This window comes from Actinocorallia aurea (assembly GCF_054783995.1).
Map to the genome: position 1 here is coordinate 55,299 of NZ_BAAGPQ010000027.1, position 112,832 is coordinate 168,130.

The window sequence follows — 112,832 nt, forward strand, 5'->3', positions numbered from 1 at the left end:
GAGCTGGAAGGCAGCGCCAAGGGCAAGGACGGGTGGTTCTCCGTCACCAAGGCCGCCGTCTACGTCGACCATCCGTACCACGCGCCGCTGGAGCACTCGGTGAACATCGACTTCACCGCGCCGGAGCTGGGGCCGTCCGCGCGGGTGGCGGTCGAGCTCACCGAGGAGTCCGCGCGCGCCCTCGTCGCGGCGATCGAGGCGGCCCTGGCCGCGGCCCCGCCCGGCCTGGCGGCGTCCCCGACGGCCGCCCGGTTCGCGGGCGCCCCGGTGGAGCCGGGTTCTTAAAGCGTCTGTGTACCGGGCCCAGTGGGTACGGCCGGGGAGTTCCTAGAGCGGGCGGCCGTCGGGGCCGGAGGTGAGGAAGGACACGTCGTTGTAGGCGACGAGGTGTCCTTCGCGCCAGTGGGAGATCGAGGCGTTGGCGATCGTCTCCTTCTCGATCTCCATCACCTCGGCTTCGGTGAGGCCTTCGATGATGTAGCGGAACAGGACGATGACCGCGTCGTGGGTGGCGATGAGGACCCTGCCGTCGGCGGGGAGCCCGGCGAGGAGGCTGCGCAGCCGTAGGGCCACGTCGGTCCAGGACTCGCCGCCCGGCGGGCGGTAGTAGAACTTGCCTATGCGGGCCTGCCGGGCGTGCTCCTCGGGGAAGCCGAGGCGGATGCCCGAGGGGGTGAGGCCCTCGAAGACGCCGAGGTCGCGGTCGCGCAGCCGCTCGTCGACGCGGACGTCCGGCGGCAGCCCCGCGGCGGCGAGCGCGATCCGCACGGTCTCCAGCGCCCGCAGGTACGGCGAGGAGAGCACGAGGTCCGGCGGCGGGAGCCCGCGCAGGTGGCGGCCCGCCGCGGCGGCCTGGCGCGCGCCGAGCGGCGACAGCGGTATGTCGGAGTCCCGTTCGGCGACGGCGAGGGTGTCGGCCCCCGCGTGGATCGCCTCCTCCCGCGCGACGTTGCCGGTGCTCTGCCCGTGCCGGATCAGCGTCAACTCCATGCCGCGGGTCCTACCCAGCGGGCGTGCCGCTCGCGCACCCGCGCGTGCGCGGCATCAGGTCAGCGGCCGGAGATCAGGTCGGCGACCTTGGCGATCTTCGACGTGCGGCGCAGGCCCCGCTCCCGGGCGTCGGCCCGCTTGTACAGGCCGTACATGAGGTGGACGCCGAGCCAGCGCAATGGCTCGGGCTCCCAGGGCCGCACGTGCCAGCCGACCCACGGCAGGTCGGTGAGTTCGGTGCGCTCGTTCAGGACGAGGTCGCGCAGGGTCCGGCCGGCGAGATTGGCGGTGGCGACGCCGTGGCCGGTGTATCCGCCGGCGTGGCCGAGGCCGCTGCGCCGGTCCAGCGCCGCGGTCGAGCACCAGTCGCGCGGCACCGCGAGGACCCCGGACCAGGCGTGCGCGACGGGCACGCGCGCGGCGGCGGGGAAGAAGTCGGCGAGCATCGCGTGGAGCTGGCGGACCGTGCGCTCGTGGGTGCGGCCCGCGTCGTCGATCCGCGAGCCGTAGCGGTAGGGCCGCCCGCGTCCGCCGAAGGCGATCCTGTCGTCGGCTGTGCGCTGGGCGTACATGTAGTAGTGGGCCATGTCGCCGAGCAGTTCCGCGCCGTGCCAGCCCGTCTGGTCGAGGACGGCAGGGGGCAGCGGTTCGGTGACGATCATCGAGCTGTTCATCGGCAGCCAGTCGCGGTGCAGCGGCCGGAACGCCGCGGTGAACCCCTCGGTGGCCCGGATGACGTACTCGGCCGTGACGCGCCCGTACGGGGTGATGGCGGCGGCCGAGGAGGTGATGGTCCGGGGCCGCAGCGCGGTGACCTCGGTGCCCTCGTACAGCTCCACCCCGAGGTCCTGGACGACCCGGGCGAGGCCGCGCACCAGCTTCGCGGGCTGCACCCGGGCGCAGTGCGGGGTGTACGTCGCGTCGACGGCCCCGGCGACCCGGATCCGTTCGCCGGGCTCGATCAGGCGGAGGTCCTCCTCGCCCCAGCCCCAGGCGCGCGCGTGCTCGATCTCCTGCCGCATCCGCCAGCGCTGCGCCCGGTTGCGCGCGACCGTCACCAGGCCGTCCTGGACGAGGTCGGCCTCGACGCCCTCCTCGGCGGCGACCTTCACGACCTCCGCGACGGAGGCGAACATCTCCCGCTGGAGCCGGACCACGGAGTCGCGGCCGAATCGCTCGGCGTACGCCGACGCCGAGCCCGCCAGCTCGCCGACGACCCAGCCGCCGTTGCGCCCCGACGCGCCGTATCCCGCGAACTCCTTCTCCAGCAGCACGATCCGCAGATCCGGCCGGGCCTTCTTCAGGTAGTAGGCGGTCCACAGGCCCGTGTAGCCCGCGCCGACCAGGCAGACGTCGGCCTGCAGCGATCCCGGCAGGCGCGACGAGGGAGCGGGCAGCCCCGTCTCGCCGTACCAGTGGGAGACCGCGCCGTTCACGAAAGCCATGGGGCACATCCTGCTTTATAGGGGGCTTGATTGTCGCCTGGGCGATCGCCCGGAACCGAGGAGACCAAGGTCACGTGGGATATCCGGGCGGGGAAACGTGTGGCGCGCGCACTTGTAACACTCATCGGGGATTCTTACTGAATCGAGAAAGTAAGGGGGATTCCGATGATCACCGCTGGCGCGGAGACCGCCGCCCGCCCGGGCGCGGCGGGGCTCACCACCCGCACACTCCACCCGGGGGACCTGGCCGAGGTCGCCGCGATGCACGAGCGCTGCTCGGGAGCCAGCCGCCGGCTGCGCTACTTCAGCGCCAAGCCCACGCTGCCGCAGCGCACGTTCGACGTGTTCTGCGACCGGTCCCGGGGGCTGTCCCTGGCCGTCGAGGACGGGTCGGGACGGGTCGTCGCGCTCGGCCACATGATGTACGACGGCACGGCGGGGGCCGCCGAGCTCGCCTTCCTCGTCGAGGACGCGTGGCAGAACCGGGGGATCGGCCGCCGCCTCGCCGAGCTGCTGGTGGAGCTGGGCCGCGCCGAGGGACTGGGCGAGCTGCGCGCGAGCGTGTTCAGCGAGAACGCCAGGATGCGCAAGCTCCTCACCGCGCTCGGCGGCCGGACCCGCCGCACCGAGGACCCTGCCGTCGTGGAGATCGTGCTCGACCTGCGCCAGGCCGCCGCCTAGCCGACCCGCTCCGGGCGATTGAACGCTCTGTGTGATCGGACGCTCTGTGCGATCTGCCGCTCCGCGGGGCTGGGACGATGGCGGGGTGGCCATCTACGACGATCCCGAAGCCTACGAACTCGCCTGCGCCTTCCGCGACGTCCCAGGTGAGGCGGACGCGCTGCTGACCTGGGCGGCCCGGCACGGGAAGGCGCCCCGGACCGTCCTGGAGCTGGCGGCGGGCCCGGCCGAGCACGTCAGGGAACTGGCCCGCCGGGGCCTCGCGTGCACCGCGCTCGACCTGAACGCCGCGATGTGCGCCTACGCCGAGGCCAAGGAGCCCCGGCTCACCGTCGTCCAGGCCGACATGACCGACTTCGCGCTTCGCGAGCGGTTCGATCTGGTGATCACGATGCTGGACAGCACCGCGCACCTGCACACCCTCGACGCCTTCGCCGCCCACTTCCATCGCGCCGCCGCGCACCTCGCCGACGGCGGCGTCTACATCCTGGAGATGAGCCACCCCGCCGACCGCCTCGGCAAAGACTCCTCCACCACCACGACGTGGACGGCCGAGCGCGACGGCGTCACCGCCGACGTCACCTGGGGCTCCCTGGAGACCCCGCTCGACCCGCTCACCCAGATGGTCGACGACCACGTCGTCATCCGCGTCACCGAACCGCCGACCCGTCCGGGCGGCCCCACCCGCGTCCGCACCGCCGAAGGCACGGTCCCGTTCCGCTTCTGGACCGCCACCGAACTCCAGGCCGCCGTCCGCGTCGCCGCCCTGCAACACCCGGAGACGGCCCTGGAGATCGTCGCCCAATACGGCGACTTCTCCGACATCCCACCCACCGCAGACGAAGCCTGGCGCCTCATCAGCGTTTTTCGTGCTTCTGGCCGTCCCTCCGGCCCTGGGGGCCTACGGGACGGCTGGTGATCGGGCGCGCCTTCGGCGCTCCCTGGGAATCGGTGGGATTCCACTACAGTGCGGGGCATGTCTGAACCCATGAGCGCCGCGGAGACCGAGCGGTTCATCGCGAGCATGGTGCCCGTCGTCGCGCAGCACCTCGCCGAGAGCGGCAGGTTCCGGATCAGCGCGTGGACCGAGGAGCTGCAGGCGGCGTTCCGGGAGGTCACGAGCCGAACGTCGGCCGCGCTGGGCCGGCCGCTGATGGGCTACACGAACGGGCGCGAGTTCTGGATCGTGCCTCCGGAGGCGGCGGAGGAAGTCGGCGGGAACACGACGGCGCCCCTCGCTCAGTGAGCGAAGGGCGCCGGAGAAGAGCGCGCTAGGGCAGCTGGGCAGCCGCGGCCCTGTCGAGCAGGTAGAGGGTCTCCTCGCGGCCCTGGGCGGTCGCGACGGGGGCCTCCGAAGGGGAGGCGCCCGACAGGCCGAGGCGGATGGCGTCGGACTTGCCTTCGCCGGCGGCGACGACCCAGACCTCGCGGGCCGCCTGGATCACCGGGACGGTGAGCGACACGCGGGTGGGCGGCGGCTTGGGGGAGTCGTGCACCGCGATGACGGTGCGCTTGTCCTCAAGGACGCCGGGCAGTCCCGGGAACAGCGACGCGATGTGCGCGTCCGGGCCGACGCCGAGCATGAGCACGTCGAACGACGGGGCCTCCAGCGCGTCCTGCGGCTTCGCGGCGGCGCGCAGCTCGGCGGCGTGCCGTGCGGCGGCCGCCTCCACGTCCGCGCCGTCGGGGCCGTCGGAGGCCGGCATCGGGTGGACCCGCGCGGGGTCCAGCGGCACCGCGTCGAGCAGCGCCTCCCGGGCCTGGAGCGCGTTGCGGTCGGGGTCGCCCTCGGGCACGAACCGCTCGTCGCCCCACCACACGTCGACCTTGGCCCAGTCGACGGCGTCGCGGGCGGGCGAGGCGGCGACCTCGGCGAGCAGCGCGATCCCGATGGTCCCGCCCGTCAGCACGATCGAGGCCTCGCCCCGCACGGCCTGGACGTCGACGATCCTCGTGATCAGCCGGGCCGCGACGGCCTTGGCGAGCAGGTCCGCGCTCTCATGGACGATGATCTTCGGTGCGCTCACGATCCCGCCTTCCTGCGCGTCGCGCGCGGCTTGGGCTGCCCGCCCGCCGCGGCTTCGCCCGCCTCTTCGCCGTTCTGCTCCTCGGCCGGCTCCGCGGGCACCGCGGTGTAGGCGCGGTCGAACCGGGAGACGGCGTCGTGGTAGACCTCGTCCGGGTCGAGCCGCCGCAGCTCCTCGGCCAGCAGCTCCGACATCGGCCGCCGGTGCAGCGCGACCTGCCGGTCGGGCTGGCCCGGCCGGGCGAGCGTGGCGACGCGGCCGTCGGGCCGGGTCACCGCGATGGGGCCTTCGGCGGTCTGCAGGAGGACCGCGGTGATGCCGGGGCCGCCGGACGTGCTGCGCGAGGCCGGCACGTTCAGCCGCCCGCTGAGCCAGGACGCCAGCAGCTCCGCGCTCGGGCTGTCGGGTTCGGCCTGCACCTCGGCCGACAGGATCGGCGCGGACGGCTGGTCCAGCGCGGAGGCCAGGAGCGTGCGCCACGGGGTGAGCCGGGTCCAGGAGAAGTCGGTGTCCCCGGGCTCGTAGGCCTTGTCGAGCTGGATGAGCGTGCCGAGCCTGTCCATGCCCGCGTAGGAGTCCGTGACGCGGCGCTGCGCGAGCGCGCCCAGCGGGTCGTCCGAAGGGTTGGGCGGCGCCTGTCCGGGCCACCAGGTGACGACGGGCGCGTCCGGCACCAGCAGCGGCAGCACGACCGAGTCGGCGTGCTGGGCGAGCGGCCCGTACATGCGCAGGAGGACCGTCTCGCCCGGACCGGTCTCGCCGATCCGGATCTCGGCGTCCAGCCGGGACGAGCTGCCCCGGGCGTCGCGCGAGATGACCGTCAGCACCCGGCAGGGGTGCTCGCGCGCCGCCTCGGTGGCCGCGCGCAGCGAGTCGTACTGGGCCGACTCGTCGGTGACGATCACCAGGGTCAGCACCATGCCGACGGCGGGGCCGCCCATCTGGTGCCGGGCCTGGGTGAGGGACTCCTGGATCTTCCGCGTGGTGGTCGCGGTGAGGTCGATGTTCACGTCAGATCCTCCGCCAGGCGCGGCCGTCGCGCTTCATCATGAGGTCCGAGGACTTCGGCCCGTATCCGCCGGACTTGTACTGGTCGGGGCGGCCGTGGCCGGCCCAGTACTCCTCGACCGGGTCGAGGATCTGCCAGGACAGCTCGACCTCCTCCTGGCGCGGGAAAAGGGGCGGGTCGCCGATGAGGACGTCGAGGATCAGCCGCTCGTAGGCCTCGGGGGACGACTCGGTGAAGGACTCCCCGTAGGCGAAGTCCATGTTGACGTCGCGGACCTCCATGGCCGTGCCGGGCACCTTGGAGCCGAACCGCATGGTGATGCCCTCGTCGGGCTGGATGCGGAAGACCAGGGAGTTCTGGCCGAGCTCCTCGGTCTCGGTGTGCGAGAACGGCAGGTGCGGGGCCTTCTGGAACATCATCGCGACCTCGGTGGCGCGGCGCGACAGCCGCTTGCCGGTGCGCAGGTACCAGGGGACGCCGGCCCAGCGCCGCGAGTCGATCTCCAGCTTGATGGCCGCGTACGTCTCGGTGGTGGAGTTCGACGGGATGCCGTCCTCCTCCAGGTAGCCCTTGACGTCGACGCCGCCCTGCCAGCCCGCCGCGTACTGGCCGCGCGCGCTGGAGCGGCCGAGGTCGCCCTCGGGCAGCCGCACCGAGGAGAGCACCTTGGCCTTCTCCGCGCGGACTGCCTCGGCGCTGAACGACGTCGGCTCCTCCATCGCGGTGAGCGCGAGCAGTTGCAGCAGGTGGTTCTGGATGACGTCGCGGGCCGCGCCGATCCCGTCGTAGTACCCGGCCCGGCCGCCGATGCCGATGTCCTCGGCCATGGTGATCTGCACGTGGTCGACGTAGCTCCGGTTCCAGATCGGCTCGAACATGGTGTTGGCGAAGCGCAGCGCCAGGATGTTCTGGACGGTCTCCTTGCCGAGGTAGTGGTCGATCCGGAAGATCGACTCCTCGGGGAAGACCCGGTGCACGATGTTGTTGAGCTCGCGCGCGCTCTTCAGGTCGTGGCCGAAGGGCTTCTCGATGACGACCCGGCGGAAGCTGCTCTCGGAACGTTCCGCGAGGCCGCTGCGCTGGAGCTGCTCGACCACGACGTCGAAGAACTTCGGCGGGATCGACAGGTAGAACGCGTAGTTCCCGCCGGTGCCGCGCGTCTCGTCGAGCTCCTTGACGGCCAGGGCCAGCGTGTCGAAGGCGCCGGGGTCGTTGAACTCGCCGGGGACGAAGTGCATGCCCTCCGACAGGTGGCGCCAGACGTCCTCGCGGAACGGCGTGCGCGCGTGCTGCTTGACCGCCTCGTAGGCGACCTGCCGGAAGTCCTGGTTCTCCCAGTCGCGCCGGGCGAACCCGACGAGCGAGAAGCCCGGGGGCAGCAGTCCGCGGTTGGCCAGGTCGTAGATGGCCGGAAGCAGCTTCTTGCGCGACAGGTCGCCGGTGACGCCGAACAGCACCAGCACGCTGGGCCCGGCGACGCGGGGAAGTCTCTTGTCACGGGGATCGCGGAGCGGATTCCCGTCGATCCCGATCAGTTCTGCGGGCGAAGGCATGCCCGTCCCTTTCCTGCGTTTCGATCAAAGGTGGCGGTCAAGGAGGGGATCGACCGGTCTTGCGGCGGCGGGCGCTTGGCACGTTCCCGGGCCTCCGCCCGGATCCGCCTCGCGCCGCCGGGTTCAGTTTTTCAGTGCGTCCAGCAGTTGCGCCAGTCCCTCGGCGCGATCGCGCAGGTGGAGCCGCACGGCGGGCATGCCGCGTGCGCGCAGCGCCCGCAGATCGCCCGCGGCCTGCGCCGCCTGGAGCGTCCCGAAGGTGTAGGGGCGGCCCGGCACCGGGACGTCCCGGGACACGGCGCCGGTCAGCTGGAGGAAGACGCCGTTCCGGGGGCCGCCCTTGTGGTACTGGCCTGTGGAGTGCAGGAACCGGGGCCCCCACCCGAAGGTGACGGGCACGGGCCGCCTCAGGCGCTCGGCTCGCAGCGCGAGCAGCGCGCGCAGCCCGGCCGCCTCGGCGTCGTCGCCGGTGCGGTCGAGGTAGGCCATGACGGCGAGGTAGCCGCGGTCGGGCACGGCGCGCAGCACCGCGTCGAGCGCCTCGCCCAGGTCCGCCGGGCGCTCTGCGGGGCCTGGCGCGAACGCCCCGCCGGGGTGGATCTCGACGGCCCCGTCGACGAGGTAGGGCGCGGTGTCCTCCAGCGCCGCCTCGCCCTCGGTCTCGAAGGCGTCGAGGAGTTCCGCGGTGCGGTCCTTGGACTCCTGGACGTCGGGCTGGTCGAACGGGTTGATCCCGAGGACCCGCCCGGCGACCGCGGTCGCGTACTCCCACAGCAGGAACTGCCCGCCGAGCGGGCCCTTCACGGCGAGCGCCGCGGACTCGTAGTCGCCGAGGACCGCGCCGCGCACGTCGGGCGCGGGCGCGAACCCCGGCGCCTCGACGCCCTCCACGACGACGGGCAGGATGCCCCCGCCGTCCTTGCCGGTGGACTCGGCGAGGAGCTGTTCGGCCCACGCGCCGAACCCGGTGAGGCCGGAGCCGTTGTCGGCGATGAGCAGCTTGTCGCGGCCCGCGGAGGCCGCGGTGCCCAGCGCCGCGCCGAGCGCGAGCGCCGGGTTGTCGTACGGCTGGCGGAGCGTCGGCGCGAGCGCCGCCGCCTCGTCCAGCAGCGCGCCCACGTCGGCCCCGGCCAGGGCCGACGGGACGAGGCCGAACGCCGTCAGCGCGCTGTAGCGCCCGCCGACGTCCGGGTCGGACAGGACCACGTGGTACCCGGCCTGGCGCGCGCTGTTCTCCAGCGGCGAGCCCGGATCGGTGACCACGACGAACCGGTGGCGCAGCGCGTCCCCGGTGATCCCGGCCTCGGCGAAGGCCGCCTCGAAGACCCGCCGGTGGCTGTCGGTCTCGATGGTGCCGCCGCTCTTGGACGCCACGACGACGACGGTGCGCGCCGGCTCCTCGGTGATCACCCGGCCGACCTGATGGGGGTCGGTGCCGTCCAGCACGGTCAGCGCGACGCCGGCCGTCCTGGTGATCACCTCGGCGGCCAGCGAGGACCCGCCCATGCCCGCGAGCACGAAGCGGTCCAGGCCCTCGGCCCGGTACTCCTCGGCGAGCCGCGCGAGCGGCTCGACCAGCGCGCGCGACGTCTCGGGCAGATCGAGCCACCCGAGCCGCCGCTCCGCCTCGGCCACCGCGTCAGGACCCCACAGATGGGTGTTCCTGGCCGCGAGCGCCGCGGGGACTCCGTCGGAGGAGAGCCGCTGGAGCATGCTCTCGGTCTCCTCCACGGCGTCACCGCGCACGGTGACCGAGACTCCCGCCGCCGCCGTGACGACAGAGGTCACGCCTTGGCCTCCAGCTCGGTCTTCAGGGTGTCCAGCAACTGGTTCCAGGAGACCTCGAACTTGTCGACGCCCTCGTCCTCGAGGACGCGGACGACGTCGTCGTAGTCGATGCCGGCGTCCTTCAGCTCGGCGAAGACCGCGTGGGCCGCCGCGTAGGAGCCGGTGACGGTGTCGCCGGTGATCTGCGCGTGGTCGGCGGCAGCCTTCAGCGTCGCCTCCGGCATCGTGTTGACGGTGCCCGGCGCGACGAGTTCGGTGACGTAGAGCGTGTCGGGCAGCGCCGGGTCCTTGACGCCGGTGGAGGCCCACAGCGGGCGCTGCGGGCGGGCTCCGGCGTCGGCCAGGGCCTTCCAGCGGTCCGAGGCGAACTTCTGCTCGTACAGCTCGTAGGCGAGCTGGGCGTTGGCGACGCCGGCCTTGCTCTTCAGCCCGCCCTTGCCGAGCTTCTCCAGCCGCTTGTCGATCTCGGTGTCCACGCGGGACACGAAGAACGACGCCACCGACTCGATCCCGTGCACGTCGTGGCCGTTCGCGCGGGCCTGCTCCAGGCCGGCGAAGAAGGCGTCGATGACCTCGCCGTAGCGCTCCAGCGAGAAGATCAGCGTGACGTTGACGCTGATGCCCTCGGCCAGCACCGCGGTGATCGCGGGCAGGCCCTCGCGGGTCGCCGGGATCTTGACCATCAGGTTCGGCCGGTCGACCTGCCACCACAGGGCCTTGGCCTCGGCGATGGTCGGCTCGGTCTTGCGCGCCAGGCGGGGGTCGACCTCGATCGACACCCGGCCGTCGACGCCGTCGGTGCGGTCGAAGACCGGCCGCAGCACGTCGCAGGCCCAGCGGATGTCGTAGGCGGGGACGGCCCGGGAGGCCTCCTCGACGCTGACGCCGCGCACGGCGAGCTCGCGGAGCTGGGCGTCGTAGGCGTCGCCCTTGCTCAGCGCGTTGGCGAAGATGGTCGGGTTGGAGGTCACGCCGACGACGTTGGAGTTCTGCACCAGGTCGGCGAGGTTGCCCGAGCGCAGGCGCTCGCGGCTCACGTCGTCGAGCCAGATGGAGACGCCGGCGTCGGAGAGGTTCTTCAGGTTGTCACTCATTGCTCATCCCTTGGCCTTGGTGAGGCTTTCGCGGGCGGCGGCCACCACCGCATCGGGGGTGATGCCGAATTCCTTGAACAGCGTCTTGTAGTCGGCGGAGGCGCCGAAGTGCTCCAGGCTGACCGACGCGCCGAGGTCGCCGACGAACTGGCGCCAGCCGAGGGCGATGCCGGCCTCGACCGAGACGCGGGCGCGCACCGCGGGCGGCAGCACCTCGTTGCGGTACGCCTCGTCCTGCGACGCGAACCACTCGACGCACGGCATCGACACCACGCGGGTGGGCGTGCCGGACGACTGGAGCGACTCGCGGGCGGCGAGGGCGATCTCGACCTCGGAGCCGGTGGCGATGACGATCACCTCGGGCGCGCCGCCGTCGGCCTCCGCCAGGACGTAGCCGCCCTTGGCGGTGCCCTCGGCGGAGGCGTAGACGTCGCGGTCGAACGTCGGGACCTTCTGGCGGGTCAGCGCGAGGCCCGCCGGACGGTCGCCGTGCTCCAGGATGGTGCGCCAGGCGACGGCGGTCTCGTTGGCGTCCGCCGGGCGGACGACGTCGAGGCCGGGGATCGCGCGCAGCGCCCACAGGTGCTCGACCGGCTGGTGGGTCGGGCCGTCCTCGCCGAGGCCGATGGAGTCGTGGGTCCACACGTAGGTGACCGGAAGCTCCATCAGGGCCGCGAGGCGGACCGACGGGCGCATGTAGTCGGAGAAGACCAGGAAGGTGCCGCCGTAGGGGCGGGTGCCGCCGTGCAGGGCGATGCCGTTGAGGATCGCGCCCATGGCGTGCTCGCGGATGCCGAAGTGCAGGGTGCGGCCGTAGGGGCCGCCCTGCCACTCGTCGGTCTGGAACTCCGCGGGGATGAAGGACGGCTCGCCCTTCATCGTGGTGTTGTTGGACTCGGCGAGGTCGGCCGAGCCGCCCCACAGCTCCGGCAGCTCCCCGCCGATGGCCGAGAGCACCTCGCCGGAGGCGGCGCGGGTCGCGAGGTCCTTGCCCGCCGGGAACTCCGGCAGCTTGGAGGTCCAGCCCTCGGGCAGGGCGCGGGCGGCGATCCGGTCGTACTCGGCCGCGCGCTCGGGGTTGGCCGCGCGCCAGGCCTGGTACTTCTCGTCCCACGCCTTGCGGATCGCGGCGCCCCGGTCGGCGACCTTGCGCGCGTGCGCGAGGACCTCGGGCGCGACGTCGAAGTCCTTGGCCGGGTCGAAGCCGAGGATCTCCTTGGTGGCGGCGACCTCGGAGGCGCCGAGCGCCGAGCCGTGGATCTTGCCGGTGTCCTTCTTGTTCGGCGCGGGCCAGCCGATGACGGTCCGCAGCGCGACGAAGGTCGGGCGGTTCGAGTCGAGCTTGGCGGCCTCGAGCACCTCGTGCAGGCGCCGGACGTCCTCGACGTACTCGCCGGTCTTCAGCCAGTCGACCCGGACGGTCTCCCAGCCGTAGGCGGCGTAGCGGGCCAGGACGTCCTCGGACATCGCGATCTGGGTGTCGTCCTCGATCGAGATGCGGTTGTCGTCCCAGACGACCACGAGGTTGCCGAGGCGCTGGTGGCCCGCGATGGCGCTGGCCTCGTGGCTGATGCCCTCCTGGACGTCGCCGTCGGAGCAGAACGCCCAGATGGTGTGGTCGAAGGGGGACTGGCCGGGCGCGGCTTCGGGGTCGAACAGGCCGCGCTCGCGGCGGGCGGCCATGGCCATGCCCACCGCGTTGGCGATGCCCTGGCCGAGCGGGCCGGTCGTGGTCTCCACGCCGGCGGTGAAGCCGTGCTCGGGGTGGGCCGGGGTCTTGCTGCCCCAGGTGCGCAGGGCCTTCAGGTCGTCCAGTTCCAGGCCGTAGCCGGAAAGGTAGAGCTGGATGTAGAGCGTGAGGCTGGAGTGGCCGCAGGACAGCACGAAGCGGTCGCGACCGGGCCACGCCGGGTCGGCCGGGTCGTGCCTGAGCACCTTGTTGAACAGCAGGTAGGCGGCCGGAGCCAGGCTCATCGCGGTGCCCGGGTGCCCTGAGCCCACCTTCTCGACGGCGTCCATGGCCAGGACACGGACGGTGTCCACGGCCCGGTCGTCCAGCTCGGACCAGTCAAGAGCGAGTTTGTCGGTAGTCACCGGAGAAGTCGGTCCTTCCACAAGTTCTTTGGGTTGTCGGGTCGACCACGCCCGTGCCCGAGGCGCTGATCTCTGCGAGCCTACTCATTATGGCCTTCGCATGGATTGGTCTAAACCAATCGACCCCATAAGCGAGAACACCGAGCACATGCCCGATCATTCCGTGTCCGAACCCCGCCCGGGTCACCGGTACGGGGGAGGGGGCAGGTGAAACACCGCACCCGATGGTGGACCCCGCGGGGGTCGGCACTACAGTGAGTTCGCGGCCGCATGGGGCGACCGTGATCCAGTCGAGTGGTCAGTTGAGCAGAAGGCTTTCCAGTTGTGACGGTGCTCAGTAACCGGGCCGGCCACGGCTCCGGCGTCCGCGGTGAGGTCGAGCCGGTCGAGGTCGAGGCGGTCGAGGCCGCACCCGCCCAGTCGGCCGAGGCGCCGCTCACGATCGGCGCGAAGATCGGCGCCTATGTCGCGCTCACCAAGCCGCGGGTCATCGAACTCCTGCTGATCACCACGCTACCCGTGATGTTCCTGGCGGCCAAGGGCCTGCCCGACCTCGGCCTCGTCCTGGCCACGCTGGTCTGGGGTTTCATGTCGGCGGGCAGCGCCAACTCGATCAACTGCTTCATCGACCGCGACATCGACGCGAAGATGCGCCGGACCCGCCGCCGCCCGCTGGCCCGCCACCAGGTGAGCCCCGTCGGCGCGCTGATCTTCGGCACCTCCCTCGGCGTGATCTCCACGGTCGGCTTCCTGCTGACCGTGAACGCCCTCGCCGCCGCGCTGTCGGTCTTCGCGATCCTCTACTACGTCTTCGTCTACTCGATGGTGCTGAAGCGCCGCACGAAGCAGAACATCGTGTGGGGCGGCATCGCCGGGTGCATGCCCGTCCTCATCGGCTGGGCCGCCGTCACCGGGTCGCTCGCGGCCACCCCGTTCATCCTGTTCGGCGTCGTCTTCCTGTGGACCCCGCCGCACACCTGGACGCTGGCGATGCGCTACAAGGAGGACTACGCCCTCGCGGGCGTGCCGATGCTCCCGGTCGTCGCCACCGACAAGCGCGTGGTCGTCGAGTGCGTGATCTACACCTGGGCGACCGTGGCGTGCTCCCTGGCCCTGTGGCCGGCGGCCGACCTGACCCCCGTCTACGGCGTCGTCGCCGTCGTCCTCGGCGCGATCTTCGTCTTCGAGGCGCACCGGCTGCTGGTCCGGGTGAACAAGGGCCTCACCGGCGCGCTGCTGCGGCCGATGCGCTTCTTCCACCTGTCGAACACCTACCTCGCGCTGCTGTTCACCGCCGTCGCGATCGACTTCCTCTTCCAGTGACCGCGCGGCCGTCCGGCGGGGGTAAGGCCCCTTAACGGGCGGCCCGGCGGTCGACTACTCTCGCGACATGACGACGCTCGATCCCCAGGCGATCCTGGACGGCCGGACCCCCGGCCGTCCTTCGCTGAAGCTGATCGTCGGCCTGGTCGTCACCTCGACCTGCGCCCTGGCCACGCTCGCCGTCTTCGCGTTCCTCGGCCAGGGCGGCACCTTCTTCGTGGGCCTCGGCCTCGCCCTCCTGCCGGTCCCGATCCTGCTGTCGGCGGTGCTGCTGCTCGACCGGCTGGAGCCCGAGCCCGTCCGGGACCTGGTCTTCGCGTTCCTGTGGGGCGCGGGCGTGGCCGTCGTCGGGGCCCTGATCCTGAACACCCTGGGCTACAGATATGTCACCGCGCCGTTCTTCGGCGACGACCAGGGCCTGTTCTGGACGGCGACGGTCGGGGCCCCGGTCATCGAGGAGTCGCTGAAGGGCGCGGTCCTGTTCGTCCTGCTGTGGTTCCGCCGCAACGAGATCGACGGGATCACCGACGGGATCGTCTACGCCGCGATGGTCGCGCTCGGCTTCGCGATGATGGAGAACATCTCCTATTACATGCAGGCCATCGACGACGGCGGCCAGGGCCGTCTGGAGGCGGTCTTCATCCTTCGCGGCCTGATCTCGCCGCTCGGCCACCCCCTCTTCACCGCCATGACGGGCCTGGGCGTCGCGTGGGCGGCCAACCACCGGGTCGGGCGGGTCCCGGCGGTCGTGCTGGGCCTGCTCGGCGCGATCGCGCTGCACGCCCTGTGGAACGGCGCCGCCGCCTACGGCCTGAAGGGCCTCGCCGTCGTCTACATCCTGGACTTCTGCCTCCTGCTGGTGCTGCTCACCCTGGTCTTCTTCGAGCGCCGCGCGCTGGTCAACAAGATCGGCAGGTACCTGCCCGCCTACGTCCCGACGGGCCTGGTCTCGCCGCAGGACATCGTCATGCTGGGCCACATCCAGCGCAGGCGCGCCGCCCGCCGGTGGGCCAAGGGCATCGGCGGCAAGGGCGCGGCCCGCGCCATGTCGGACTACCAGCTGGGCGCGACCGAACTCGTCCTGCTGCACCAGCGCTTCGACGCCGGCGTGATCGACCCCGGCTTCTTCACCACCCGCCGCAACGAGCTGCTCAACCTCCTCGCCGTGGCCCGCCAGGCCCTGATCCTGAGCAGGCCCCAGCAGCAGCCCGTGACCCCGCCCTGGGGCCCCTCGGGACTCACCGGCCCGCACCGGCTCCCACCGCCGCAGTCCCCCGGCCGCTGAACGGCGAACGCCCGGCTCCTGGAGTGGAGCCGGGCGTTCGGTGCGACAGGGCCGCGCGACAGGGCCGTGCGACAGGGTCAGGCGGCTGGGGCGGGGGCCGCTTCCACCCGCACCCGCTGGCTGAACAGGACGTGCAGGGTGGCGATCCACAGGATCGCCGAGCCGAACAGGTGGACGCCGACGAGGGCCGTCTGGACGTCCACGGCGGTGGTGGACAGGTCGGTGTTCCCGTCGAAGCTCTCCAGCAGGAAGAACTGGGCGTAGCCGATCACGCCCTGCAGGAGCACCGCGCCCAGGAACAGGTGCACGGCCCTGCGGGTGCGCGCCGGGGCGTTGGTCCTGGCCATCAGCACCAGCAGCGCGGCGGCGACGATGACGGACGCCCAGGCCAGGAACGAGTGGATCCGGGTGATGTCGTGCAGGTGCATGAAGGTGAGCCGGCCCGCCGCGGCATCGCCCGCGTGCGGCCCGGTGCCGGTGACGAGGGTCCCGGCGACCAGGACCGCCATGACGACGGCCGTCAGCAGCAGCGCGGCCTTGCGGACGGGGTCGGCGACCAGGACGCGCACGGGCCCGTCGCCCTCGCCGACCCTGACGTACAGCAGGAACGCCACGAAGATCATGGCCGAGGAGACGAGGTAGTGGATCGAGACCGTGATCGGGTTGAGCTTGGTGAGCACGGTGATGCCGCCGATGCCGGCCTGGGCCAGCACGCCGATCGGCTGGAACAGGGCGAGCACGACGAGTTCGCGGCGCTGCGGGACCAGCCGCCGGGCCGCGACGTAGACGGCGATCGCGACGGCCAGCACCAGGAAGGTGAGCATCCGGTTGCCGAACTCGATGAGCATGTTGAGCAGCGAGTGGCTCGGGGTCGCCGACGGCACGAGGCTCTCGCCGGTGCACTTGGGCCAGGTCGGGCAGCCCAGGCCGGACGCGGTGAGCCGGACCACGCCCCCGGTGAGGATGATCCCGGCGTTCACCACGACGCCGAAGAGCGCGAGCAGGCGCAGCGACGCGGTGGAGGGGTTCCAGACGGCGTCGCGCGCTCTGGCCAGCAGGGACTTGCTCTTGTCAACGGTCGTCACAGCCACGCGCTCATCGTAGGACGGCCTCCGCGGTGGCCCGACCCGGGTCAGGTCCTGGCGCCGCGGGTCGCTCCGGCGCAGGCCAGCATGACCGCGAGGATCGCCGCCCACTGGAGCGCCGACAGGTGCTCGCCGAGCAGCAGCACCCCGACGAGCGCGGCGACGGCGGGCTCCAGGCTCATGAGGATGCCGAAGACGCCCTGCGGGATGCGCCGCAGCGCCTCCAGCTCCAGCGTGTAGGGCACCACCGACGACAGCAGCCCCACGCCGACGCCGAGGGCGACCAGCTCCGGGGTGAGCACCGAGAAGCCCGCGTCGGCCAGCACGATCATGCCGGGCGGCAGGACCAGGACCGTCGCCACCACGCTGGCCATGGCGAGGCCGGTGGCGCCCGGCAGCCGCCTCCCGGCAGCCGCCGCGGCGAAGATGTACAGGGCCCAGCCGAGGCCCGCCAGCAGCGCCCACAGGACGCCGGGCACGTTGACGTCGCCGCCGTCCCCGGCCAGCGCGACGACGCCGCCGAGGGCCAGCGCGGCCCACAGCAGGTCCACCGGCTTGCGGGACGACAGGACGGCCACGCTCAGCGGGCCGAGGAACTCGATCGTCACCGCGATGCCGAGCGGGATGTGCTGGAGCGACTGGTAGATCGAGAAGTTCATCAGGGCCAGGGACCCGCCGAGCGCGGCGGCCGCGCCAAGGTCGCGCCGGGACGCCCCGCGCAGCACCCGCCACAGCTTCTTGCGCACCGCGAACCCGACGACGACCGCCGAGGTCACCAGCCGCAGCACCACGATCGACGAGGGCGGCAGCCTGTCGAACATGCCCTTGGCCAGCCCCGCGCCGATCTGCACGGACAGGATCCCGCAGAGCACCAGCAGCGAGGGCGGCACGGACCCCAGGCCGACGATCCCCCCGGACCGGGCCTCACTCGCCACGTCCCGCCCTACTCCCACCGGAAGAAGCGGGCGGCGAGGGCCAGGCCGGCGGCGGCCCAGACGGTGAGGATGAGGAGCTGGGTTCCGGGGAACGCGGCCCCGTCGGCGAGGACGGCGCGCAGCGCGCCGGACAGCGCGGAGATCGGCAGCAGCTCCAGCGCGGACGCCATCGCGGGGGGGAACTCGTCCAGCGGGAAGACGACGCCGCCGAGCACGAGCAGCAGCAGGTAGACCAGGTTGGCCGCGGCGAGGGTCGCCTCGGCCCGCAGCGTCCCGGCCATCAGCAGGCCGAACCCGCTGAACGCCGCGGTGCCCAGCAGCACCGCGAGGACGGCCGCGGCGGGATTGCGCGCCGGGCTCCAGCCGAGCGCCAGCGCCACCGCGATGATCACCACGGCCTGGATCAGCTCGACCAGCACGACGGTGAGCGTCTTGGCGAGGATGAGCCCGGAGCGCGGCAGCGGCGTCGACCCGAGCCGCTTCAGCACCCCGTAGCGCCGCTCGAAGCCCGTCCCGATCGCCTGCCCGGTGAACGCCGTCGACATGACGGCGAGGGCCAGCACGCCCGGCGTCAGGAAGTCCACCCGCTCGCCCTCGCCGAGGTCGAGCAGCGAGGTGAGGCTGAACACGGTGAGCAGCAGCACCGGGATGATCAGGGTGAGCAGCAGCTGCTCGCCATTGCGCAGCACGGCCTTCAGCTCGTAGGAGGTCTGCGCGGCGACCATGCGGGACAGCGGAGCGGCCTGCGGCCGCGGGGCGAGGTCCAGGACGGTCACGAGCGCAGCTCCCTGCCGGTCAGTTCGAGGAAGACGTCTTCGAGGGTGCGGCGCTCGATGCGCAGGTCCTCGGCGAGGACGCCGTGGGAGGCGCACCAGGCGGTGACGGTCGCCAGGAGCTCGGGGCCGACCCGGCCCTCGATCAGGTAGTGCCCGGCCGGGGACTCCTTGGCGGCGCTGCCGTCGGGCAGGGCGTTGAGGAGCTCGTCGAGGCCGAGGCCGGTGCGGGCGCGGAACCTCAGCTGGTGCTCGGCGCCGGTCAGCGCGGCGGGTGCGTCCTCGGCGACCACCCTGCCCCGGTCGATGATGACGATCCGGTCGGCGAGCTGCTCGGCCTCGTCCATGAAGTGGGTGGTGAGCAGCACCGAGACGCCGGCGGCGCGCAGATCGGTGATCAGCTCCCACGTGGCGTGGCGGGACTGCGGGTCGAGGCCGGCGGTCGGCTCGTCGAGGAAGACCAGCTCGGGCCTGCCGATGATCGCCGCGGCGAGCGACAGCCGCTGCTGCTGGCCGCCCGACAGCCGCCGGTAGGGCGTGCGGGCGTGCTCGGTGAGGCCGAGCCGGTCCATCAGCGCGGCGGGGTCCAGCGGGTGGGTGTGGAACGAGGCCATGAGGCGGAGGAACTCCCCGGCCTTGGCCGTGCCCGGCACCCCGCCCGTCTGCGGCATCACGCCGACGCGGGCGCGCAGTTCCCGGTCGCCGGGCGCGAGGCCGAGGACGCGGACGGTCCCGCCGTCGTGCGCGCGGTACCCCTCGCAGATCTCCAGGGTGCTCGTCTTGCCCGCCCCGTTGGGCCCGAGCAGCGCCGTGACGTCGCCGCGGCGGGCCGTGAACGACAGGTCCGCGACCGCCGTGGTCCGCCCGTAGCGCTTGACCAGGCCGGTGATCTCCAGTGCGGGGGGTGCTGCCATGCCTGGAAGTCTAGATGTGGGTTCTGAGGGGTCCGGCACTGGCCGGGGGTAAAGAAGAACGTGGGTGCGGGGCTGGACACGGCCAATTGTGCGGCGCGGGCGGTTCCGGGCGGCGGGCGGTCTGGCACCGTCGGAGGTATGGGGGCTGAACTCAGGAAGCTGCGGGGGCGGATCCGCTCGATCAGCGCGACCGCCAAGATCACCCGCGCGCAGGAGCTGATCGCGGCCTCACGCATCTCGCGGGCGCAGGCCCGCCAAGCGGCGTCGCGGCCTTACGCGCGGCAGATCGTGCGGGCGGTCAGCGCGCTGATGACGCACAACGTGACGGAGGACCACGCGCTGCTCAACCGCAAACCCGACATGTCGCGGGTCGCCGTCCTCATGATCACCGGCGACCGAGGGTTCTGCGGCGCCTACAACGCCAACGTCCTGAGGCACGGCAACGCCTTGGAGAAGATGCTGCGCGCCGAGGGCAAGGAGGTCGTCTTCTACCTGTGCGGCCGCAAGGCGGTGGAGAACTTCACCTACAACGGCAGACCGATCGAGAGGTCGTGGCAGGGGGAGTCGGGCGAGCCGTCCTACGCGATGGCCGCCGACATCGGCCGCACCCTCGTCGAGCGGTTCGACACGCCGACGGTCGAGGGCGGCGTGGGCGAGGTGCACATCATCTACACCCGGTTCGTCTCGATGATCAGCCAGGATCTGACGGTCCGCCGCATCCTCCCCCTGGCGATCGAGGACGTCGAGGGGGAGCCGGGCGAAGGGCCGTCGGCCACCTACGACTTCGAGCCGACCGTCGGCGACGTCCTGGACGTCCTGATCCAGCAGTACGTCCGCGGCCGCATGTGGAACATGCTCCTGGAGTCCGCCGCCTCCGAGCACGCCGCCCGCCGCCAGGCCATGATGTCGGCCACCGACAACGCCAACGACCTGATCTTCCGTCTCACCCGCCGGGCCAACGAGGCCCGCCAGGCCGAGGTCACCAACGAGCTCATCGACATCATCAGCGGCGCGAACGCGCTGACCGCCGAGAGCAAGCGGGACTGAGGGGGGACCCGGCCCCGCCCCGCACGGTTCCGGTCATGTGTTTTGGAAAGTTTCCCCAGGTTCGGGTAAACCGGACGGGCGTCGGCCGCTGTGCGCCGGCGCTCGGTCGTCCAGGACTTTTCGGGGGAACAGGCATGGACCAGGAGCGGGTGCCGGAGACGGCTCACGAGGACGCGCCGCTCAGCGCCGCGGAGAGCGCGGCGGTGGCGGCGCTCGGGCGCAGGCTCGCGGCCGAGGACCCCGGGTTCGCCCGGCGGATCGGCGGTTTCGGCGGCTACGAGACCAGCCCGCTCGGCCTGCCCACCCGGTGGACCGCGGTGCCCGCCGCGCTGGTCGCGGTGCTGATCGCGGCCCTCGCGCTCCTCGGCGCGACCGCGGCCGAGGCCCCCGCGCCGGGGTCGGTCCACCAGGGCACGATCAACTCCCTCCACCTGGAGTAGCGCCCCGCCGTCGCGCGCCGCGCCCGCCCGGGGTCAACACGCCTTCCTCGGTGGGTAAAAGCTCCAGCAATTCGGGTTATTACTCCCAGATCTTCGTCCCCTTTGTCAGATTTCGGAAAGAGTTTCGGTTCCGAAGCCTTCGGGGAGGCAGAGTCATGTCGGGAATCTTGTCCGCCGGGACCTGTTTTCGGGGGACTCGATAGGGCTCTGTGCGTTCGGGGGGCGACATGGGGGAGCCGCGTGCTCATGCGGGCGCGCCTGCGTCCGGGGCCACCGCTCTAGGGCCTGAGGACGCCGTCGGCGGAGACATCTCCGCGGGCGGGAGACTCGGACTGCCGGGGGCGGTCGCGCTGGTCATCGGCAACATCGTCGGCACGGGCATCTTCCTGCTGCCGTCCTCGCTGGCCGCCATCGGCTCGGTCAGCATCCTCGTGCTGCTGCTCGTGACGATCGGCGCGATCGCCCTGGCGATCGTCTTCGGCAAGCTCGGCAGCCGCATCCCCGCGGGCGGTGGACCCTACGCCTACGCCCGCGACGCGTTCGGCGAGTTCGCCGGCTTCTGGGTCGCCTGGTCGTTCTGGCTGACGGCCTGGATCGGCAACGCGGGCATCGCCTTCGCCTGGGTCGGCTACGTCAACTCCCTCTTCGGATGGCGCGCCGACAACCCGATCCAGAACATCGTCATCGGCCTCGTCGGCCTGTGGATCCCCGCGTTCATCAACCTCACCGGCGTGAAGAACATCGGCCTGTTCCAGATGGTGACCACGGTCCTGAAGTTCGTGCCGCTGCTGTTCGTCGGCCTCGTCGGCCTCTTCTTCGTCAAGGGCGGCAACTTCCCCGCTTGGAACGCCACAGGCGGCTCCCTGTGGGCCGCGATCGCCCTCGCCGCGGGCCTCATCCTCTTCGCCTACTCCGGCATGGAGAGCGTGACGATCGTCGCCGAGCGCCTCAAGGACCCGGTCCGCAACATCGGCAAGGCGAGCATCTACGGCGTGCTCGCCTGCGCCGCGATGTACCTGCTCGCCACGATCGCCATCTTCGGCACCGTGCCCGCCGGCCAGCTGACCGGCTCGACGGCCCCGTTCGCCGACGCCATCAACAACATGTTCGGCGGCGGCATCTGGGGCAAGGTGATGGCCGCGTGCGCCGTCATCTCCGGCATCGGAGCCCTGAACGGCTGGACGATGCTGGTCGCCGAGATGCCGATGGCCGCCGCCCAGGACCGGATGTTCCCGACCCCGTTCGCCCGGCTGTCGCGGCGCGGCGCCCCGGTGTTCGGCATCCTGCTCGGCACCGTCCTCACCTCGCTCATGCTCGTGTACGCCTACCTCGGCTCCGAGTCCGGCTTCGACACGATCCTGCTGCTCGCGTCGTTCACCACCGCGCTCCCGTACTTCTTCTCCGCGGCCGCCCAGCTGTTCTGGCTCGTCACCGGAGGCCGCGAGGTCAACAAGGGCAGGCTCCTGCGCGACCTCGCGATCACCTGCCTGGCCCTGCTGTTCGGCGCGTGGATCGTCTACGGCGCGGGCGCGGACGCGGCCCTGCTCGGAATGCTCATGATGCTGGTCGGCGTCCCCGTCTACATCTGGGTCAAGGCCAAGCGCGGGGAGTACGGCCCGAAGGAGACGACCCGCCGCGCGGTGACCCGCAACGAGACCATCTAAGGGAGGGAACCCCATGGCTTTCCATGTCGATTCCGAGGTCGGCAGGCTCAAGCAGGTCCTGCTGCACAAGCCTGAGCTGGCGCTGCAGCGGCTGACCCCGTCGAACAAGGACGAGCTGCTCTTCGACGACGTGCTCTGGGTGGAGCGCGCCAAGGAGGAGCACGACGAGTTCCGCGCCCTCCTGGAGAGCCGCGGCATCCGCGTCCACATGCTCGCCGACCTGCTGCGCGAGACCATCGGCATCCCCGAGGCCAAGAAGTACATCCTCGACCACATCATCGACGATCGCTTCTTCGGCCCGCTGGCGACCGACGCGATCCGCAACACCCTGGACGCGATGGACGACCTGTTCCTCGGCCGGACGCTGACGGGCGGCATCACCAAGCGGGAGATGCTCCAGCGGATGCCCGAGCCGAAGTCCATCGCGTTCCACTCGATGGACATGGACGGGTTCGTCCTCCCGCCGCTGCCGAACCACCTGTTCACCCGCGACACGTCCTGCTGGGTCTACGACGGCGTCTCGATCAACGCTATGCGCAAGAAGGCCCGCATGCGCGAGACGACGAACATGGAGGCGATCTACCGCTTCCACCCGATGTTCGCCTCCGGCTACGACCGGCCCGACGAGGGCGGCTACCACATCTGGAACCACGGCTCGGTGTCGGCGCCCGCGACCCTGGAGGGCGGCGACGTCCTCGTCATCGGCGACGGCGCGGTGCTCATCGGCATGAGCGAGCGCTCCCAGCCGCAGTCGGTGGAGATGCTGGCGCGGAACCTGTTCAAGCACGGGTCCGCCAAGAAGATCGTCGCGCTGAACATGCCGAAGGCCCGCGCGTTCATGCACCTGGACACGGTGATGACGAACGTCAGCCCGGGCGTGTTCACCAAGTACGCGGGCATGGGGATGCTCCCGTCGTACACGATCGAGCCGGGTGACACCGAGAAGGAGCTGAAGGTCACCGACCACGCTCCGGAGGACATGCACAGGGCCATCGGCCGGGCCATCGGCATCGACGAGGCCAAGATGCTCACCGCCACGCAGGACGTCATGGCCGCCGAGCGCGAGCAGTGGGACGACGGGTGCAACGTGCTCACCCTGGAGCCCGGCGTCGTCGTCGCCTACGAGCGCAACACCACCACCAACAACTTCCTGCGCCGGCACGGCGTGGAGGTCCTCACCATCAAGGGCAGCGAGCTGGGGCGGGGCCGGGGCGGCCCGCGCTGCATGTCCTGCCCGATGGAGCGCGAAGCCAACTGACGCGCGCCACGCCATCTAGGGGGAGAAATCATGGCGTTCAACCTGAGAGGCCGCTCGTTCCTGCGGGAGCTGGACTTCACGCCCAAGGAATGGCGGTTCCTGCTGGAGCTGTCGGCCGAGCTGAAGGCCGCCAAGTACAGCGGGTCCGAGCAGCGCAGGCTGCGGGGCAAGAACATCGCCCTGATCTTCGAGAAGACCTCGACCCGCACCCGCTGCGCGTTCGAGGTCGCCGCGCACGACGAGGGCGCGCACACCACCTACCTCGACCCGACGGGCTCGCAGATCGGGCACAAGGAGTCGATGAAGGACACCGCGCGGGTGCTGGGCCGCATGTTCGACGCGATCGAGTACCGCGGCAGCAAGCAGACCCTGGTCGAGGAGCTCGCGGAGTACGCGGGCGTGCCCGTCTACAACGGCCTCACCGACGAGTGGCACCCGACGCAGATGCTCGCCGACCAGCTCACCATGATGGAGCACTGCGACAAGCCGCTCCGCGAGATCACCTTCGCCTACCTCGGCGACGCCAGGTTCAACATGGCCAACTCCTACATCGCGGCCGCGGCCGTCACCGGCATGAACTGCCGGATCGTCGCGCCCAAGGAGCTGTGGCCGGACAAGGACTTCGTCGTCAAGCCGTCGAAGGAGGTGGCGGCGAAGACCGGCGCGGACATCAAGATCACCGAGAAGGTGGACGAGGGCGTCAAGGGCGCCGACTTCATCCTCACCGACGTGTGGGTGTCGATGGGCGAGTCGAAGGACGTCTGGAAGGAGCGCATCAAGCTGCTGCGCCCCTACCAGGTCACCGCCGACGTCATGAAGAAGACGGGCAATCCGCGGGCGAAGTTCATGCACTGCCTCCCGGCCTTCCACAACACCGAGACGACGGTCGGCGAGGACATCTTCAACAAGACGGGCATGGAGTCCCTGGAGGTGACCGAGGAGGTCTTCGAGTCCGACGCCTCAGTGGTCTTCGACGAGGCCGAGAACCGGATGCACACGATCAAGGCCGTCATGGTCGCCACCCTGGGGCAGTGACGATGCGCGTCGTCGTCGCCCTCGGGGGCAACGCTCTGCTGAAGCGGGGTCAGAAACCTGACGCGGAGATCCAGCGGGACAACGTCATGACGGCGGTCCGGTCGCTCGCGCCGCTCGCCGCGAAGCACGAGCTGATCATCACGCACGGGAACGGCCCGCAGGTCGGGGTCCTGGCGCTGGAGAGCGCCAGCGACCCCAACCTCAGCAAGCCGTATCCGTTCGACACGCTCGGCGCGATGACGGAGGGCATGATCGGCTACTGGATGCTCCAGTCGCTGCAGAACGCCCTGCCGGGCCGGCAGATCGTCTCGATGGTCAACCAGACCCTCGTCTCGGTCACCGACCCGGCGTTCCAGAACCCGACGAAGTTCGTCGGCGAGATCTACACCCGGGACGAGGCCGAGAAGATGGCCCAGGCCAACGGATGGACCGTGAAACCCGACGGCGACCACTACCGGCGGGTGGTGCCGTCGCCCGCGCCGCAGCGCGTGGTGGAGACCCGGCTGATCCGGGGGCTCGTGCGCGAGGGCGTCATCGTCGTCTGCGCGGGCGGCGGCGGCGTGCCCGTCGTCCGCAACGCCAAAGGCCAGCTGGAAGGCGTCGAGGCGGTCATCGACAAGGACCTCACCGGCTCCCTGCTCGCCGAGGCGCTGGAGGCCGACGCGTTCCTCATCCTGACCGACGTGTCCGAGGTGCTGCGCCACTACGGCACGCCCAACCAGGAGGCCATCCGGCACACCACCCCGCACGAGCTGCGGGCCGAGGAGTTCCCCGCGGGCTCCATGGGGCCGAAGGTCGAGGCCGCGTGCGGCTTCGTCGAGCGCACCGGTGACATGTCCGCCATCGGCAGCCTCGACCAGTGCATGGAGATCCTCGAAGGCACCCGGGGCACCATCATCACGCCCAACGCCACCTGGCCGCTGGCCAGCACGCTGTAGCCGAGGAGCCGACGGAGCCGACGGGGTGGGGCGCGACGTGCTCCTGCGCGCGCCCCCGTCGGCCACATCCCTTCCCTTTCTTCCCTGGGAGACCGCGTGGAGACGTCCTTCTGGCACAGCCTGTGGCGCACCAAGCCCGTCGAGGAGATCGTGCGGGAGGGCGGCGAGGGCGAGGGCGGCGAGCTCAAACGCTCGATGACGCTCATCCAGCTGACGTTCTTCAGCGTCGGCGCCACCCTCGGCACCGGCATCTTCGTCGTCATGGGCGAGGCCACGCCCCTCGCGGGACCCGCCGTCGTCCTGGCGTTCCTGCTCTCGGCGATCACCGCGCTGTTCTCCGCGCTGTCCTACGCCGAACTCGCCGGGACGATCCCGGTGTCCGGCTCGTCGTACTCCTACACCTACGCGACGATGGGCGAGCTCGTCGCCTGGGTGTGCGGCTGGTGCCTCATCCTCGAATACGGCGTGTCGGTGTCGGCGGTCGCCGTCGGCTGGGCGCAGTACCTCAACGACTTCCTCGACAAGGCCTTCGGCTTCAAGATCCCCGACGCCTGGTCGCAGGCGCCCGACAAGGGCGGCATCGTCAACATCACCGCGGTCCTCGTCGTCGCCGCGATGACGTTCCTGCTCATCAAGGGCGCCTCGGAGAGCGCCAAGGTCAACACGATCATGGTGTTCTTCAAGCTCGCCCTGCTGCTGTTCTTCATCGTCGTCGGCTTCACCGGGTTCAACTCCGGCTACCTCCACCCGTTCATGCCGCTCGGCCTCGCGGGCGTCAGCGCCGCGGCCTCCCAGGTGTTCTTCTCCTACATCGGCTTCGACGCGGCCTCCACCGCGGGCGAGGAGGCCAAGAACCCCAAACGGGACCTGCCGCTCGCCATCGTCCTGTCCCTGGCGATCGTCACGGTCGTCTACGTGCTCGTCGCGCTCGTCTCCGTCGGGGCGATGCCCTGGCAGGAGCTCACCGGCGACACCGAGGCGTCCCTGTCGGCGATCCTCAGCGACGTCACCGGGCAGTCCTGGCCCGCGCTGCTGCTGTCGGCCGGCGCCGTCATCGCCATCACCAGCGTCGTCCTCACCGTGCTCTACGGGCAGACCCGCATCCTGTTCGCGATGTCGCGCGACGGGCTCATCCCGCACCTGTTCCAGAAGGTCGACCGGCGGACCTCGGTGCCCGTCGCCAACACCCTCATCGTCGGCGCGTTCGTGTCCGTCCTCGCCGCGCTCATCCCGCTCGACCACCTCACCTCCGCCACGAGCATCGGCACCCTCTTCGCGTTCACGCTGGTCAACCTCAGCGTCATCGTGCTCCGGCGCACCAAGCCGGACCTGCCGCGCAGCTTCCGCACCCCGCTCTACCCGCTCACCCCGATCCTCGGCATCTTCTTCTGCGTCTACGTCATGCAGGGCCTGCGCCCCGTCACCTGGCTCGTCTTCGCGCTGTGGACCCTCGCCGGGCTCGCCTTCTACTTCGGCTACAGCCGCAGGCACTCGCGCCTGCTCCGAACGGACAGGGAGATGCGCTGATGGTCGCTGAAAGAGTCCTCGTCGGCTACGTCGACGACCGCCGCGGCGCCGACGCCATCGCCCTCGCCGCCTGCGCGGCCGACGAGCCCGACACCGAGCTCGTCCTCGCGCACATCAGGATCAACGCCTGGCCGGACGTGCCGGGTCCCGGGCACGTCGACGCCGAGTGGGAGCGGTACCTCGACGACCAGGCCCAGGAGGTCCTCGCGCACGGGGCCAGGCTCGCCGCGGAGCGCGGGGTGGAACCCGCCGAACGGCGCGTCTTCACCCAGCGCGGCAGCGGGCGCGGCCTCGCCGTCCTCGCCGGGAAGGTGAAGGCCCGGGTGGTCGTCATCGGCTCCGCGCCGGGCGGTCCCCGCACCGGCATCTCGCTCGGCAGCACCGCGGACCAGCTCCTGCACGGCTCGTCCGTACCGGTGATGATCGCGCCGAAGGGGTTCGCCGAGCGCGGCGTCACGACCTTCGACCGGGTCACCTGCGCCTACCTGCGGGTGCCCGAGTCGACTCCCGCCGTCGCCGCGGCCGCCGCGATCGCCGCGCGGCGGAGGATCCCGCTGCGGCTGCTCACCTTCGCCGTCGACTCGCCCGTCCGCGGCAAGGCCTCGACCGCGCTGGCCGAACAGCAGCTCCGCAGGCTCGTCGACGCTCTGGAGAGCGACCTCGCCGCCGCCGCGAAGGAGGCCGCCGCGGGCAGCGCCCTCACCAAACGCGACGTCCTCACCCAGGTCGCCGCGGGCCGCGACGCGGCCCACGCCGTCCACGCCGCCGACTGGACCGAAGGCGACCTCCTCGTCTGCGCCTCCAGCGCCTCCGGCCCCCTCCGCCGCGTCTTCATGGGCGACATGTCCATGAAGATCCTCCGCGCCGTCCCCTGCCCGGCGATGGTCCTGCCCAAGACCGGGGCCAAGTGACGCTCAGCCGGGAACGAGCCCCGACTCCCACGCCCACGCCGCGATCTCGACGCGGTTGCGGGCGGGGAGCTTGGCCTGGACGTTCCCGAGATGGGTCTTCACGGTGCCCTGGCTGATCGCCAGGGCGGCGGCGACCTCGGCGTTGGTCGCGCCGCGCGCCACGAGCCGGACCACCTCGATCTCGCGCTCCGACAGCGGCACGTCGGGCCGCCGGGCCTCCCGGTCCGGCGCCGCGCGCAGCAGGCCCAGCGTCAGCGACGGGCTGACGAGCGCGGCCCCGGAGGCCGCGGCCCGCACCGCCTCGACCAGCAGTGCCGCGCCCGCGTCCTTCAGCAGGAACCCGTGGGCTCCCGCGCGCAGGGCGTCGCGGACGTAGTCGTCGTCGCCGAACGTCGTCACCATCACCACCTTCGGCGGATCCGGGCGGCGCACCAGGAGGCGCAGCGCCTCCAGTCCGTCGAGGCGCGGCATGCGGATGTCCAGCAGCACCACGTCGGGCCGATGCCGGGCGGCGGCCTCGACCGTCTCGACGCCGTCGGCGGCCTCGGCGACGACCTCGATGCCGTCCTCGACCGAAAGGATCATGGCGAAGCCGGTGCGGACCATCGCCTGGTCGTCGGCGATGAGCACCCTGATCGTCACGGGTCCTCCCGGACCGGGAGGCGCGCCTCGACCGACCAACCGCCGCCCTCGCGCGGGCCCGCGCGCAGCGTGCCGCCCACCATCGCCACCCGCTCCGCCAAGCCCGCGAGCCCGAAACCGCGCCCCGGCCGGGCGCGGCGGCCGCCGTCGTCGCGGACCTCCACCCGGGCCTCGCCGGGCGACCGGTCGAGCAGCACCGCGACCTCGGACGCGTCGGGCGCGTGCCGCCGCACGTTCGTCAGGGCCTCCAACACCACCCGGTGGGCGGTCGCCGCGACCTCCACCGGCAGCGCGTCGCACCCGGCCCCCTCGCCGAGCACCGCGCCCGCGCCCGAGGGCAGGCGGAACCCCGCGACGAGCGCCCGGACGTCGCCGACGCCCTCCGCCGTCCGGCCCTCCCCGGCCTCGCGCAGCACGCCCACCATGCGGCGCATCGCGGTCAGGGCCTCCGCGCCGGCCCGCTCGATCTCCGCGAGGGCGGGCCCGGCGAGCTCCGGCCTGCGCTCGGCGACGGCCCTGGCCCCCTGCGCGCGCACCACGATCCCCGTCACGTGGTGGGCGACGAAGTCGTGCAGGTCGCGCGCGAACTCCGCGCGCTGCGCCAGCCGCACCTCGCTCGCACGCCTGCGCCGGTCGAGGGCGACGAGCCGCGCGGCGGTGCCTGCCGCCGCGGCCCCGGCCGCGCCCAGCGCGAGGAGCAGCGCGAGGATCACGTCGAGTTCGCCGGGCGATCCGGCCAGCGGCCGCAGGACCAGCGCGACCGCCGCACCGCCCGCCGCCACCGCGGCGGGCACCGGGGAGCCCCGCCGCGCCACCAGGGCGACGACCGCGAGCAGCGCCGCCGGCTCGGCGAACCCCAGCGGCTCCGCATCGCGCGCGTGCAGCATCGCGGTCGCCGCCAGCGACGCCGCCGCGGCCGCCCCGCCGATCACCGCGGCCCTGCGCGGGCCTCTCCCCGCCGGAGAGGCCAGCAGCCCCAGCGCGGCCAGCGCGAGCAGGGCGCAGCACGGCTTCTCCCACCCGTCGACGCCCTGGAAGAGCCCCAGCCGAAGATCGAGGCCCACCGCGCCGGCGACCCCGGCGGCGGCCACCGCCCAGCCGATCGCCCGCGCCGCGGTCCCGGAGCGCGCCCGAGGCAGGCCGCCGCCCTTCCCGGGACGGGCATGAGTCAGGCGGTCGGCGCTCTCGAAGGGCGGCCGGGCGTCCACGCCGAGGGCCGGTGCCGCGCCGGGCCCGGCCCCGGCGGGCTTCCGCGCCGGGGGCCGGCGGGTGGGACGGGCTGCGCTCATGGCCTGAAGGCTAGCCGCACAGAGGGAGCCGCAGGATCGGCCGAAAGTCGTAGTGAAAGAGCGCTGACCTGCCTTTCCGCCGAGGCGGCGGCGGGCGCTCGGGCCGGAGACTCGGGGATGCGCCGAACCCCGGCTCCCGCCGGGGCGGCCTCCGCGAAAGGACCCAAGCACCGTGCCCGATGTCCAGTTCACCGTCCCGTCCGCGTTCGTGCTCGGACCGGCCCTCGCGGTCTTCGCCGTGTTCGCGGTCTTCCGCGCGGTGCGCCGCGCCCCCGGGTGGACGCCTCCGCAGACGCTCACACGCTGCGCCGCGGCCCTGTACGCCGCCGCGGTCCTCGACCTGACGGTCTTCCCGATCACCGCGACCTACGGCGAGTACGCCAACCAGACGCCCTGGTACGACCTGGTCAACTTCATCCCGGTCCTCACCGCGGACCTGACCTTCGTCCCCAACGTGATCATGCTGGTGCCGTTCGGCTTCCTCCTCCCGCTCTTCCTCACCCGTCCCCTCTCCGCGGGCAGGGCCGCCGCCTTCGGCTGCGCCGTCTCCCTCGGCATCGAGGCGACCCAGCTCCTGTCGTACCTCGCCTTCAACAGCGGCCGCTCCGTCGACGTCAACGACCTTCTCGCCAACACCCTCGGCGCCGTCCTCGGCCTCGTCGCCTTCCGGCTCGCCGCCCGCACCGCCGCGGCGCCCCTCCTGGACCGCGCCGCCCCCTCCACCGCCTGACGCGAGCGGTCCGGGACCGGGGGAGTAAGGTCTCTCGGCGGCGGTCGCGGGATGGTACCGGACAACGCCGGGTAAAAGTTAGGTAAGGCTTGCCTGTGTGAGTGGGATTACTGTCGTTCACTTGGCTGCGTGGAAGGAATTACGGCACACTGGCGTTGTGAAAAACGTGCCCGAGAACGCAGACCAGGTCACGGCCGGTGCCCCGGCCGTCTCCGGTGTGCCCCGGGCCGAGCGGGACACCCGTGCGCGGGTGGCCCGGCTCATCCTGGAGAACGGGCCGGTGGCGGCGTCCGCCTTGGGGGAGCGGCTCGGGCTCACGCCCGCGGCCGTCCGCAGGCACCTGGACGCGCTGCTGGCCGAAGGCATGATCGAGATCGAGGTCAAGCGGACCCGTCCCACCGCATCCCGCGGCAGGGGACGCCCCGCGAAGCTCTTCGCGATCACGGACAAGGGCCGCAACACCTTCGTCCACGCCTACGACGACCTCGCGGCCAACGCGCTGCGGTTCCTGGCCGAGGCCGCGGGGCCGCAGGCCGTCTCGGAGTTCGCGCGCCGCCAGCTCGCCGGCCTCGAAGGCCGCTATGGCCCAGGTCTCAGGGCGCTTCCCCCGCAGGCGCGGGTGAAAGCGCTCGTGGAGGCGCTGTCGGCCGAAGGCTACGCGGCCACGGTCACCCAGGCGCCCCACGTTCTCGGCGGATTCCAGGTGTGCCAGCACCACTGCCCGGTCGCCCACGTGGCCGCGCGGTTCCCCCAGCTGTGCGAGGCCGAGACAGAGGCCTTCGCCCGCATGCTCGACACCCCGGTGCAGCGGCTGGCGACGATCGCCCATGGCGACGGCGTCTGCACCACCCACGTGTCACCGGTAAAAGCAGGTAACGAGGAGTCCGGAGGGATCTCCCTATGACTACGGCAGCCAACCCCGAACTCGAGGGTCTCGGCAACTACAAGTACGGCTGGGCCGACTCGGACACGGCGGGTGCCGCGGCCAAGCGAGGCCTGTCGGAAGCGGTCGTCCGCGACATCTCCGGCAAGAAGAGCGAGCCCGAATGGATGCTCGACCTTCGCCTCAAGGGGCTGCGGCTGTTCGACCGCAAGCCGATGCCCAACTGGGGATCGGACCTGTCGGATATCGACTTCGACAACATCAAGTACTTCGTGCGCTCCACGGAGAAGCAGGTGGAGTCCTGGGAAGAGCTTCCCGAGGACATCAAGAACACCTACGACAAGCTGGGCATCCCCGAGGCGGAGAAGCAGCGGCTGATCGCGGGCGTCGCGGCCCAGTACGAGTCCGAGGTCGTCTACCACAAGATCCGTGAGGACCTTGAGGAGAAGGGCGTCATCTTCCTGGACACCGACTCGGGCCTGCGCGAGCACCCCGAGCTCTTCCAGGAGTACTTCGGCTCGGTGATCCCCGTCGGCGACAACAAGTTCGCCGCGCTGAACACCGCGGTGTGGTCCGGCGGCTCGTTCATCTACGTGCCCAAGGGCGTCCACGTGGAGATCCCGCTCCAGGCCTACTTCCGGATCAACACCGAGAACATGGGCCAGTTCGAGCGGACCCTGATCATCGTCGACGAGGACGCCTACGTCCACTACGTCGAGGGCTGTACCGCCCCGATCTACAAGTCGGACTCGCTGCACTCGGCGGTCGTGGAGATCATCGTGAAGAAGGGCGGCCGCTGCCGCTACACGACGATCCAGAACTGGTCGAACAACGTCTACAACCTGGTCACCAAGCGGGCCGTGGCCTACGAGGGCGCGACCATGGAATGGGTCGACGGCAACATCGGCTCCAAGGTCACCATGAAGTACCCGGCGATCTACCTGATGGGCCCGCACGCCAAGGGCGAGACCCTCTCGATCGCCTTCGCCGGCGCCGGCCAGCACCAGGACGCGGGCGCCAAGATGGTGCACTGCGCCCCGCACACCTCCTCGTCGATCATCTCCAAGTCCGTCGCGCGAGGCGGCGGCCGCACCTCCTACCGGGGCCTCGTCCAGGTCCAGGAGGGCGCCGAGCACAGCAAGTCCACCGTGAAGTGCGACGCGCTGCTGGTCGACCAGATCTCCCGCTCCGACACCTACCCCTACGTCGACGTCCGCGAGGACGACGTCGAGATGGGCCACGAGGCCACCGTCTCGAAGGTCTCGGAGGACCAGCTCTTCTACCTCATGAGCCGCGGCATGACCGAGGACGAGGCCATGGCGATGATCGTCCGCGGATTCGTGGAGCCGATCGCGCGGGAGCTGCCCATGGAATACGCGCTTGAGCTCAACCGGCTCATCGAACTGCAGATGGAAGGAGCCGTCGGCTGATGGGCGTGGAAGTCAAGCCTGTCTCGACCTTGTCGGAGAAGTCGTCGTACGACGTCGCGGACTTCGCGGTGCCGAACGGCCGCGAGGAGGAGTGGCGGTTCACCCCGCTGCGCCGGCTGCGCGGCCTGCACGACGGCTCGGCGAAGGCCGACGGCAAGATCGTGCTCGAGATCGACGCGGCCCCCGAGGTGACGGTCGAGACCGTCGGCCGGGAGGACGCGCGCCTCGGCAAGGGCTACGTCCCGACCGACCGGGTCTCCGCGCAGGCCTACAGCGCGTTCTCCACCGCGACCGTGATCACCGTGCCGCGCGAGGCCGTCGCCTCCGCGCCGACGATCGTGCGGCTGCGCGGCGAGGACGCGGGCCACGCGGCCTACGGCCACACCACGGTGATCGTCGAGCCGTTCGCCAAGGCGACCCTCGTGCTGGACCACTCCGGTTCGGCGACCTACGCCGACAACGTCGAGTTCATCGTCGGCGATCAGGCCGAGCTGACGGTCGTCTCGGTCCAGGAATGGGCCGACGACGCCGTGCACGTCTCGCACCAGCACGCCCACCTGGCCAAGGACGCGAAGTTCACCGGCTTCAACGTCACCCTCGGCGGCGACCTCGTCCGGATCCGCCCGTCGGTCTCCTACCACGGCACCGGCGGCGACGCCGAGCTGTACGGGGTCTACTTCGTGGACGCCGGCCAGCACCTGGAGCACCGCCTCCTGGCCGACCACAGTGTGCGCAACTGCCGCTCGCGGGTCGACTACCGGGGCGCCCTGCAGGGCGACGACGCGCACGCCGTGTGGATCGGCGACGTGGTGATCCGCGCCGAGGCCGAGGGCACCGACACCTACGAGCTGAACCGCAACCTCGTCCTCACCGACGGCACGCGGGTCGACTCGGTGCCGAACCTGGAGATCCTCACCGGCGAGGTCGCGGGCGCGGGCCACGCGTCGGCCTCCGGCCGCCTGGACGAGGAGCACCTGTTCTACCTCCAGGCCCGTGGCATCCCCGCCGACCTCGCCAAGCGGATGGTCGTGCGCGGCTACCTCAACCAGATCGTCCAGCGCATCGAGATCGACGAGCTGCGCGAGCGGGTGGAGGCAAGGATCGACGCGGAGCTGTCGCGGTGAGCGGATTCGTCGACATCGGCGCGGAAGCCGAGATCGCCGAGGACACGCCCATCGTCGTCGAGATCGACGACGTGCCCGTCGTGGTCGTGAAGACCGGCGGCGAGGTGTTCGCGATCAACGACACCTGCTCGCACGCCGAGGTCTCGCTCTCCGAGGGCGAGGTCTACAACGGAACACTGGAGTGCTGGCTGCACGGGTCCTGCTTCGACCTGCGCACCGGCAAGCCCACCAACCCGCCCGCGACCAGGGCGGTGCCCACCTACCGAGTGAAGATCGAGGACGGCAAGGTGCTCGTCAACGTCGCCGAGCCGTCCGAATATGGGGAGTCCTGACATGGCCACGCTGGAGATCCGCGACCTGCATGTGACGGTCGCCGACAAGGAGATCCTGAAGGGCGTCAACCTGACGGTGAAGGCTGGGGAGACCCACGCCATCATGGGCCCGAACGGATCGGGCAAGTCCACCCTTGCCTACGCGATCGCCGGGCACCCCAAGTACACCGTCACCTCAGGCACCGTCACCCTGGACGGCGAGTCCGTCCTGGACATGAGCGTCGACGAGCGGGCGCGCGCCGGGCTGTTCCTGGCGATGCAGTACCCCGTCGAGGTGCCGGGCGTGTCGGTCGCGAACTTCCTGCGCACCGCCGTCACCGCGGTCAAGGGCGAGGCGCCCAAGCTCCGGGTCTTCTCCAAGGACCTCAAGGAGGCGATGGCCCAGCTCCAGATGGACCCGGCCTTCGCGCAGCGCAACGTGAACGAGGGCTTCTCCGGCGGTGAGAAGAAGCGCCACGAGATCCTCCAGCTCGAGCTGCTCAAGCCGAAGATCGCGGTGCTCGACGAGACCGACTCCGGCCTCGACGTCGACGCGCTCAAGGTCGTCTCCGAGGGCGTCAACCGGTTCAGCGCCGCGGGCGAGACCGGCGTGCTGCTGATCACCCACTACACCCGGATCCTGCGGTACGTGAAGCCGGACTTCGTCCACGTCTTCGCGCACGGCAAGGTCGTCGAAGAGGGCGGGCCCGAGCTCGCCGAGATCCTCGAGTCCGAGGGTTACGAGAAGTACGTGAAGGCGGGCGTCTGACCCATGTCGCTGCTGGCTGAGGAGATCCGGAAGGACTTCCCGATCCTGGGCCGTACGGTCCGGAACGGGAACCCGCTCGTGTACCTGGACTCCGGCGCGACCTCGCAGAAGCCGCGCCAGGTCCTGGACGCCGAGCGCGCCTTCTACGAGAAGCACAACGCCGCGGTCCACCGCGGCGCGCACCTGCTGGCCGAGGAGGCCACCGACGCGTTCGAGGCGGCACGCGCCACCATCGGAGCGTTCGTCGGGGCCCCCGCGGGCGAGATCGTGTTCACCAAGAACGCGACCGAGGCGATCAACCTGGTCGCCTACTCGCTGAGCAACGCCGCGACGTTCGGGCCGGAGGCGGCCCGGTTCGCGGTCGGCCCCGGCGACGAGATCGTGGTCACCGAGATGGAGCACCACGCCAACCTCGTCCCGTGGCAGGAGCTGTGCCGTCGCACCGGCGCCACCCTGCGCTGGTTCGGGCTGACCGACGACGGCAGGCTCGACACCTCCAACCTGGAGGAGCTGGTGGGTCCGCGCACCAAGCTCGTCGCGTTGACCCAGCAGTCGAACGTGCTCGGCACGGTCAACCCCGTCTCGGTGATCGCCGAGCGGGCGCACGCCGTCGGCGCGCTCGTCCTGGTGGACGGCGCCCAGTCGGTGCCGCACCTGCCGGTCGACGTGGCCGCGCTCGGCGCGGACTTCCTGGTCTTCTCCGGCCACAAGATGCTGGGCCCGCTCGGCATCGGCGTCCTGTGGGGGCGCCGGGAGCTGCTGGAGTCGATGCCGCCGTTCATCACGGGCGGCTCGATGATCGAGGTCGTCCAGCTGGAGCAGTCCACGTACGCCGCGCCGCCGCAGCGGTTCGAGGCGGGCGTGCCGGTGACGGCCCAGGCCGTCGGGCTCGCCGCCGCGTGCGACTACCTCAACGCCCTCGGCATGGACCGGGTGGCCGAGCACGAGCACGAGCTGGCCGCCTACGCGCTGGAGAGCATCGGCTCGATCCCGGGCGTGCGGATCATCGGCCCGACCGACACCGCGGCCCGCGGCGCGACGGTCTCGTTCGTCGTCGACGGCATCCACCCGCACGACGTCGGCCAGGTCCTCGACGACGACGGGGTCGCCGTCCGCGTCGGGCACCACTGCGCGTGGCCGCTGTGCCGCCGCTTCGGAATACCCGCGACCACCCGCGCGTCGTTCTACGTGTACAACACGCTGAGCGAGGTCGACGCCCTGGCCGAGGGCGTCCGGCGGGCGCAGAAGTTCTTCGGGACGGTCTGAAGTGCAGCTTGAATCGATGTACCAGGAGATCATCCTGGACCACTACCGCAACCCGCAGCACCGCGGGCTGCGGGAGCCGTACGGCGCCGAGGTCCACCACATCAACCCGACCTGCGGTGACGAGATCACCCTGCGGGTCGCGCTGGAGGGCTCCGGCGACGACGCGGTGGTCAAGGACGTGTCCTACGAGAACCAGGGCTGCTCGATCAGCCAGGCCAGCGCCTCGGTGATGAGCGACATGATCATCGGCCGGACGGTGAAGGACGCGATGCGGCTCGGCGACGAGTTCCTCGCCCTCATGCAGTCCCGCGGCGAGATCGAGCCGGACGAGGAGGTGCTGGAGGACGCGGTCGCGTTCGCCGGCGTCTCCAAGTACCCCGCCCGCGTCAAGTGCGCCCTGCTCGGCTGGATGGCCTGGAAGGACGCCACAGCCCAGACCCTGGAGAAGGCATCATGACCGAACTCAACGCGGCTGAGGAAGCGGCCCTCGACGCCCTCACCGGCGGCTCCGACGAGGAGGAGCAGATCCTTGAGGCGCTGCGCGACGTCGTCGACCCCGAACTGGGCATCAACGTCGTCGACCTGGGCCTCGTCTACGGCCTCAACGTCGACACCACCGAGGACAAGAAGCTGCTGACGGTCGACATGACCCTCACCAGCGCCGCCTGTCCGCTCACCGACGTCATCGAGGACCAGGCCCAGTCCGCCACGGCCGACCTCGTCGACGAACTCAAGATCAACTGGGTCTGGCTGCCGCCGTGGGGCCCGGACAAGATCACCGAGGACGGCCGCGAGCAGCTCCGCGCCCTGGGCTTCAACGTGTGAACCGCCCCGTCTCCGGCGGGGCGTGATCGGGTTCCTGCGAACCCGGCCGTACGCAAGACCTGCCATACGCAAGACCATGAGGATCCGTGCCCGTATGGGCACGGATCCTCGACGTCGTTCATGGATGTGCGGCGGGGGACAGGGGGCGGGGGTCAGGCGGGCAGGGGCGGGAGGCGCTTCAGCCAGGTCAGGGAGCCGAGGGCGATGCGGTTGCGGACGGTGCCGTCCCATACGGGGTTGAGGCCCTCGGCGGTGAGGGCGGCGACGACCTCGTGGCCGATCGGCACGTCCGCGTCGGCCGAGTGGAAGGAGCCGTAGGACAGGTGGAGGCGTGAGTTCTCCACGGCGGATTCGGTGTCCTGGTAGTGGAAGAAAACGTAGCCGCGTGCGTCCGGGGCTGCGGCCTCGCCGATCTCGGCGAGGCCGCAGCTCTGGCAGCAGGTGAAGTGCGCCCGCGCGGTCACCCCGGCGCCGGTCAGCGCCGCGAAGGCGCGCAGGATCCGGTCGGGGTCGGTGACCTCGGGCCAGTCCCGCTGCTCGGCGAGGCGTTCGCGCCACACCGCCGTGACGGTGTCCTCGGCCAGCATCAGGTTCTCCGGTTCGTCCCCGAGGAGGTCGATCACCTGGTCGACGATCTCGGCGAAGCCGTCGAAGCCCAGCTCGATGTGTCTTCGCGCCATGCTGCGCGCGAGGTCTCTCCGCTCATTCTCATCCATACGCCGACTCTGCCGGATCTGGCCGGCACTCCGCGCGGTTTCCGGGCGATCTTCCCGCGTTCACCGAGGGTCCGCCGTGGTGAACCCTGGCCTAACGTGTATTGACAACTTTTGCGAGCTCTCGCCATGGCGTGGGTGCACGCTGAACACTGGGGTCGGTGCGGAACCCCCGCACCTGGGAATCTCCTGGATTTGGAGTGGACATGCCCCCGATACGTGTGCTCGGTGCTGTATCTACAACTGTTCTCGCTTCCTCCCTGATCGCGGGCCTGGCCGTCGGCGGTCCCGTCGGCGCGGCACCGGCCGAAGCGGTCAAGACCCTCGTCATCGGCGTCGACGGCGCCGCGTACGACTTTCTCGCCGCCGCCGACATGCCCAATCTCGACGCGCTCATGGCCCGGAGCATGGTCGCCACCAGCGACCTCCAGGCGCTGCCGATGGCGGGCACCGTCTCCGGCCCGAGCTGGTCGACCATCGCGACCGGTGTGTGGCCCGACAAGCACCGGGTCACCGACAACACCTTCACCGCCCCGAACCACACCGAGTACCCCGACTACCTCACCCGCATCGAGGCGGCCAGGCCGCAGCGCTTGACCGCCGCGGTAGGGACGTGGGGCCCGATCGTCACGACGGTCTTCGGCCCCGCCGTGGACTCCAGGATCGCGGGCGGCTCGGACGCGGGCACGACGCTGCGCGCCGTCGAGGCGATCGCGGGCGGCGCCGATGACGTGTTCGTCCACCTCGACGAGGTCGACGGCGCGGGCCACGGCGCGGGCACCAACGGCGCCGCCTACCGGACCGCGCTCGCCCGCGCGGACCGCCAGATCGGCGACATCCTCGCCGCCGTCGAGGCCCGGCCGCAAGGCGAGGAGTGGCTCGTGCTCGTCACCAGCGACCACGGCCATACCCCGACCGGCGGGCACGGCGGCAACAGCCTCGCCGAGCGCAAGGTCTTCGTGATCGCCTCCGGCGCGGGCATCGCGCCGGGTACCCGGCACGACGTGAAGATCTCCGACATCGCCCCGACCGTCCTCGCCGCCGCCGGCGTCGGCCCCGACCCCGCCTGGCGGCTCGACGGCGCGGCGATCGGCTCCCTGCGCCCCGACGCCTTCGACGCGCTGCGCCCCGAACTGCGCACCCGCGTGGACGAGACGGGCGTCAACGCGAGCCTCCTCGGCTGGACGCGCACCGCCCCCGAGGGCTGGTCCATCGACAACGCGAAGATGCCCTCGGGCGGTGTCACGGAGTGGGCGGGCTGGTCGTTCGCGACCGACGAGTTCTGGACCCAGGCCGAGCGCGGCCAGGGGCGTGAGACCAACGTCCGGGCCCGCGACGTCTTCGCCGTCGCCGACTCCGACGAGTGGGACGACAAGGCCCACGCCGCGGGCCGGTTCGACTCGACGCTCGTCAGCCCGGCCTACCCGCTCACCGGCGTCGCGACCGCGACCCTCGCCTTCGCGTCCCGCTACCAGATCGACGGCCCCCAGTCGGGCGAGGTCCTGGTGAGCTTCGACGACGGCGAGCCGCAGGTGCTGAAGTCCTACACCGCGAACACCAACGTGGTGGAGAACCTGGCGTTCGAGGTGCCCGCGGGCGCGAAGACCGCCCGGTTCCGCTTCCACTACACCGGGACGAACAGCGCGTTCTGGACGGTCGACCAGGTCGAGCTGAAGCAGGAGCAGTCCCCGGCCGACCGCGCCAGGCCGGTCGCGACGCTGGTCTCGCCCGCCGCCGCGGGCCCCTTCCAGAAGCTGGACGTCCGGGTCGAGGCGACCGACGAGACTGGACTCCAGCGCATCGTGGCCAACATCTACAAGGACGGTGTCCTGGTCAAGAGCACCCAGACCGCGCTGAACGGCGCGAAGTCCGGCGTCCACACCGCCACGGTGGCGCTCCCCGAGGGCTCCTACACCGTCAGGTACAACGCCCAGGACCTCGCGGGCAACATCGCCCCGACAGGCACCGCTGCCTTCGCCATCGACACCACGGCGCCCAAGGCCATGGTGAAGGACGGCGAGGCCTACACCGTCGCCGCCGGAGCGGGCTACGACCGCGTCAGCTACAAGCTCTACGACGCGGGCAAGATCGACAAGGTAGTCCTCAACGGCAAGGTCAAGGACCTCACCGACAACCCCTGGTCCGACGTCGACTTCATCCGGCCGGGCGTCTTCGGCGCCGTCCAGGGCGAGAACGCCCTCGTCCTGCACGACGTCGCGGGCAACACCCAGACCGTCACCTTCATCCTGAACTGACGTCGCGCCCGACCGCCGGCGCACCGCGATCCGGCCGGCACGCACCGAGGCGAAAGGCCCGGCGCCCCCACGGCGCCGGGCTTCCGCGCGCGGGCCGGGGCACTGCGCCCGGCGGAACCAGCCGACCGCATCGTGGTCGACCGCACCGCCGCTAGAGGTCGGTGAACCGCTCCACTTTGGCGGTCGGGCCGGCGACGAGGATGAGGTCGTCGTATTGGAGGACGGTGTCCTCGGTGGCGTAGGTGTAGGACTCGCCATGGGGTTTGACGCTGACGATGGTGACGCCGTGCTTGCGGCGGAGATTGGTCTCGCCCAGGGGGATGCCGACGAGGTCGCGGGGCGGGCGGGTCTTGGCGAGGGAGTAGTCGCGGTCGATCTGGACGTAGTCGAGCATGCGGCCGCTGACGAGGTGGGCGACCCGCTCGCCCATGTCGTGCTCGGGCAGGACGACGTGGTTGGCGCCGATGCGTTCCAGGATGCGGCCGTGCTGGCGGCTGATGGCCTTGGCCCAGATGTCCTCGACGCCGAGCTCCACCAGCAGCGAGGTGGTCAGGATGCTGGCCTCGATGTCGCTGCCGATGGCGACGACGGCCCGGTAGAAGTCGGGGACGCCGAGCTGGCGGAGCGCCTGGATGTCGGTGGCGTCGGCGGAGACGATCTGGGTGAGCTCGCCGGAGAGCGCCTGGACCGTCTTGGGCCGGTGGTCGATCGCGAGCACCTCGGTGCCGAGCCGGGTCAGCTCCAGCGCGATGGAGCTGCCGAACCGGCCCATGCCGATGACGACGACGGGGGTGTTCTCAGCCAACGATCGGTCGCTCCTCCGGTAGTTCGTACAGTCTGGTCCGTTCCCGCAGGGCGAGCGCGGTGAACAGGGTGACGGGGCCGACCCGGCCGATGAACATCAGGAAGATGATCAGGAGCTGGCCCGCCGCGGGCAGCGTCGGGGTGATGCCGGTCGACAGGCCGACGGTCGCGAAGGCCGAGATGACCTCGAACAGTACCTGGTCGAGCGTGTGCGGCACGATCGCGAGGAGCGCGAAGGTCGCGGTGGCGACGACGCCGACGCCGATGAGCGCGATGGTGAGGGCCTGGCGCTGGGTGTCGTGCGGGATCTTGCGGTTGCCGACGTTGACGCTGGTGTCGCCGCGCAGCTCCGCGAGCAGCACGAACGCCAGCAGCCCGAAGGTGGTGACCTTGATGCCGCCGCCGGTGCCCGCGCTGCCCGCGCCGATGAACATGAGGATGTCGGTGGCGAGCCAGCTCTCGGGGCGCATCGCGCTCACGTCGATGCTGTTGAAGCCGCCGGAGCGCGGCATGACGGCGGAGAAGAACCCGGCGAGGAGCCGGGCACCGCCGTCGAGACCGCCCAACGTGCGCGGGTTGTTCCATTCGAAGACGGTGAGGACGACGGTCCCGGCCCCGATCAGCAGTGCCGTCAGTCCTATGGTGATCTTGGTGAGGACGGACCAGCGGATGGGCCGCCGCCAGGAGCGGGCGAGTTCGAACACGACGGGGAAGCCGAGCCCGCCGACGATGACGCCGATGCACAGCGGCAGGCAGACCCAGGGGTCGGCGGCGAACCCCATGACGCTGTCGGACCACAGGGCGAGCCCGCCGTTGTTGAAGGCCGACACGGAGTGGAACAGGCCCAGGTAGGCCCCGTAGCCGACGCTCTCGCCGTAGTGGAGGACGAACCGCGCGGCGAGGACCAGGGCGAGGATCGCCTCGGTCGCCAGCGAGAAGATCACCACGTTGCGGATGACGCGGCGCAGGTCGCTGCCCGAGAGGGTCTTGTTCTCGGTGGCGGCCAGCAGCCGGGCGCGCAGGCCGAGCCGGCCGGACAGCAGCAGCGCGAAGAGCGTCGCGAGGGTCATGATGCCGAGGCCGCCGGCCTGCAGCAGCAGCATGATCACCACTTCGCCGAAGACCGACCAGTGCGTGTCGGTCGCGACGACGGCGAGGCCGGTCAGGCAGATCGACGAGGTGGCGGTGAACAGAGCGGTGAGGATCCCCGCGCCCTCGCCTTCGGCGGTCGCGATCGGCAGTGAGAGCAGCCCCGTGCCCACGGCGACCGCCGCGCCGAAGCCGCCGACGATCACCTGCGTCGGGTGCCGGAACCCTTTGCGCATGCCGCTCCCCTGCGGGGGCCCGGTGCCCCCGTCCAAGCGACCGACGCTACCAACATCACGGTGCCCCCCGGGGCGGCTCCCCGGGCGGAGCACAGGAGCCGCGGTGCCATACGTTCACCTCTTCGGGGGGATTTGGACGTGGGTGGTCGGGGAAGGTCGGAAATTGACCTTGAGGAGGGGCCACATGGACGTCGCCGTGCTGGGGACCGGGATCATGGGCGAGCCGATCGCCCGCAACCTGCTCAAGGCCGGGCACCGGGTCCGGGTCTGGAACCGGACGAAGGAGAAGACCGACGCGCTGGCCCGGGAAGGCGCCTACGCGGCTCCCACGCCGCCCGAGGCGGTCGCCGGGGCCGAAGTCGTGTTCACGGTCTTGTACGACGGCGACGCGGCCCTCGACGTCATGCGCCAGGCCGCGCCGGGGCTGCGGCCCGGCGCGCTGTGGGTGCAGTCGTCGACGGCCTCGATCGAGGACGTCGACCTCCTGTACGGCTTCGCCAACGACAACGGCCTGGTCTATGTGGACGCCCCCCTTCTGGGCACGAGGGCCCCGGCCGAGGCGGGCCAGCTGACGATCCTGTGCGCCGCGCCCGACACCGTCTGGACCCCTCTGGAGCCGGTGTTCGACGCGATCGGCTCGCGCACGATCTGGATCGACGACCACGTGGGCGCCGCGACCCGGTTGAAGCTGGTCATCAACTCGTGGGTGCTGGCGGTGAACAACGCGGTGGGGGAGACCCTGGCGCTGGCCAAGGGCCTGGGCGTGGAGCCCCGGCAGTTCCTCGACGCGATCGCCGGCGGCGGCCTCGACGCGGGCTACCTGCGGATGAAGGCCGACCTCATCATGCGCGGCCAGATGTCCCCGCCGAGCTTCGCCGTGGAGACCGCCGCCAAGGACAACCGGCTGATCCTCGCCGCCGCCGAGGAGGCCGGCGTGCGGCTCGACCTCGCCGAGGCGGGCGCCGAGCGCTTCCGCCGCGCCGCGGAACAGGGCCACGAACGCGACGACATGGCGGCCTCCTACTTCGCGTCCTTCTCCTGAGTCTTGCGCGCCCGGGGCCGCCGCGCGCGGGCGACCACGACGTCTCCGGTCTCGGCCCCGGATGAGGGGTCGGCGGGCACTGGATCGCTCACCGGGTTCGACGGCAGCGGCAGGTCGGGTTCGGTGTCGCGGGCCTCGCGCGGAGCCTCCGGCGCGGGCGGGTCCAGGGGCTTGGGGAGGTAGGGGGCGGGGGAGCCGTCGTCGGGCGGGAGGAAGTCGGCGATCTCCTCCTGGCGGGAGCGGCGGACGCTCAGCGCGCGGTCGAGGGTGAGGCCGCCGCCCCCGCCCGCGGCGAACAGCAGGCTCGCGAACCCGAGGACGAAGACGAGCTCGAAGCCGTCCGGCGCGATCAGCCCCTGGTCGACGTTGACGAAGACGAACGCGCCGGCCATGTCGAGGAACAGGGCGAGGCCGACGACGGGCAGTCCGAGGCCGATGATGAGGGCGACCCCGCCGAGGAGTTCGGCGAACGTGGCGTAGACGGCGGCGGCCTTGGCCAGGGGCACGCCCATCCGGTCGAACTCGGTGGCGGTGGCGGTGACCCCGTCCTCGACCTTCAGCCAGCCGTGGGCGACGAAGACGACGCCGACGGCGGTCCGGGCGAGCAGGGCGGCGAAGTCATGCGGACGACTGCTCGGCATGAGGCCGGGTCCTTCCAGTTTGCCGGTGATGGCACGATCTGAGGAACCCGCCCGATTTTCCGGGAGTGCCCGGCCCAGGTCAATCGCGTTGCTGCTCGGCCGCCAGCCGCTGCGCGATGACGTGCTGCATCCGCTGGAGCCCGCCGACGCCCAGCAGCCCGATCTGGCCTTCGAGTTCGCGCAGCTGGGCGGGCGATTCGGTGACCTTCTCCGACGACTGCATGAGCACGGTGCCCGCGCCGGTGAACTCGAACTGGTGCTCCTCGCCCGAGGAAGGCCGCATGCCGAACGCGGCCCGCGCGTGGCCGAGGACCCCGCGCACCGCCCCGTGGTCGTAGTGGTGGAACGGCGTCGGCACGTCGGCCCAGCCGAGGACGGCCTGCGGGTCGACCCGGATCGGCGGCTCGACGAAGTGCACCGGCCCGTTCGAGGAGGCGATGAACTTGCCGCTGCCGACGAGGGTGAGGAACCCGGGGATGATCGACTGCTTGAGGCTCAGCGACGGGTCGAACGCCAGCAGGTTGGCCGCCCGGACGGTGAGGTTGCCTTCCTCCAGGTCGTAGGAGTTGAGGTCGAAGCCGCGGTCGCCGAGCACGAGCTTGCCCTGGCCCTCGGCCACCACCCAGTCGTGCGCGTACAGCGGCGAGTGGAAGTGGCCCGCCACGAGCGCGTCCAGCGGCCCGGCCGACAGGGCCGAGAACCGGATCTGCCCGTAGTAGGCGATCATCTTGCCCTTCTGGATGAACCACCGGCCGTTCAGGTTCACCGAGAAGGAGTAGGGGTTGACGTTGTCGTCGGCGGGCAGGGTCGCCGCGTTGAAGGTCGCGATCTGCGGGAACTGGCCGCCCGCGTGGCCGCCCTGCGGCGGGACCGCGCCGGGAGGCGGGTAGCCGCCCTGCGGCGGGTACTGGGCGGGGTACCCGGGCTGCTGCCCGTACGGCGCGGGCTGGCCGTAGGGCGGCGGCTGCTGCCCGTAGCCGGGCTGCTGGCCGTACGGGTCGTACGGGGGCTGAGGCGGGTAGCCCATGTCAGATCTTCCTCTCGCTGGCCTGGACGTACACCACGCCCTGGCCGGACAGCTCAAGCTGGAATCCCTCGCCCGACCCGCGCCCGATGAGGTCGCGCAGGCCGACGGCGGTCTTCAGCCTGTTCTGGATCTGGCCGCGGTGCCCGACGTAGGCCTGCGGGTCGACGTAGACGGGACGGCCGGGCTGCACCGGGAGCTGGATGACGCCGCCGTGCGACAGCAGCGCGCACGAGCCCTGCCCGGTGAGCGTGGTGGTGAACAGGCCCTGCCCGGTCATCTGGCCGCGGATGACGCCGGACAGCCCGCCCTGCTCGCCCAGGAACATGGTGCCGCGCTGGAGCGAGGCGTCGTGGACCAGGAGCCGGTCGGCCTCGACGTACAGGGTGTCGCCCTGCATCTCGACGATCTCCACGTACAGGCCGTGGTGGCCGAACATCACGCTGCCCTGGCCCGTCACGTGCATCATGCCGGTGTTCTCGCCGGCGAGGGACCGGCCCAGCATCGCGCCGACGCCGGCCCCGGCCGTCACCGAGCCGGTGAAGGTGACCGCGCCGACGTAGCCGAGCATCGCGCCGCGCTTGGAGTACACCTCGTGCCCGGGCCCGATCGGGACCTGGATCATCTTCTTGTTGACCGCGCTGTAGCCGGGCATCAGACCTCCGCCGCGAGTCCGCCGCCGCGCTCGGCGGGCTGGATGTAGACCAGGCCGTGGCCGGTGAAGCGCAGCTGGAAGCTCTCGCCCGAGCCCTGGCCGAGCACGGTGCGCCAGTTCACGTCGGTCACGAACTCCTGCTGGAGCTGGCCGCGGTGCGCCACGTAGGCCTGCGGGTCGACGTGCAGGGGCTGCTGCGCGCTCACCTCCAGGGCGATCGCGGGGCCGTCGGAGAGGATCGCGACGGTCCCGTGGCCCTCGACCTTGGTGGTGGCCAGGCCCTGGCCGGTGGTCATCCCGCGCAGCCCGGTGAACTGCACTCCGGTCTGGAGCTGCCCGTCGAGGGCGAGCAGGCTCGTCGACTCCACGAGCAGGGTGTCGCCCTGCAGCGGCACGAGATTGATCTCGGTCGCCTCGTGGGCCAGGTAGACCGTGCCCTGGCCGCTGATCTCCATGAGGGTGATGGACTCGCCGGCGACCCTGCGGCGCACCGCGCCCATCAGGCCCTCGCCGCCGGTCATCCCCTGCCGTTTGAAACTCATCTGGCCCTCGTAGGCGACCATCGACCCGTTGAGGGCGCGGATGGTCTCGCCCATGAGGTCGACGGCCAGCATGTTCGAGCCGTGCATCCGATACTGCGCCACGCCATGACCCTAACCAGGCGGCACCGGTGGTCGCACCTCGCGCGTCGCATCCGGTCGCAACAGGTAGGGCGACAGGCCACGAAAGATCTACGCGTGAAGCGGCGCTCTGCGCAAGGATGGGGGCATGTGGCTTGCACCGGAACGCCGTGGTCGGCAGGGATGGCTGGTACCCGTCTTCGCGATGCTCGCGGGCGCGGGCGTCGCGGGTTTCCTGGTGTACCGCGAGGAGATGACGGCAGGGCTGGTCGCGGGCGGGGTCCTGCTCGCCTATGGGATCCAGCTCGCCTACCGCAGGGATGAGCGGGGCCTCGCGCTGAGCGAGTCGTTCGGGCAGGGCCGCCGCGGCGGCGCCCACCTGCGGGCGGCGGCGATGACCGGCGACGTGCTGGTCGCCGGGCTGGTCGCGGCGCTGGTGGTGCAGGCGCTGCGCGGCGCGGAGCTCGGCCCGCTGCCTTATCTGGCGGGGGTCGCGGGCGCGACCTATCTGATCTCGATCGTCGTCGCACGCGACTTCTGAGACGGGTTCGCGCGGCTTTCGGGCACGATCGGGCGGTTCCGCACCCTGGGACGCCGTGGTTCAGGCGGCTTGGGCGAAATCTGGGTGAACGTCTGGCCTGACCGGTGGCTCGCCGTCCTCAGCGGCGGGATGATGCCGTTGTGGCAGTACTGGACACCCCGCTCTCGGCAGGTGTCGCCGGAGGCGCCCTCTTCGAGCCCGTCGTCGACCTCGACGCGGGCACCGTCGTCGCCGTCACCGCGCACACCGGGCCGCCGCTTCCGGCCGAGCTCAGCGCCGATCCCGCGGCCGAGGACGTGCGCCGGGCCGTCGAGGGGGCCAGGGCGCTCGGCGGCGTGCCGCTCCCGCTGCGGGTCACTCTGCGGGCCGAGACGCTCGCGCTCGGCCGCGGCCCGCTCACCCGGCTGCACCACGGACTGCACGAGGCGGGGCGCAAGCCCAGGGACGTGATCGTGTGCGTCGCCGGGGGCTTCCCGCCCGCCGTGCGCGCCGCCGTCGCCGCGGGCGTCTCCGACCTGCGCCACGCCGGCTACCCCGTGGCGTTCGGCGGGCTCGGCGCCGTGCACGCGCCGCTCGACCTGCTCATCGAGGGCACCCCGTCGATGGTCGAACTGGACCGCGACCTGGGCCGCCGCGCGGTCGCCGACCCGCGCCGCGCCGCTCTCGTGGCGGGCCTCGTCACCGTCGCGCACCGGGTCGGGACCCGCGTCCTCGCCCCCGGCGTGCAGACCGACGAGCAGCTCGCCAAGCTGCGCGCGCTCGGCGTCCGGCTCGTCCAGGGCCCGCTGCTCACGCCGCGCGACTGGCGCCCCGGCCAGCCGGTGCCGATGCCCGTGCCGGTCGCCGAGGAGACCTACGGCACGGCCGACCTCGGGCCGCGCGTCTCGGAGTTCACCCTGCCCGCGGTGACGATGCCCGACAGCGCCAGCGCCGGCGAGGTGCTCGAAGCGCTCGCGGGCGCCGACGGCACCGGCAGCATCGTGCTCATCGACGAGCGGCACCGGCCGCGCGCGACGGTCAACAAGTCGCGGTTCCTGCTCAGCCTGTCCGGCCCGTTCGGGCACGCGCTGCACGCGAGCAAGCCCGCCGTCCGCCTCGCCGACCAGCCCCGGCTCGTGCCCCGGACCGTTCCCGCAGTCGCGGCGCTGCGCGCGGCGGGCCGGGACGAGGAGCGCGTCTACGACGATCTCGTCGTCATCGACGAGATCGGCCGCTGCCAGGGCGTCGTGCGGGTCGCCGACCTGATCCGGGCCCTCTCGCGCTAGCGCCGGCCCAGAGGGCGCCGTCGTGCCTTGGCCGGGCCTCCCTTGCCGCCCTTGGGCACCGAGATCGCCGCGAACTCGGCGCCGGACGGGTCGGTGAGCACGGCGAAGCGCCCGAACGGCGAGTTCATCGCGGGCTGGACCACCCGGCCGCCGAGGCCCGCCGCCGCCTTGGCGGCCCTGTCGGCGTTCTCGACGCCGAAGTAGACCTTCCACGCCGCACGGCCCCCCGCCGCCCGCAGATGCGCCGCGGGGACCCCGAAGACCCCGCAGGCGGGCCGGCCGCCCGCGCTGAGCACGTGGTAGTCGACGCCCTTCTGCAGGGGCGCGGAGGTGACGCCGAAGACCGCGTCGTAGAACCGGAGGGCCGCCGCGGTGTCGGAGGTGACCAGCTCGTTCCAGACGAGGGCGCCCGGTGCGTCGGCGATCTCCGCGCCGACCCGGCCCGGGCCCTCCCACAGACCGAACGGGGCGCCCTGCGGGTCGGTGAGGCTCGCCCTGCGTTCGGTCGGCTCCCCTGGGGCCCGGGGGTCGGGGAACGGGGCGGCGGGGGAGTCCACGGCCGCGCCCGCCGTGGCGGCGCGCTCCACGGCGCCGGCGCAGTCCTCGGTGGCGAAGGAGAGGCCCCAGAAGGGCGCGTCCTTGTGGTCGCCGTTGACGCCCGCCGCGGCCTTCCCGCCGCGCCTGGCGACGAGGCGCTGCCCGTGCTCGGCCCCGGCGTCCTCGAACTCCCAGCCCAGGAGCTCGCCGTAGAAGGCCTGGGCGGCCGCGGCGTCCGGCGTGTTGAGGGTCATCCAGCAGGGCGTCCCCTGGGGCGGTCCTCCGGTGTTCTCGGGCATGGTCCCCCCATGTCGTCGGTGCTTGCTCGGCCCATCATCCCGGCCGTCCGCGGCGGCGCGGGCGGCCGGTGCCCCGGAACAGGTGATCCGAAACCGGTTCGCGGGCCGGAACGGGCGACACGTAGACTATGGGTGCTCCCGTGCCTCCGCCGTGTCCAGCGGGATGGGCAGGCGTCGAGCGGAGCGTTCTCACGTCCCCGGGGGAGTCCTCACTTGATCATCGCGAAAGACATCGAGCTGCGCGCCGGAGCCCGGCTGCTGATCGACAACGTGACCTTCCGCATCAATCCCGGCGACCGGGTGGGCCTGGTCGGCCGCAACGGCGCGGGCAAGACGACGCTGACCAAGGTGCTCGCGGGCGAGGCGCTGCCCGCCGCGGGCGAGATCACCCGCTCGGGCACCCTCGGCTACCTGCCGCAGGACCCGCGCTCGGGAGACCTGGAGGTCCTCGCGCGCGACCGGATCCTCGCCGCCCGCGGCCTGGACGAGGTCTTCCGCCAGCTCCGGGCCGCCGAGGAGGCGATGTCCACCCAGACGGGCGCGGCCCGCGACAAGGCGGTGCGCAAGTACGGCCGGGCCGAGGACCGCCTGCACGTGCTGGGCGGCTACGCGGCCGAGTCCGAGGCCGCCGCGATCTCCTCCAGTCTCGGCCTGCCCGACCGGATCATGACCCAGCCGCTGAGCACCCTGTCGGGTGGTCAGCGCCGCAGGGTGGAGCTGGCCCGCATCCTGTTCTCGGGCGCCGACACGCTCCTGCTGGACGAGCCCACCAACCACCTCGACGCCGACTCGATCGTCTGGCTGCGGGACTTCCTGAAGGGCCACCAGGGCGGCCTGGCGATCATCAGCCACGACGTGGGCCTGCTGGAGGCCGTGGTGAACCGGGTCTTCCACCTGGACGCCAACCGGTCGGTGATCGACGTCTACAACGTCGGCTGGAAGAAGTACCTGGACACCCGCGAGACCGACGAGAAGCGGCGCAAGCGCGAGTACGCCAACGCGGCCCGCCAGGCCGGAGCGCTCCAGACGCAGGCCGACAAGATGCGCGCCAAGGCCACCAAGGCCAAGGCCGCCCAGCAGATGCTGAAGCGCGCCGACAGGCTGCTGGCGGGCGTCGAGGGCGAGCGGCAGGCCGACCGGGTGGCCAAACTGCGCTTCCCGGAGCCCGCCCCGTGCGGTAAAACCCCCCTCACCGCGGAGGGTTTGTCTAAATCGTACGGTTCTTTGGAGATTTTCACAGATGTCGGACTCGCCATCGACCGGGGCAGTCGGGTGGTCGTGCTTGGACTGAACGGCGCGGGGAAAACGACACTGCTCCGCCTGCTCGGGGGAGTCGAAAAGCCCGATACCGGAAGTGTTGTCGCGGGTCACGGACTTCGTCTGGGTTACTACGCGCAGGAGCATGAAACTCTCGATCACGACCGTTCCGTCCTGGACAACATGAAGTCCGCGGCGCCCGATCTGCCCGAGGTGGAGGCGCGCAAGGTCCTGGGGTCGTTCCTGTTCGTCGGAGACGACGTGGACAAGCCCGCCGGGGTGCTCTCGGGCGGTGAGAAGACCAGGCTGGCCCTGGCCACGCTGGTGGTCTCCCGGGCCAACGTGCTGCTGCTCGACGAGCCCACCAACAACCTCGATCCGGCCAGCCGCGAGGAGATCCTCGGGGCCATCAACACCTTCACCGGTGCCATAGTCATGGTCACCCACGACGAAGGCGCGGTGACGGCACTCCAACCGGAACGCGTGATTTTGCTCCCCGATGGTGTCGAAGACATCTGGAGTGACGAATTCGCCGATCTGGTGGCTCTGGCTTGACCTTCTGAGCAAGCAAGCAGATCTTTTCTGGCCTACCGGGTAGCCGTGACGGCAAAGATGTCTGATCATGGGGGCAGATACGCAGCGGTCACCACATCACTACGGGAGGTACTCGTGGCAGAAACCCTGAAGAAGGGCACCCGCGTGACCGGTGCCGAGCGCGACAAGCTCGCCGGCGAGCTCAAGAAGCGGTACGACGCCGGAGAGAGCATCCGCGCCCTGGCAGCCGCCACCGGCCGCTCCTATGGATTCATCCACCGGATACTCACCGAATCCGGAGTGAACCTCCGGGGCCGAGGCGGCGCCACGCGGGGCAAGAAGGCCTGATCGTCCGGGCCGTCCCGCGACGACCCGGACGCCCGCCACGCACGACGTCGAACCGATACACCCGAGTAACATTCGGTTCGGTCGCGGTGGCGGGCCCGGGGTCCGCGTCCGCGCCTTGGGCACCGGTCTGGCCGTCAGGCCGGGCCCCTGTGAGGAAGGCGTGACATGACGGATCTGGAGCGTGCCGGGCTGCGGCTCGAGTACAACCACGACGGCGCGGTGGCGGAGATCTCGCTGAACCGCCCAGAGCGGCGCAACGCGCAGTCGCCGGCCATGTGGGCCGGGCTCGCCTCGCTCGGCGCGGAGCTGCCCGAGACCGTCCGGATCATCGTGCTGAAGGGCGAGGGACCCTCGTTCTCCGCGGGTCTGGACATCCGCGCGTTCACGCCCGAGGGCATCCCCGGTGAGGGCCCCGCGATGCCGGCCGGCGTGACCCGCCCGGAGATGGCCGATCTGATCGGCGTCTACCAGGAGGGCTTCCGCTGGCTGCGGGACCCGCGCTTCACCACGATCGCCGCCGTGCACGGCCACGCGATCGGCGCGGGCTTCCAGCTCGCCCTGTCCTGCGATCTGCGGATCGCCGCCGAGGGCACCCGGTTCTGCATGAAGGAGCCCGCGCTCGGCCTCGTGCCCGACCTCACCGGCACCAAGCCGCTCGTCGACATCGTCGGCCTGCCGCGCGCGCTGGAGCTGTGCCTGACGGCCCGCGACGTCTACGCCGAAGAGGCCCGCGAACTGGGCCTGGTCGAGAAGGTCGTCAAGCCCGAGGACCTCGCCGGAACGGTCGACGAGCTCGTCGCCGCGCTGCTCAAGATCGACGCGGGCGCCGCGCGGGCCACCAAGGCCCTGCTCCAGCAGGCTCCCGGCAACAGCCTTGACGAGCAGTGCCGCGCCGAGCGCGAGGCCCAGGTGCTGCGCATGGTGCCCGAATAGGAATAAGCGGCATGATCGTCTGGCTTTATTGGCGACGGTCCTCGCGGACGTCGAGGATCGCAATCCGTGGAAGCGGGCGAAGGGACTGACGGATGGGCATGCCGGGCAACGGATTCGCGACGATGAGCTCCTACCGCAGGGACCCGTCGGTCAAGCACGCGAAGCTGAAGCCCGGCACCGTCCGCCGCATCGTCACCTACGCCCGCCCCTACAAGCGGGACATGGCCTGGTTCCTCGGCCTGAACGCGGTGTCCGCCGCGATCGGCGTGGCCGGACCGCTGATGATGAAGCCGATCATCGACCAGGGCGTCGTGCCGGGGAACCTCGCCGTCGTGATCTGGCTGGCGGTGGGCCTCGCGGTGCTGGCCCTGCTCGACGCGGTCCTGTCCCTCGGCCAGCGCTGGTACTCCGCGCGGGTGGGCGAGGGGCTGATCTACGACCTGCGCACCCAGGTCTTCGACCACGTCCAGCGGATGCCCGTCGCCTTCTTCGTGCGGGCGCAGACCGGCGCGCTGGTCTCCCGGCTGAACAGCGACGTGATCGGCGCCCAGCGCGCGCTGACGACCACGCTGTCCTCGGTCGTCTCCAACGTGATCAGCCTGGTGCTGGTCCTCATCACGATGTTCTACCTGTCGTGGCCGATCACGCTCATCGCGCTGGTGCTCCTGCCCGTCTTCATCATCCCCGCCAAGATCGTCGGCCGCCGCCTGCAGCGCATCAGCCGCGAGTCGATGGTGCTGGACGCCGAGATGGGCTCGCTCATGACCGAGCGGTTCAACGTGGCGGGCGCCATGCTCGCCAAGCTCTACGGGCGCCCCGCCGACGAGTCCGAGGGCTTCTCCGGCCGTGCGGGGCGGGTCCGCGACGTCGGCGTGCTCTCCGCGATGTACGGCCGGGTGATCTTCACCGCGCTGACCCTGATCTCCGCCCTGGCCACCGCGGCCATCTACGGCGTCGGCGGCGCGCTGACCATCTCGGGGGCCATGGAGATCGGCACCCTCGTGGCCCTCGCCGCGCTGCTCAGCCGCATGTACGGCCCGCTGACGGCGCTGTCGAACGTCCAGGTGGACGTGATGACGGCGCTGGTCAGCTTCGACCGCGTCTTCGAGGTCCTGGACCTGGAGCCCATGGTCGAGGAGCGGCCGGGCGCCCGGGCGCTGCCCGACCCGGGGGAGGGGGAGCCCGCCGCGCCGGAGGTGGAGTTCGACCACGTGACGTTCCGGTACCCGGCGGCCGAGGAGGTGTCCCTGGCGTCGCTGGAGTCGATCGCGCGGACCGACACCGCGCCGTCGCGCGAGGTGCTGCACGACGTGTCGTTCACCGCCGGGCCCGGGAAGATGATCGCGCTCGTCGGGCACTCGGGGGCGGGCAAGAGCACGATGACCCAGCTCGTCTCCCGGCTCTACGACGTCACCGGCGGGGCCGTCCGGATCGGCGGGGTCGACGTGCGGGACCTGACGTTCGCGTCCCTGGCGCGGACCGTCGGCGTGGTCACCCAGGAGGCCCACATGTTCCACGCGACGATCGGCGACAACCTCCGCTACGCCAAGCCCGACGCCACCGACGCGGAGATCATGGCAGCCCTCGCCGACGCGCAGGTCGCCGAGCTCGTCGAGGACATGCCCGACGGCCTGGAGACCGTGGTCGGCGACCGCGGGTACCGCCTGTCGGGCGGGGAGAAGCAGCGGATGGCGATCGCCAGGCTGCTGCTGAAGGCCCCCGCCGTCGTCGTGCTGGACGAGGCCACCGCGCACTTGGACTCCGAGTCGGAGGCCGCGGTGCAGAAGGCGCTGCGCACCGCCCTGGCGGGCCGCACCTCGCTGGTGATCGCGCACCGGCTGTCCACGATCCGCGAGGCCGACGAGATCCTCGTCGTCTCCGACGGCACGATCGCCGAGCGCGGCGGCCACGACGAGCTGCTGGCCCGGGGCGGCCTCTACGCCGAGCTGTACCGCACCCAGTTCGCCCGCCAGGAGGACCCCGCCGCCACTCCGCTAGGCTAGTGACACTAAGCTTACTTTTGGTGACCGAGCGTGGTCACCGGGGAAGTGGGTCACGGTCTCGGGGGAGAAGCCATGATCAAGGTGATGGGGGCGGGCCTGGCCGTCTGCCTCGCGCTCGCGGGATGCTCCAGCGACGTCCCGGGTGCCCGATCGTCGCCGAAGAGCTTCACCGGACCGCCCTACGGCTCCCGCGCGACCGCCACGGTGACCGTCGCGGGCAAGACCGTCACCGTGACGCCCAAGCCCACCGGGGTCGCGGCCGAGGGGCGGGCCTGCCAGGTCGAGGGCTTCGTCGGCAAGAACGCCGCGGGCCGCCAGGTGCGGTGCGTGAAGAAGACCGGCGAGACGAAGACCGTCTGGGTCGTCGACACCGGCGCCAACGGCGACGGCACCGTCCGGCCCGGCGAGCCCTGCCCCGCCGAGGGCGCGATCGGGCGCAGCGGCGGGCTCAATTACACGTGCGTCAAGGTGGCGGGCCGGAACATCTGGCGTCCCGCCTGACGGCTTTGCGCGTTCTTTCGATTTCCGGGGAGTTCTCCGGACCGCGCGCCCGCGTTGGCGCGGCGGCCACCGGGAAGGCCGACCCTGGCCCCATCGGCGCCGTTCAGGCACCCAGGCACGACGTGGAGATCTCCTTGCACCGGTTCCTTGTCCGTCTCACCGCCCTCGTCGTCGGCGCGGCCGCGACCGGCATGGCCATCGGCTGGCTGGCCGACGACCTGAAGCCCGCCGCCCGCCCGTTCGAGTGACGCCCTGCGCATGACCGAGGCCTGCACATGACCCGGCTCTCTGCATGCCCGGCTCTGCGAGCGGCCCCGTCTTCGCGGGGTTCAGTCGTCCGCGTAGCCCAGCCGCTCCAGCTCCCGCCCAGCGATCTTGTGCACCTGCGCGATCTGCCGGGCGGTGAGCCGCGCGCGCCACCCCTCGCCAGGATCCGCGCCGGGCACGGCGGGCAGCCCGCGCCGGCCGTCGGGGCGGTGCCGCGCCGCGGCCGCGGTGAGCGCCTCGGCCGACACCTCCTCGTCGAGGTGGCCGGCGAGCCGGACGGCTGCCGCCGCGGGATCGGCGACGATCTCCTCCATCCGCAGGGTGAGCAGTTGCTCCTCCGGGACCTGCGCGCGCAGCGCCGCGCTGAGCCGGACCGAGCCGCGCCACCGCAGCGCGCACTTGATCGCCGTCGACGACTCCGCCCAGCGGGACCGCCACGCCGGATCGTCGACCCCGAGGAACGGGTGCGGGAAGACATGGTCGATATTGAGGATGCCGGGCCGGAACCAGGCGAGGCACCGCTCGTCGGCGAGCATGTCGGCGACGACGTCGCGGCCGTCCCGGATGACCTGGACGAACTGGGCGTCGGGGAAGGCGTCGAGCAGGACGTCGGTGCTGTAGATCAGGTCGGGGGTGGCGTCGGCGAACCTGCGCACCTCCGCGGGGTCGGCGCACGGTCCGGCCGCTCCCGGCCCGGACAGCGCCCGGCACTCCGCGGAGCACTCGGCGCACGAGTCCGGGCCGAGCCGCCACGCCTCGGCGAAGGCGTCGCGCAGCACCCGTGCGGCGCCCCGGCCGCTGTCGGACGCCATCGACGGCCGCCGCGCGAACGCGTACACCATCTTCGTCACCGACGGCCTGCCCCGGGTGAGATGGAAGCCCGGGGAGCGTTTGACGGTCCGGGCCACCATGCCGGTGCCGGAGTGGGGGGCGCCCATGACGAACACGGGCCGCCGGACCTTGGTCCCGTTGACCACGAGAATGTGCGGGGTATGAGACTGTTGCCCGATTGAGTGCCTGTAAGTGTTCATGAGTGTCTTTGAGGTCTCTCTGGCTGCCGACGAGTGTTATGTGCGGTTTCTTCTGCGGTGTCGGTGGTGTCGGGAGTAGGTTCTATTCTGGTCACACCCGGTGAAACTTCGCAGGTGAGAGCGGGAAGGGGGTCGGTGTGGCGGTGTTCGTCTGTCGGCCCTTTCTCGGGATGGCCGGGGTCGGTTGAGCGGGGACGGCCTCTGCGGTCGATCGCTGTGCCGTTCGTGGTGGGGGCGGCTCAGGGTGTGTCGGTTCGTGATCGGCTCAAGCACCTGACGGCCGAGGACGAGCGGGTGCTGCGTCTGGTCGGCGAGCACCTCGGCCGGCTGGCGTCCCTGGACCTCAAAGCCCGGTGCGCCGACGGGCTGGGGCACGCTGCGGGCAGGTGGGCGGTCCGCAACCAGGCACTCACCGCCGTCTCGTCGTCGCGGTGGGCCGGGAGCATCACCAAGGCCAGCCAGGATCAGTGGGCGTTGTCGCGGCGTTGCCAGAGCGCGTACATCCAGGGCCTTGAAGCCGGTGTCGCGACCCTGTCGCATCGCCTGTCCCAGCCGGTCGGGGCCAAGGGCAGCGGTCGTGTGCAGGGAGGGTACCGGTCGAAGGGCGGCGACCGCATCGAAGCAAACCGGGCGGTTGCTTACCGGATTCATCTCGGTGTGGCGCGGGGCCGCTGGTATGTGACCGCGTCCTGGACCCGGCCCGCCGTCACCGTGGTTCCGCTGGAGACGGCCCGCGCCGCCGGGATGGTGGGTGTCGATACGGACGCCGACCACTTCGCCGCTGCGCAGACCCGTGAGAAGCACGGCCGCAAGAGGCGTTTCCGGCAGATCATCTCCAGGATGCCGACCGGCAGGGTCAAGGCCCGGCTGGTGCCCACGGCCGCCGAACACGGCCTCGCGATCGTGGCGGTCGACCCGGCGTACAACTCGATGTGGGGCGATGCACATTGGCGCAAACCCCTCACCAGCAAGACCAGAAGAATGTCCCGTCACGATGCCGCGAGCGTCGCGATCGGGCGACGCGCTCTCGGATACCCGATCCGGCGACGGACGGCACCGCCCCGTACCGAACGGAGCGATCGGTACGGGCATCGGACCGTCCGGGCCGGACCAGGTGTACGGGGGCATGAGGAACCCCGTCCACCCGCCACGGAGCGCGCACATGATGGGTGTTGCCGGGCGGGCTCGGCGAACGCGGAAGACCAGCGCATCCAGCACCGTTCGGGATGCGCGCGGTACCGGGAGACGGCACCAGATGCCACTCCTGGACACGGTTAAGGAACGGTCTGTCTCATGACTGCCCACAGTCTTTCACCGAACCCCGCACCTCCGCGCCCCGGGAGCCGTCCCGGCCGGGATCGGTGCCCGCTGGGGTCTTCCGCCCGGGTGCCCTTGCTGTCAAGCTTCCTGGGTGACCGTGTGGGGGGAGGAGCGGCCCATGAGCGGGAGCCGTCGGGACGGTGACGAGGCCGCCCTGGACTCCCTGGTGGTACTGGTGGCGGAGAGCCTCGGCTACTCGTGCACCAGGGTGCCCGGTGACGTCATGCTGCTGGAGGGCACCGGGCGGCTGCACGTCGGGATGCGCAATCTGCGGCAGCTCGCGCGGCTGGTGCCGCGCGACGACTGGCCCGCGGTCGTCGCCGACCACGTCACCACGATCGTCACGGCGGTCGAGGAACCCCTGGACCTCAGCGACTTCACCCTGGCCCGGCATCTGCTGCGCACCCGCGTCTACCCGGCCGAGGCCGACAACGGGGTCCTCGCGGCCCGGCCGTTCGCGCCGGGCCTGATCGAGGTGGTGGTCGTGGACACCCCGACGACGGTCCGGACCGTCACCCGCGAGGAGACGCAGGAGTGGGGGGTCCCGGCGGCCGAGCTGTTCGCGCTGGGCCGCGACGGGGTCCACTCCGACGGACCGCTCCAGTGCGAGGAGCAGGAGACGGGCGGGGTGCCCGTCCGGGTGCTGCACGGCTGGACGTTCTACGCGGCGACCCACCTCGCCTGGCTTGAGGAGTACCTGGAGCTGGGCCCGCGCGGCGCGCTGGTCGTCGCGCCGAACCGCAGCACGATCATCGCGTTCCCGCTCGGCGACGCGGTGGGCCCGGACGCGGCGGTGCGGGCGGCGGCCGTCCTCGCCGACCAGGCGCGGGCCGGGTACGAGGAGGGGCCCGGCTCGCTCAGCGACGCCCTGTTCTGGTGGCGCGACGGCGATCTCGCCCTGCTGGAGACCCGCGGCGACGGACCGGGCCTGGTGCTGCCCCGGGAGTTCCTCGCGGTGATGGCCGGGGCACGGAGTCCCCGGGACTGAGTAAAGGCGTCCCCGGGGGCCCTATCGGACGCGGCCGGAAAATGCGACCGTGTTCGCGAGGGGAGGCTGCCGAGCGATGCGCATCTCTGACATTCTCCGCCGGAAAGGCCACGAAGTGGCCACGGTGGCACCGGACACGACGGTACGGGACATGCTCGCGGTACTGGCCGAGCAGAACATAGGCGCGGTGGTCGTGGTGGCGGACGGCGTGATCGCCGGCATCGCCTCCGAACGCGACGTCGTCCGCCGCCTGCACGACAGGGGCCCCGCGCTCCTGGACGCCCAGGTCGGGTCGATCATGACGCGCGAGGTCCGCACCTGCGCCCCGAACGACCACATCGAATGGCTCCGCCCGGTCATGACCGAGCACCGCATCCGCCACGTCCCCGTCGTCGAAGACACCCGCCTCATCGGCATCGTCAGCATCGGCGACGTGGTCAAGAGCGCCATCGACCAACTGGAAACCGAACGAGAAGCCCTCGTCGCCTACGTGCAGAGCTGAACCGCGCTGCCGGAGACGGGTCCGAAGTGGGCCGCGCATCGCGCAACCGTCACGCCGCGGCGATCAGACACAGCCCAGGGGTCTCAAGCGCCCGATCACGCGCCGCCGGAGGCGGCGCGATTCGACTCAGTACGGGTTGTAGCCGGCGGCCTGGGCTGCGGGGGAGCGGAGGAGGTAGTCGAGGGCCTGGGGGGTGCTGCCCACGCGGGAGGGGTGGTGGCCCGGCTTGAGGTAGACGAGGCCTTCCAGGACGAGGAGGCGGAAGAGGCTGGGGACGAGGTTGGCCTTGGCGGCGCGGCGGTACTCGCGGTACATCCAGCGGAGCGTGGGCTTGCGGCCGAGGGACGGGTCGCGTTCCAGGAGGAACTTCGCGCCGCCGATGAGCGCCCAGTACAGGAAGGCCAGGGAGACGAGCCAGCCCGCGGCGCGCGTGAGGTAGCCGCCGCCGACGGACTTGTAGACGTCGAAGACGACGGAGCGGTGCTCGACCTCCTCAGCGCCGTGCCAGCGCAGAAGGTCGAGCATCGTGGGGTCGACGCCCGCCTTGTCGAGGTCGTCGTTGTCGAGGATCCACTGGCCGAGGACCGCGGTGTAGTGCTCGATCGCGGAGACGGCGGCGAGTTCGAACTTCAGCATGCGGCGGTAGGCGCGCGGGGAGAGCTTGGCCCGCTCCTCGCGCCGGGTCGCGTTGCCCTGCTCGCCCATCTCGGTGATCTTGCGGTGGTCGATGCCGTGGGTGTCGAGGAGTTCGGTGAGGAAGCTGCCGTGCGCGCGGGCGTGCACCATCTCCTGGCCGATGAACCCCTTGATCTCCTCCAGCAGCACCTCGTCGGTGATGCGCGGCTTGGCGTCCTGGACGCACTGGATGAACCAGCGCTCGCCCTCGGGCAGCACCAGGTGGAAGGAGTTGATCATGTGGGTGGCGACGGGATTACCGGGGATCCAGTGCAGCGGCGTCTTCGTCCAGTCGAAGGACACGCGGCGCGCCTTGATCGGCGGGTGGCGCTCATCGACCTCGAAGGCGGGCATGCGGTCCTCCAGCAAGGGGTCACACGGGTCACGGCAGACTCCGCACTATGCCGAACCGTACCGCCCGGGACCACTGCGGATCATGACAACCTGGGCGGGCGATCCGCGCCTCGCATGACAATTTCCCTCAGTCCGTCGACTTCCCCAGGTGCTCGGCCGCCGGGTGCAGGCCCGCGCCGGGGTGCTCGTTCATGGCCCGGCGCAGCTTCGGCACGCACAGGAACAGCACGATCCCGACGGCCACCGCGAACAGCCCGGACCACAGGAAGTACACGGGGCTGGTGCCGCCGTTGGACAGCCGGGCGACCTGCCCGCCGATGGAGTCGCCGACGGACACCGCGAGGAACCACACGCCCATCATCTGCGAGCTGAACATCGCGGGCGCGAGCCGGGTCGTCACCGACAGGCCGACGGGGCTGAGGCACAGCTCGCCGCAGGTCTGCATGAGGTAGACCAGCACCAGCCAGAGGATGGACACCTTGACGCCGGTCGAGGCGACGGAGGCCGCGGCGGACATGGCGACGAAGCTGAGCCCGGCGAGGACGAGCGCGACGGCGAACTTCAGCGGGGTGCTGACCCGGTCGCCGAGTTTCACCCACAGGGCGGCGAAGACGGGCGCCAGGACGATGATGAAGATCGGGTTGATGTTCTGGGTCCAGCTCGACGGCATCTCCCAGCCGAGGATGTTCAGGTTCGTGGACGTCGCGGCGAACGTCGTCAGGGTGGTCGCGGCCTGGTCGAAGATCATCCAGAACACCGCGGCGGCGGCGAACAGCGCGAGGTAGACCTTCATCCGGCTCTTCTCGTCGGCGGTCAGGCCGTGGTCCCCGAGCAGGATGTAGCAGAAGTACCCGACCGGGACAGCGACCGCGACGACGGTGAGGAACACCGTCGCCGCGTCAAGGGTGAGAAATCCGGCGAAGGCGGCGACCACCGCGAGCACGGCCAGCGCGAGCAGGGCGAGCCCGACGTACTTCAGCGCCCGGTTCCGCTCGTGCGGCGTCAGCGGATGGGTCGGCCGCGCGCCGATCCCGCGCAGCCCCCGGCCGCCCGCGACGTACTGCACGATGCCGAGGAACATGCCGACGGCCGCGCACGCGAACCCCAGGTGGTAGTTGACGTTCTGGCCTAGCCAGCCGACGACGAACGGGGCGAGCGAGCCGATGTTGATGCCCATGTAGAAGAGGGAGAAGCCGGCGTCGCGGTGCGCCTCGTCCTTGTCGTCGTACAGGTGGCCGACCATCGTGGAGATGTTCGGCTTGAGCAGGCCCGTTCCGGCGACGATGAGGGCGAGGCCGAGGTAGATCCAGCCGGCCCAGCCGGGGATCGCCATGGAGAGGTGCCCGATCATGATGATGACCGCGCCGACGAGGACGGCCCGCTGCGGGCCGAGGATGCGGTCGGCGACCCAGCCGCCGGGCAGGGCCGCGAGGTAGACCATCGCGTTGTAGACGCCGACGACGGCCGCCGCGGTGCCGGTGCTCAGGCCGAGGCCGCCGTCGATGATGGCGGTGGACAGGAACAGCGCGAGGATCGCGCGCATCCCGTAGAAGCTGAAGCGCTCCCACAGCTCGGTCATGAACAGGGTGGCGAGGGGTCTCGGGTGTCCGAAGAACGTCTTCTCGCGCGGCTGGTCTGTCGACGTCACGCCCGGTGCGTACCCTTGGTGATCCTTCGTGACGACCGGTGCCCGGCAAGTGTTGGGCAATGGGCGTGCGCCCTGTCGGGGGCGACACCGGGTGGGCATCCGGACACGATCGGGCGCGAATCAGGAAACGGGTCTTGTCTGTCGGGGGCCGTCCGTGGTCCGATAGACGCTCTCCCCATGCATAAGTGAAGATTTACAACGGAGGCGCGCCACCCATGAGCACCACCACGGCCATCCAGGAGGAGCGGGCCGCGTTCGACGCTCAGATCGCCGGCCGGACGATCCCCACGGTCCTGCGCGAGACCGCCGCCAAGCACGGCGACCTGCCCGCCTACACCGACCTCGGCGGCGCCACCCTCACCTGGGGGGACGTCCGGGACCGCGCGCTGAAGATCGCGGCGGGCTACACCGCGCTCGGCCTCCAGCAGGGCGAGGTCGTCGCCCTCATGCTGTCGAACCGCACGGAGCACATCCTCGCCGACCTCGGCGCCGTGCACGCGGGCGGCGTGCCCAGCACCGTCTACGCGACCCTCGCGCCCGACCAGGTGCAGTTCGTCGCGGAGAACTCCGCCGCCGCCTTCGCGGTCCTGGAGGGCGCCGACCAGCTCGCGCGCTGGCAGCCGGTCATCGACCGCCTGCCCAAGCTGCGCAAGGTCATCGTCCTCAACGACGTGCCCGAAGGCGACCTCTACATCTCGTGGGCCGACTTCCTCGCCCAGGGCGAGAGCTCCTACGCCGCGGACCCCCAGGCCGTCGAGGACCGCGCCGCCGCCGTCAAGGACACCGACACCCTGACGCTGCTGTACACCTCGGGCACCACGGGCAACCCCAAGGGCGTGCTCATCACGCACCGCATGGCGCTGTACGAGGCCCTGTGCTCGGAGGAGACCGCCAACCTCCCCGCGCACAACGTGGGCGTCTCCTACCTGCCGTTCGCGCACATCGCGGACCGCGTCATCTCCTACTACCTCGCCCTCTACCGGGCCGGGCACGTCCACTTCTGCCCCGACCCGACCCAGCTCACCGCGAAGCTGCGCGAGGTCCGCCCGAACGGCTTCTTCGGCGTTCCGCGGATCTGGGAGAAGATCATGGCGGGCATCCAGGCCGTCCTGTCCATGGAGACCGACGAGGCCAAGAAGGCCGGCATCGAGGGCGCCATGGCCGTCGGCCGGGAGTACATGGCGGCCCGCGAGTTCGGCGGCACGCCCACGCCCGAGCTCGAGGCGAAGTTCAAGGCCGTCGACGAGGCGGTGCTGTCGCAGATCCGGGCGCTGCTCGGCCTCGACCGCGTCGTCCACGCGATGAGCGCCGCCGCCCCGCTGCCGATCGAGGTCGCCCGCTTCTTCTCCGGGCTCGGCCTGGCCATCCTCGACGTCTACGGCATGACCGAGACGACGGGTGCGGCCACCGCCAACACCACGGCGGCCTTCAAGCTCGGCACCGTCGGCCGCGCCTTCCCCGGCGTCGAGCTGAAGCTCGCCGAGGACGGCGAGGTCCTGTTCCGCGCGACCACCTGCACCCCGGGCTACCTGAACCGCCCGGACGCGACCGCCGACCTGTACGACGCCGACGGCTGGCTGGCCACCGGCGACATCGGCGTCCTCGACGAGGACGGCTTCCTGTCCATCGTCGACCGTAAGAAGGAGCTGCTCATCACCGCCGGCGGCGAGAACATCGCCCCGTCGCTGATCGAGAACCACCTCAAGGAGCACCCGCTCATCGGGCAGGCCCTGGCCTTCGGCGACCGCAAGCCGTTCGTCACCGCGCTGCTCACCCTCGACGGCGAGGTCGCGCCGGTGTGGGCGCAGGCCCACGGCATCGAGGACACCTCGCTGGCGGCCCTCGCCAAGCACCCGCTGGTGCTGGAGGAGGTCGGCAAGGCCGTCGAGGACGCCAACACCCGCCTCGCCCGCGTCCAGCAGGTGAAGAAGTGGGTGCTGCTGGAGAACGAGTGGACCGCCGAGACCGAGGAGCTGACGCCCACGCTGAAGCTCAAGCGGCGCGTCATCCACGACAAGTACACCGGCGAGATCGACGCCCTCTACACCTGATCCTCAGGGGATCTTTACCCCGTCCGCCGGAGGCGGACGGGGGTGTGCGGCTAGCGTTCGGCGGCGGGACCGGCCCCCTCCTCTGCGGGGGGTCTTCGGGGGTCCCGCCGTCGAGACGACTGGAGCCTTCTTGTTCTCCGCCGCTTTGCTCTCCGCCGCACCGGCGTCCGCCCGCATCACCGCCGCGGCGCTGCTGGCCCTTCCCCTCGGCTTCGCCCTCCCGGCCGAAGCGTCCGCCCGCCGGGTCGCCGAGATCGAGGCGATAGCGGTGACGCCGGAGGAGCCGGTGCTCTACGACACCCGGACCACCACGCTCACCGCCCGGATCCGGACGACCGGGGCGTCCTCGTTGACCGTCACCTTCAATCCGGAGGACGCGATGCGGGAGAAGGTCGACGCGGTGCGCCTCAGCACTTCGGGGGGCGTCCAGCAGTGGGAGGCGTCCATCACGCTCGACCGCGGCCGCAAGACGGGTCTGTGGGACATCCGAGTCAACGCCTGGGACGGTGTGGCGGGCACGACCGTGCGCAGCACCCAGGTCTACGTGCGCCGCGAGACCCGCTTCACCCGTTTCGACGCGGGTCCTGAGCCCGTCCGGCACGGCAGGAGGCTCCGTCTGGACGGCCGGGTGACCCGCCTCGACCCGCTCCTCACCGCGCCCGAAGGCATGGTCCGCTACGCGGGTGCCCGAGTCCGGCTCTACTTCAGCTCCGGCGTCCAGGAGCCTCGCACGTGGCGGCACGTCGCCGACGCCACGACCGACTCCCTCGGCCGCTTCAGCCGCGTCGTCTACGCCCGCAAGACCGGCTACTGGCGCGCCGGCCTCACCGGCACCCCTGACTACGCCCCCGCCTACTCCTGGCCCGACCACGTCCGCATGGCGCGCTAGCCCGCTCGGGCGCGTCCGCTCCCCTCAGCGGGCGGGGTTGCGTGTGTTTTCGGTCAGCACTTCGCCGGATTCGTGTTGTTCTGCCAGGTCAGGGGTAACTCCGACCTTGAGAACACCGCACCGGAAGGAAGCGCCCAATGACCGTCACGGGCATCATCAGCGCCATCATCTTCGGCGCCATCATCGGAGCCCTGGGACGGCTCATCGTCCCGGGCAAGCAGAACATGCCCATCTGGCTCACGGTGCTCGTCGGCATCGTGGCGGCCTTCGCCGGAACGGGCCTGGCCCGGCTGCTCAACGTGGCGACCCACGGCTTCAACTTCTGGGAGCTGCTCTTCCAGATCGTCATCGCCGCGATCGCCGTCTTCATCGTCTCGGCCCTGTGGCCCAAGGGCGGTGCGGGCACGACGGGGACGGGCCGTCCCGGTGGCACCTTGAGATGAGCCGGGAAGCCACGAACAACGGCAAAACAGCCCAGAACGCCGCCGAGTCCGCGTAGCGTGGACGTTTTCACACGCGCGGACTCGGGGGCGTTCGGATGAGCGGTCAGCACACGCACGGGTTCACGCTGCCTCCGTTCGGGCAGATGCTGCGGCACGCCGCGCCCCGGTTCACCGAAGGGGTGCTCGCGCCCGTCGCGGTCTTCTACCTCGCACTGCTGGCCCTGGGGCAGACCGGGGCGGTCTTCGTGGCCGTCGGCTGGGTCTTCGCCGCCATCGCCTGGCGCGCCGTCCGGCGGCAGCCGGTGCCCGGCACCCTCTTCCTCGCCGCCATCGGCGTCTGCGCCCGTGCCGCGCTCGCCTTCGGCACCGGCGACCCCCGCCTGTTCTTCCTCCAGCCGACCCTCGGCACCCTGGCCGTCGGCGCGGTCTTCCTCTGCTCGGTCCCGTTGGGCCGCCCCATGGCCCAGAAGGTCGCCACCGACCTCGTGCCCCTCCCGCCCGAGTTCCTGGCGCACGCCGGCGTCCGCCGCTTCTTCCTGCGCATCTCCCTGCTGTGGGCCCTGGTCTTCTTCACCAACGCCCTCTTCAGCCTCTGGCTCCTCTTCCACGAGTCCCTGGAGACCTTCCTCCTCCTGCGCACCTCCGTCGTCGCCCTCCTGTGGATCGCCGCCGCGGCCGTCACCCTCATCGGCTTCCGGCGCGCCATGACCCTCGCCACAGCGCGTCCGCCGCACGACCCCGCGATGGCCTGAGCAGCCGTCGGTCTGGGCTTTGCCGGGGAATGACCCAGGGCAACGATCCGTTATCGAACTCCGGACGGGCCCGAACCTTATGGCTACCTCACCCGTCTTAGCCGTTAATGTCTCTCGTACGTGCCTTTGATCGCCGTGGGTCAGGGGATCGCGTGCGGGGCCGGAGTCGGAGGTGGGGCGTGCGGGACCTGCGGGGGTCGCGGATCGCGGGAGTGGCGGGCCTTGCGGCCGCGGCGCTGCTCGCGGCGGGGTGCAGTGCGGACAAGATCATCGGGAAAGAGGCCGAGCCGCCGGTCGTGACGATCACCCCGGCCGACGGGACGGGCGAGGTGAAGCCCGAGGACGGCGTCACCGTCAAGGCCGCCGACGGCAAGCTCACGAGCGTCAAGGTCACGCTCAAGGGCAAGGAGGTCAAGGGCGGGCTGTCCGGCGACGGCACCACCTGGACGTCCGAGCGCGCCCTGGTGCCGAACGCCTCCTACACCGTCGAGGCCACGGCCACCGGTGAGGAGTCCAAGACCACCACCGCGACCAGCACGTTCAAGACGCTGAAGCCGAAGGACACCTTCGGGCTCCAGGCGAACATCCCCCTGTCGGGCTGGGAGGTCGGCGTGGGGATGCCGATCCTCATCACCTTCACCGACGACATCCAGGACAAGAAGGCGGTCGAGGGCTCGCTGCGGATCACCAGCGACGAGCCGGTGAAGGGCGCCTGGTACTGGTACACCGACAACCAGGTGATCTTCCGCGGCGAGGACTACTGGGAGCCCCACCAGAAGGTCAAGGTCACGGGGACCCTCGCCGGGGTGAAGTCCGACAAGGACACTTACGGCACCAAGGACTTCGAGATCAACTTCAAGGTCGGCTCGGCCAACATCAGCAAGGTGAACACCGACACCCACCGGATGACCGTCTCGATCGACGGCGAGAAGGTGCGCGACGTCGGCATCAGCGCGGGCAACGAGACGGCCTACAAGTACACGACGACGAGCGGCGTCCACGTCACCCAGGAGAAGGAGAACCCGGTCAAGATGACCGCGCCGGGTCTCAAGCCGGGTGACTCGGGCTACTACGAGGAGATCGTCGACCACGCGGTGCGCATCTCCAACAGCGGCGAGTACGTGCACTCCGCGCCGTGGTCGGTCGGCTCCCAGGGCAGCGCCAACGTGAGTCACGGTTGCATCAACGCTTCGCCCGAGTTCGCGCGATGGTACTACGACCAGTCAAAGTGGGGCGATATCGTCACCATCACGGGTACGGACCGCGAACTCGAGTACGACAACGGCTACGGCTACTGGCAGAAGTCGTGGAAGGACTGGGTTCTCGGCAGCGCCTTCGACGCGCCCGTGACGACCGACGGCTCGGCCCCCGGAGCCGCCGCCGAGACCCCGGCGGCCACGCCCACCGCCCCCTGACCCCGAAACTACGACACCCCGCGGAGAGCACGACCCCATGACCCGCCGTACGACCCCCGCCCTGATCGGAGCGGCCGCTCTGCTGCTCACCGCCGCGTGCTCCGGGGACCCCGTCAAGGAGCAGGCCGAGAGCAAGCCGGTCGTGCCCCAGGTGACGATCACGCCCACCGACGGGACGGGGAAGGTCAAGCCCGACAGCAGGATCACGGTGACCGTCGTCGACGGGACCCTCGACACGGTCACCGCGAAGGTCGGCAAGAAGAGCGTCGAGGGCGAGCTGTCCGCCGACGGGAAGACCTGGACCTCCACGGCCAACCTCAAGCCCGCCGCGACCTACTCGATCACCGCGACGGCGGCGGGCGGCGAGGCCCCCGTCAGCGCGACGAGCACGTTCAAGACGCTCAAGCCGAAGGCCACGTTCGGGATCTCCGACATCATCCCGCAGGCCGGCGAGACCGTCGGCGTGGGCATGCCGATCACCGTCACCTTCGACCGGGACATCGACGACAAGAAGTCGGTGGAGAAGGCGCTCAAGGTCTACTCCGAGAAGCCCGCGGTCGGCGCCTGGTACTGGACCGCCGACAACCAGGCGATCTTCCGGACCAAGAACGACGCCTACTGGAAGGCGAACCAGGACATCAGGTTCGAGGCCGACCTGACCGGCGTGAAGGCAGGCTCCGGGGTCTACGGCACCGCCGACAAGACCCAGAAGTGGAAGATCGGCGCTTCCATGATCAGCACGGTCGACACCAAGAAGAAGTACATCACCGTCGTCCGCAACGGCAAGAAGGTCAAGCACGAGCCGATCAGCGCCGGCAAGGGCGGCGGGCCGGTCCGCGGCGGGGTCGACACCTTCGTGACGACCAGTGGCACGCACCTGACGATGACGGCGAGCCGGCTGGAGGTCATGACGTCCGAGTGGATGGGCGTCGACCCGAAGGACACCAAGAACGGCGGCTACGAGGAGAAGATCCCGTTCGCCGTCCGGATCTCCAACTCCGGCGAGTACGTCCACTCGATGGCGTCCCGGGTGTGGGCCATGGGCCGGTACAACCTCAGCCACGGCTGCGTGAACTCCCCGCCGGCCTTCGCCGAGTGGTTCTACAACAACTTCCAGCGCGGCGACGTCGTGGAGATCACCGGCACGAACCGCCGGGTGGAGTGGAACAACGGCTGGTCGTACTACGAGATGCCGTGGAAGCAGTGGGTCAAGGGCGGCGCCCTCGACAAGGAGATCACCACGGGCCCCTTCGACGCCGACCAGCCCGCCCCGACGGGCACCCCGTCCGCCCCGGCGGGCACGCCCACCGCGCCCGCCACCACCGCGCCCGCGGCCACCGCGCCGGCGACGGCCGGGTGAGACCCGCGACACCGAACCACATCGTCCTTGCGGGCGCATCCACCGCCGAAATCCGGTAGAACTCCGGAGATGGACATCCGCGAGCTGGACATCCGCGAGCTGGACGCCCCGGAGGACGCCGACCTCGACGCCTGGCACAGCCTCGTCTCGGCCGCGCACCTGCACGACCTCCCGGGCGACCCCGCCCCGGAGCCCGCCCAGACCATAGGGCGGATCTTCGGCGGGGGCGCCCGGCGCCTGTGGGCGGTGCCGCACGGCGACGGGTTCGGCGCGGTGGCGTCGGTGTGGCTGCCGGGCGATCCGGCGTTGCGGGCGGCGGAGATCGACCTCCACGTGCTGCCTGAGCTGCGGCGCCGGGGCATCGGCAGCAGGCTGCTCGCCCTGGCCGCCGCGGCGGCGCGGGCCGACGGCCGCTCGGCGGCGCTGGCCCAGGCGCTGGCCGGGACCCCCGCGGTGCCCTTCCTGGAGCGGCACGGCTTCCGCTGCCTGCTCACCACCCGCAGCATGGTGCTGCGCCCCGCCGAGACCGACGTGTCCGCGCACGCCGCGCTGAACCCCGAGGGCTATCGGCTGGTCCGCTGGACGGGCCCGGTGCCCGACCACCTCGCCGTCCAGTTCGCCCTGGCCAAGAGCGCCATGGCCGACCACGACGAGGGCGACTCGGCCTGGACCGCCGACGTGGTCCGCGAGACCGCCGACAACGTCGCCAAGCGCGGCGACGACCTGTACACGGTCGCGGCCCTGCACGGCCCCCGGATCGCCGGTTTCACCGAGGTCGTCGTGCCGGGCGACGCCCCCGAACGCGCGTTCCAGTACGACACCGCGGTGGTGCCCGAGCACCGCGGCCGCAGGATAGGACTGTGGGTCAAGGCGGCAATGCTCGACTGGCTGGCCGACGAGCGGCCCGAGGTCGCCGAGATCGAGACCGACAACGCGGGCGACAACGCCCACATGCTCGCCGTCAACGAGGCCCTCGGCTACCGCCCGCTGCGCGAGTTCCGCGAGTACCTGGCCCAGGCCGCCGACCTTCCTTGAGGCCTTCTGTGACAGGGCCTTGCCAGTGCGATCTACGATGGACGGGTGACTTCGGGTGAGTATCTGAGGTATCCGCATCTGCGGGGGGACCTCCTTACGTTCGTCGCCGAAGACGACGTGTGGCTCGCGGGCCTTGACGGGGGCCGCGCCTGGCGGCTGAGCGCCGACCGGGCGCCGGTCAGCCATCCGCGGCTGTCCGCCGACGGCGGCAAGATCGCCTGGACGAGCTGGCGGGACGGCGATCCCGAGGTCCATCTGGCGCCCACCGACGGCGGGGTGGGGGAGCGGATCACCTACTGGGGCTCGCCCACGACCCGGGTGCGCGGCTGGACTCCGGGCGGCAGGGTCCTGGCGACCAGCTCCGTCGGCCAGCCCTTCTCGCACTTCACCTGGGCCTACGCCGTCCCCGTCGACGGCAGCACGGCCGCGCGCCTGCCCTACGGGCCCGTCGAGGACATGGCCCTGGCGGGGGCGCACCGGTCGGAGCGGGCCGCGCTGATCACCGGCGGGGCCAGCGAGCCCGCGCGCTGGAAGCGCTACCGGGGCGGCGGCACCGGAAGGCTGTGGACGGGCGCGGCGGTCGCCCCCGCCGAGTACCGGACCGAGGCCGACGGCCCCCTCAGCCTGGAGGAGCGGCACTTCACCCGCGTCCTCGCCGATCTCGGCGGCCACCTCGATTGCGTCATGATCGTCGGCGAGCGCGTCGCGTTCCTGTCCGACCACGACGGCGTCGGCGCGCTGTACTCCTGCCTGTTCGACGGTGCGGACCTGCGCCGGCACGGCCCGGCGGGCGAGCGGCACGGCTTCTACGCCCGGCACGCCTCCACCGACGGCGACCGGGTCGTCTACTCCAGCGCGGGCCGCCTGTGGCTCGTGGAGGACCTGGAGTCGGCCGAGGCGCGGCCCCTGGAGGTCGTCCTGGGCGGCTCCGGCACGGCCCGGCGGCCCTACCAGATCACCGGCGAGGACAGCCTCGGCGGCTTCTCCTGCGACGCCACGGGCCGCGCGAGCGCCGTCGAGGTCGCCGGGACGATCCACTGGGTGACCCACCGCGACGGCCCCGCCCGCGCGCTGGCCGCCGATCCCGGAGCCCGCGCGAGGCTTCCCACCGTCCTCGGCGACGACGCGGGCGTCGCCTGGATCATCGACGCGGGCACCGACCTGCCCGGCGACGCGCTGGAGATCGCCCCGCTCGGCGGCCTGGAGCCGGGCCAGACTCCGCGCCGCCTGGCCGCGGGCCGCCTCGGCTGGGCCACGGACCTCGTGTCGGCCCCCGACGGCAAGACCGTCGCGGTGACCACCCGCGACGGTCGGCTCCTGCTCGTGGAGATCGAGTCGGGCGAGGCCGTGGAACTTGCGGTCTCGGCCGCCGGCCCGATCGAGGACCCGGTGTTCTCGCCGGACTCCGGCTGGCTGGCCTGGTCCGAGCCGACCGCCGACCCGCTGCGCCGCGTCCGGCTCGCCCGGCTCGGCGACCGGACCATCGTGGACGTCACCGACGGGCGCTTCGAGGACACCTCGCCCTGCTTCACCCAGGACGGGAAGTTCCTGGCGTTCCTGTCGTGGCGGGGCTTCGATCCGGTCTACGACCAGCACGTGTTCGACCTGTCGTTCCCGTTCGGCTGCCGGCCCTACCTGGTGCCGCTGGCCGCAGGGACCCCGTCGCCCTTCGCCCCGTCCGTCGAGGGCCGCTCGCCGAACGGCTCGGACGACGACAAGGGCGACGACAAGGACGACAACCACGTGGGCGTCGACCTCGAAGGGCTGGCCGCCCGGGTCGTCCCGTTCCCGGTGGAGGCCTCCCGGTACGACGGGATGAGCGCCGTCAAGGGCGGCGTGGTGTGGCTGAAGCTGCCGCTGTCGGGCTCGCTCGGGGAGAGCGGCCCGCAGCCGGACGCGGCCCCGCTGCGGCCCAGCCTGGAGCGGTTCGACCTCGGCACCCGCAAGTGCGAGGAGATCATCGACCCGATCGACGGCTACGCCGTCAGCGGCGACGGCGAGCGCCTCGTCGTGCGGGACCGGGGGCGGCTGCGGGTGGTGCCGTCGTCGTCGGGCTCCGACGACGACGCGGTCAAGGTGGACCTGGCCAAGGCCCGCACGGTGTTCGACCCCGCCGCGCGCTGGGCGCTGGCGTTCGCCGAGGCAGGGCGGCTGGTCCGGCACGAGTTCTGGAGCGAGGCCGCGCTCGACGCGCTCGGCTGGAGCGACGTCCAGGAGCGCTACCGGCCGCTGCTGGAGCGGGTCGCGACCCCCGACGACTTCGCCGACCTCCTGTGGGAGGTCTTCGGAGAGCTCGGCACCTCCCACGCCTACGTGGCCCGCGCGCGCTACCGCAGCGAGGGCGAGTGGCTCGGCATGCTCGGCGCCGACCTGCGCCGCGACGGTGACATCTGGCGGTTCACCCGGATCCTGCCGGGAGAGTCGTCGGACCCGCGCGCCCGTGCCCCGCTGGCCGCGCCCGGCATCGTGGTGCGCCCCGACGACGTCCTGCTGGAGATCGACGGCCGCCCGGTCGACCCGGTGACGGGCCCCGGCCCGCTGCTCGCGGGCATGGCCGACGCGCCGGTGGAGCTGACGATCGGCCCGCGCGACGGCGGCGCGCCGCGCCGCGTCGCGGTGGTGCCGCTCGGCGACGACGAGCGGCTGCGCTACCAGGACTGGGTCACCGAGCGGCGCAGGCACGTCCGTGAGGCGTCCGGAGGCCGCCTGGGCTACCTGCACATCCCCGACATGGTCGGTTTCGGCTGGGCGCAGCTGCACCGCGACCTGAGGGTCGAGATGGCCCGCGAGGGCATCGTGGTGGACCTGCGCGGCAACCGCGGCGGGCACACCTCGCAGCTCGTGGTGGAGAAGCTCGCCCGGCGCGTCATCGGCTGGGACGTCCCGCGCGGCAAGCAGGCCTCGCCCTACCCGGAGAACGCCCCGCGCGGCCCGATCGTCGCGGTCGTGGACGAGCGGGCGGGCTCCGACGGCGACATCATCTCCGCCGCGATCAAGACCCTGGGCCTCGGCGAGGTCGTCGGCACCCGCACCTGGGGCGGCGTCATCGGCATCGACGGCTGGCACCGCCTGGCCGACGGCACCGCCGTCACCGTCCCCAAGTACGCCACCTGGTTCGACGACCACGGCTGGGGCCTGGAGAACCACGGCGTCGACCCCGACCTGGAGGTCGTCATGACCCCCGAGGACTGGGTCAACGGCCGCGACCCCCAACTGGACACCGCCATAGCCCGCGCCCTCGCCACCCTGGAGGACCGCCCCGCCGCAGGCCCTCCCACCCGCCCCTGACGCGCGTTCGCATGGTCCGGCATCGGGATCGTGCGAACGCGTGATGGCAGACCGCCGTCCCCCTGCGGGGGCGGCGGTTTTGGTTGTTTCGGGTGTTTTGCCTGGTCTAGACCATGTCCTTGCAGGTAACGGGCGGGTTTCCTGATTGTTATCTCAGACAACAAAATCATGGGTTCGGGTGGTTGTGAGGAGCGTCTCGGTGGATTAAGTTGCAGCAAACAACATTCAAACCAGGTCGAAAGCCCGCGATCCGGGACGGACATCTGGTTCAGCGCTGAACCCACCCCATATCCCCCAGGCCCGGCCCTCTCCGGTGCCTTCCCCTCGAAAGGACCCACGCATCATGCGCAAGGGGATCCTCGCTCTGACCGCCACCCTGGCCCTCTTCAGCACCACCGTCGCGGCATGCGGCGACGACAGCGCCGACACCACCGCCCCCGCCGGCGGCGACAAGGCCGCGGGCAAGATCGGCGTCATCCTGCCCGACAGCAAGTCCTCCGCCCGCTGGGAGGGCGCGGACCGCAAGTACCTCAAGGAGGCGTTCGACGCCGCCGGGGTCGAGTCCGACATCCAGAACGCGCAGGGCGACAAGTCCGCGTTCCAGACCATCGCCGACCAGATGATCACGAACGGCGCGACCGTCCTGCTGATCGTGAACCTGGACTCCGGCACCGGCAAGGCCGTCATCGAGAAGGCCAAGTCCCAGGGTGTCGCGGTCATCGACTACGACCGCCTCACCCTCGGCGGCGGCGCCGAGTACTACGTGTCCTTCGACAACACCGCCGTGGGCAAGCTCCAGGGCGAGGGCCTCGTCAAGTGCCTCACCGACATGAAGGCCGACAAGCCGATCATCGCCGAGCTCAACGGCTCGCCGACCGACAACAACGCCACCCTGTTCAAGAACGGCTACGACGGCGTCCTCAAGGCCAAGTACGACTCCGGTGACTACACCAAGGGCCCGGACCAGTCGGTCCCGGACTGGGACAACACCAAGGCCGGCACCATCTTCGAGCAGATGCTGACCAGCGAGCCGAAGATCGGCGGCGTCCTCGCCGCCAACGACGGCCTCGGCAACGCGGCCATCGCGGTGCTGAAGAAGCAGAAGCTGAACGGCCAGGTCCCGGTGACCGGCCAGGACGCCACCGTCCAGGGCCTGCAGAACATCCTCGTCGGCGACCAGTGCATGACGGTCTACAAGGCCATCAAGAAGGAGGCCGACGCGGCCGCCGGCCTGGCCATCGCGCTCGCCAAGGGCGAGAAGGGCACCACCAACGGCACCACCAAGGACTCCGAGACCGGCGCCGAGGTCCCCTCGGTCCTGCTGGAGCCGCAGGCCATCTTCAAGGACAACGTCAAGGACGTCGTCACGGACGGCTTCGTGACCAAGGAAGAGCTCTGCACCGGTGACTTCGCCAAGGCGTGCACCGAGGCTGGCATCCAGTAGCAGCCGACCGGCATCGCCCCGGCCGCCCGTGAAGGGCGGCCGGGGCCCATGTGAGGAGACCCCCATGACCGCGTCTGAGAACCAGGCCGCACGGCCGGTGATCGAACTGCGTGGGATCGACAAGAGCTTCGGTCCCGTCCAGGTACTGCACGGCGTCGACTTCGAGGTGCACCAGGGTGAGGTGACCGCGCTGGTCGGCGACAACGGTGCGGGCAAGTCCACGCTGGTGAAGTGCATCGGCGGCATCCACCCCATCGACTCCGGCGAGTACCTCTTCGAGGGCGCCCCCGTGCACGTCCACAGCCCTCGGGACGCGGCAGCACTGGGCGTCGAGATCGTCTACCAGGACCTCGCGCTCGCGGACAACCTGGACATCGTCCAGAACATGTTCCTGGGCCGCGAGAAGAAGAAGGGCATCATCCTCGACGAGTTCGCGATGGAGGAGCTGGCGGCCGAGACGCTCGCCGGCCTGTCCGTCCGGACCGTCAAGTCCGTCCGGCAGCAGGTGTCCAGCCTGTCCGGCGGGCAGCGGCAGACCGTCGCGATCGCCAAGGCCGTGCTGTGGAACAGCAAGGTCGTCATCCTCGACGAGCCGACCGCCGCGCTCGGCGTCGCGCAGACCCAGCAGGTGCTGGAGCTGGTGCGCCGCCTGGCCGACAAGGGCCTTGCCGTCGTGCTCATCTCGCACAACATGAACGACGTCTTCGCGGTGTCCGACCGGATCGCCGCCCTCTACCTCGGCCGGATGGCGGCCCAGGTCAAGACCCGCGACGTCACGCACGCGCAGGTCGTCGAGCTCATCACCGCGGGCCGCAGCGGCGACCTCGGCCTGGCGGCCAACGGGAACGGAGCCAAGGCATGAGCGCCGTAGTCACCAAGCGGCCGGCCGAGGAGAGCACCGGGTCCCCGGTGCAGGAGATGGTCGGTTCCTACCTCGGGCGGGTCAAGGGCGGCGACATGGGCGCGCTGCCCGCGCTGATCGCCCTCGTCGCCCTCTGCGTCTTCTTCTGGGTCGCGCAGCCGACCTTCATGAGCACGGGCAACCTCGCGAACCTGTTCACGCAGGGCGCGGCGGGCATCGTCATCGCGATGGGCCTGGTCTTCGTCCTGCTGCTCGGCGAGATCGACCTGTCGGCGGGCTTCACCAGCGGCGTCTGCGCGGCGGTGCTCGCGGTGACCCTCACCCAGCACGGCTGGCCCTGGTACGCCTCGGTCGGCGCCGCGCTCGTCGTCGGCGCCCTCATCGGCACCCTGCTCGGCACGATCGTGGTGAAGATCGGGATCCCGTCGTTCGTCGTGACGCTCGCGGCGTTCCTCGCCCTCCAGGGCGTGGCGCTGAAGATCATGGACAACGGCACCAACATCTCCATCACCGACAAGACGATCCTGTCGGTCTCCAACGACAACGTGCCGATCACCCTGGGCTGGGCCATCTTCGCGGTCGGGATCCTCGGCTTCGCGGCCGTCCAGTTCCTCCAGTTCCGCACCCGCAAGGCGCGCGGCCTCGTCGGCCAGAGCCTGACGACCGTGCTGTTCAAGGTCGGCGGCCTCGCCGTCGTCTGCGGCATCGGCGTCTACTTCCTCAGCATGGAGCGCAGCCGGAACCCCGCGTTCGCATCCCTCAAGGGCATGCCGATCGTCGTGCCGATCATCCTGATCCTGCTCGTCGTCTTCACGTTCCTGCTGAACCGGACGTCCTTCGGCCGGCACATCTACGCGGTCGGCGGCAACCAGGAGGCGGCCCGCCGCGCGGGCATCAACGTCGACCGGATCAAGATCATCGCGTTCGTGCTGTGCTCGGCGATGGCGGCCGTCGGCGGCATCATCGCCGCGTCCCGCGCGAACTCCGTCGACCCGAACACCGGCGGCAGCGACGTGCTGCTCAAGGCGGTCGGTGCGGCGGTCATCGGCGGCACCAGCCTCTTCGGCGGCCGGGGCCGGATGCTCGACGCAATCCTCGGCGGCATGGTCATCGCCGTCATCGACAACGGCATGGGCCTCATGGGGTACAGCGCGGGCACGAAGTTCATCGTGACAGGATTGGTGCTGCTGCTGGCGGCGGGCGTCGACGCCCTGTCCAGACGGCGCTCACTGTCGTCACGGTGACCAGCGTCCGCCCCTCCCCGTAAGGACCCCCCATGCGAGCCGCGCCCTCACCCGAGGAGATCCGCCGGCACAATCTGGGGACTCTGCTCAGGCACGTCCATCTGTCCGGTCCGGCGTCGCGTGCGGCGCTGGCCGAGCGGATGGGCCTCAACCGCAGCACCATCATGGCGCTGACCTCGGATCTGACGGCCGCGGGCCTGGTGACCGAGGAACTGCCCAAGACGACCCGCAAGGCCGGGCGGCCTTCACTGGTCGTCCGGCCCGAGTCGGACCGCGTCTACGTCCTCGCTCTGGACGTCGGCGCGGACCGGCTCGTCGTCGCCAGAGTCGGGCTCGGCGGCACGGTCTTGGACCGTGCCGATGTCCGGTCCGGCGGATCCCATGACGCCGACGACGTCATCGCCGCGCTCGCGGCCACCGGCCGGCGCCTCGTGCGCGACGCCGAGGACGGCGCGCTGTGCGTGGGCGTCGGCGTCGCCTTCTCCGGCATCGTCCGGCAGGAGGACGGCGTCGTCCGGCACGGCCCGAACATCGGCTGGGTCGACGTGCCGCTCGGCACCGAGCTGACCCGCCGGATGGCGTTGGGCCTGCGCGTCTGCGTGGGCAACGACGCCAACCTCGCGGCCCTTGCCGAGCGCGCCCGCGGCGCGGGCGCGGGCCTCGACGACATCATCTACCTGCACGGCGACGTCGGGATCGGCGGCGGCGTCATCGTCGGCGGGCGGCTGCTCGGCGGCGAGGGCGGCTACGGCGGCGAGATCGGCCACATGGTCGTCAACCCGGGCGGGCGGCCGTGCGGCTGCGGATCGCGCGGCTGCCTGGAGTCCGAGGCGGGCGAGCTCGCGCTCATCGCGCTCGCGGGCCGCTCCGGCGAGGGCGCGGCGGGCCGCCGGGCGGTCGAGCGGATCGTGGACGCCGCCGATCGCGGCGACGCCAGCGCCCGCGACGCGCTGCACCAGGTCGGCGACTGGCTCGGCTACGGCGTCGCCAACCTCATCAACATCTTCAACCCGTCGATGGTGATCTTCGGCGGGGTGCTCCGCGAGATCTACATGGGCGCCGCAGCCCAGGTGCGCAGCCGGCTCGCCATCGACGGCCTCACCGCCGCCCGCGAGTCCGTCCGCCTGCGCACCTCGGCCCTGGGCGAGGAGGCCACCCTGATGGGAGCCGCCGAACTGGCCTTCAGCGACGTCCTCACCGACCCCCTGGAAACCCTCGCCCGCGTGCGGGGCTGAAAGCCCTCCCAGGAAGCGCCGAAGGCGCGGCGACGCGCGACAAAGCATCCTTGGGCCGCCCCGTAGGTCCTAAAGGCCGAAGCCGAGGATCCCCCGATTCCTCGTGATCGGGCGCCCCTGGGCTGCCTCGTAGGCCCCCCGGGGCCGGAGGGGCAGCCCAGGGATCTCAAGCGCCCGATCACCGCCGCGCCGGAGGCGCGGCAGAAAGACACAGCCGGCGCTAGTCGAACAGGTCCGGGTTCTCGCGGATGGTCTGGTCGGCGATGGGCTGGTAGTTGACCCAGCCGACGAGGTCGTTGCCGAGTTGGCCCTGGGTGAGGACGGCGTTCTCGTGCTCGATGGGGACGGGGGTGCCGGCGGCCTGGGCGAGGAGTTGCACCTGGCATGAGCGTTCCATGGTGACGAACCACCAGGCGGCGGCGTCGACGGTGTCGCCGACGGTCAGGAGGCCGTGGTTGCGCAGGATGACGGCTTTGGTGTCGCCGAGGGCCGCGGCGATCCGCTTGCCCTCTTCGAGGTCGGTGACGACGCCGGTGTAGTCGTCGAACAGGCCGTGGTCCTGGTAGAAGGCGCAGGCGTCCTGGGTGATCGGCTGGAGTTTCTGGCCGAGTGCCGACAGGGCCCGTCCGTGGGTGGAGTGGCTGTGCGCGGCGGCGACGACGTCGGGCCGGGCCTGGTGGACCTGGGAGTGGATGGCGAACGCGGCCTCGTTGACGGGGTAGCGGCCTTCCACGACCTGGCCTTGGTGGTTGACGAGGATGAGGTCGCTGACCCGGATGTGCTTGAACGACATTCCGAACGGGTTGACCCAGAACATGTCGGTGTGCTCGGGGTCGCGGGCGGTGATGTGCCCGGCGACGCCTTCCTCGAATCCGAACCGTCCGAAGGTCCGCAGTGCGACGGCGAGGCGTTCCTTGCGGTGCCGCCGCTCTTCCTCGATGGTCGGGAAGCTCGGCGGGAACCGGTAGATCAGGTCCGTCGCCAGCTTGTTCAGGAACTCCTCTTCCTGCGACATCACCGGACTCCTTCGTCTTCTGGGGTGGTCAGACCCATTGTCCGACGCCCGCACCGGCGCGACAAGGGACAGGAAGCCCGTTTCACCCGAATCTGAATCTTTTTCTGGTTTCTGGTCTGCGATGATGGGTCGATGAACGTCGGGGTGGTGCTCTGGCCGATCGCGGAGTGGCCGGAGATGGCAGAGGTGTGGCGGCGGGCCGAAGCGCTCGGGTTCCACACCGGGTGGCTCTACGACCATCTGGCCTGGCGCGGGCACAGCCCGTGGGACGAGGCCTACACGTCGCTCGCGGCGGCCGCGGCCGTCACGTCGACGATCCGGCTGGGCACCCTCGTCACTTCGCCGAACTTCCGGCACCCGCTGCCGACGGCGCACGCCGTCAAGACCCTCGACCGGATCAGCGGCGGCCGGATCACCCTGGGGGTCGGCGCGGGCGGCACCGCGCACACCTCCGACGGCGACGTCCTCGACGAGGAGTGGAGCCCCCGCAAGCGCGCCGACCGGTACGCCGAATGGGTCGGCCAGCTCGACGCGCTGCTGGCCCCCGAACCCTCCGAGCCCGTCACCCTGCGCGGTGAGTACTGGTCGGCCCGCGACGTCACCGTCGCGCCCGGCCTCGTCCAGCGCCCGCGCCCGCCGTTCTACGTCGCGGGGGAGGGGCCGCGCGGCATGCGCCTCGCCGTGCGGTACGGGCAGGGCTGGATCGCCAACCCGCAGAGCCCCGAAGGGCCCGCGCTGGAGACGGTCCGCGCCAGGATGGCTTGGCTCGCCGAGACCTGCGAGACCGAGGGCCGCGACTTCAAGTCGCTGCGGCGGCTCCTGCTCACCGGCTTCACGCCCGACCCGTGGACCCGCTCGCTCGCCGACTTCACCGAGTTGTACGAGGCCTACGCCGACGCCGGCGTCACCGACGTCGCGCTGCACTGGCCGCGTCCGGGCACCCCGTGGGAGGCGTCCTTCGAGGTGTTCGAGGAGATCGCCGCCTGGGTCGGAGAGAACGCGGTTCAGGACTCCGGCGCGTAAGGGTCGTAGGTGCTGATCGTCCAGTGGTGCCCGGCGGGGTCCAGCACCGTGTAGTCGCGCCCGCCGTAGCCCGTCGCGCGCGGCTCGTGCAGCATCCGCGCGCCCGCCGCCACCGCCCGGGCGTGGTGCGCGTCGAGGTCGGCGACCCGGACGATCAGCCACATCGGCGCCGGATCCGCCGACTCGATCGGCATGACCAGGCCGCCGCCGTCCCCGTCGTCGAGGGTGAGTTCGGCGTGTTGCACCCGTCCCGCCGCGTCCCGCACCACGAGGTGCGGCGCGAACCCGAGCGCCTCGCACAGGAACGCGATGGCCCCGGAGACGTCCCGGTAGGGCACCACCGGGTAGATGGACGGCTTGCTCAACGGATTCGCACCTCCGCCTCGGTTTCCCGCAGGGTAAGTCAAACCGGGGCATCTCGCCGAGGAGTCGCCGCAATACGTCAGGCGAAGAGCTGGCCGCAGACGAGGAGGCGGCTCAGTTCGAGCCAGGGGATCTCGTCGAGTTCGCGGACGGGCGAGGCGGATGGGCCGCCGTCGCGCGGCACACGGGAGCCGTCGGCGACGTCCCAGCCGCCGAACGTGCCGGCGACGGCGCACTCCAGGTAGGCGGCCGGGTCGAAGTTGCGCCAGCGGGCCGGGTTGGCGCGTGGGCCCGAGCCTTCGGGACGCGGGGAGGGCGCCACGCCGTCGACGTGCCGGGCGGGCGAGGCGACGAAGTCCTCGAGGTCGGCGATCTGGGAGAGCAGCACCTTCTCCCAGTCGCTCTGGGTGAGCGGGTCGCCGTACAGGGACAGGTCCTTCGCCGACCAGGCGGGGTCGAACGCGGGCGGCGGCGACCCGGCCGCCGCGCTGAACAGCGCGCCCACCTGGTCGGCCTCCAGCCCGGAGGCGCCGCGCAGCGCGGAGCCGACCTTCCACAGCGACCGCAGCAGCGCCGACAGCGACCAGGACGCCGCACGGGCGTCCCGGCCGATGCGCAGCAGGTGCAGGTACAGGTCGCGATTGGTGGCGAGCTGGGCCGTCTCAGGCCCGTCGACCCAGTACATCTGCTTGTGCGGAACGCCGCTCTCGAACGTCAGCACCTGCGCGAGCGCCGACACCCGAGTCTGATGTCTGGCGACCCGCACCTGGTTTCCGTTGTCGTCCTGCCGCAACACGTCCCACATAACGCAAGAACTTACCCCTTGGCGCGGTGTCGGACTTGCACCTCGGTGAAGCCTTCGAGCCCCCACGGGCCGTTTTCGGTGCCGACGCCGCTCCAGCCGAAGCCGCCGAAGGGCTGTCCCGGGTGCAGGGCGAGGTGGGTGTTCACCCAGGCGGTGCCGCATTCGAGACCGGAGGCGACCTCGTAGGCCCGGTCCTCGTCGGCGCTCCAGACGGAGCCGCCGAGGCCGAAGTGGGTCCCGTTGGCGCGCTCGACGGCCTCCTCGACCGAGGAGTAGCGCACGACGGGCAGGGCCGGGCCGAACTGCTCCTCGTCCACCAGCGCGAACCCGTCGGTCGCACCCGCGATGATGGTCGGCTCGTGGAAGTAGCCGGGGCCGTCGACGGACTTGCCGCCGGCGACCGCGGTCGCGCCGCGCGACAGCGCGTCGGCGACCAGCTCGGCGACCCGCTCGCGCTGCGGGGCGTTGTTGAGCGGGCCGAGCCGGACGCCCTCGGCGGTGCCGTCGCCGACCTTGGCGCCGCGCGCCAGCTCCGCGAGGGCCTCGACGATGTCGTCGTGCAGGTTGTCGGGCACGTACACGCGCTTGATGGCCGAGCAGATCTGGCCGTTGTTCAGGAACGCCTGGTCGAACAGCTTCGGCGCGACGACCGCGGGGTCGGCGTCGGGCAGCACGATCGCCGGATCGTTGCCGCCCAGCTCCAGGGTGACCCGCTTGAGGTCGGCGGCGGCCGAGGCGGCGACCCGCTTGCCGGTGGCGACGCTGCCGGTGAAGCTCACCTTGCGGGGCACCGGGTGCGCGGTCATGAGCGCGCCGAGCGGGTCGCGCCCGCTCACCACGTTGAGGACGCCCGCGGGCAGCACGCCCTGCAGCAGCTCGCCGACGGCCAGCGTGGTGATGGGGGTGAACGGCGACGGCTTCAGCACCATGGTGTTGCCCGCGAGCAGCGCCGGGGCGATCTTCCAGCAGGCCAGCAGCAGCGGGAAGTTCCACGGGGTGATGGCCGCGACCACGCCCATCGGACGCCGGACGACCTCCACGTAGGCCGCCTCGTCGTCGCGGATGACGTCGTGCGGGATCTCCAGGTCGGCGTGGTGCTTCAGCCAGAAGCCCGAGCCGAACACCTCCGCGGCGGCCTCGCCGAGCGGTTTGCCCTGCTCGGCCGTCAGGACGGGGGCGAGCTCCTGCGCCTTGGCCATGAGCAGGTCGCCCGCGGCGTGCAGGGCGGCGCGGCGGGCCGCCAGGTCGTCCTTCCACCCCTTGTAGGCCTCGCGCGCCGCCTCGAAGGCCGCGTCGAGCTGCTCGGCCGAGGCGTCGGGCGCCTGCGCGTGCACCTGCCCGGTCGCGGGATTGACGACGTCGAAGAGCCCTTCGCCCTTCACGCTGACCCCGCCGATGGTCATGCCGTACTGACTCATATGCGCTCCACCGAATCAGATTCTGGTTGTAAGCACATTCTTACCCAGAACCCTTGTGCCCCGGCACCCCCGGCTCCGATCAGATCGCCCGACCCGGAGAAGCGATCCCCCGAAACGCCGCCACGAAGCCCCGCCAGACGCGGCCACACGAGGTTCCGTTCCCACAGAACCGCCAAGCGTGGCCACGCGAGGCTCGTTCCCCACCGAACCGCCAAGCGCGGCCATGCGCGGATTGTTTCCAGGGAGCGCCGAAGGCGCGGCCGCTCACGTGATCGGGCGCCCCTGGGCTGCCCCGTAGGCCCCCCAGGGCCGAAGGGGCAGCCCAGGGCGCGAAAGCGCCCGATCACCGCCCTACCGCAGGCCCCCAGGGCCGGAGGTAGGGCCAGCAAACAGGGGAAACTCGATCACTTGGCGGATGGCGAGGCCGTCGGCGAGGAGGTCCATGGCCTCGTTGATGGCGGTGAGGGGGATGCGGGAGGAGATGAGTTCCTCGACGGGGAGCTTGCCTTCGCGCCAGAGGTCGGCGTAGATGGGGATGTCGCGGGAGGGGACGGCGGAGCCGAGGTAGGAGCCGATGATGGTGCGGGCCTCGGCCGTCAGGGTGAGGGGCTCGATGGCGGAGGTGGCGCCGGGGGCGGGGAGGCCGACGGTGACCGTGGTGCCGCCGGGTGCGGTGATCTTCACGGCGGTCTCGAAGGCGGCGGGGTGCCCGGCGGCCTCGACGACGATGTCGGGGCGGATTCCGGTGGCGAGGACCTCGTCCGGGGTGAAGGCGTCGTCCGCGCCCAGTTCCCTGGCCCGCGCCAGCTTGGCGGGCACCGCGTCGACGCCGACGACGCGGGCGACGCCCAGCGCGCGGGCCGTCAGCAGGGCCGCCATGCCGACGCCGCCGAGCCCGACGACCGCGACGGTGTCCTCGGGGCCGGGCCGTGCCGCGTTGAGCAGCGCCCCGCCGCCGGTGAGCACCGCGCAGCCGAGCACCGCCGCGACGTCCGGCGGCACGTCGTCGCCGACCGGGACGACGGACCTGCGGTCCACGACGGCGTGCGTGGCGAAGCCGGAGACGCCCAGGTGGTGGTGCACCTCGGCCCCGTCCCGCGACAGCCGCCGCGCCCCGCCGAGGAGCGTTCCGGCCCCGTTGGCGGCCGAGCCCGGCGTGCACGGCATCCGGCCGTCGGTCCGGCACGCGCGGCACTCCCCGCACCGCGGCAGGAACGCCATCACCACGCGCTGCCCGACGGCGAGGTCGGCCACCCCCTCGCCGAGGGCCTCGACGATCCCGGCCGACTCGTGCCCGAGCAGCATCGGCACCGGGCGCACCCGGTGCCCGTTGACGACCGAGAGATCCGAGTGGCACACGCCCGCGGCCTCGATCCGCACCAGGATCTCGCCGGCCCCCGGCGGATCGAGCCGCAACTCGCCCACCCGGATCGGCCGCGACCGCCCATAAGGCCGCTCCGCCCCGATGACCTCCAGCACCGCACCCGTGATGACCGTCATGGCTCCTCTTTCCAGCTCAAGGCGTACTCCGGCCGGAGCGTACGCCACGGCCCCGCGCCCCCCGCTGTGCCGCCGCACACTTCTGAGGTCAGTCGGGGGGCAGGGAGGCGGAGTTGCGGATGATCAGCTCATGGCCCATGAGGACGGCCTGGGGATCGCCCTCGGGAGGGTCGAGGAGGAGGCGGCCGACGGCGCGGCCCTTCTCGGTCTTGGGCTGGCGGATGGTGGTGAGGCCCGCCTCGGCGGCGCCGGTGATGTCGTCGAATCCGGTGACGGAGAGGTCGGCGGGGACGGTGAGGCCCGCGTCGGCGGCGGCCTGGAGGGCGCCCAGCGCCATCAGGTCGGTGGTGGTGAGGATCGCGGTGGGGCGCGGGTCGAGGGCCAGCAGCTCGCCCGCGGCGGTGTGGCCGCCCTCGCGGGAGTGCACGGTCCGGACGACCGCCACTTCGGCCCAGTCGAGCCCGTATTCGGTGACCGCCTCGCGGAATCCGGCGAGCCGCGCCGCGACCGCCCCTGACGTGCCCGCCGCGTCGAGGTCGGGCTCGGCGACGCCGTGGTGGATCACGCCGAGCCGCCGGTGCCCGAGGCTCAGCAGGTAGGTCGCGACGCGCCGGGCCGCGGCCCTGTCGTCGATGCCGACGAAGGGCACCCCTTCGAGGCGGGGTTCCCCGGCGATCACGTAAGGCAGCCTGCGCTGGCGGAGCGCCTCAAGGGCCGGATGCCCCTCGTGGAGGCAGAACGCCACGAACCCGTCGACGATCGCGTCCCGGACCGCGGTCTCGGCGGAGGCGTCGTTGGGCCAGGTCATCAGCAGCAGGCTGGTGGAGGACGGCTCGGCCACCTCGGCGAGCCCGCGCAGGAACGCCACCGCGTACGGGTCGGTGAAGGCGTAGGAGATCTCCTCGGTGAGCACCACGCCGAGGACTCCGGCCCGGCCACGGCGCAGGGTGCGCGCGGCGGGGTCGGGCCCGGCGTAGCCCATCCGCTCGGCCGTGTCCAGGATCCTGCGCCGCAGCTCGGCGTTGAGCTGATCCGGCCTCGAGAACGCGTTGGACACGGTCGTCCGCGACACGCCGACCTCGTCGGCGATCGTCTTCAATGTGACGCGTGCCATGCGCGAGATCGTATTTCCGCGTTGAATCCAGGCACAACCGGGGCTACTCTGAACTTGTCTGAATCGATCCAGAACCGAGACCCGCCAAAGGGTCCCGGGAAGGACCGGGAAGACCCGCAGCTCGCCGCCTTGCAGGCGGCGCCCGGAGCGAGACCCCATGGGGATGGGGGCCCGCTCCCGTGAGGCCGGCGGACGACCCCCAGGGGTGGGGAGGCCGTCCGCCGGCCGCTTTTTTATCCCCTTGCCCGACCCCGTACCCGTCCGGCAGGGTGAGGGCGAAGGGGGAGTGCAGTGATGGCCGAGAGCGAAGAGACCACCGCAGGCGAGGACGTCCGGCCGCGCCCGGTCCCCGCCGACACCCCGCAGCCGCCACCACCGCGCCCTGCCCGCTGGGTCCACCTCGTCCCGCGCCCCGCCCCCGTCCGGCCGCACGACACCGAAGGCGCCGACGGCTGAACCGGCCCCCGGCCGGCCTGAGGCAGGCGCCTCCGGCGAGCTGAGTCAGGCGCCGCCGCCTCGCTGAGGTGTGCGCCTCCCACCCGTTCCGCGGCCGCCCAGTCGCGCGGCTGCCCTGTCCCGGTGGCTGCCCTGGCCGGGCGGCGTCCCGGGTGCGAGCGGGCGAACCCGTGGCCGAAACGCGCCCGATACGCGCAGGTCGGTGGTGTCCGTCCGCTAATCTTCGGTCCTCTGACGACCCCGCCACACACGAAGGAGAGCCCGGAGAGCATGGAAGGTCTGAAGAAGTTTCTGCTGCGGGGGAACCTCGTGCAGCTCGCCGTCGCGGTGGTCGTGGGCGCGCAGTTCACCTCGTTGGTGAACCAGTTCGTGAAGTCCTTCATCGACCCGCTGCTGGCGCTGGTCGGCGGGAACCCGAACCTCGACTACCTGGTCTTCACGATCGGGAGCACGCCGTTCCCGTACGGGGCGTTCCTGTCGGTCGCGCTCACGTTCGTGATCTCGGCGACCGTCGTGTACTTCGTGCTGGTCGCCCCGATGGCGAAGCTGCTGTCCTACCTCGACCGCAACGAGGCGGCGGCCGAGCGGGACTGCCCGGCCTGCCTCAGCCCGGTGCCGGTCAAGGCGAGCCGCTGCAAGCACTGCACGTCGGAGCTCGAACCCGTCGCCTGACCAGGTCTTTGACCTCCCATCGGACGACTGTGACGGGTGCGGCGTACCGTGGGCTTATGGAGGTACGCAAGAGGCGGTACCTGATCCTGATGGGCACGTGCGTGGCCCTGTTCGTGCTCTCGTGGATCGTGGCCCTCTTCTCCGGCCCGCTCGCCGTAGTGGTGGCACTCGTTGCGTGCGTGATCCCGCCCGTCGCGGTGATCGTCGCCAACAGCGCCGAAGAGGACGATGATCGCGTGGATTGGGACGACGACCTCGACCAGGGGCCGCTGGCATCCGAACAGCCACGGGTATCCGAACGACGGGAAGAGTCCAAACCGCTGGTCACCCACTGACGTCCGGATTCTCCGGAAAGTGTGGATAGCTGGGTGATCGACCTGTTATCAATGTCCTCCGGGGCGCGACCAACGCGCCCCGGAACGGACGGTGGTGACGGTGCGGCACGCGCTCGGTTTCCTGCTCGGGATCCTGCTGATCCCTGTCCTGGCCTACGGCATGGCGTGGGGCTACGCGCGGGCGAGCGCCTCGGTCAACCACCTAGACCTGACGATCGCCGACACCACCCAGTTCTACGGCGCCTTCGCCACGATGGGGGCGGTCGGCCTCCTCTTCGGCATCTTCATGATGGCCCGCTGGGCGTCCCCCTTCGTCTCCCTCTTCCCGGCCGTCGCCTACCTGTACTGGAGCGGCTGGTACCTGGTCGACCCCGCCGAGGCGGCCGGCCTGGTCACCCGGATCCCGCCCGGCGGCGAACTCGACGCCGCCCTCCAGGGCCTGCTCACCTCGGGCTTCTTCGCCCTCGCGGGCTTCGCCCTGATCGTCCCGATGTGGACCCCCGGCCGCTGGCGCCGCTACGAGGACTGACCCCGCCTTCCCCGCCTTCGCCTGTCTCCATCCGGCCCCGGCCTCCTTCGCCCTCGCGCCCCGCTCGAACTCGGCGGCCGGTGCGCCGCCGGTTCAGGCTGGTGAGGCGGCGGAGGGCCCGGTGAGGCGGGCCAGGTAGGCGGTGATCTCGGTCGGCGAGGGGGTGCAGGTGGCGAGGCCGATGTAGCCGTCGGGTCGGAGCACGAAGAGGGCGTTGTGCCCTTCGGTGACGCCGTAGGCGGCGTGGGCGGTGCCTTCGGCGTCTTCGAAGGCGGGCGAGCCGACGGCGACGGTCAAGCCCGGGGCGACGGACTCGGCCACCCCGCGGGCCCCTTCGCCGAAGGCAAGGAGGACCGGGGCCCCCGTGTGGATGAGCGGGAACAGGCGGACCGCCGCGCCGTTCGCCGTGCCGATCGCGTCCGGGGCACGGTCGCCGGCGAGCGGTTCGGCGGGGTCCGTGCGGTGCTCGACGGTGAGCGGGCTGTCCGGGTAGCCCAGGATCAGTTGCCGGAGTTCGGGGTCGTCGCGGCGGTGGGCGTCGGCGGCGCCCTTGGCGGCCTTCTCGTGCAGGGCCGTGCTGACGCCGAGGACGTTCGCCGCGACGGGCAGCCGCTCGGCCTCGTAGGACTCCAGCAGCTCCGGAGCGGCGCCGCGCAGCACGGCCGCGAGCTTCCACCCGAGGTTGTAGGCGTCCTGGAGGCCCGTGTTCAGGCCCTGGCCGCCCGCGGGGGAGTGCACGTGCGCGGCGTCCCCGATGAGGAAGACCCGGCCGACGGCGAAGCGCTCGGCCATCCGGATGTTCGGCCGGAAGACCGAGGACCACACCAGCTCGGTGAGCTTGATCCTGCCCGCGCCCGCGGCCGCGTCCACGGCCTCCTGGAACACCTCCAGGGACGGCTCGGGCGTCTCGACGCCGGGCGGCACCGGGAGCATCAGCTGGAAGGTGTCCGTGCCGGCGAGCGGGCACAGGGCGGTCGGGTAGGACTGGCCCTCGCCCTGGAACATGTGCCAGAAGTCGTGGTCGATGCCTTCGGCGCGGACGTCGCCGAGCAGCATCCGCTCCTCTTCGCGGGTCTCGCCGACGAACGCGACGCCGAGGCACCGGCGGACCGTGCTGCGCCCGCCGTCGGCGCCGACGAGGTGGCGCGCGCGGATCTCCCGCACCCGTCCGGAGATCCGCACGAGGGCCGTCACGCCCGAGGAGTCCTGGGTGAACGACACGAGCTCGGCGCCGGCCGTCACCGCGCCGCCGAGCTCCGCGAGCCGCTCGCGCAGGATCAGCCCCGTGCGCCACTGCGGCACCATCCACGTGTTCGGGTACGGCACGTCCGCGGTGGCCTCGCGCGGCTCGGCCATGTGCCCCGTGAACACGACCTCCCCGCTCACCTCCATCCGGATCCGCGGATAGCGCCCGCCGTGCGCCACCACGCGGTCGATGACGCCGAGGTCCTCCAGCACCTCCATCGACCGCGGCTGGAGCCCCTTGCCCCGCGCACCCGCGAACGGCTCGGCGTCCCGCTCCAGCAGCACGTGCGCGATACCCCGCCGCGCCAGCTCGCAGGCCAGCACCAGCCCGGCGGGCCCCGCCCCGGCGATCAGAACCTCGGTCTCGGTAGGCATCGCGCTCTCCTCCGTCGCGCCGGGTCTCGCTGAGCCCGGCTTCGCTGAACCACGTGTCGATGAACCACGTGTCGATGAATCGGCTTTGGGTGAACCGAGTTTTAGTGAATCGAGTTTCGATGAATCCGATTTCACCATAACCGAGTGCTAGCGTCTTCGCAAGGAGGTGGGGTAAGTGGGCGCGAACGCGACCGAGGGCGGGGTGCGCAAGCTTCGAGCCGCGCAGACGGAGGCCGCGCTGAAGGAGGCGGCGGTGCGGGTGTTCGACCGGGTCGGGTACCTGAACGCGAAGATCACCGACATCACCGCGGAGGCGGGCCGGTCGGCGGGGTCGTTCTACAGCCACTTCGCCGACAAGGAGCAGCTCCTGGAGGCGCTGCTCCAGGACCTCATGGACCACGGCGACGAGGAGGTCGCCGCCGACGCCGCGCACAGCCCAGACTTCACCTCGCGCGACGCCGTCCGCTGGCACGTCGCGCAGTCGTGGGCCCTGGGCGAGGAGCAGGCGCCGGTCTTCGCCGCGCTGCGCCAGGCGGCCCTCGTCGACGAGAGGTTCGCGCGCCGGCTGACGGAGCTGATGTCGCCGGTCGTCGCCGACCTCGCCGGGCACTTCGCCTATGTCGCGGCCGCCGGCCGCACCCTGCCGGGGCCGCCCGAGGACGTCGCCCGCGCCATGATGGCCCTGGTGACCGAGTACCACGCCACCTGGCTCACCCAGCCGGCGCGGACCCGCCTGCCGGCCGACGCCGCGATCGACCTCGTCACGAACCTGATCTTCACCGGTATCGGCGGCGACACCGCCGCCGACGACTGACCGGCGGCGAGTGACCGGCAGCGACAGGCGGGGCGGCGCGCTCAGCCCGGCGCGGTCGCGCCCCGGCCGTAGAGCCGGGTGACGACGTCCTCGATGTCCGGCTCGCGCAGTGCGATGTCGACGACGTCGTGCGCGCTTGCGACCGACGCGACGACCGAGGCCGCGTTGACGTCCGGCGGGATCGCCAGCCACATCCGGGGCCCCTCGCGCCTGATCAGGCGGATGCCCGGCGGCGGCACGGGCGCCTGCGCCGCCGAGGCGAGGTCGACGACGAGGGTGCGGTCGGCGGGCGCGGTGGCGCGCAGGTCGTCGAGGGTGCCGTCGAACGCGAGCCGCCCGTGGTCGATGACCATGACGCGGCGGCACAGCCGCTCGATGTCGCCGAGGTCGTGCGTGGTGAGCAGGACGGTCGTGCCCTCCTCGGCGTTGATCCGGGCGAGGAACTCCCGGACGGTCGCCTTGCTCACCACGTCGAGCCCGATCGTCGGCTCGTCCAGGACGAGCAGTTCGGGGGAGTGCAGGAGGGCCGCGGTGAGGTCGCCGCGCATCCGCTGGCCGAGGCTGAGCTGGCGGACGGGCGTGGCGAGGAACGGCCCGAGTTCCAGCAGTTCGGTGAGTTCGGCGAGCCTGTGGCGGAACCGCTCGTGGTCGACCCGGTAGAGGTGGCGGATCAGGGCGAAGCTGTCGCGCAGCGGGAGGTCCCACCACAAAGTGGTCCGCTGGCCGAAGACGACGCCGATGCGCCGCGCCAGCTCGGTCCGCCGCCGCGCCGGATCGAGCCCCGCGACCCGCAGTTCGCCCGACGACGCGGTGAGGATCCCCGTGAGCATCTTGATCGTCGTGCTCTTGCCCGCCCCGTTGGGCCCGAGGTATCCGACGAACTCGCCGGCCCCCACCTCGAACGACATCTCCGCGACGGCGGTCACGAGCGTCCTGTCCCGCCGCAGGAACCCCTTGCGGGTGTGGACCGCGAAGGTCTTGGTCACCCCGTCCAGCCGGATCATGCGCCCCCCAGAACTCCCCGCCCGGCCCTCAGCGTCCCATCCGGCGCGTCCGGGCGTCCATGCTCAGGGAGAGGTGGCCTGCCTGTGCACTTCGAGCGCCGCGGTCGCCGGGAGGTCGGCGGGGGAGATGGGGGTGCCGCCGGGGTGGGTGAACCAGAGGCGGCCGGAGTCTTCCGGACGGGTGTGGCACCAGACCTCGACGGGTGCGCCGTCGTCGAGGGCCGCGGTGAGGTGCCAGTGCTCGGTGCGGACGGTGAAGCCCCTGCGGCGCAGGAGCACGGCGAGGTGCTCCAGTGCCAGGCGGCGGGGCCGGGCCGTCTCGCCGCTTGCGGTTCTGCGGGCGGCTGGCGCGTCGGGCACGGGGGGCTCCTCTCCGGCGCATGTCTGCCTTACCCAGAACATTAGGTTTTGGGCGTTTTGTTACGCAGGGGGTGTGGCAATGTGTGGCCCCCGACTTAGCCGAGACTCTCCCTCGCCCGCGCGATCAGCGTCCGCGCCTCCTCGTCCCCGACGGCGATCGCCGTGAGATCCGAGAAGGCGGCCTCGTAGCGCGCCACCTCCGTCGGGGTGGTCACCGCGACCTCCGCCGACAGCAGCTCCACGTCCACCCGGTCGCGGTCGTAGAGGATGAACGTCTCCAGCACCCACTGCCGGGCCCGGTCGGCGCCCATCGGGATGACCAGCACCGCGACCCTGGGCATGCCGACCACGTCGAGGAGCCTGTCGAGCTGCTCCCGCATCGCCGCCGGGCCGCCGTGCCCGTAGTAGAGCACCGCCTCTTCCAGGACGAACGTGTACGTGTGCCCCGGCGCGCGCATCACCCGCTGGCGGGACATCCGGGCCTCGACGGCCTGCGCGACGTCGTCGGGCGTGCCGAACCGCTCGGTGATGGAGGTGAGCAGCGCGCCGGCGTAGCCGCGGGTCTGGAGCATGCCGGGGATCACCTGGGAGGCGTAGACGCGCAGGTGCCCTGTCCGCTCGTACAGCGGGACCTTGGCGATCTGGAGGCGGCGCAGACCCGCGCGCTGGGTGCGCTTCCACTCGACGTACACGCCTTCGGCGGTGCGCAGTTCGGCGAGCAGGTCCTCGACGCGCTCGTCGGCCGCGCAGGCGCGGCACCAGACGCGGATCACCTCGGGGGTGGCGGCGCGTACGCCGTGCTCGATCTTGGAGACCCGGGTGCGGTCCCAGCCCGCGGCCTGGGCGAGTGCGACGGCGGTCAGGCCGGCGTCCTGGCGGATCTCCCGCAGCCGGTCGGCCAGCGCCTGGCGGGCGGCCTGGGCGGGAGGGTAGGGGGAGGGGCGCTGCGGCATGGCGGGCTCACCGGCTCATGTGGACGCGGCGGAAGGCGCCCGGCACGGGTCAGCGGCCGCCGGTGGGACGGCGTCCGCTCGCGGGACGGCGTCCGTTCGCGGGCGGGAGCCCGGTCCCGGGCTGGTGCCCGTTCTCGGGCCGGTGGGCAGGTTCGCCGTTTTCGGCTGCACTGAGGGCCTCCAGGATCAGCTTCCGCATGCGGGCCGGGATGCGGACCATCGTCTCGCGTTCGCCCATCGGGCTGTGTCGAGCCGTCTGGGCGCGCGTATCGGCATCGGTTTCTTCGTCCCCCTGGAACAGGAGGTCGCCGCTCGTAGGGTCGACGAACAGTGCGGGGCAGTTGCCCCCGTTCGTCAGAGGATCTATACACAAGAAGACTATGGGCACGAAAGGGACATTCTTGGATTGATGGTGCGCCTGTCCGAGGCACATGGTGCCTTCATCTTCCCCCGGGCACCACAGCGGCCGCCGTGGTTGGCCGGATGAGGCCAAGATCGGTATCTAGCCCCAGAAGTTGCGTGGGGAAGGATTTTGCAGTTCAAAGCGCTCTATAGCGGCTAAATAGCCAGAATCAAGCCGATTTGACACAGGTCACCCATATCTGATCTGTGATCACGGTGCCGCCGTCCGTCAGCTCCCCGTCGAGGTGTACCGGCGCAGGCCCGCCCGCCAGGCCAGGACCGCCGCCAGGCACAGCGCCGCGGTCACGAAGGGCCCGGCGAACCTGACGAACGTCGGCAGGCCGAGCGGATCGGGGCGGCCGAAGATGAAGAGCGACGGCTGCCAGTTCACGAAGGCCAGCGGCACGGTGAACGTGAGCGCGCGCATGAAGTCACGGCCGTAGAGCGACAGAGGGTGCTGCGCCATGAAGACCCCGCCCCACGTCACCGCCTTGGTCGCCTCGTGCCCGTTCACCAGCACGAACTGGACGGCCGCCGCCAGCACCCACAGGGCCCCGAACAGCACCGCCCCGTTGACGATCATCAAGGAGGTCAGGGCCGCGTCCGCCGCGGAGAGGTCGAGCCGCGCCGCGCTCCACCCGAGGACCGTCCCGGACGGCAGCAGCCTGCCGAGCTTGCGCGGCGAGAAGTCCTCGGTGGCCAGTTGCACCAGCGGTCCGACGGGCCGGATCAGCATCGTGTCGAGCGACCCGGCCCGGATGTGCCTGCCGAGCCTGTCGGCGGACCCGACGGCGAGGTCGCTGAAGGTGAACGAGAGCTGGCACGCGCCGTAAAGGAAGCCCGCTTCCGGCGCGGAGAGCCCGCCGAGCACGGGCATGTGCGTGAACAGGATGACGATCGCGATGAGGTCGAGGGAGGTGCTGACGGCGGCGCCGCCGACCATCGCGACAAGGGTGACGGGGTACTGGGCGGCGGCGCGGACCCACGTCCAGGCGAGCAGCCCCCACGTCCTAACCACCCTGGATCACCAGCTTCCGGTGGGCCGCGCCGGTGAGCACCCTTCCGAGGCCGAGCAGGGCCGCCGCCCACGCCGCCTGGAAGGCGTACGCCCAGGCGAGGTCCCAGCCTTGGCGCTTGCCGAGGAAGACGTCGGCGGGCACCTGGACGAGCGCCGCCCAGGGCAGCGCGTTCGCCACGTCGCCGAGCAGGCCGGGGAAGACGACGAGGGGAAGGATCATCCCGGAGAAGAACAGCGAGCAGACCATCGCCAGGCCTTCGATGCCCCGGGCGTCGTGCACCCAGAAGACGGCGAGAGCCACGAGGTAGCGCACCGCGAAGCTCACCACGACGGCCAGGACGACCGAGCAGAGGAAGGCCGCCCAGCGGAGCGGTCCGTCGGGCAGCACGAGCCCGAACGCCAGCCAGCCCGCGGCCATCGGCGGCACGCCCCGGGCGACGAACGTGAAGGCCGCCCTGCCCAGGTCGTCGGCGAGCCACCAGAGTTGGAGGTCGGCGGGCCGGTGCAGGTCGATGGCGATGTCCCCGGTGCGGACGCGCTCGGCGAGGTCGAGCCCGCCGAAGATCTGGACGGGCCCGATGAGCGCCTGCGTGAGGAAGCTGAACGTGATCGCGTCGGCGACGGTGTAGCCGCCGAGGTCGGGCCGGTACTCCCAGAGCGCCATGAGGACGAACGCCCGGATGAACCCGAAGAGGGTGTTGGAGACCGCTTCGCCGAGGGCCGCCAGGCGGTAGGAGGAGTTCCGCCGGAAGGAGAACCAGCACACCAGCGCGTAGGTCAACGGCTCCCCCCGGTCCGCGGCACGGACCTTCCAACATAGACGAGGGGCCCTCCCGGATGCACGGTCCGGAAGGGCCCCTCTCAGGGGACGCGCGCGGCGGAGGGGGAGTGGCCGCGCGTGTCGGGTGGCCGTCCCCGGGAGGGTGGGCCCAGGGGACGGCCTCGCTGTGGCCGAAGGAGGCCGTGGCCGGCCTGGCGGTTCGGCCGGATGGGCCGCGGCCTAGTGGAACTGCTCCGACTCGGTGGAGTCCTTGTAGGCGGTGGTCGACGAGTTCGGGCTGATCGCGGTGGAGACCAGGTCGAAGTAGCCGGTGCCGACCTCGCGCTGGTGCTTGGTCGCGGTGTAGCCGCGGGCCTCGCTGGCGAACTCGCGCTCCTGGAGGTCGACGTAGGCGGTCATGCCCTCGCGGGCGTAGCCGTGCGCCAGGTCGAACATCGAGTAGTTGAGCGCGTGGAAGCCGGCCAGCGTGATGAACTGGAACTTGAAGCCCATGTGGCCGAGCTCGCGCTGGAACTTCGCGATGGTCGCGTCGTCCAGGTGCTTCTTCCAGTTGAAGGAAGGCGAGCAGTTGTAGGCCAGCATCTGGTCCGGGTACTCGGCCTTGACGGCCTCGGCGAACTTGCGGGCCAGCTCCAGGTCCGGGGTGCCGGTCTCCATCCAGATGAGGTCGGAGTACGGCGCGTAGGCCAGGGCGCGGGCGATGCAGGGCTCGACGCCGTTGCGGACCCGGTAGAAGCCCTCGGCGGTGCGCTCGCCCGTGATGAAGGGGCGGTCGCGCTCGTCCACGTCGGTGGTGATGAGGGTCGCGGCCTCTGCGTCGGTCCGCGCGATCACCAGGGTCGGGACGCCCGAGACGTCGGCCGCGAGGCGGGCCGAGTTCAGGGTCTTGATGTGCTGGCCGGTCGGGATGAGGACCTTGCCGCCCAGGTGGCCGCACTTCTTCTCGGAGGCGAGCTGGTCCTCCCAGTGGACGCCCGCGGCGCCGGAGGCGATCATGCCCTTCATCAGCTCGTAGGCGTTGAGGACGCCGCCGAAGCCGGCCTCGGCGTCCGCCACGATCGGGGCGAGCCAGTGCGGCGCGTCCTCGGCGCCTTCGGACCAGGTGATCTGGTCGGCGCGCAGCAGCGCGTTGTTGATGCGGCGGACCACGGCCGGGACCGAGTTGGCCGGGTAGATCGACTGGTCCGGGTAGGTCTGGCCGGAGAGGTTCGCGTCACCGGCGACCTGCCAGCCCGACAGGTAGATGGCCTTGAGGCCCGCCTTGATCTGCTGGACGGCCTGGTTGCCGGTCAGCGCGCCGAGGGCGTGGACGTAGTCCTCCTCGTGCAGCAGCTTCCACAGGCGCTCGGCGCCCAGGCGGGCCAGGGTGTGCTCCTCCTGCACCGAGCCGCGCAGCTTGACGACGTCCTCGGCCGTGTAGGTCCGCTCGATGCCGTTCCAGCGCTCGTCCGTGTTCCAGGCGTTCTGCAGCTCTTCCGCTGCGCCCTTGAGGCGACCCTCAGTCATTGTCTTGCTCCCTCGTTCGTCGTCCCCTGGGTGCTATGTCTCCGAGTGTGCGTCTCTTGACATCAAGGTTCTACTAGTAAGTAACAGAAAGTTCTGCGCTTTTTGCGGTACTATCAAGCCGTGGCGACCTTGCGAAGCGAAGAATCGTTGAACTTGTCGAGTGGTGTAGACCTTTCCGTGTTCGGTCAGCGCCTGCGGCACTTGCGCCGTCAGCGTGGTCTTACCCTCTCTGAGCTGGGCGAACGAGTCGGCCGGGCGCCGTCCCAGCTGTCTCTTCTGGAGAACGGAAAACGGGAGCCGAAGCTCTCGCTGCTCCAGTCCCTCGCGCACGCCCTCGGCGTCCCCGTCGAGGAACTTCTCCAGCGAGAGGCCCCTTCGCGGCGCGCCCAGCTGGAGATCGCCCTGGAGGAGGCCCAGCGGGACCCGATCTACACCTCCCTCGGGCTGCCGTACCTCAAGGCGTCCAAGAGGCTGCCTAACGACGTCCTGGAGCACCTCCTCGGCCTCTACGACGAGCTCAAGCGCTCCCGCACCAAGCCGACCGCCTCCCCCGAGGAGGCCCGGATCGCCAACGCCGAGCTGCGCCGCAAGATGCACGACCGGGGCAACTACTTCGGCGACATCGAGCAGGTCGCCCGGCGCACCCTCGAATCCGTCGGCTACAAGTCGGGCGCGCTGTCCCAGGGCATGCTGATGTCCCTCGTCCAGCACTTCGGGTACTCGCTGCGGTACGTGCAGGATCTGCCCCGGTCCGTCAGGTCGATCACCGACCAGCGCAACCGGCGGATCTACCTGGAGCGCGAGCAGCTCGGCATGCACACGCCGCGCACGATCCTGCTCCAGACCCTCGGCCACGTCGCCCTCGGCCACTCCGTCCCCCGCGACTTCGCCGACTTCCTGCGCCAGCGCGTGGAAGCCAACTACTTCGCTGCGGCCACCCTGATCCCCGAGACGACCGTCGTCCCCTACCTCCAGGACGCCAAGGCCAACCGGGAGCTGTCGGTCGAGGACCTCGCCGACATCTTCTCCGTCTCCTACGAGATGGCCGCCCACCGCTTCACCAACATCGCCACCCAGCACCTCGACCTGCGCTGCCACTTCACCAAGAACGACGAGAGCGGCACGATCTACAAGGCCTACGCCACCGACGGCCTGGTCTTCCCCGCCGACGAGGACGGGGCCATCGAGGGCCAGCGGATGTGCCGCCAGTGGGGCGGCCGGCGCGTCTTCAACAGCGACGACCGCTTCTCGGTCTTCTACCAGTACACCGACACCCCCACCGGGACGTACTGGTGCCTGTCCCACATCGACCCGAGCCATGAGCGGGACTTCGCGATCACCCTCGGCGTCCGGTTCGAGGACTCGCGCTGGTTCCGTGGCCGCGAGACCGCCAACCGCGTCAAGTCCTCCTGCCCCGACGGCGACTGCTGCCGGCTCCCCCCGGCCGACCTCGCCCAGCGCTGGGAGGGCCAGGTGTGGCCGTCGGCCCGGGCGCACTCCCACGTGCTCTCGGTCCTGCCGCCCGGCGCCTTCCCCGGCGTCGACGAGGCGGACGTCTACATGTTCCTGGACAAGCACAGCACGGACGGGCGGTGATCCGGAAGGGCGGATGATCTTTCGGCACGGCACGGCGGCCCGGAACCTTCCCGCGCGAGCGGATCGTTCCACTTCACGCGGTCCGACCCCGCCTGTGAACTCCATGTTTCGGACGGTTAAGTTCAGGGGTCGGTCTCCTAGCCTCCGTATATGCGGGTGGATGATCGGGGATGCCCGCGGTGTTCCTTTTCAGGAGAGGAGGGTGCTGTGCTCGCAGAAGCTTCGGACTGGCTCCGCCGCCGGTCCGGCTCCGCCGCGGACTGGCCGGTCGAAACCCTGCTTGGCTTGAAGGGCTCGACCACGGTGAGCGTCGTGCTGCCCGCGCGCGACGAGCAGGACACCGTGGGGACGATCGTCGCCGCCATCCGGCGCGACCTCGTCGAGCGGGCCCCGTTGGTGGACGAGATCGTCGTGATCGACTCCCGTTCCGTCGACGACACCGCGGCGGTCGCCGCCGCGGCCGGGGCGAAGGTCTTCGCCCAGGATTCCATCCTGCCCAAACTGCCGTTCCTGTCCGGCAAGGGCGAGGCGCTGTGGAAGTCGCTGGCCGTCACGTCGGGGGACCTCGTGGTCTTCGTCGACGCCGACCTGCTGAACTTCTCGTCCTCCTTCGTGACGGGCCTCCTCGGACCGCTGCTGTCCGATCCCTCGGTCTCCTACGTGAAAGCGTGCTACGACCGTCCCTACAACGGCGCGGAAGAAGCCTTCGCAGGCGGCGGACGCGTCACCGAACTCGTCGCACGGCCGCTGCTCAACCTGCACTGGCCCGCGCTCGCCGGCGTCGTCCAGCCCCTCGGCGGGGAGTACGCCGGACGCCGCTCGCTGCTGGAGCGGCTGCCCTTCGCCACCGGCTACGGCGTGGAGGTCGGGCTGCTGCTCGACGCCTACGAACTCGTCGGACTCGACGGGCTCGCCCAGGTCGACCTCGGCGTCCGGGAGCACTCCCACCAGCCGACCGACGTCCTCGCGGCGATGTCCGCGCAGATCCTGCAGACCGTGTGGTCGCGGCTGGACCGGCACGGCCTGATGATGCCGCTGTCGGCCCCGTCGCCCACCCTCACCCAGTTCCGGCGCGACGCGGCGGGCTACCTGCCGTCCGACAGGGACGCCTCGGTGGGCGAGCGCCCGCCGATGATCGAGATCGAGGAGTACGCGCTGACGATGCGCTGATCCCTCACCGCTCGCGCGGCCCGTCCACCCGGGTGGGCGGGCCGTTCGCGTGCACCGTGCCGACGGGCCACTGTGAGTCCGGTCACGGCCTGGTTGCGGCCGCGCCCTTGGCCTACTCGTGGGTAACCCTCGGGTGCTACCGTGGGTAACACATTTCATTGGACGATCGATCCAAGGGGACCTACAGCATGTCCGAGCCAGCGAAGAGCTTCTCCCTTGAGCTCACCGAGGACGTCCGCGACGCGCAGGCCTGGTGCCACGAGTTCGCCCGTGACGTCATCCGGCCCGCCGCCGAGGAGTGGGACGAGCGGGAGGAGACTCCCTGGCCGATCATCCAGGAGGCCGCCAAGATCGGCCTGTACTCCCTGGACTTCTTCGCCACCCAGTCCTTCGAGGACTCCGGCCTCGGCATCCCCGTCACGTTCGAGGAGCTGTACTGGGGCGACGCGGGCATCGCCCTCGCCATCACCGGCACGGGCCTCGCCGCCGCCTCCCTCGCCGCCACCGGCACCCCCGAGCAGATCGCCGAGTGGGCCCCCCAGATGTTCGGCACCCCCGACGACGTCAAGCTCGGCGCCTTCTGCGCCTCCGAGCCCGGCGCGGGCTCCGACGTCGGCTCGATCCGCTGCCGGGCCGTCTACGACGAGGCCTCCGACGAGTGGGTGCTCAACGGCACCAAGACGTGGGCCACGAACGGCGGCATCGCCGAGGTCCACATCGTCGTCGCCTCGGTCTACCCCGAACTCGGCTCGCGCGGTCAGGCCTCCTTCATCATCCCGCCGAACACCCCGGGCTTCTCCCAGGGCCAGAAGTTCAAGAAGCACGGCATCCGCGCCTCGCACACCGCCGAGGTCATCCTCGACAACGTGCGCATCCCGAACCGCCTGCTGATCGGCGGCAAGGAGAAGTTCGACGCCCGCGTCGCCCGCACCCGCGAGGGCGCCAAGGCCGGCGGCCAGGCCGCCATGAAGACCTTCGAGACGACCCGCCCGACCGTCGGCGCGATGGCCCTCGGCGTCGCCCGCGCCGCCTACGACTACGCCCTCGACTACTCCCGCGAGCGCGAGCAGTTCGGCAGGAAGATCGGCGACTTCCAGGCGATCGCCTTCAAGCTCGCCGACATGAAGGTCCGCATCGACGCCAGCCGCCTCCTCATCTGGCGCGCCTCCTGGATGGCCCGCCAGGGCCACGCCTTCCACAACGCCGAAGGCTCCATGGCCAAGCTCCACGCCTCCGAAACGGCCGTCAGGGTCACCGAGGAGGCCATCCAGATCCTCGGCGGCAACGGCTACACCCGCGACTACCCCGTAGAGCGCATGCACCGCGACTCCAAGATCTTCACCATCTTCGAAGGCACCAGCGAGATCCAGCGCCTCGTCATCGGCCGCGCCGTCACCGGCCTCCCCGTTAGGTAGCCTGACCAGCAAGAACGCGCCCCCGGCTCCCACCCTGGCCGGGGGCGCGAGCCTTTTCGAGCAAGATCGAAAGGTCCCTGAACGGTCTTGTTCTTTCTCGACGGTTCCCGGGAAGCGCCGTGCGGCGATGGTGAAAGGTTCAGGGTGGTGCGTTGCTCGGCTCGGGTCGGGGGTCAGGGCGAGAAGGTGTAGGTGGCGTCGACTTTGATGCTGGGGCAGGCGCCTGCGGTGGTGAGGGGCTGGTTGCTGAAGACGGCGGTGCCCGTCGGGACGGAGCCGGTGGCGATACCGGTCAGGGTGCCGTAGTAGGGGCAGCCGAGGTAGAGCAGGGAGAAGTTCGCTTGGGTGGCGACGCCGCTGAGGAAGCCCCCGGTCCACGGAAGGTTGGCGGAGTTGAGGCTGACGATCCCGCCGCATCCGATGGAGCCGACCTCGCGGACGGTGTACACGGCGTCGCCGGACCCGAGGGGAACCATGAGGCCGGCCAGCCACGAGTTGCAGTGGGCGACCACGGTCGCGCTGGGACCGACCTTGACCACCAGGCTGCCTGAGGCCGAGAACGGGGCGCTCGCCTGGGCGGGGGACGCCGTCAGGGCGACCGCGGCGGTGGTGGCCGCGGCGAGCGCGGTCGGCTTCGTCTTCCAGGACATGGCTCTTCCTCCAACTGAACGGGCGTGTGAGAACTCCCGTGGGGTGGGCCGGCCGTCCGAGGCGGCTCCTTTCCGCCTCTGTCGGGTAAGCGGCGAAGGGTCCGGGATTCGGCGCTGGGTCGGGTCGGCCGTCGCGGTCTCCGGACTCTCCGGTTCCTCGGAAGTTGCAGCGAACGTAAGCGCGCCCAGTTCGCGCGTCAACGGCCGAGCGTGAGCTTGGTCGGCCGGATCGTGACGTGGCTCAGGTCCGTAAGACGCGGTGGCGCCCGCCGAGCGGCCACCGGTCGCTCGGCTCGAGGGGCACCAGCGACCGGCGGTGAGCCACCGCTGCGGTTCGGCCGCCGGCCCGGCGGTGCGAAACGCTGCCTTACCGCGTCAAGGCGCAGGGTCGGTGGCTCAGCGGAGGTCGGCGGGCGGCTGGACGATGGCGGAGCGCAGGGGGGAGAGGGCGGCGCCGATCTCGCCGATGGTGCCCGCGGGCACGTCGAGCTTTTCGAGGGTGGCCGCGAGGTGGGCGACGACCCGGTCGAAGTGGGCGTTGGTGATGGCCAGGCCGGAGTGGGCGGCGGCCATGTCGCGGCCGCGGTAGATCTCGGGGCCGCCGACGGCCGCGGCGATGAAGGCGCGCTGGTGCGCCTTCAGCCGGGCGAGGTCCGCGCCGGTGAAGTAGGGGGCGAGTTCGGGATCGGCCGTCACCCGCAGGTAGAAGTCGTCCACCGCGGTGCCGACCGCCGCGGCCCCGCCGATCGCGTCGTAGATGCTCATCCCGTGTCGCCGCCTTCCCATCGAACTTCGGCCGAGGCCGCCCCATGATACGGGGAAACAGATCAAGCATCTGCGTACCATCGAGTGCGCTCATGAGAACACACTCCGCATCCGACCCACAAGACCCAGATGCCGCCGACGTCCGGCCGGCCGGGTCGGGGGAGCCAGACGACGATGCCGGTGCCGGCGGTGAGGACGGGGCGAGGGGGTCGATGAGGGGCTAGCCTTGGCCGACTCTCGGGGAAAGGGCGGGCCGCAGGTGGAACTCGGGTTGGCGGGCAGGACCGCGGTGGTGACCGGGGCCGGTAGGGGGATCGGGCTGGAGACGGTCCGGGCGCTGGTCGCCGAGGGGGCGCGGGTCGTCGGGGGGACCCGGACGGTCACCGCGGAGCTGGTCGCGACGGGCGCGGAGGTCGTGGCGGTGGACCTCGGCACCGCCGTGGGCGTGGCCGCGCTCATCGACAGGGCGGTCGAGGTGGCGGGCGGGGTGGATCTGCTCGTCAACAACGTGGGGGCGGGCGACGACGTCGTGCCGGGCGGGTTCCTCGACGTCGGAGACGAGGCGTGGGCGCGGGTCTTCGAACTCAACCTGATGAGCGCGGTGCGGGCGACGCGGGCGGCCCTGCCGAGTCTGCTGGAGCGCGGGGGCAGGGTCGTGAACGTGTCGTCGATCAACGCGAGGATGCCGTCCGGGGGGCCCGCGGCCTACAGCGCGGCGAAGGCGGCGCTGACGGCGTTCGGCAAGGCGCTCGCCGAGGAGTTCGGGCCGCGCGGAGTGCGGGTGAACACCGTCTCGCCGGGCGTCGTGCGGACGGGGATCTGGGAGGATCCGGAGGGGTTCGGGGGGAAGATGGCGGCGGCGCTCGGCGCCGATCCCGGCACGTTCCTGGCCCGGCTGCCGCGTGCCGCGGGGATCACGACCGGGCGGCTCACCGAGCCGCACGAGGTCGCGGCCCTCATCGTCTACCTGCTGTCCGATCTCGCCGCGCCCATCATGGGCGCCGACTACGTGATCGACGGCGGCACGCTCAAGAGCTCCTGAGCCGGCGGAGCGCCCGCCCGCTCGGCCGGGTGCCCGGACGGCGGGACGGGGCGCGGCTGACCGGGCGGCCGGTCAGGCAGGGCGGTTGGTGACGGGGATCTCGATGCTGATGGGCGCGCCCTCAGACAGGAAGAGCAGGGTGAACTTGCGGAGGATCTCGTCGAAGGTCCAGTAGGCGGCGGGGGCCAGGGGGAAGGGCAGGAGGCCTTCGCGGACGGCGATGAAGGGCTTCCAGCTCGACTTCAGAAGGGCGTCGAAGACGGGGGTCTTCTGCAGCTTCAGCCAGTCGGCGATCTGCTCGCCGAGCATGAACCGGGTCATGGAGCACAGGACGGGCTCGCTGAGGACGGAGCCGTCGATCTCCTTGCCGAGGTTGACGAGGATGTCCGCCAGGGCGATGCCCTCGGTGGTGGGCGCGAGGATCGGGTCGAGGACCTGCTTGGCCTGGAGGTTGGCCTGGTCCCAAGATGCGGGGATGTACTCGTCCTTGATGCCGAGCAGGTGCCCGACGAGCTGCCACGAGTGCAGGAACGCCTCGGACTCGGCCGCGGGGATCGGCACCTTCCACGCGACGAGGTTCTTCATGACGGTCGTCGGGAGGCTGTGCCAGGTGACCATCAGGTCGGCCTGGCTGATGGGGATGTCCTCGTCCGCGGAGGCCGTCCAGTAGGGCGACTGCGGCAGGAGGTGGCGGACGGCGGCGTGCACGAGGCGGGTCTTCACACAGGTGACGATCATGGTGCCGTCGGCCTCGAACGACTTCGCCGTCATGATGTCGTAGCCGAGCTTGGCCGTCTTGGAGATGCGGTCCTTCATGTCGGCGCCGCCCTGCGAGTGGTAGACCGCCCGCGCCTCCTTGGGGATGACGGTGCTGACCATGCCGCTGGCCAGGCCGTAGAGGAGGCCCAGGTACAGGCCGCGCTTCTCGTTGAACTTGACGACGGTCTTCAGCTTGGCCTGGTCGGCCCACGCGGGCAGGGCCCGGGCGGACTCCATGAACGCCTTGAGGTCGGCGGGCAGGCCGGCGGGGAGCGCCTGCCCGTTCTTGGTCCACGTGCGCAGCAGTTCGTTGACTCTGGGCACGTCGCCGCGGTCGATGAGCGAGGCGACCAGCGCGTCCGCCTCGGGGTCCCACACCCATTTCGGGTCGAGTCCCGCGCCGCTGCCGACGACGGAGCCCGCCGCCGACCACGACCACGCGGGGGTGGACGCGCTGATCGCGCCGACCGCGCCGAGGGCGCCGCCCGCCCTCAGCACGTTGCGTCTGCTGGGTATCTCCATGCCTTCGCTCCTCCTGAAGCCGCAAGCAAACCCACTGATACGATGAAACTTCGTATGAATCCACGTATCATCGCTCCGTCATGACAACACAGGTGTGACGGGCGCCACAAGGCCCATTCGGCGCGCTCCCGGAACGTCGGCTCAAGGCCCTATCGTGAAAGTCGGCGACGGGCGGGCGGGCGGCCGGTCCCGGGAGGAAGCGAGACACCATGGAGCCAGAGCTCTCCCCGATCGCGGCGCCTTCGGCGGCTGATCCGGAGTCGTTGATCGAGCGCGCCTACACCGAGGCGGTCGAACGCGTCGAAGACGACCTCGACGCCTCCCGCGCCCGTGTCCTCGACGCGGCCTACGAGCTGTTCTGCCGGATGGGCGTCCAGCGCACGACCATGGAGGACGTCGCGCGCCGCGCCGGCGTCTCCCGGATCACCGTGTACCGGCGCTTCGCGACCAAGGACGCGCTCGTCGAGCAGGTGGTGCGGCGCGAGTTCCGCCGCTACTTCGCCCAGTTCCTCGCCGACATCGCGCGGGCCGAGACCGCCGCCGACCGCGTCGTCCTCGGCTTCGTCAGCTCCCTGCGCGCCATCCGCGGCAACCCGCTCATCGGCGGCCTCATCGCGACCGAGCCGGACTTCATGGTCCCGTCCATGATCAACGACGGGGCCCTCATCGCGACGGTCCGCCAGTTCGTCGCGGGGCAGATCCGCAGCGAGCAGAGCGCGGGCCACGTCGCGGCCGACCTCGACACCGATCTCGTCGCCGAGATGATGGTCCGGATCTCCGCGTCCTTCCTCGCCATCCCGAGCCGGGTCGTCGATCTCGACGACGAGGCCCAGCTCGCCGCCCTCGCCCGCCGCTTCCTCGTCCCGATGCTCGACCCGCCCACCCCCTCCTGACCGCCGTCCCCCGAGGACTCCCGGCCTTCCCCGGCAGGTCCGCACCCGGTCCGCGACGGCGCGGCGGACCTCCGGCCCTCCGCGAGCGGTGAACCGGTGGCGCCGCGCGCCGCGTGGGGCAAGATCCGCTGGCTCGCGTTGGGGAAACGGGTGGAACGGGGGAGACCGGGTAGGTATGCCGGTGTGAGCGATGCGGATTTCGGGAAAGAGCGCGATCTCCTCGCGCGCTGGTACCAGGCCACGGGGGACGTCGTGCGGGTCGTGCGGGCCCGGATGCGGCAGTTGGAGGAGGCGGACTCGACGCATGCCGGGATGCTGGCGCATCCCGACCTCGCGTCGCTCGACCTCTTCCTCGACAACTTCTACGGCGACGGCGACGGCCTGCCCGGGGCGTCCCCGGGCTGACGGGCCGCGTCGGCGCCGGAGCAGCGCGCCCTGTCAGCGGTGGTTCCGGGGCATCGTCAGCGGTGGAGCCACGCCGCGTAGTGGTCGAGCACGGTCTGCTCGGCCGGGCGGTAGACGAGGCCGAGGTCGCGGGTGCTGCGGGTGTTGTCGACGGTGAAGCGGATGCCCAGGTGGTTGCGGATGTAGTCCTGGGTGAGCCCGAACCGGGGGCCGAGGACGCGGACGGCCCAGTCGGGAACGGTGTGCCGGGGGATGAGGTATTTACGGGGGTAGCGGGAACGGATGATCGCGGCCATCTGTGCGAACGAGTACATATCCGGATGGGCCAGGATGTAGCGCCCCTCGGCGGCGGGGTTCTCGGCGGCCAGGATGTGCGCTTCGGCGACGTCGCGGACATCGACGATGGTGAAGCTGAACCCGGGCGCCCCGTAGAAGAACAGGCCGCGCATCAGCTCGTCCATGAGGAAGAGGCTGCCGGACTCCGACGCCGGCGTGAACGACGGCCCGAGCACGAGTCCGGGGTTGACCACGACGAGCGACCACCTGTCCTGCGCGCCCGCGATCTCCCAGGCCTTCTGCTCCGCCACGGTCTTGGCGTAGTGGTACGGATTGTTCTCGACCGTGCTCGTCGTGTTGAAGTACTCCTCGGTGAGCGTTCCGTCCTTCATGTCGCGGACGTCGATGTAGTCGCCGAAGATCGCCCCGACCGTCGAGGTCAGCACCACCCGCTCGACCGAAGGCGTCGCGTCCACGCTCGCGAGCACGTTCTTCGTCCCCTCGAAGGCGGGCGCGAGCATCTCGTCCTCCCCGTCGCGGATCTTCTCCGGCATCCGGAACGGCGACGCCACGTGGAACACGGTCCGGCACCCGTCCATCGCCTCCGCGAACGACCCTGGCTCCATCAGATCGGCCTCGAACAGCTCAAGGCGCTCACCGCCCGGCAAACCCCTCAGCGGCCGCACTTTCCGCTCGTCCCCGGCATCGCGCACCGTCGCCCGTACCCGGTATCCCCGCCCCAGCAGGGCCTTCACCAGATGGCTCCCGACGAACCCGCTGCCGCCCGTCACCAGCACCGTGCCGCCCACATGCCCTCCCTGCTCGGTTTCCGGATGATTCTTGCCGTTCGTCCCCGTGTCGGGGAGGCCTGTTCCGCCCGTGGGGCAGGATTTCGAAAGAATCCGGGTGGGGCTGTCGATACGGGCGGGGACCGTTCGTCGTCAGGGTGTGCGGCGGCCGCCGCACGCACCGGAGCTCAGAGGAGATCGCCATGAAGTACCTGCTGCTGATCCACGCGGGGGCCGTCGCGGAGGACGGGGGCGCGGAAGGCTGCACGCCCGCGGACTGGATGGCCTACGACAAGGAGGTCCGCGACGCCGGAATCCTCGTCGCGGGCGAGTCGCTCGCGGACCTGGTGACCGCGACCGCCGTGCGGGTCGCCGCGGACGGGGCCCGGGTCGTCACCGACGGGCCGTACCCCGAGACCCACGAGGCGCTCGGCGGCTTCTATGTGCTCGACGTGCCCGACCTGGACGCCGCGCTGGACTGGGCGGCCCGCTGCCCTGGCGCGCGCGGCGGCGGCACGGTCGTGGTGCGGCCCGTCGCGGATTTCGGGGCCTGACCGTGCCGGACGAGGGCGGGCACGTCGAGCGGGTGTTCCGGGAGGAGCGCGGGCGGCTGCTCGCCGCCCTCGTCCGCAGGTTCGGCGACCTCGACCTGGCCGAGGACGTCGCCTCCGAGGCGATCGAGGCGGCGCTGGCGCGCTGGCCGGTCGACGGGGTCCCGTCCCGGCCGGGCGCGTGGCTGCTCACCACGGCCCGGCGGCGGGCGGTCGACCGGCTGCGGCGCGACCGGGCGTACGCCGCTCGGCTGGCGGTGCTCCAGGCGGAGGCCGAGCGGACGCCGCCGCCCGCCCCGTCCGACGGCGAAGGGGGGCTGCCGGACGAGCGCCTCGTGCTGTTCTTCACCTGCGCCCACCCCGCGCTCGCCCCCGAGGACCGCGCCGCGCTCACTTTGCGCTGCCTGGCGGGGCTGAGCACGCCCGAGGTGGCGCGGGCGTTCCTGGTGCCGCAGGCGACGATGGCGCAGCGGATCGTCCGCGCGAAGCAGCGGATCAGGGGCGCGCGGATCCCGTTCCGCGCGCCGTCCGCGGCGGAGCAGCCCGAACGGCTGCCGGGCGTGCTCCAGGTGCTGTACTCGCTGTTCACCGAGGGGCACGCGGCGAGCGCCGGCCCGGACCTCCTGCGCCGGGAGCTCGCCGAGGAGGCGATCGGCCTCGCGCGCCTCCTGCACCGGCTGCTGCCCGCCGAACGCGAGACCGCGGGCCTGCTGGCGCTGATGCTGCTCGGCCACGCCCGCCGGGACGCCCGCACGGACTCCGCGGGCCTGCCCGTGCTGCTGGCCGACCAGGACCGCGGCCGGTGGGACCGGCCGATGATCGAGGAGGGCCGGGCGCTGGCCGAGCGGGCGCTCACCGGCGGCCCGCCCGGCCCGTACGGGGTGCAGGCCGCGATCGGCGCGCTGCACGACGAGGCCGCGACGGCAGCCGACACCGACTGGCCGCAGATCGTCGCGCTCTACGACGTGCTCCTCGCGCTGGCCCCGTCGCCGGTCGCGGCCCTGGCCCGAGCCGTCGCGGTGTCCATGGCCGACGGCCCCGAAGCCGGCCTGGCCCTGCTGGACGGCCTCGCCGCCGACCCGCGCCTGCGCCGCCACCGCCCTTTCCACGTGGCCCGCGCCGACCTCCTGAACCGCCTCGGCCGCGCCCCCGAGGCCGCCGACGCCTACCGCGCCGCCCTCTGCCTGCCCGCCTCCGCCCCCGCCCAGGCGTTCGTCCTGCGGCGCCTCCACGCCCTCGACCCCCACGCCCTCGACCCCCACGCCGACGAAGCCGGATGATCCCGGGAACCGAGCGCCGCCACCGCCACCGGGTGCTCGCCACCGCGGCGTCCTGACGGGTGCCCCGGGCCCCGGCGCGGCCCGATGCGGACACGGTGCATCCGGGAAGGGCGCGCGGTGCGAAGAGGAGGAGCGGGCGCAGGCGGCGCGGTCGGCGCCCGCCCCTCCGTGCCCGCCCCTCCGTGCCCGCCCCTTCTCGGGTCCGCCTCAGCGGGCGTGGGCGAGGGCCCAGGACAGGGCGTAGTCCGCGATGTCCTGCCAGCCGGGCGCCGACGGCATGAGGTGGGGGTAGCCCTCGTAGACCTTCACCTCGGTGACGGTGTCCGACTTGTAGTGCTTGGCGTTGGACGCCTGCACCTTCGGCGGCATGATGTGGTCCTCGGAGCCCGAGAGGAACAGCAGCGGCGCGCGCTTGTCGTTGTGGTAGTCGACCCAGGTCGCCTGGTGGCCGGGCTGGAAGTTGCCGAGGACGCTGTCGAACAGGACGCGGCCGGAGACCGGGACGGAGTAGCGCTCGAAGAGGCGGCGCGACTCGTCCTCGGGGAAGGTGTTGGTGAACGCGTAGTTCCACTGCGCGAAGTCGATCGGCACGGCCTTGTGGTGGTTCGCCGGGTTCTTCAGCACCGGGAAAGTCGACTTGAGCTGGCTGAGCGGCACCACCTTGACGCCCTCGGTCGGCGCCGAGTTCAGGGTGACGCCGACGGCGCCGTACCCGCGGTCGAGGAGGAGCTGGGTGAACACGCCGCCGGCGGAGTGGCCCATGATGATCGGCGGGGAGTCGAGGCCCTCGATGATGCCGGCGATCCTGTCGACGACGCCCGGGACGGTCAGCTCCTCGATCGGCGTCATGTCGGCGCGCAGCGCCTCCACCTCGACGTCGAAGCCGGGGTAGGCGGGCGCGATCACCTTGAAGCCCTTGGCCTCGTAGTGCGCGATCCAGTCCTCCCAGGATCGCGGGGTCACCCAGAAGCCGTGGATGAGGACGATGGTGTCGGGCTTGCTCATGACGGTGTTCCCTTCGGTCTGCGCGGTGCTCTGCGGTATGCCATGAAGGTAGGACGGGACCCCTGGGCAGGTAATCGGTCAGATGACTGCAACCGTGCGGGGCGCGTCGGTGCTTACGGTTGCGGTGTCTCCAGGGCCGGTGTCTCCGGCGCCGGCGCCTGCGGCGTCGGTCAGGTCGGTGCCCCTGGTCTCCGGCATCAGCGCGACGGCGGCGATGACGATGAGCATGCATCCGGCGAGGAGCAGCGAGAGCGGCCAGGAGGCGCCGCCCGCCCAGGCGACGAGGGCGGCCGCGGCGAACGGGGCGGGCCCGCTGCCGAGGGCCGCCGACCACTCGCGGGCGACGGCGATCCCGCTGTAGCGGTACCGGGTCGGGAAGAGTTCGGTGAACAGCGCGCCCTGGACGGCCCACATGCCGCCGATGCCCACCCCGTAGGCGAGCGCGACGACGACGGCGACGACCACGGGATCGCCGGTGTCGAGCAGCGGGAACATCGGGAACGCGAACAGGGCGAGGAAGGCGGCGCAGCCGAGGAAGACGGGCCGCCGCCCCACCCGGTCGGACAGCGTCCCGAACAGCGGGGTGAGCACGATGGACAGGGCGCCGGCGGCGAGGTTGGCGCTCAGCGCCGCGGTCGCCGACAGCCCGGCCGAGCGGGTGACGTAGGAGAGCACGAACACGTTGATGACGTACGAGGCGGCGCCGAACGGGGCGGCGAAGGCCGCGGCGCCGAGCAGGGCGCGCGGCTCGCGCCGGAAGACCTCGGCCGACGGCATCCGGCTGACGCCCCTGGCGCGTTCGCTCTCGAACAGCGCCGACTCCGGGACCCGCGCCCGCAGGTACAGCCCGACCCCGACCCCGACGATCCCGAGGAGGAACGGGACCCGCCACGCCCACGATGCGGACGCGGGCAGCGCGGACACCGCGGTGAAGACGAGGGTGCCGAGCAGGATGCCGAGGGTGACCCCGGCCGCGGGCAGCGACGTCCACAGGCCGCGCCGCCGCTGCTCCGACGACTCCGCGACGAGCACCAGCGCGCCGACGTACTCGGCTCCGGCCCCGAACCCCTGGATCATCCGCAGGACGACGAGGAGCACCGGCGCGAGGATGCCGACCTGGTCGTAGGTGGGCAGCAGGCCCATGGCCGCGGTCGACAGGCCCATGAGCAGGACCGTGGCGAGGAGGACGGGGCGGCGGCCCGCGCGGTCGCCGAAGTGGCCGAAGAACATGCCGCCGAGGGGCCGCATGAGGAAGCCGACGGCGAACGCGGCGAACGCGCCGAGGGAGCCGGCGAGAGGGCTGTCGGAGGGGAAGAACTCGTCGTCGAACACGAGGGCCGCGGCGAGCCCGAACAGTGCGAAGTCGTAGTACTCGACGACGCTGCCGATGACCGCCGCCTTGGCGACGCGTCCGCTGAGCATGCGCTATCTCCCTTCGGTGGGGCCGAGCGCCCGTGCGAGGTAGCGTCCGGCCTGGTCGATGGCCTGCCGCGCGGCCTGGGTGCCGCGCATGCAGTGGAGCGTGGCGAAGTCGTGGATGACGCCCTGGTAGCGGACCGCCGCGACGGGCACCCGCGCGGCGCGGAGGCGGGCGGCGTAGGCCTCGCCCTCGTCGCGCAGCACGTCGGCCTCCGCGGTGATCACCAGGGCGGGCGGGAGGCGCGCGAGGTCCGCCGCGGGGGCGCGCAGCGGGCAGGCGGTGGCGGCGTCCCGCTGGGTGGCGTCGGGAAGGTACTGGTCCCAGAGCCGGCGCATGCCTTCGCGGCGCAGGTGGTAGCCCTCGGCGAAACGCGTGTACGACGGGGTGTCGAAGGACGCGTCGGTGGCCGGGTAGAGCAGGACCTGGGCGGCGAGGCGGGCGGGCGCGACGAGGGCGAGGGCGGCGGCGAGGGTGCCGCCGGTGGAGTCGCCCGCGACGGCGGTGCGGGAGGCGTCGAGGCCGAACGCGCCGCCGTGCGCGTCGAGCCAGGCGAGGGTCTCGCGGGCCTCGCCGAGCGCGACGGGGTAACGGGCTTCGGGCGCGCGGCTGTAGTGGACGAAGACGACGGCGGCCCCGGACGCCTCGGCGAGGTCGCGGGCGAGGACGCCGTGGGTGTCCTCGTCTCCGGTCACCCAGCCGCCGTGCAGGTAGACGACGACGGGCAGCGGCCACGCCGCGTCGTCGGGACGGAACACGGTGAGGCGTGCGCCCGGCAGGTGCTCGCGGCTGACGCCGGGGACGGGGGGCGGCGGCGCCTGGGCGTCGACGAGGGCCTTGCGGGCCTCTTCGGGGGGCAGGTCGTGCAGGTAGGGCGGGTTCGCGGTGGCGTCGGCGAACGCCCGGGCCGCGGGTTCGAGGACGGGTTCCGTCATGGGCTGCTCCGGAGCGGTCGGCGTCGCGGCCCACGCTAGGAGGATCGGGGCGCACAGGGCATGCGTCTCCTGACGTACTTCTGTAAGAATTCGGGACAAATGATCGTTTTAGGGGAGGTGTCGGTTGCCCGTTCTGCTCGGTCGCGACCGCGAGCTCGCTGAAATCAGCGCGCTCGTCGCGGGAATCGCCGGGCAGGGCGGCGCGCTCGTCGTGCGCGGCCCGTCGGGGATCGGCAAGTCGGCGCTGCTGGCCGCCGTCGGCGCCCTCGCCGCCGAACGCGGCGTCACGGTGGCGGAGGCGTCGGGCGTCCAGAGCGAGACGCACCTGCCGTTCGCCGGGCTGCACCAGCTCCTCCAGCCGTACCTGGACGCCCTGGACGGCCTCCCGGTCCGTCAGCGCCAGGCGCTCCTCGGCGCGTTCGGCCTCGGCGACGCTGTCGCGCCCGAGCCGTTCCTCATCGCGCTCGCCGTGCTGAACCTGCTCGGCGACGCCGCCGACGGCGAACCCCAGCTCATCGTCGTGGACGACGTGCAATGGCTGGACGCGCCCACCATCGAGACCCTCGGGTTCGTCGCCCGCCGCCTCAGGTCCGAGCCGATCGTGCTGCTCCTGGCCGTCCGCGACGGCCATCCGACGGGCCTCGACGGCAGCGCCCTCCCGGAACTGCACCTGTCCGGCCTCGACCCCGCCGCGGCGGAGGCGCTGCTCGACTCACGCGCCCCCGACCTCAGCGTGGGCCTGCGCTGGCGCGTCCTCGCCGAGGCCGCGGGCAATCCGCTGGCCCTCGTCGAGCTGCCCGTGGCACTGTCCTCCGGCGGCGTGTCGGGCGAGTTCCTGCCGCTGACCGCGCGGCTGGAACGCGCCTTCGCCGCCAGGCTCGCCGAGATGCCCGCGCCCGCCCGCGCGCTCCTGCTCGCCGCCGCCGCCAACGACGGGCGCGGCCTCGCCGAGGCGTCCGCCGCGGCGGCCCTCGTCTCGGGCGCGGAGCCGCCCGCCGACGCGCTGCGCCCGGCGATCGAGGCGGGGCTGGTCGTCCTGGACGGGCAGGTGCTCCGCTTCCGGCACCCGCTCGTCCGCTCGGCCGTCTACCACAGGGCCGCCCACGCCGAGCGCAGGGCCATGCACGCCGCCCTCGCCGAAGTGCACGAGGCCAGCGCCGACCGGCGGGCCTGGCATCGGGCCGCGGCCCTGGACCGGCCGGACGAGGGCGTCGCGCGCGGCCTGGAGGAGGTCGCCGAGCGGGCGTGGCGGCGCGGCGCCATCGCGGTGGCCGTGGCGGCGCTGCGCCGCGCGGCCGAGACGGGCGGCGACCCGGCGCTGCGCGTGGAGCGGCTGCTGCGGGCCGCCGAGCTCGCCTTCGAACTGGGCCGGGTCGACCAGGTCGCGGAGCTGCTCGTGCTGGTCGAGCCCGCGGTGCACGGCACGCCGCAGCGTGCCCGCCTCGCGTGGCTCCAGGAGGTGATGGAGGAGGGCAGGACGGTCGGGCCCGTCCGCATCCGGCAGCTCCTCGCGATCATCGAGGCGGTCGCGGACACCGACCGCGCCCTCGCGCTCAACCTCGTGCGGGCCGCCGCGATCCGCAGCTGGTGGGCCGACCCGGGCTGGGAGCTGCGGCGCCGCATCGTCGAGCTCGCCGAACGACTCTCGGCCGGGGACCACGATCCCGTGCTGGTCCTGGCGATGGCGACGGCCGCGCCCATCGAGTGCGGCCGGGCCGCACTCGACCGGCTCGCCCGGCTCCAGAACGTGCGGATGGACGGGGCGATCGCCCGTCTCATCGCGGTCGCCGCCACGACCGTCGGCGCCTACGACCTCGCCGCGGGCTTCATCGACTCCGCCATCGCCGACCTGCGCGCGGAGGGCAGGCTCGGCGTGCTCACCCAGGCGCTCATCACCCAGGCATGCGTGCACCTGTTCTGCGGCGACCGGCAGAGCACGCTCCTTTCCGCGGAGGAGGGCGGCAGGCTCGCCGCCGAGACGGGCCAAGCGCGCTGGCACGCGACCGCTTTGGCCATCCAAGGGATGATGGCGGGGCTGCGCGGCGAGGAGGAGAGGGGCGTCGCCCTGGCCGCGGAGGGCGAGCTGATCCTCGGCACCGTCGCCGTCGGCTCGGTCCTGGCGATGCTCCAGCACGCGCGGGGGATCATCGCGCTGTGCGCGGGCCAGCACGAGGAGGCGCTCGCCCGGTTCTGGCGGCTCTTCGACCCGTCCGACGTCGCCTACCACCCCATCTGGCGGCACTGGGTCCTCAGCGAGTTCGTCGAGGCCGCGGTCCTCTCGGGCGAGCACGAGACCGCCCGGCGCGTCATGGCCGAGGCGGAGGAGGCGGGCCGCAGCACCCCCGCGCCGCTCCTGCACGTCGGCCTGCGGCACGCGCGGGCGCTGCTCGCCCCGGACGACGAGGCCGAAGCGCTTTACCAGGAGGCGCTGGACGCCGACCTCTCCCACTGGCCCACCGCGCGCGCACGCCTCCTGCTCTCCTACGGCAC

General features: G+C 71.5%; 107 protein-coding genes (2 of these 107 cut by a window edge). 62 read left to right on the forward strand and 45 right to left on the reverse strand.

Features of this window, described 5'->3' with window-relative positions; all coding sequences use genetic code 11:
- On the forward strand, window positions 1–285 hold the 3' portion of the coding sequence (locus tag ACYVOM_RS29725) for a DUF6295 family protein (protein WP_460306849.1). The gene continues 27 nt to the left of window position 1, outside the view; 285 of the gene's 312 nt are visible here — the last part of the coding sequence; its start codon lies off the left edge, out of view; its stop codon occupies window positions 283–285.
- A gap of 42 nt (window positions 286–327) precedes the next feature.
- Here the strand turns inward: ACYVOM_RS29725 and ACYVOM_RS29730 are convergent, their stop codons facing one another.
- Together ACYVOM_RS29730 and ACYVOM_RS29735 are read right to left on the reverse strand one after the other, a co-directional pair.
- A complete protein-coding gene (locus ACYVOM_RS29730) occupies window positions 328–990 on the reverse strand; it encodes a histidine phosphatase family protein (RefSeq protein ID WP_460306850.1) in 663 nt (220 codons plus the stop codon).
- Window positions 991–1,049: 59 nt separating this feature from the next.
- A complete protein-coding gene (locus ACYVOM_RS29735; protein WP_460306851.1) occupies window positions 1,050–2,435 on the reverse strand; it encodes an NAD(P)/FAD-dependent oxidoreductase in 1,386 nt (461 codons plus the stop codon).
- Between the two features lie 165 nt (window positions 2,436–2,600).
- Here ACYVOM_RS29735 and ACYVOM_RS29740 point away from each other — a divergent pair, with 165 nt between their 5' ends.
- The 3 genes from ACYVOM_RS29740 to ACYVOM_RS29750 all read left to right on the forward strand — a co-directional run bounded on the left by ACYVOM_RS29740 (window position 2,601) and on the right by ACYVOM_RS29750 (window position 4,362).
- A complete protein-coding gene (locus ACYVOM_RS29740; protein ID WP_460306852.1) occupies window positions 2,601–3,116 on the forward strand; it encodes a GNAT family N-acetyltransferase in 516 nt (171 codons plus the stop codon).
- 85 nt (window positions 3,117–3,201) lie between these two features.
- Entirely contained in the window at window positions 3,202–4,035 is an 834-nt protein-coding gene (locus ACYVOM_RS29745) for a class I SAM-dependent methyltransferase (RefSeq protein WP_460306853.1), read from the forward strand.
- Window positions 4,036–4,092: 57 nt separating this feature from the next.
- Window positions 4,093–4,362 (forward strand): hypothetical protein, encoded by a 270-nt coding sequence (locus ACYVOM_RS29750; protein ID WP_460306854.1) that lies wholly within the window; start codon window positions 4,093–4,095, stop codon window positions 4,360–4,362.
- Window positions 4,363–4,387: 25 nt separating this feature from the next.
- Here ACYVOM_RS29750 and pgl read toward each other — a convergent pair whose 3' ends face one another.
- The 6 genes from pgl to tkt all read right to left on the reverse strand — a co-directional run bounded on the left by pgl (window position 4,388) and on the right by tkt (window position 12,681).
- A complete protein-coding gene (pgl, locus tag ACYVOM_RS29755) occupies window positions 4,388–5,143 on the reverse strand; it encodes a 6-phosphogluconolactonase (RefSeq protein WP_460306855.1) in 756 nt (251 codons plus the stop codon).
- Window positions 5,140–6,153 (reverse strand): glucose-6-phosphate dehydrogenase assembly protein OpcA, encoded by a 1,014-nt coding sequence (gene opcA, locus ACYVOM_RS29760; protein WP_460306856.1) that lies wholly within the window; start codon window positions 6,151–6,153, stop codon window positions 5,140–5,142. The genes pgl and opcA overlap by 4 nt, the downstream gene beginning before the upstream one ends.
- 1 nt (window position 6,154) lies before the next feature.
- A complete protein-coding gene (gene zwf / locus ACYVOM_RS29765; RefSeq protein ID WP_460306857.1) occupies window positions 6,155–7,705 on the reverse strand; it encodes a glucose-6-phosphate dehydrogenase in 1,551 nt (516 codons plus the stop codon).
- Window positions 7,706–7,828: 123 nt separating this feature from the next.
- On the reverse strand, window positions 7,829–9,493 hold the full coding sequence (locus ACYVOM_RS29770) for a glucose-6-phosphate isomerase (RefSeq protein WP_460306858.1): 1,665 nt from the start codon (window positions 9,491–9,493) through the stop codon (window positions 7,829–7,831).
- Entirely contained in the window at window positions 9,490–10,587 is a 1,098-nt protein-coding gene (gene tal, locus ACYVOM_RS29775) for a transaldolase (protein WP_460306859.1), read from the reverse strand. Before tal ends, ACYVOM_RS29770 begins: the two co-directional genes overlap by 4 nt.
- A gap of 3 nt (window positions 10,588–10,590) precedes the next feature.
- Window positions 10,591–12,681 (reverse strand): transketolase, encoded by a 2,091-nt coding sequence (gene tkt / locus ACYVOM_RS29780; protein WP_460306860.1) that lies wholly within the window; start codon window positions 12,679–12,681, stop codon window positions 10,591–10,593.
- Window positions 12,682–13,005: 324 nt separating this feature from the next.
- Here tkt and ACYVOM_RS29785 point away from each other — a divergent pair, with 324 nt between their 5' ends.
- Both ACYVOM_RS29785 and ACYVOM_RS29790 read left to right on the forward strand, forming a co-directional pair.
- Window positions 13,006–14,004 (forward strand): heme o synthase, encoded by a 999-nt coding sequence (locus tag ACYVOM_RS29785; RefSeq protein ID WP_460306861.1) that lies wholly within the window; start codon window positions 13,006–13,008, stop codon window positions 14,002–14,004.
- A 67-nt stretch (window positions 14,005–14,071) separates the two neighbouring features.
- The gene (locus ACYVOM_RS29790) at window positions 14,072–15,289 is read left to right on the forward strand and encodes a PrsW family intramembrane metalloprotease (RefSeq protein ID WP_460306862.1); all 1,218 of its coding nucleotides are present in this window, start codon (window positions 14,072–14,074) and stop codon (window positions 15,287–15,289) included.
- Window positions 15,290–15,366: 77 nt separating this feature from the next.
- Here the strand turns inward: ACYVOM_RS29790 and ACYVOM_RS29795 are convergent, their stop codons facing one another.
- The 4 genes from ACYVOM_RS29795 to ACYVOM_RS29810 are packed head-to-tail and all read right to left on the reverse strand — an operon-like array spanning window position 15,367 to window position 18,996.
- On the reverse strand, window positions 15,367–16,380 hold the full coding sequence (locus ACYVOM_RS29795; RefSeq protein WP_460306863.1) for a COX15/CtaA family protein: 1,014 nt from the start codon (window positions 16,378–16,380) through the stop codon (window positions 15,367–15,369).
- A gap of 41 nt (window positions 16,381–16,421) precedes the next feature.
- Window positions 16,422–17,309, reverse strand: coding sequence for an EamA family transporter (locus ACYVOM_RS29800; protein ID WP_460306864.1), 888 nt, complete (start codon window positions 17,307–17,309; stop codon window positions 16,422–16,424).
- Between the two features lie 8 nt (window positions 17,310–17,317).
- Complete coding sequence (locus tag ACYVOM_RS29805) at window positions 17,318–18,034, reverse strand: ABC transporter permease (protein WP_460307099.1); 717 nt, start codon at window positions 18,032–18,034, stop codon at window positions 17,318–17,320.
- Between the two features lie 47 nt (window positions 18,035–18,081).
- A complete protein-coding gene (locus ACYVOM_RS29810; RefSeq protein ID WP_460306865.1) occupies window positions 18,082–18,996 on the reverse strand; it encodes an ABC transporter ATP-binding protein in 915 nt (304 codons plus the stop codon).
- 138 nt (window positions 18,997–19,134) lie between these two features.
- Here ACYVOM_RS29810 and ACYVOM_RS29815 point away from each other — a divergent pair, with 138 nt between their 5' ends.
- The 8 genes from ACYVOM_RS29815 to ACYVOM_RS29850 all read left to right on the forward strand — a co-directional run bounded on the left by ACYVOM_RS29815 (window position 19,135) and on the right by ACYVOM_RS29850 (window position 27,816).
- Window positions 19,135–20,043 (forward strand): F0F1 ATP synthase subunit gamma, encoded by a 909-nt coding sequence (locus ACYVOM_RS29815; protein ID WP_460306866.1) that lies wholly within the window; start codon window positions 19,135–19,137, stop codon window positions 20,041–20,043.
- 134 nt (window positions 20,044–20,177) lie between these two features.
- Window positions 20,178–20,483 (forward strand): DUF3040 domain-containing protein, encoded by a 306-nt coding sequence (locus tag ACYVOM_RS29820; protein ID WP_460306867.1) that lies wholly within the window; start codon window positions 20,178–20,180, stop codon window positions 20,481–20,483.
- A 227-nt stretch (window positions 20,484–20,710) separates the two neighbouring features.
- Window positions 20,711–22,147 (forward strand): amino acid permease, encoded by a 1,437-nt coding sequence (locus ACYVOM_RS29825; RefSeq protein WP_460306868.1) that lies wholly within the window; start codon window positions 20,711–20,713, stop codon window positions 22,145–22,147.
- A 13-nt stretch (window positions 22,148–22,160) separates the two neighbouring features.
- On the forward strand, window positions 22,161–23,405 hold the full coding sequence (locus tag ACYVOM_RS29830; RefSeq protein ID WP_460306869.1) for an arginine deiminase: 1,245 nt from the start codon (window positions 22,161–22,163) through the stop codon (window positions 23,403–23,405).
- Between the two features lie 30 nt (window positions 23,406–23,435).
- Complete coding sequence (gene argF / locus ACYVOM_RS29835) at window positions 23,436–24,440, forward strand: ornithine carbamoyltransferase (RefSeq protein ID WP_460306870.1); 1,005 nt, start codon at window positions 23,436–23,438, stop codon at window positions 24,438–24,440.
- A gap of 2 nt (window positions 24,441–24,442) precedes the next feature.
- Window positions 24,443–25,378 (forward strand): carbamate kinase, encoded by a 936-nt coding sequence (gene arcC / locus ACYVOM_RS29840; protein ID WP_460307100.1) that lies wholly within the window; start codon window positions 24,443–24,445, stop codon window positions 25,376–25,378.
- A 96-nt stretch (window positions 25,379–25,474) separates the two neighbouring features.
- The gene (locus ACYVOM_RS29845; protein ID WP_460306871.1) at window positions 25,475–26,905 is read left to right on the forward strand and encodes an amino acid permease; all 1,431 of its coding nucleotides are present in this window, start codon (window positions 25,475–25,477) and stop codon (window positions 26,903–26,905) included.
- Complete coding sequence (locus tag ACYVOM_RS29850; protein WP_460306872.1) at window positions 26,905–27,816, forward strand: universal stress protein; 912 nt, start codon at window positions 26,905–26,907, stop codon at window positions 27,814–27,816. The genes ACYVOM_RS29845 and ACYVOM_RS29850 overlap by 1 nt, the downstream gene beginning before the upstream one ends.
- Before the next feature lie 3 nt (window positions 27,817–27,819).
- On the opposite strand, the gene ACYVOM_RS29855 is transcribed toward ACYVOM_RS29850, so the two are convergent.
- The gene (locus ACYVOM_RS29855; protein WP_460306873.1) at window positions 27,820–28,458 is read right to left on the reverse strand and encodes a response regulator; all 639 of its coding nucleotides are present in this window, start codon (window positions 28,456–28,458) and stop codon (window positions 27,820–27,822) included.
- Window positions 28,455–29,747, reverse strand: coding sequence for a sensor histidine kinase (locus ACYVOM_RS29860; protein ID WP_460306874.1), 1,293 nt, complete (start codon window positions 29,745–29,747; stop codon window positions 28,455–28,457). The genes ACYVOM_RS29855 and ACYVOM_RS29860 overlap by 4 nt, the downstream gene beginning before the upstream one ends.
- A gap of 172 nt (window positions 29,748–29,919) precedes the next feature.
- Between ACYVOM_RS29860 and ACYVOM_RS29865 the strand changes: the two genes are divergently transcribed.
- From ACYVOM_RS29865 to ACYVOM_RS29905, 9 genes are all read left to right on the forward strand, one after another.
- Window positions 29,920–30,477, forward strand: a complete 558-nt coding sequence (locus tag ACYVOM_RS29865; RefSeq protein WP_460306875.1) for a VanZ family protein — start codon at window positions 29,920–29,922, stop codon at window positions 30,475–30,477.
- 157 nt (window positions 30,478–30,634) lie between these two features.
- A complete protein-coding gene (locus tag ACYVOM_RS29870) occupies window positions 30,635–31,381 on the forward strand; it encodes a helix-turn-helix transcriptional regulator (RefSeq protein ID WP_460306876.1) in 747 nt (248 codons plus the stop codon).
- Window positions 31,378–32,790 carry a Fe-S cluster assembly protein SufB gene (gene sufB / locus ACYVOM_RS29875; RefSeq protein ID WP_460306877.1) on the forward strand — a complete coding sequence of 471 codons (1,413 nt, stop codon included), beginning with the start codon at window positions 31,378–31,380 and terminating at the stop codon, window positions 32,788–32,790. The genes ACYVOM_RS29870 and sufB overlap by 4 nt, the downstream gene beginning before the upstream one ends.
- Window positions 32,790–33,914 carry a Fe-S cluster assembly protein SufD gene (sufD, locus tag ACYVOM_RS29880; RefSeq protein WP_460306878.1) on the forward strand — a complete coding sequence of 375 codons (1,125 nt, stop codon included), beginning with the start codon at window positions 32,790–32,792 and terminating at the stop codon, window positions 33,912–33,914. Before sufB ends, sufD begins: the two co-directional genes overlap by 1 nt.
- Window positions 33,911–34,246 carry a non-heme iron oxygenase ferredoxin subunit gene (locus ACYVOM_RS29885; protein ID WP_460306879.1) on the forward strand — a complete coding sequence of 112 codons (336 nt, stop codon included), beginning with the start codon at window positions 33,911–33,913 and terminating at the stop codon, window positions 34,244–34,246. The genes sufD and ACYVOM_RS29885 overlap by 4 nt, the downstream gene beginning before the upstream one ends.
- A gap of 1 nt (window position 34,247) precedes the next feature.
- Window positions 34,248–34,994: a Fe-S cluster assembly ATPase SufC gene (gene sufC / locus ACYVOM_RS29890; RefSeq protein WP_123663825.1), complete on the forward strand. Its 747-nt coding sequence runs from the start codon at window positions 34,248–34,250 to the stop codon at window positions 34,992–34,994.
- Between the two features lie 3 nt (window positions 34,995–34,997).
- The gene (locus ACYVOM_RS29895; RefSeq protein WP_460306880.1) at window positions 34,998–36,260 is read left to right on the forward strand and encodes a cysteine desulfurase; all 1,263 of its coding nucleotides are present in this window, start codon (window positions 34,998–35,000) and stop codon (window positions 36,258–36,260) included.
- A gap of 1 nt (window position 36,261) precedes the next feature.
- Window positions 36,262–36,717 (forward strand): Fe-S cluster assembly sulfur transfer protein SufU, encoded by a 456-nt coding sequence (sufU, locus tag ACYVOM_RS29900; RefSeq protein ID WP_460306881.1) that lies wholly within the window; start codon window positions 36,262–36,264, stop codon window positions 36,715–36,717.
- Entirely contained in the window at window positions 36,714–37,085 is a 372-nt protein-coding gene (locus tag ACYVOM_RS29905; protein WP_460306882.1) for a metal-sulfur cluster assembly factor, read from the forward strand. Before sufU ends, ACYVOM_RS29905 begins: the two co-directional genes overlap by 4 nt.
- 152 nt (window positions 37,086–37,237) lie before the next feature.
- Here ACYVOM_RS29905 and ACYVOM_RS29910 read toward each other — a convergent pair whose 3' ends face one another.
- Window positions 37,238–37,801 carry a DUF6891 domain-containing protein gene (locus ACYVOM_RS29910; protein ID WP_460306883.1) on the reverse strand — a complete coding sequence of 188 codons (564 nt, stop codon included), beginning with the start codon at window positions 37,799–37,801 and terminating at the stop codon, window positions 37,238–37,240.
- Window positions 37,802–38,004: 203 nt separating this feature from the next.
- On the opposite strand from ACYVOM_RS29910, the gene ACYVOM_RS29915 reads away from it, so the two are divergent.
- Entirely contained in the window at window positions 38,005–40,053 is a 2,049-nt protein-coding gene (locus ACYVOM_RS29915; RefSeq protein WP_460306884.1) for an alkaline phosphatase family protein, read from the forward strand.
- Between the two features lie 151 nt (window positions 40,054–40,204).
- On the opposite strand, the gene ACYVOM_RS29920 is transcribed toward ACYVOM_RS29915, so the two are convergent.
- Window positions 40,205–40,858 carry a potassium channel family protein gene (locus tag ACYVOM_RS29920; protein ID WP_460306885.1) on the reverse strand — a complete coding sequence of 218 codons (654 nt, stop codon included), beginning with the start codon at window positions 40,856–40,858 and terminating at the stop codon, window positions 40,205–40,207.
- On the reverse strand, window positions 40,851–42,182 hold the full coding sequence (locus ACYVOM_RS29925) for a TrkH family potassium uptake protein (RefSeq protein WP_460306886.1): 1,332 nt from the start codon (window positions 42,180–42,182) through the stop codon (window positions 40,851–40,853). Before ACYVOM_RS29925 ends, ACYVOM_RS29920 begins: the two co-directional genes overlap by 8 nt.
- A gap of 184 nt (window positions 42,183–42,366) precedes the next feature.
- Between ACYVOM_RS29925 and ACYVOM_RS29930 the strand changes: the two genes are divergently transcribed.
- Window positions 42,367–43,224, forward strand: a complete 858-nt coding sequence (locus ACYVOM_RS29930) for an NAD(P)-dependent oxidoreductase (RefSeq protein WP_460306887.1) — start codon at window positions 42,367–42,369, stop codon at window positions 43,222–43,224.
- On the opposite strand, the gene ACYVOM_RS29935 is transcribed toward ACYVOM_RS29930, so the two are convergent.
- The 4 genes from ACYVOM_RS29935 to ACYVOM_RS29950 all read right to left on the reverse strand — a co-directional run bounded on the left by ACYVOM_RS29935 (window position 43,203) and on the right by ACYVOM_RS29950 (window position 46,188).
- Window positions 43,203–43,865 (reverse strand): DoxX family protein, encoded by a 663-nt coding sequence (locus ACYVOM_RS29935; protein WP_460306888.1) that lies wholly within the window; start codon window positions 43,863–43,865, stop codon window positions 43,203–43,205. The two genes, ACYVOM_RS29930 and ACYVOM_RS29935, sit on opposite strands and share 22 nt — an antisense overlap.
- Before the next feature lie 79 nt (window positions 43,866–43,944).
- Window positions 43,945–44,892: an AIM24 family protein gene (locus ACYVOM_RS29940; protein WP_460306889.1), complete on the reverse strand. Its 948-nt coding sequence runs from the start codon at window positions 44,890–44,892 to the stop codon at window positions 43,945–43,947.
- A gap of 1 nt (window position 44,893) precedes the next feature.
- Entirely contained in the window at window positions 44,894–45,544 is a 651-nt protein-coding gene (locus ACYVOM_RS29945; protein WP_460306890.1) for an AIM24 family protein, read from the reverse strand.
- Window positions 45,544–46,188, reverse strand: coding sequence for an AIM24 family protein (locus ACYVOM_RS29950; RefSeq protein ID WP_460306891.1), 645 nt, complete (start codon window positions 46,186–46,188; stop codon window positions 45,544–45,546). Before ACYVOM_RS29950 ends, ACYVOM_RS29945 begins: the two co-directional genes overlap by 1 nt.
- A gap of 124 nt (window positions 46,189–46,312) precedes the next feature.
- Here ACYVOM_RS29950 and ACYVOM_RS29955 point away from each other — a divergent pair, with 124 nt between their 5' ends.
- Both ACYVOM_RS29955 and ACYVOM_RS29960 read left to right on the forward strand, forming a co-directional pair.
- Window positions 46,313–46,705: an ABC transporter permease gene (locus ACYVOM_RS29955; protein WP_460306892.1), complete on the forward strand. Its 393-nt coding sequence runs from the start codon at window positions 46,313–46,315 to the stop codon at window positions 46,703–46,705.
- Window positions 46,706–46,845: 140 nt separating this feature from the next.
- Window positions 46,846–47,970 (forward strand): EAL domain-containing protein, encoded by a 1,125-nt coding sequence (locus tag ACYVOM_RS29960; protein ID WP_460306893.1) that lies wholly within the window; start codon window positions 46,846–46,848, stop codon window positions 47,968–47,970.
- Here the strand turns inward: ACYVOM_RS29960 and ACYVOM_RS29965 are convergent.
- Window positions 47,967–48,806, reverse strand: coding sequence for a VOC family protein (locus tag ACYVOM_RS29965; RefSeq protein ID WP_460306894.1), 840 nt, complete (start codon window positions 48,804–48,806; stop codon window positions 47,967–47,969). The genes ACYVOM_RS29960 and ACYVOM_RS29965 overlap by 4 nt on opposite strands.
- Window positions 48,807–49,019: 213 nt before the next feature.
- Here ACYVOM_RS29965 and ACYVOM_RS29970 point away from each other — a divergent pair, with 213 nt between their 5' ends.
- The 5 genes from ACYVOM_RS29970 to ACYVOM_RS29990 all read left to right on the forward strand — a co-directional run bounded on the left by ACYVOM_RS29970 (window position 49,020) and on the right by ACYVOM_RS29990 (window position 54,382).
- Window positions 49,020–50,618, forward strand: coding sequence for an ABC-F family ATP-binding cassette domain-containing protein (locus tag ACYVOM_RS29970; protein WP_460306895.1), 1,599 nt, complete (start codon window positions 49,020–49,022; stop codon window positions 50,616–50,618).
- Between the two features lie 114 nt (window positions 50,619–50,732).
- Entirely contained in the window at window positions 50,733–50,945 is a 213-nt protein-coding gene (locus ACYVOM_RS29975; RefSeq protein WP_123663839.1) for a helix-turn-helix domain-containing protein, read from the forward strand.
- A gap of 165 nt (window positions 50,946–51,110) precedes the next feature.
- Window positions 51,111–51,878 (forward strand): enoyl-CoA hydratase/isomerase family protein, encoded by a 768-nt coding sequence (locus ACYVOM_RS29980; RefSeq protein ID WP_460306896.1) that lies wholly within the window; start codon window positions 51,111–51,113, stop codon window positions 51,876–51,878.
- A 92-nt stretch (window positions 51,879–51,970) separates the two neighbouring features.
- The gene (locus ACYVOM_RS29985; RefSeq protein WP_460306897.1) at window positions 51,971–53,881 is read left to right on the forward strand and encodes an ABC transporter ATP-binding protein; all 1,911 of its coding nucleotides are present in this window, start codon (window positions 51,971–51,973) and stop codon (window positions 53,879–53,881) included.
- 72 nt (window positions 53,882–53,953) lie between these two features.
- Window positions 53,954–54,382 carry a hypothetical protein gene (locus ACYVOM_RS29990; protein ID WP_460306898.1) on the forward strand — a complete coding sequence of 143 codons (429 nt, stop codon included), beginning with the start codon at window positions 53,954–53,956 and terminating at the stop codon, window positions 54,380–54,382.
- A 329-nt stretch (window positions 54,383–54,711) separates the two neighbouring features.
- Here the strand turns inward: ACYVOM_RS29990 and ACYVOM_RS29995 are convergent, their stop codons facing one another.
- Window positions 54,712–55,626: a sulfotransferase family protein gene (locus ACYVOM_RS29995; RefSeq protein ID WP_460306899.1), complete on the reverse strand. Its 915-nt coding sequence runs from the start codon at window positions 55,624–55,626 to the stop codon at window positions 54,712–54,714.
- A 270-nt stretch (window positions 55,627–55,896) separates the two neighbouring features.
- Here ACYVOM_RS29995 and ACYVOM_RS30000 point away from each other — a divergent pair, with 270 nt between their 5' ends.
- The 3 genes from ACYVOM_RS30000 to ACYVOM_RS30010 all read left to right on the forward strand — a co-directional run bounded on the left by ACYVOM_RS30000 (window position 55,897) and on the right by ACYVOM_RS30010 (window position 58,490).
- A complete protein-coding gene (locus tag ACYVOM_RS30000; RefSeq protein ID WP_460306900.1) occupies window positions 55,897–56,958 on the forward strand; it encodes a hypothetical protein in 1,062 nt (353 codons plus the stop codon).
- Window positions 56,959–57,118: 160 nt separating this feature from the next.
- Window positions 57,119–57,988, forward strand: a complete 870-nt coding sequence (locus ACYVOM_RS30005) for a hypothetical protein (RefSeq protein ID WP_460306901.1) — start codon at window positions 57,119–57,121, stop codon at window positions 57,986–57,988.
- A gap of 76 nt (window positions 57,989–58,064) precedes the next feature.
- Window positions 58,065–58,490 carry a CBS domain-containing protein gene (locus ACYVOM_RS30010; protein WP_460306902.1) on the forward strand — a complete coding sequence of 142 codons (426 nt, stop codon included), beginning with the start codon at window positions 58,065–58,067 and terminating at the stop codon, window positions 58,488–58,490.
- Between the two features lie 126 nt (window positions 58,491–58,616).
- Here the strand turns inward: ACYVOM_RS30010 and ACYVOM_RS30015 are convergent, their stop codons facing one another.
- Entirely contained in the window at window positions 58,617–59,519 is a 903-nt protein-coding gene (locus tag ACYVOM_RS30015; RefSeq protein ID WP_460306903.1) for a metal-dependent hydrolase, read from the reverse strand.
- Between the two features lie 127 nt (window positions 59,520–59,646).
- Window positions 59,647–61,167 carry a peptide MFS transporter gene (locus ACYVOM_RS30020; protein ID WP_460306904.1) on the reverse strand — a complete coding sequence of 507 codons (1,521 nt, stop codon included), beginning with the start codon at window positions 61,165–61,167 and terminating at the stop codon, window positions 59,647–59,649.
- A gap of 215 nt (window positions 61,168–61,382) precedes the next feature.
- On the opposite strand from ACYVOM_RS30020, the gene ACYVOM_RS30025 reads away from it, so the two are divergent.
- The 12 genes from ACYVOM_RS30025 to ACYVOM_RS30080 all read left to right on the forward strand — a co-directional run bounded on the left by ACYVOM_RS30025 (window position 61,383) and on the right by ACYVOM_RS30080 (window position 77,185).
- Window positions 61,383–63,218, forward strand: coding sequence for an AMP-dependent synthetase/ligase (locus ACYVOM_RS30025; protein ID WP_460306905.1), 1,836 nt, complete (start codon window positions 61,383–61,385; stop codon window positions 63,216–63,218).
- A 130-nt stretch (window positions 63,219–63,348) separates the two neighbouring features.
- The gene (locus ACYVOM_RS30030; protein ID WP_460306906.1) at window positions 63,349–64,107 is read left to right on the forward strand and encodes a hypothetical protein; all 759 of its coding nucleotides are present in this window, start codon (window positions 63,349–63,351) and stop codon (window positions 64,105–64,107) included.
- Between the two features lie 137 nt (window positions 64,108–64,244).
- The gene (locus ACYVOM_RS30035) at window positions 64,245–64,550 is read left to right on the forward strand and encodes a GlsB/YeaQ/YmgE family stress response membrane protein (RefSeq protein WP_460306907.1); all 306 of its coding nucleotides are present in this window, start codon (window positions 64,245–64,247) and stop codon (window positions 64,548–64,550) included.
- A gap of 95 nt (window positions 64,551–64,645) precedes the next feature.
- Window positions 64,646–65,302, forward strand: a complete 657-nt coding sequence (locus ACYVOM_RS30040) for a VC0807 family protein (RefSeq protein ID WP_460306908.1) — start codon at window positions 64,646–64,648, stop codon at window positions 65,300–65,302.
- 179 nt (window positions 65,303–65,481) lie between these two features.
- Window positions 65,482–66,717, forward strand: coding sequence for a L,D-transpeptidase (locus tag ACYVOM_RS30045; protein WP_460306909.1), 1,236 nt, complete (start codon window positions 65,482–65,484; stop codon window positions 66,715–66,717).
- Window positions 66,718–66,754: 37 nt separating this feature from the next.
- Window positions 66,755–68,077, forward strand: a complete 1,323-nt coding sequence (locus tag ACYVOM_RS30050; RefSeq protein WP_460306910.1) for a L,D-transpeptidase — start codon at window positions 66,755–66,757, stop codon at window positions 68,075–68,077.
- Window positions 68,078–68,146: 69 nt separating this feature from the next.
- Window positions 68,147–69,112, forward strand: a complete 966-nt coding sequence (locus tag ACYVOM_RS30055; RefSeq protein ID WP_460306911.1) for a GNAT family N-acetyltransferase — start codon at window positions 68,147–68,149, stop codon at window positions 69,110–69,112.
- A 45-nt stretch (window positions 69,113–69,157) separates the two neighbouring features.
- Window positions 69,158–72,400: a S41 family peptidase gene (locus tag ACYVOM_RS30060; protein ID WP_460306912.1), complete on the forward strand. Its 3,243-nt coding sequence runs from the start codon at window positions 69,158–69,160 to the stop codon at window positions 72,398–72,400.
- 343 nt (window positions 72,401–72,743) lie between these two features.
- Complete coding sequence (locus ACYVOM_RS30065) at window positions 72,744–73,844, forward strand: sugar ABC transporter substrate-binding protein (protein WP_460306913.1); 1,101 nt, start codon at window positions 72,744–72,746, stop codon at window positions 73,842–73,844.
- Between the two features lie 64 nt (window positions 73,845–73,908).
- Window positions 73,909–74,706, forward strand: a complete 798-nt coding sequence (locus ACYVOM_RS30070) for an ATP-binding cassette domain-containing protein (RefSeq protein ID WP_460306914.1) — start codon at window positions 73,909–73,911, stop codon at window positions 74,704–74,706.
- Window positions 74,703–75,950, forward strand: coding sequence for a sugar ABC transporter permease (locus ACYVOM_RS30075; protein WP_460306915.1), 1,248 nt, complete (start codon window positions 74,703–74,705; stop codon window positions 75,948–75,950). Before ACYVOM_RS30070 ends, ACYVOM_RS30075 begins: the two co-directional genes overlap by 4 nt.
- 32 nt (window positions 75,951–75,982) lie before the next feature.
- Entirely contained in the window at window positions 75,983–77,185 is a 1,203-nt protein-coding gene (locus ACYVOM_RS30080) for an ROK family protein (protein WP_460306916.1), read from the forward strand.
- Window positions 77,186–77,405: 220 nt separating this feature from the next.
- Here ACYVOM_RS30080 and ACYVOM_RS30085 read toward each other — a convergent pair whose 3' ends face one another.
- A complete protein-coding gene (locus tag ACYVOM_RS30085; RefSeq protein ID WP_460306917.1) occupies window positions 77,406–78,200 on the reverse strand; it encodes a class II aldolase/adducin family protein in 795 nt (264 codons plus the stop codon).
- Window positions 78,201–78,332: 132 nt separating this feature from the next.
- Here ACYVOM_RS30085 and ACYVOM_RS30090 point away from each other — a divergent pair, with 132 nt between their 5' ends.
- Window positions 78,333–79,223, forward strand: coding sequence for an LLM class flavin-dependent oxidoreductase (locus ACYVOM_RS30090; RefSeq protein WP_460306918.1), 891 nt, complete (start codon window positions 78,333–78,335; stop codon window positions 79,221–79,223).
- Here the strand turns inward: ACYVOM_RS30090 and ACYVOM_RS30095 are convergent.
- From ACYVOM_RS30095 to ACYVOM_RS30115, 5 genes are all read right to left on the reverse strand, one after another.
- Complete coding sequence (locus ACYVOM_RS30095) at window positions 79,205–79,588, reverse strand: VOC family protein (RefSeq protein ID WP_460306919.1); 384 nt, start codon at window positions 79,586–79,588, stop codon at window positions 79,205–79,207. The genes ACYVOM_RS30090 and ACYVOM_RS30095 overlap by 19 nt on opposite strands.
- Before the next feature lie 77 nt (window positions 79,589–79,665).
- Window positions 79,666–80,391 carry a hypothetical protein gene (locus tag ACYVOM_RS30100; RefSeq protein WP_460306920.1) on the reverse strand — a complete coding sequence of 242 codons (726 nt, stop codon included), beginning with the start codon at window positions 80,389–80,391 and terminating at the stop codon, window positions 79,666–79,668.
- Window positions 80,392–80,402: 11 nt separating this feature from the next.
- Window positions 80,403–81,809, reverse strand: a complete 1,407-nt coding sequence (locus tag ACYVOM_RS30105; RefSeq protein WP_460306921.1) for an aldehyde dehydrogenase family protein — start codon at window positions 81,807–81,809, stop codon at window positions 80,403–80,405.
- A gap of 351 nt (window positions 81,810–82,160) precedes the next feature.
- Complete coding sequence (locus ACYVOM_RS30110) at window positions 82,161–83,309, reverse strand: alcohol dehydrogenase catalytic domain-containing protein (RefSeq protein WP_460306922.1); 1,149 nt, start codon at window positions 83,307–83,309, stop codon at window positions 82,161–82,163.
- Window positions 83,310–83,397: 88 nt separating this feature from the next.
- A complete protein-coding gene (locus ACYVOM_RS30115; RefSeq protein WP_460306923.1) occupies window positions 83,398–84,423 on the reverse strand; it encodes a LacI family DNA-binding transcriptional regulator in 1,026 nt (341 codons plus the stop codon).
- Window positions 84,424–84,717: 294 nt separating this feature from the next.
- Between ACYVOM_RS30115 and ACYVOM_RS30120 the strand changes: the two genes are divergently transcribed.
- The 4 genes from ACYVOM_RS30120 to ACYVOM_RS30135 all read left to right on the forward strand — a co-directional run bounded on the left by ACYVOM_RS30120 (window position 84,718) and on the right by ACYVOM_RS30135 (window position 86,415).
- Window positions 84,718–84,879, forward strand: coding sequence for a hypothetical protein (locus ACYVOM_RS30120; protein ID WP_460306924.1), 162 nt, complete (start codon window positions 84,718–84,720; stop codon window positions 84,877–84,879).
- Between the two features lie 270 nt (window positions 84,880–85,149).
- Entirely contained in the window at window positions 85,150–85,551 is a 402-nt protein-coding gene (locus tag ACYVOM_RS30125) for an MscL family protein (protein WP_460306925.1), read from the forward strand.
- A 56-nt stretch (window positions 85,552–85,607) separates the two neighbouring features.
- Window positions 85,608–85,886 carry a DUF3099 domain-containing protein gene (locus ACYVOM_RS30130; protein ID WP_460306926.1) on the forward strand — a complete coding sequence of 93 codons (279 nt, stop codon included), beginning with the start codon at window positions 85,608–85,610 and terminating at the stop codon, window positions 85,884–85,886.
- Window positions 85,887–85,986: 100 nt separating this feature from the next.
- Window positions 85,987–86,415 (forward strand): hypothetical protein, encoded by a 429-nt coding sequence (locus tag ACYVOM_RS30135; protein ID WP_460306927.1) that lies wholly within the window; start codon window positions 85,987–85,989, stop codon window positions 86,413–86,415.
- Between the two features lie 93 nt (window positions 86,416–86,508).
- Here ACYVOM_RS30135 and ACYVOM_RS30140 read toward each other — a convergent pair whose 3' ends face one another.
- Window positions 86,509–88,035 (reverse strand): FAD-dependent monooxygenase, encoded by a 1,527-nt coding sequence (locus ACYVOM_RS30140; protein WP_460306928.1) that lies wholly within the window; start codon window positions 88,033–88,035, stop codon window positions 86,509–86,511.
- Between the two features lie 175 nt (window positions 88,036–88,210).
- On the opposite strand from ACYVOM_RS30140, the gene ACYVOM_RS30145 reads away from it, so the two are divergent.
- Window positions 88,211–88,849, forward strand: a complete 639-nt coding sequence (locus ACYVOM_RS30145) for a TetR/AcrR family transcriptional regulator (RefSeq protein WP_460306929.1) — start codon at window positions 88,211–88,213, stop codon at window positions 88,847–88,849.
- 41 nt (window positions 88,850–88,890) lie between these two features.
- Here the strand turns inward: ACYVOM_RS30145 and ACYVOM_RS30150 are convergent, their stop codons facing one another.
- The 6 genes from ACYVOM_RS30150 to aceA form a co-directional block, all read right to left on the reverse strand.
- On the reverse strand, window positions 88,891–89,853 hold the full coding sequence (locus ACYVOM_RS30150; protein WP_460306930.1) for an ABC transporter ATP-binding protein: 963 nt from the start codon (window positions 89,851–89,853) through the stop codon (window positions 88,891–88,893).
- A 63-nt stretch (window positions 89,854–89,916) separates the two neighbouring features.
- On the reverse strand, window positions 89,917–90,213 hold the full coding sequence (locus ACYVOM_RS30155) for a hypothetical protein (protein ID WP_460306931.1): 297 nt from the start codon (window positions 90,211–90,213) through the stop codon (window positions 89,917–89,919).
- A gap of 95 nt (window positions 90,214–90,308) precedes the next feature.
- Window positions 90,309–91,166, reverse strand: coding sequence for a helix-turn-helix domain-containing protein (locus ACYVOM_RS30160; RefSeq protein ID WP_460306932.1), 858 nt, complete (start codon window positions 91,164–91,166; stop codon window positions 90,309–90,311).
- A 631-nt stretch (window positions 91,167–91,797) separates the two neighbouring features.
- Window positions 91,798–92,586, reverse strand: a complete 789-nt coding sequence (locus ACYVOM_RS30165; protein WP_460306933.1) for an ABC transporter permease — start codon at window positions 92,584–92,586, stop codon at window positions 91,798–91,800.
- Window positions 92,579–93,367 (reverse strand): ABC transporter permease, encoded by a 789-nt coding sequence (locus ACYVOM_RS30170; RefSeq protein WP_460306934.1) that lies wholly within the window; start codon window positions 93,365–93,367, stop codon window positions 92,579–92,581. Before ACYVOM_RS30170 ends, ACYVOM_RS30165 begins: the two co-directional genes overlap by 8 nt.
- A 219-nt stretch (window positions 93,368–93,586) precedes the next feature.
- Entirely contained in the window at window positions 93,587–94,873 is a 1,287-nt protein-coding gene (aceA, locus tag ACYVOM_RS30175; protein WP_460306935.1) for an isocitrate lyase, read from the reverse strand.
- Window positions 94,874–95,026: 153 nt separating this feature from the next.
- Here aceA and ACYVOM_RS30180 point away from each other — a divergent pair, with 153 nt between their 5' ends.
- The 3 genes from ACYVOM_RS30180 to ACYVOM_RS30190 all read left to right on the forward strand — a co-directional run bounded on the left by ACYVOM_RS30180 (window position 95,027) and on the right by ACYVOM_RS30190 (window position 99,054).
- A complete protein-coding gene (locus ACYVOM_RS30180) occupies window positions 95,027–96,469 on the forward strand; it encodes a helix-turn-helix domain-containing protein (RefSeq protein ID WP_460306936.1) in 1,443 nt (480 codons plus the stop codon).
- A gap of 207 nt (window positions 96,470–96,676) precedes the next feature.
- Window positions 96,677–97,639, forward strand: a complete 963-nt coding sequence (locus ACYVOM_RS30185) for a glucosyl-3-phosphoglycerate synthase (RefSeq protein WP_460306937.1) — start codon at window positions 96,677–96,679, stop codon at window positions 97,637–97,639.
- A gap of 188 nt (window positions 97,640–97,827) precedes the next feature.
- Entirely contained in the window at window positions 97,828–99,054 is a 1,227-nt protein-coding gene (locus ACYVOM_RS30190; protein WP_460306938.1) for an acyl-CoA dehydrogenase family protein, read from the forward strand.
- Window positions 99,055–99,227: 173 nt separating this feature from the next.
- Here ACYVOM_RS30190 and ACYVOM_RS30195 read toward each other — a convergent pair whose 3' ends face one another.
- Window positions 99,228–99,704 (reverse strand): hypothetical protein, encoded by a 477-nt coding sequence (locus tag ACYVOM_RS30195; protein ID WP_460306939.1) that lies wholly within the window; start codon window positions 99,702–99,704, stop codon window positions 99,228–99,230.
- 396 nt (window positions 99,705–100,100) lie between these two features.
- Window positions 100,101–100,469 carry a group I truncated hemoglobin gene (locus tag ACYVOM_RS30200; RefSeq protein WP_460306940.1) on the reverse strand — a complete coding sequence of 123 codons (369 nt, stop codon included), beginning with the start codon at window positions 100,467–100,469 and terminating at the stop codon, window positions 100,101–100,103.
- 226 nt (window positions 100,470–100,695) lie between these two features.
- Between ACYVOM_RS30200 and ACYVOM_RS30205 the strand changes: the two genes are divergently transcribed.
- Entirely contained in the window at window positions 100,696–101,511 is an 816-nt protein-coding gene (locus tag ACYVOM_RS30205) for an SDR family oxidoreductase (protein WP_460306941.1), read from the forward strand.
- A gap of 72 nt (window positions 101,512–101,583) precedes the next feature.
- Here ACYVOM_RS30205 and ACYVOM_RS30210 read toward each other — a convergent pair whose 3' ends face one another.
- Window positions 101,584–102,792, reverse strand: coding sequence for an oxygenase MpaB family protein (locus ACYVOM_RS30210; protein WP_460306942.1), 1,209 nt, complete (start codon window positions 102,790–102,792; stop codon window positions 101,584–101,586).
- Window positions 102,793–103,001: 209 nt separating this feature from the next.
- Between ACYVOM_RS30210 and ACYVOM_RS30215 the strand changes: the two genes are divergently transcribed.
- The gene (locus tag ACYVOM_RS30215; RefSeq protein ID WP_460306943.1) at window positions 103,002–103,685 is read left to right on the forward strand and encodes a TetR/AcrR family transcriptional regulator; all 684 of its coding nucleotides are present in this window, start codon (window positions 103,002–103,004) and stop codon (window positions 103,683–103,685) included.
- A gap of 183 nt (window positions 103,686–103,868) precedes the next feature.
- Complete coding sequence (locus tag ACYVOM_RS30220; protein ID WP_460306944.1) at window positions 103,869–104,090, forward strand: hypothetical protein; 222 nt, start codon at window positions 103,869–103,871, stop codon at window positions 104,088–104,090.
- 56 nt (window positions 104,091–104,146) lie between these two features.
- Here the strand turns inward: ACYVOM_RS30220 and ACYVOM_RS30225 are convergent, their stop codons facing one another.
- Window positions 104,147–105,175 carry an NAD-dependent epimerase/dehydratase family protein gene (locus ACYVOM_RS30225; protein WP_460306945.1) on the reverse strand — a complete coding sequence of 343 codons (1,029 nt, stop codon included), beginning with the start codon at window positions 105,173–105,175 and terminating at the stop codon, window positions 104,147–104,149.
- 182 nt (window positions 105,176–105,357) lie between these two features.
- Here ACYVOM_RS30225 and ACYVOM_RS30230 point away from each other — a divergent pair, with 182 nt between their 5' ends.
- Window positions 105,358–105,708: a YciI family protein gene (locus ACYVOM_RS30230; RefSeq protein WP_460306946.1), complete on the forward strand. Its 351-nt coding sequence runs from the start codon at window positions 105,358–105,360 to the stop codon at window positions 105,706–105,708.
- 2 nt (window positions 105,709–105,710) lie between these two features.
- Window positions 105,711–106,985 carry an RNA polymerase sigma factor gene (locus ACYVOM_RS30235; RefSeq protein WP_460306947.1) on the forward strand — a complete coding sequence of 425 codons (1,275 nt, stop codon included), beginning with the start codon at window positions 105,711–105,713 and terminating at the stop codon, window positions 106,983–106,985.
- A 207-nt stretch (window positions 106,986–107,192) separates the two neighbouring features.
- On the opposite strand, the gene ACYVOM_RS30240 is transcribed toward ACYVOM_RS30235, so the two are convergent.
- From ACYVOM_RS30240 to ACYVOM_RS30250, 3 genes are all read right to left on the reverse strand, one after another.
- Window positions 107,193–107,990 (reverse strand): alpha/beta hydrolase, encoded by a 798-nt coding sequence (locus ACYVOM_RS30240; RefSeq protein ID WP_460306948.1) that lies wholly within the window; start codon window positions 107,988–107,990, stop codon window positions 107,193–107,195.
- Between the two features lie 78 nt (window positions 107,991–108,068).
- Entirely contained in the window at window positions 108,069–109,412 is a 1,344-nt protein-coding gene (locus ACYVOM_RS30245) for an MFS transporter (RefSeq protein ID WP_460306949.1), read from the reverse strand.
- 3 nt (window positions 109,413–109,415) lie between these two features.
- The gene (locus tag ACYVOM_RS30250) at window positions 109,416–110,342 is read right to left on the reverse strand and encodes an alpha/beta hydrolase (protein ID WP_460306950.1); all 927 of its coding nucleotides are present in this window, start codon (window positions 110,340–110,342) and stop codon (window positions 109,416–109,418) included.
- A gap of 124 nt (window positions 110,343–110,466) precedes the next feature.
- Here ACYVOM_RS30250 and ACYVOM_RS30255 point away from each other — a divergent pair, with 124 nt between their 5' ends.
- Window positions 110,467–112,832 carry the 5' portion of an ATP-binding protein gene (locus ACYVOM_RS30255; RefSeq protein WP_460306951.1) on the forward strand. The gene runs 361 nt beyond the window's last position, so 2,366 of the gene's 2,727 nt are visible here — the first part of the coding sequence; the start codon lies at window positions 110,467–110,469; its stop codon lies off the right edge, out of view.

Coding starts and splice junctions, on each gene's coding strand:
- ACYVOM_RS29730 (WP_460306850.1), bottom strand. CDS start 990: ATGGAGTTGACGCTGATCCGGCACGGGCAGAGCACCGGCAACGTCGCG.
- ACYVOM_RS29735 (WP_460306851.1), bottom strand. CDS start 2,435: ATGGCTTTCGTGAACGGCGCGGTCTCCCACTGGTACGGCGAGACGGGG.
- ACYVOM_RS29740 (WP_460306852.1), top strand. CDS start 2,601: ATGATCACCGCTGGCGCGGAGACCGCCGCCCGCCCGGGCGCGGCGGGG.
- ACYVOM_RS29750 (WP_460306854.1), top strand. CDS start 4,093: ATGTCTGAACCCATGAGCGCCGCGGAGACCGAGCGGTTCATCGCGAGC.
- zwf (WP_460306857.1), bottom strand. CDS start 7,705: ATGCCTTCGCCCGCAGAACTGATCGGGATCGACGGGAATCCGCTCCGC.
- tal (WP_460306859.1), bottom strand. CDS start 10,587: ATGAGTGACAACCTGAAGAACCTCTCCGACGCCGGCGTCTCCATCTGG.
- ACYVOM_RS29790 (WP_460306862.1), top strand. CDS start 14,072: ATGACGACGCTCGATCCCCAGGCGATCCTGGACGGCCGGACCCCCGGC.
- ACYVOM_RS29805 (WP_460307099.1), bottom strand. CDS start 18,034: ATGGTCGCCGCGCAGACCTCCTACGAGCTGAAGGCCGTGCTGCGCAAT.
- ACYVOM_RS29810 (WP_460306865.1), bottom strand. CDS start 18,996: ATGGCAGCACCCCCCGCACTGGAGATCACCGGCCTGGTCAAGCGCTAC.
- ACYVOM_RS29815 (WP_460306866.1), top strand. CDS start 19,135: ATGGGGGCTGAACTCAGGAAGCTGCGGGGGCGGATCCGCTCGATCAGC.
- ACYVOM_RS29820 (WP_460306867.1), top strand. CDS start 20,178: ATGGACCAGGAGCGGGTGCCGGAGACGGCTCACGAGGACGCGCCGCTC.
- ACYVOM_RS29825 (WP_460306868.1), top strand. CDS start 20,711: ATGGGGGAGCCGCGTGCTCATGCGGGCGCGCCTGCGTCCGGGGCCACC.
- ACYVOM_RS29830 (WP_460306869.1), top strand. CDS start 22,161: ATGGCTTTCCATGTCGATTCCGAGGTCGGCAGGCTCAAGCAGGTCCTG.
- argF (WP_460306870.1), top strand. CDS start 23,436: ATGGCGTTCAACCTGAGAGGCCGCTCGTTCCTGCGGGAGCTGGACTTC.
- arcC (WP_460307100.1), top strand. CDS start 24,443: ATGCGCGTCGTCGTCGCCCTCGGGGGCAACGCTCTGCTGAAGCGGGGT.
- ACYVOM_RS29850 (WP_460306872.1), top strand. CDS start 26,905: ATGGTCGCTGAAAGAGTCCTCGTCGGCTACGTCGACGACCGCCGCGGC.
- ACYVOM_RS29860 (WP_460306874.1), bottom strand. CDS start 29,747: ATGAGCGCAGCCCGTCCCACCCGCCGGCCCCCGGCGCGGAAGCCCGCC.
- sufB (WP_460306877.1), top strand. CDS start 31,378: ATGACTACGGCAGCCAACCCCGAACTCGAGGGTCTCGGCAACTACAAG.
- sufD (WP_460306878.1), top strand. CDS start 32,790: ATGGGCGTGGAAGTCAAGCCTGTCTCGACCTTGTCGGAGAAGTCGTCG.
- sufC (WP_123663825.1), top strand. CDS start 34,248: ATGGCCACGCTGGAGATCCGCGACCTGCATGTGACGGTCGCCGACAAG.
- ACYVOM_RS29895 (WP_460306880.1), top strand. CDS start 34,998: ATGTCGCTGCTGGCTGAGGAGATCCGGAAGGACTTCCCGATCCTGGGC.
- ACYVOM_RS29905 (WP_460306882.1), top strand. CDS start 36,714: ATGACCGAACTCAACGCGGCTGAGGAAGCGGCCCTCGACGCCCTCACC.
- ACYVOM_RS29910 (WP_460306883.1), bottom strand. CDS start 37,801: ATGGATGAGAATGAGCGGAGAGACCTCGCGCGCAGCATGGCGCGAAGA.
- ACYVOM_RS29915 (WP_460306884.1), top strand. CDS start 38,005: ATGCCCCCGATACGTGTGCTCGGTGCTGTATCTACAACTGTTCTCGCT.
- ACYVOM_RS29925 (WP_460306886.1), bottom strand. CDS start 42,182: ATGCGCAAAGGGTTCCGGCACCCGACGCAGGTGATCGTCGGCGGCTTC.
- ACYVOM_RS29930 (WP_460306887.1), top strand. CDS start 42,367: ATGGACGTCGCCGTGCTGGGGACCGGGATCATGGGCGAGCCGATCGCC.
- ACYVOM_RS29935 (WP_460306888.1), bottom strand. CDS start 43,865: ATGCCGAGCAGTCGTCCGCATGACTTCGCCGCCCTGCTCGCCCGGACC.
- ACYVOM_RS29940 (WP_460306889.1), bottom strand. CDS start 44,892: ATGGGCTACCCGCCTCAGCCCCCGTACGACCCGTACGGCCAGCAGCCC.
- ACYVOM_RS29945 (WP_460306890.1), bottom strand. CDS start 45,544: ATGCCCGGCTACAGCGCGGTCAACAAGAAGATGATCCAGGTCCCGATC.
- ACYVOM_RS29955 (WP_460306892.1), top strand. CDS start 46,313: ATGTGGCTTGCACCGGAACGCCGTGGTCGGCAGGGATGGCTGGTACCC.
- ACYVOM_RS29965 (WP_460306894.1), bottom strand. CDS start 48,806: ATGCCCGAGAACACCGGAGGACCGCCCCAGGGGACGCCCTGCTGGATG.
- ACYVOM_RS29980 (WP_460306896.1), top strand. CDS start 51,111: ATGACGGATCTGGAGCGTGCCGGGCTGCGGCTCGAGTACAACCACGAC.
- ACYVOM_RS29985 (WP_460306897.1), top strand. CDS start 51,971: ATGGGCATGCCGGGCAACGGATTCGCGACGATGAGCTCCTACCGCAGG.
- ACYVOM_RS29990 (WP_460306898.1), top strand. CDS start 53,954: ATGATCAAGGTGATGGGGGCGGGCCTGGCCGTCTGCCTCGCGCTCGCG.
- ACYVOM_RS30005 (WP_460306901.1), top strand. CDS start 57,119: ATGAGCGGGAGCCGTCGGGACGGTGACGAGGCCGCCCTGGACTCCCTG.
- ACYVOM_RS30010 (WP_460306902.1), top strand. CDS start 58,065: ATGCGCATCTCTGACATTCTCCGCCGGAAAGGCCACGAAGTGGCCACG.
- ACYVOM_RS30015 (WP_460306903.1), bottom strand. CDS start 59,519: ATGCCCGCCTTCGAGGTCGATGAGCGCCACCCGCCGATCAAGGCGCGC.
- ACYVOM_RS30025 (WP_460306905.1), top strand. CDS start 61,383: ATGAGCACCACCACGGCCATCCAGGAGGAGCGGGCCGCGTTCGACGCT.
- ACYVOM_RS30035 (WP_460306907.1), top strand. CDS start 64,245: ATGACCGTCACGGGCATCATCAGCGCCATCATCTTCGGCGCCATCATC.
- ACYVOM_RS30040 (WP_460306908.1), top strand. CDS start 64,646: ATGAGCGGTCAGCACACGCACGGGTTCACGCTGCCTCCGTTCGGGCAG.
- ACYVOM_RS30050 (WP_460306910.1), top strand. CDS start 66,755: ATGACCCGCCGTACGACCCCCGCCCTGATCGGAGCGGCCGCTCTGCTG.
- ACYVOM_RS30055 (WP_460306911.1), top strand. CDS start 68,147: ATGGACATCCGCGAGCTGGACATCCGCGAGCTGGACGCCCCGGAGGAC.
- ACYVOM_RS30065 (WP_460306913.1), top strand. CDS start 72,744: ATGCGCAAGGGGATCCTCGCTCTGACCGCCACCCTGGCCCTCTTCAGC.
- ACYVOM_RS30070 (WP_460306914.1), top strand. CDS start 73,909: ATGACCGCGTCTGAGAACCAGGCCGCACGGCCGGTGATCGAACTGCGT.
- ACYVOM_RS30075 (WP_460306915.1), top strand. CDS start 74,703: ATGAGCGCCGTAGTCACCAAGCGGCCGGCCGAGGAGAGCACCGGGTCC.
- ACYVOM_RS30080 (WP_460306916.1), top strand. CDS start 75,983: ATGCGAGCCGCGCCCTCACCCGAGGAGATCCGCCGGCACAATCTGGGG.
- ACYVOM_RS30085 (WP_460306917.1), bottom strand. CDS start 78,200: ATGTCGCAGGAAGAGGAGTTCCTGAACAAGCTGGCGACGGACCTGATC.
- ACYVOM_RS30090 (WP_460306918.1), top strand. CDS start 78,333: ATGAACGTCGGGGTGGTGCTCTGGCCGATCGCGGAGTGGCCGGAGATG.
- ACYVOM_RS30100 (WP_460306920.1), bottom strand. CDS start 80,391: ATGTGGGACGTGTTGCGGCAGGACGACAACGGAAACCAGGTGCGGGTC.
- ACYVOM_RS30105 (WP_460306921.1), bottom strand. CDS start 81,809: ATGAGTCAGTACGGCATGACCATCGGCGGGGTCAGCGTGAAGGGCGAA.
- ACYVOM_RS30110 (WP_460306922.1), bottom strand. CDS start 83,309: ATGACGGTCATCACGGGTGCGGTGCTGGAGGTCATCGGGGCGGAGCGG.
- ACYVOM_RS30115 (WP_460306923.1), bottom strand. CDS start 84,423: ATGGCACGCGTCACATTGAAGACGATCGCCGACGAGGTCGGCGTGTCG.
- ACYVOM_RS30120 (WP_460306924.1), top strand. CDS start 84,718: ATGGCCGAGAGCGAAGAGACCACCGCAGGCGAGGACGTCCGGCCGCGC.
- ACYVOM_RS30125 (WP_460306925.1), top strand. CDS start 85,150: ATGGAAGGTCTGAAGAAGTTTCTGCTGCGGGGGAACCTCGTGCAGCTC.
- ACYVOM_RS30130 (WP_460306926.1), top strand. CDS start 85,608: ATGGAGGTACGCAAGAGGCGGTACCTGATCCTGATGGGCACGTGCGTG.
- ACYVOM_RS30140 (WP_460306928.1), bottom strand. CDS start 88,035: ATGCCTACCGAGACCGAGGTTCTGATCGCCGGGGCGGGGCCCGCCGGG.
- ACYVOM_RS30150 (WP_460306930.1), bottom strand. CDS start 89,853: ATGATCCGGCTGGACGGGGTGACCAAGACCTTCGCGGTCCACACCCGC.
- ACYVOM_RS30160 (WP_460306932.1), bottom strand. CDS start 91,166: ATGCCGCAGCGCCCCTCCCCCTACCCTCCCGCCCAGGCCGCCCGCCAG.
- aceA (WP_460306935.1), bottom strand. CDS start 94,873: ATGACTGAGGGTCGCCTCAAGGGCGCAGCGGAAGAGCTGCAGAACGCC.
- ACYVOM_RS30190 (WP_460306938.1), top strand. CDS start 97,828: ATGTCCGAGCCAGCGAAGAGCTTCTCCCTTGAGCTCACCGAGGACGTC.
- ACYVOM_RS30195 (WP_460306939.1), bottom strand. CDS start 99,704: ATGTCCTGGAAGACGAAGCCGACCGCGCTCGCCGCGGCCACCACCGCC.
- ACYVOM_RS30200 (WP_460306940.1), bottom strand. CDS start 100,469: ATGAGCATCTACGACGCGATCGGCGGGGCCGCGGCGGTCGGCACCGCG.
- ACYVOM_RS30210 (WP_460306942.1), bottom strand. CDS start 102,792: ATGGAGATACCCAGCAGACGCAACGTGCTGAGGGCGGGCGGCGCCCTC.
- ACYVOM_RS30215 (WP_460306943.1), top strand. CDS start 103,002: ATGGAGCCAGAGCTCTCCCCGATCGCGGCGCCTTCGGCGGCTGATCCG.
- ACYVOM_RS30230 (WP_460306946.1), top strand. CDS start 105,358: ATGAAGTACCTGCTGCTGATCCACGCGGGGGCCGTCGCGGAGGACGGG.
- ACYVOM_RS30240 (WP_460306948.1), bottom strand. CDS start 107,990: ATGAGCAAGCCCGACACCATCGTCCTCATCCACGGCTTCTGGGTGACC.
- ACYVOM_RS30245 (WP_460306949.1), bottom strand. CDS start 109,412: ATGCTCAGCGGACGCGTCGCCAAGGCGGCGGTCATCGGCAGCGTCGTC.
- ACYVOM_RS30250 (WP_460306950.1), bottom strand. CDS start 110,342: ATGACGGAACCCGTCCTCGAACCCGCGGCCCGGGCGTTCGCCGACGCC.